Below are 115343 nucleotides of genomic sequence, written 5' to 3' on the forward strand. Positions count from 1 at the left end.
TATCGCAGATAATGATACCGGGTTGCAGATCATAGACGTCTCCGATCCCGCGGCCCCTGCCCTGGTCGGAAGTCTTAATACATCTGGCGGGACGCGAGCTGTTTCCATAGCGGGCAACTATGCCTATATCGCAGATAATGATACCGGGTTGCAGATCATAGACGTCTCCGATCCCGCGGCCCCTGCCCTGGTCGGAAGTCTTAATACATCTGGCGGGACGCGAGCTGTTTCCATAGCGGGCAACTATGCCTATGCTGTAAGTAATGATGCCAGTTTGCATGTCATAGACATTTCCGATCCCGCGGTGCCGGTCCTATTGGCTCATTCCGATGAATGCAGCCTTGCTGTAGGGATTTGCCTTCTCGGGAATTATCTCTATATTGCCGATGAAGAGTCTAGTTTGCATATATATGATGTCTCCCAGCCGTTTAAACTTAGTGTCAGTCCCATATCCAGATATTGGAGGATTAAATTAGGTCTTACGGATGCGTACGGAAATGCATCTTATGCAACCAGGACTGTATGGACAGTTCCTTATAACAACGCTCCATCCATAGAAGGCATCGATATTTCTAGAGAATCAGGGAATTTGGCAAACTCAGTCGGTAGATTGCATATCTCAGGTTGCTTTGCTTCCCGTATTTATACCTTAGGAACTTATGCTTACTTGATAGGCTCTCGGGAGGGAGTTCTGAAGGTCGTAGACGTCTCCGATCCCGCGGCCCCTGCCCTGGTCGGAAGCCTTGATACATCTAGTTATGCATACGACGTCTACGTTTCCGGGAATTACGCCTACCTTGCAGGTTCTAATGCGGGTTTACAGATCATAGACGTCTCCGATCCCGCGGCCCCTGCCCTGGTCGGGCGTCTTGATACATCCGGTTTTGCAAGAGGCGTCCATGTTTCCGGGAATTACGCCTATATCGCAAATGATAAAGCAGGATTACATATCGTAGACGTCTCCGATCCCACAGCTCCGACACTGGTCGGAAGCATTGAATTAAACGGCACCTCCAAAACCGTCTGTGTTTCCGGGAATTACGCCTACGTCGCCTGTTGGTCAGGAGGACTGCAGATCATTGATGTTTCCAATCCCGCGTCTCCGGTCTTAGTTGGAAGTTTTGATACCAGTTGTGATTTTGTCGACGTTTCCGGGAATTATGCCTATATTGCAAATGACTGTGTTGGCTTACAGATAGTAGATGTTTCCAATCCCGCGTCTCCGGTCTTAGTTGGAAGTCTTGATGAATATCCAGCTTTTAAGGTCCGCGTTTCCGGCAAATACGCATATGTTGTGAATACCTATGATGAATTGCTGATTATCGATATCTCTGACCCCGCGGCCCCTGCTTTATTTAGAAAATTAGGTGCGATGTTGGATATCAGAGATGTTTTTGTTTCGGGTGATTATATATATGTTACCAATAATGAGTTTTATACTTTTTATAGTTATAGTTTAAGTATTGTAGAAGGCAGGGAGGAGCAGCCCAGTTTAATAGCCCGCGCCGTTGGCGCCGCAGACCCTGATATATATACTACCTGGGATAGCATGTTGGAATACAGATGGGATTTTGATAACGACAATGTATGGGATACGGGATTCTTAAACGAGGATTCTATAGTCCTGCCCTACCATGCCAGCGCCGTTGCCTGTGAGGTCAGGGACAGGTTTAGCGCAACGGCTAAAGCCGAGGCCTCTATTATGGGTGACGTTAACGGTGACGGCAGAATAACCAGAGCGGATATAAGAAAGATGCATGCCGCAATGAAAGGATCGGTTACCCTTAGCGAAGAAGAGTTCAGGCGCGCCGATGTTTACCCTAACCCCGGCACGGAGGGGCGCGTCAGGGGCGACGGGAAGATCACGAAGCACGATACCTGGAGATTATACAGGTACATCTTTGGGCATATTTTAAACAGCAACCTGTAAATAAAAACAGGTAGATATTTTTCTGCTTCCCGCCATTTTATCTTTCCACCATAGATTTTTTTCCTTTCTGCCTATTGCAGAGCCGTTGTTTTTCTGCTATAATTAACCCTTCTGGACAGGATAGGAGGGTTAAGATGATACAGAGATATTCACTTCCCGAAATGAGCAAGGTCTGGGAGGACGAGTCCAAGTTCTCCAAAATGCTCCAAATAGAAATACTCACCTGCGAGGCCCTTTCTAAACTCAAGAAGATCCCCGCCGCCGCGGTCTCCAATATCAAGCGCAAAGCAAAGTTTAACATCAAGCAAATACAGAGGTTAGAAGAGAAGACCCACCACGATATCGTGGCGTTCGTGAACAACGTCTCGCGATACATCGGCAGGGACGCGCAATATTTCCATATGGGCATCACCTCATCCGACCTTCTGGATACGGCGCTGGCGCTGCAGATGAGGGAGGCAGCCGACATATTGATCGATGGTTTGAGCGTCCTGTTGCGGGAACTGAAGAAGAAGGCAAAGAAATATAAGGATACGCCTTGCATGGGCAGGTCGCACGGCGTACACGCTGAGCCGACCACATTCGGCCTGAAGATGGCGCTTGCCTATGATGAGATGCGGCGCAATCTTGAGCGGCTGCAATGGGCGAAATACGAGATCTCCGTGGGCAAGATTTCGGGGGCTGTAGGCACCTATTCCAACATAGACCCGCGCGTTGAGCAATACGTCTGCCGTAAGCTCAATATCAGGCCGGCGGCGATCTCCACCCAGGTGATCCAGAGGGATATTCACGCGGTATTCGTTAACGTGCTTGCCTTGATAGGCGCTTCCCTTGAGAAGATGGCTTTGGAGTTCCGGCATTTGCAGCGCACAGAGGTGCTTGAGGTTGAGGAGCCGTTCGCTTCCGGGCAGAAGGGTTCATCCGCCATGCCGCACAAAAGAAATCCGGTAATATGCGAGAGGATATGCGGACTGGCGCGCCTGCTGCGGGCAAACGCGCACGCTGCCTTTGAGGATGTGGCCCTGTGGCATGAGCGGGACATCAGCCATTCTTCCGTTGAGCGCGTCATTTTACCCGACTCAACATTGGCTCTGGATTATATGCTGAACAAAATGATCTATGTTGTATCGGGGCTTAATGTATACCCGGAAAATATGATGGCTAACATCGTGAGGTCCAAGGGGCTGTTTTTCTCGCAGAAGATACTGGTCGCTCTTATGAATAAAGGGCTTAACCGCCCCAGGGCATACGACATAGTGCAAAGGGCGGCAATGCAGTGCTGGAAGCGCAGGGTCAGCTTTAAAGAGGTCTTGCTTGAAGATAAGGCCGTGATGAAACATATGTCTTACAAAGAACTGGATGACTGTTTTAAACTGGATGCCTATTTGAAGAACGTAGGCATGATATTCAACCGATTGGGATTATGATCATGGAAAAGCGGAATAAGATCTACGAAGGCAAGGCAAAGATAATTTACGAGACGGATAACCCCGATCTTGTTATCCAATACTTCAAAGACGACGCCACCGCGTTTGACGCCGCGAAAAGAGGCACGATACTTCAGAAAGGCGTATGCAATAATAAGATCTCTACCCGGCTGTTTGAGTATCTTTACGGTAAGGGCATACCCACGCATTTTGAAAAGATGCTTTCAGACAGAGAGATGCTGGTCAAGAAGGTCAGGATCATTCCGCTTGAGGTGACCATGCGCAATATTACAGCCGGCGGCATGAGCAAATTACTGGGCATAGAAGAGGGCATCACGCTGGAGAGCCCCGTTTTTGAGTATCATTATAAGAACGATTCTTTGCATGATCCTTTAATAAACGATTACCACGCGATAGCGCTTAAGCTGGCTACCGCTGATGAGTTGAATACGATTAAGGCGTTGTCTTTTAAGATAAACGAGTACCTCAAAATTTTCTTTTCCGAAAGGGGCCTGGATCTGGTTGACTTTAAGCTTGAATTCGGCAGGCACAAGGGGACGGTGATCTTAGCCGACGAGATCTCACCCGATACCTGCCGCCTATGGGAGAAGGGCACGGGGCGCAAGCTCGATAAAGACAGATTCCGCCGCGATTTGGGCAGCGTTGAAGAGGCCTACCAGGAAGTTTTGAATAAGGTCCTGCAATAAATCACAAAAGTATGGTCTATAGGGTTGAGGTCAAAGAAAGGCAGGGGGTCTTTGATGCCGTAGGAGAAGGCATCAAAAAGGATATCCTTGATCTGGGGATAAATTCTGTCTCAGAAGTCAGGTTTATCAGGGTATATTATATTGAGAGCGGACTCAAAGAGGATAAGATCAGGCATATCGCGGAGGAGCTGCTTATTGACCCGGTGATAGAAGCATATTCCTTATCCGCGGCGGCCGATGAGGGATACCAGGCAATAGAAGTGGCGTATAACGCCGGCGTGATGGATCCGGCTGAGGAGTCCGCTCTTAAGGCGGTTAAGGATCTGGGTATTGAAGGCGTAAGGCGTATAGCGGGCGCAAAAAAATACTTGCTCAAGGGAGATCCAAGCGGGCAGGAGATCAGGGCCATTTGCGAAAAACTGCTCTACAATAAATTGATACAGCATATTGTAAAGGGGGATGCCGCCTCATACATAACTACCCATTCGGCAGAATATAGATTTCAATTAAACACCGTAGATCTGCTGGGCGCTGGGCCAAAGCGGCTTAAGCAGATAAGCAAAGAAGGGCAGTTGTTCCTTAATCTCAACGAGATGAAGGAGATCAAGAAGTATTTCGCGAAACTCGGCCGCAACCCCACTGACTGCGAATTGGAGACACTGGCGCAGACCTGGTCTGAGCACTGCGGGCATAAGACATTCCGCGGCAAGATCCTTTATAAGAAAGACGGCAAGACAACCAGGATCAACAATCTGCTTAAATCAACGATAATGAAGGTAACCAGGGAATTGAACAAGCCCTGGTGCGTTTCGGTATTCAAAGATAACGCCGGCATTATAAAATTTGACGATAATTACAATGTATGTTTTAAGGTAGAGACGCATAATCATCCGTCGGCGCTTGAGCCGTTCGGCGGGGCGAATACCGGCATAGGCGGCGTGATCCGCGATATCTTAGGCACGGGGCTGGGGGCTAAACCGGTCCTGAATACGGATGTATTCTGTTTCGGGCCTCCCGATACTTCTCAAGATAATGTGCCGGAGGGCGTACTCCACCCCAAGAGGGTGGCTAAGGGCGTGGTCGCCGGAGTAAGGGATTACGGCAATAAAATGGGGATACCCACGGTGAACGGCGCGGTATTGTTTGACGACGCCTACATCGGCAATCCTCTGGTTTATTGCGGCACCGCGGGAATTATGCCCAAAGGCAGGTCATTTAAGCAGACAAAGAAAGGCGATCTGATCGTCGTTGCCGGAGGCAGGACAGGCCGCGACGGGATACACGGAGCGACATTTTCTTCAGGCGAACTCACCTCTGAGTCAGAGACGGTTTCTTCGGGCGCCGTGCAGATCGGCAATCCCATACAGGAAAAAAAACTGCTTGATACGATACTCAAGGCGCGCGACGCCGGGCTCTACAATGCTATCACCGATTGCGGCGCCGGCGGGCTGTCCAGCGCGGTGGGAGAGATGGGCGTTGATCTGGGGGCGCGCGTTGACCTGGAAAAGGCGCCTTTGAAATACAAAGGGCTTTCCTACGCGGAGATCTGGATCTCCGAGGCGCAGGAGAGAATGGTGCTGGCAGTGCCGAAGGAGAAAATAGAGAAACTGCTTGAGGTATTCAAGTCCGAGAATGTTGAGGCGACCCGCATAGGTGAATTCACAGGGACCGGCCGGCTGGAGTTATTCTACGATAAAAATAAGGTCTGTGACCTGGATATGGATTTTTTACATAACGGCCTGCCTCAGATCGAGAAAAAGGCGGTCAGCGTGAGAAGAACGCATAAAGAGCCGGCATTGCCAAAGGATAAGGACTTAACGCCGTACTTATTTAAACTGCTCTCGCATTATAATATCTGTTCTAAAGAGTGGATCATCAGGCAGTATGACCATGAGGTCCAGGGCGGTTCAGTAGTTAAGCCCCTGACCGGAATTCTAAACGATGGGCCTTCTGACGCGGCAGTGGTAAGGCCGCTTCTGGATTCACGCAAAGGGCTGATAATATCCTGCGGCATAAACTACAGGTTCGGCAGGATCGACCCCTATTGGATGGCCGCTTCTTGTATTGACGAGGCGCTGAGGCAGGTTATTTCTGTGGGCGGTTCTCTTGACAGGGTGGCATTGCTGGATAACTTCTGCGCCGGAAATCCGGATAAGCCCGACAGGCTAGGCGGACTGGTTGAGGCAGCCAGAGGCTGCTACAGGGCTGCCAGGGATTTCGGAGTCCCTTTCGTATCCGGCAAAGACAGCTTGAATAACGAATACCGCGTAGGCGATAGATCAATTGCCATTCCCTGCACCTTGCTGATATCCGCGATGGCGGTAATGGAGGACGTATCCGACGCTGTTACGATGAGCGCGAAACAGGCAGGCGACCTCATATACATTGCCGGCAATACCCGCGACGAATTAGGCGGTTCGCATTTTTATGATATCCTGGGGTCTCTCGGCAACAACGTTCCCAAGGTCAACGCGAAGGCCGCGAAAAAAACAATGGATGCCTTGAGCAGGGCGGCGCGGAAAAAGCTGGTCCGGGCGATACATGACTGTTCTGAAGGCGGGATCGCCGTATGCGCTGCCGAAATGGCGTTTGCCGGCGGCCTGGGAATGGATATATTCCTGGCAGAGGTCCCTTACTCAGCGCAAAATCCCAAATATAAGAATTACGATGCGGCAATAATGTTTTCCGAGTCCAATTCCCGCTTTTTGGTAGAGGTGCCGAAACAGGAACAGAAGGAATTTGAAAGGACTATGAAGGGCCTGCCGCTGGGGCTTATCGGCTGTGTCTGTGATAATAACAAATTTAACATATACGGGCTGGATAATAAGGTATGCGCGTCTGCCAAGGCGCGGCATTTAAAAGATGCCTGGCAGAAACCTATGAGGTGGTAACATGAAAAAAGATGACTTCAGGGACGATTTCACCAAAGAGGACCCTTGGCGGGTTTTCAGGATCATGTCTGAGTTCGTTGAGGGCTTTGAGGTGCTCTCTGGCATCGGCAAGGCAGTATCCATTTTCGGCTCATCAAGGCTGAGCCGTCAGGATAAATATTATAAAGTAACGGAGGAGATCGCCTATTCTCTCGCCAGGGAAGGTTATGCTGTAATTACAGGAGGCGGCCCCGGGCTTATGGAGGCGGCAAACAAGGGAGCGGCCAGGGCAAAAGGCAGGTCAATCGGGCTGAACATCCAGATCCCGTCGGAACAGAAAGCCAACCCTTACGTGAAGACCCTGCTTGATTTTCATTATTTTTTCGTGCGCAAGGTCATGTTCGTCAAATACGCCAAGGCATACGTGGTCATGCCCGGAGGCTTCGGCACTCTTGACGAACTTTTTGAATCGCTTAATCTGATACAGACAGAGCGCATCCAGAGATTTCCCGTAGTGCTTGTGGGTAAGGTCTATTGGAAGGAGCTGGTGGCCTGGATAAAACAGACGGCGGTACAGAGAGGGTGCGTGCCTGAGCAAGACCTTCGCATATTCACAGTGGTGGATGAGCCGAAAGAGGTGGTCTCAGCCATCCGGAAATTCTACCGTAAATGAAGAACAGGGTAAAAGTCATTGTCCTGCGCAGCGCGGGGACAAATTGTGATAAAGAAACGGCCTTTGCCTTTAAGTCGGCCGGGGCCGAAGCGGAACTTGTGCATATAAACGAGTTGTGCTCGGGGAAAAAGAGTTTATCGTCTTATCAGATACTCGCCATACCCGGAGGTTTCTCCTACGGCGATGATCTGGGGGCGGGCAAGATCCTTTCCGTTGAATTGAAGCACAGTTTGCGCGATGACCTGCGCGGGTTTATTGCCGGCGGCAAGTTGATAATAGGCATATGCAATGGATTTCAGGTATTGGCCAGGGCGGGGCTTTTGCCGGGAAACGGAGATTTTACCCAGGAGGCGACTTTGATGCTGAATACGTCGGGAAAATTTGAAGATAGATGGACGTATTTAAAAAGTAGAAATGATACGCTTTGTGTGTGGACGAGAAATCTGCCGGAGATCATTTATCTTCCCGTCGCTCACGGCGAGGGCAATTTCCAGGTAAAGGATAAGGCGGCGCTGGAAAGGATTAAGGGGAACGGCCAGGTTGTTTTTCAGTATTGCACGGAATACGGCAACCCGGCAGGTTACCCTTATAATCCAAACGGTTCAGTCGACAATATCGCCGGTATTTGCGACAAAACAGGCAGGATACTGGGGCTTATGCCCCATCCTGAAAGGCACGTTCAGAAAACTCAAGGCCCCAGATGGGCTTCTATGAAAGAGCCGTTTGGGCCGGAGGGAATCCAGATCTTTAAAAACGGAGTAGAATATGCGAAGAAAAACTTATTATCCTAAGGAATACTGCGGGCTTTTCGGGGTGCACGGAAATAAGTACGCGAGTTATCTGACTTATTCCGGGCTCTACGCCTTGCAGCACAGGGGCGAGGAGTCGGCAGGCATTGTTTCCTATAACGGGAGATCAATGAAGTTCCACAAGGGCATGGGCCTGGTTTCCGACGTGTTCAATGCCGAATCGCTGAAGCGGCTCTGCGGCAGAATGGCAATAGGGCACGTGCGCTATTCCACTACCGGCTCGAGCCTGGTGAAGAACGCCCAGCCGCTGGTGATCGATTACCTCAAGGGCTCCATAGCCATCGCGCATAACGGCAACCTCGTGAACGCGGCGGAATTAAGGTCAGAGCTGGAAAAGGCCGGTTCCATATTCCAGAGCACCACCGACTCCGAGATCATAGTCCATCTTATGGCAAAGTCAAAACAGCGCTCCACAGAAGAGCGGCTGCGTTACGCGCTCAAGAGGGTCAAAGGCGCCTACTCCTTGCTGCTGATGGATGACAGGCAGATCATCGGCGTAAGGGACCCCCATGGATTCAGGCCTTTATGCCTGGGAAAACTTAATGGGGCATGGTGCCTGGCTTCGGAGACCTGCGCCTTTGACCTTATCGGAGCAAAGTTCGTAAGAGAAATTGAGCCGGGTGAAATAGTGTTTTTAACCAAGCGCGGCGTGCGCTCTGTGCATCCGCCTGAGCTGAAAGTGCGCGCTAAAGCGATGTGCATATTTGAGCATATTTATTTTGCCAGGCCCGATTCCATGGTTTTCGGCGAGACAGTGCACAGGGTAAGACGGCGCTTAGGCGAGCAGTTAGCGCTGGAGCATCCGGCTGTGGCGGATATCGTAGTGCCCGTGCCTGACTCAGGCACATCCGCGGCATTGGGCTTCAGCGAGAAGTCAAGGATACCTCTTGAATGGGGCATTATCAGGAACCACTACGTAGGCAGGACATTTATCCAGCCCAAGCAGGAGATAAGGGACCTGAACGTCAAGATCAAATTCAATATCCTCAAGGACGTGGTCAAGGGCAGGCGCATAGTAGTTGTGGATGATTCCATAGTCAGGGGCACGACGTCGCGCAAGCGCGTAAAGAATCTAAGGCAGGCAGGCGCCAAGCAGGTGCACCTGAGGATCTCCTGCCCGCCCCATATACATCCCTGTTTTTATGGGATCGATTTTCCCAGGTCATCGGAGCTGCTGGCGCGCAAGATGAGCTTAAAGAGGATCAAAAGGTTTTTAGGGGTGGACAGCGTGGGCTATCTGAGCTTGAAGGGGTTGTTGAAGTCGGTCTGCCTGCCCAAGCAGAACTACTGTGTTGCCTGTTTTACCGGGAAATATCCCATCAAGGTCAAAAAGGCGGATAAATATATGCTGGAGAACTGCTGATGGACTACAAAAAGTCAGGGGTGGATATAACCAGGGCAGGTATTTTTAAGGCGAAGATAAAGCCGCTGGTGAGAAGGTCCTTCAACAAGGACGTGCTCAGGGATATCGGCGGGTTCGGGAGTTTTTTCAGGTTACCCAAAGGCCTCTACGCGGATCCCATCCTGGTATCTTCTTCGGACGGCGTGGGCACCAAGTTAAAACTCGCCGTCCTTGCCGGAAAACACGATACAGTCGGCATTGACGCGGTGGCGATGAACGTAAATGATATTCTGTGCGTCGGGGCGCGGCCTTTGTTTTTTCTGGATTACATCGCTTACAGCAAAGTTGGGGCGGGCGTGCTTGTGGACGTAGTCAAGGGCATAACCGAAGGTTGTATCCAGGCGGGCTGTGCTCTTGTGGGCGGCGAGACCGCGCAGATGCCCGGGATGTACAAGGCAGGCGATTACGACCTTGCCGGTTTTTGCGTAGGCGTGGTTGAGCGTAAAAGTATTATTGACGGCGCGAAGATCAGTCCGGGCGATACTGTCATTGGCTTAGAATCAAGCGGTATTCATTCTAACGGATATTCCCTGGTAAGAAAGGCCCTTTCGCGGGGCGATCTGAGAAAATACAGCAAAGAATTACTTGAACCCACGCGCATATATGTCAAGCCCGTGTTATCGTTATTGAAATATCAAAGCATCAGAGGCATTGCCCATATCACCGGCGGGGCGTTTTACGATAAGATCGCGCGGATTTTACCCGATAATGTGAATGTCAGGATTTATAAGGATTCCTGGCAGGTATCCAGGATATTCCGGCTTATTCAGAGTAAGGGCGATATTGAAGACAGAGAGATGTATCATACCTTTAATATGGGCATAGGTATGGTTTTGGTTGTCGCGCCCGGCGCGGCAAAGAAGACGATCTCAAAACTGGCGCAGTCAAAGCTTAAGTCCTGTGTCATCGGAGAGGTCGTCAGGGGCAAAGGGAAAGTAGAGATTGTATAGATGGAATTCACTGGTAAGGTAGTTGATTTATCGGGATTGCTTGATTATCAGGATTCCGCGGTGGTAAGCAGGGAGATCATCAAGAAGGACGCGGGCACGGTCACCCTGTTTGCCTTTGACAAGGGCCAGGGGCTAAGCGAACACACCGCGCCCTTTGACGCGCTGGTCTACATAGTTGACGGCTCGGCAGAAGTAATGATTTCCGGCAGGCCGAATAAACTGAAGGCAGGTCAGATGATCATTATGCCGGCGAACAAACCGCACGCCTTAAAGGCGATAGAAAGATTTAAAATGCTGTTGGTCATGGTCAGGAAATAAATATGAAGATCCTCGTCATCGGTTCAGGCGGCAGGGAACACGCGTTGGTTTGGAAGATCGCCCAGTCAAAGTTGGTGAGCAAGATCTTTTGCGCGCCGGGTAACGGCGGGATCAGTCAACAGGCAGAGTGCGTAGATATAAAGGCGGATGACATCGCGAAGTTATTAGATTTCGCGCGCAGGGAAAAAATTGACTTGACCGTTGTGGGGCCTGAAGCGCCGCTTGCCGCGGGGATCGTTGACGAATTCACCAATTATAAATTAAGGATTTTCGGGCCGCAGAAAATGGCCGCGCGGTTAGAGGCAAGCAAGGTCTTTGCCAAGGAATTAATGGCAAAATATAAGGTGCCGACCGCGGATTTTGATATCTTTGAGGACGCGGACGCTGCCAGGAAATACATTGATAAGATCGGTGCGCCTTGTGTGATAAAGGCAGACGGACTGGCTCAGGGAAAAGGCGTGGTAGTAGCTAAAACCGCTGATGAGGCAAAAAAGGCGGTCAGCGCGATGATGCAGGAAAAGATATTCGGCGCTGCCGGCAAGAGGATAATCATTGAGGAGTGCCTGCAAGGTCAGGAGGCCTCCATACTTGTTTTCACGGATTCAAAAGAAGTCATCGCGCTGGCTTCAGCGCAGGACCACAAACGGGTCTTTGACAACGATGAGGGCCCGAATACCGGCGGGATGGGGGCTTATTCTCCGGCGCCGGTAGTCACCGCGCCGTTGTTCAAAGAGATCCTGGAAAAGGTAGTTTACCGCACCATAGACGGCCTGGTAAAAGAAGGCATAACCTATAAAGGTGTCTTGTACGCCGGTATTATGCTGACCAAAGAGGGCCCTAAAACTTTAGAGTTTAACGCGCGTTTCGGCGATCCCGAGACACAGGCGATCTTGCCGCGTTTACAATCCGATCTGGTAGAGGTGATGCTTGCGGTAAGCGAGCAGAAACTTTCCCGCCTGAAAATACTGGATTGGGACAGCCGCGCCTGCGTCTGCGTTGTCCTGGCCTCAGGCGGCTATCCGGGTAATTATGAAAAAGGCAGGGAGATCAGCGGGCTTGATGAGGCGGCTAAGGTTAAAGACGCGGTAGTGTTTCACGCCGGCACCAGGAAGGACAAGGACAGATTTTATACAAACGGCGGAAGGGTCATGGGCGTCACCGGGTTGGGGGAGGATATCAAAACAGCAATTGAACATACATATAGCGCGGTTGAGAAGATCAGTTTTGAAGGCATGCATTATAGAAAAGATATAGGGTGGAGAGCGGTTAAAGGAGGGCAACATTAATGGCGAGTAAAGTCAGTGTCATAATGGGCAGCGCGTCTGATTTAAGCGTTGTTAAGGCATGCACGGATATGCTCAAGGAGTTCGGTATAAGTTTTGAATTAAAGGTGTTGTCCGCGCACCGCACTCCGAAGGAGTTAGAGAAGTATACGCGTAGCGCGGAAGGCCGCGGCATCAAACTGTTTATCGCGGCCGCGGGCGGTTCCGCGGCGCTTGCCGGAGTTATCGCTTCTTTCACCACGCTTCCGGTCATCGGCATCCCCATCCCTACCAAAGCCCTTAAAGGATTGGATTCTTTGCTTTCCACCGTGCAGATGCCAAAGGGCGTTCCGGTGGCATCAATGGCGATAGGCGAGGCAGGGGCTGGTAACGCCGGCATATTGGCCGCGCAGATCCTGGGTTTAAGCGATAAAAAGATAAAACAGAAACTAACCAGGCATAAGAAAAATATGGCGGCAAAGGTGCTGAAGATAAAAGTCAGATTATGATTGAAACAGCATACGTAAGGATAAACGATGTTGTCCCGGACAGGAGCGTAATGCTTGACGCCGTAAAAGCGCTTAAAAAAGGCGGCATCGTTGCCTTTCCCACTGAAACCGTATATGGCCTGGCGGCAGACAGCCGCAATAAAAAGGCGATAAGGCGGCTTTACGAGATAAAACAGAGGCCTGACTCAAAGCCGTTTTCCCTGCTCGTCGGCAGCAAGGACAGCGTGGATAAGTTTTCAAAATCCCCGCCGATGGCTGTTTACAAGCTTATGGCTAAATTCTGGCCGGGCCCGCTGACGATAGTCATGCCTTCCGGGAATTCAAAGGTGGGCTTGAGGATGCCGGACAACGTGGTCGCCTTGATGCTTATCAGCGAATCAGGCCTGGAGCTTGCCGCGCCGTCCGCGAATATCGCGGATAAAGCGCCTTGCCTTAGCGCCGACGAAGTGATGGAGCAGTTTAGCGGCAAGATAGATATAGTTTTAGACGGGGGAGAGGCCAAATTAGGCAGGGAGTCCACGGTTGTTGAAGTTGACGCCGCCAACAGCGTGACTGTTTTGCGGGAAGGCGCCATTAAGGCGGAGGATGCCGTCAAGGCGGCCAGGACCAAGACAGTGCTTTTGGTCTGTACAGGCAATACCTGCCGTTCTGTGATGGCGGAAGGCCTGCTTAAACAAAAGACAAAGGACAGGCTGTCTGTTGAAGTCGTCTCTGCCGGGATTTCAGCGCTTTCAGGCATGCCTGCTACGGCCGAGACGCTTTCGCTGTTGAGCAAGGAAGGTATTGATATGTCCGGCCACAAGTCAAGGCGCGTTAGTATGGATATGCTTAAAAGCGCGGACCTCATACTCGTTATGGAGCGCATCCATAAGGAACGCATAAAGGAAATGGCGCCGGAAATAGAAAATAAAGTGTTTTTATTGAAAGAATTTGCTAAAATAAAGGACGGCAACAGCGATATCAAAGATCCCATAGGCGGATCCATAGACACATATATGAATATTTTTTATATAATCAAGGATACAATAGAAAGGATAAGCAAAACAATACTATGAAGATAGTCATAGGCGCCGACCACGGCGGGTTTAAGTTGAAGGAGGAGCTCCTGCGTTTCCTGAAGAAGAAGGGCATCGAGGTTTCTGATTTCGGCACGTATTCCGAGGAATCCTGCGATTATCCCGAGATCTCATACAGAGTTGCCAGGGCCGTGTCTAAAAAGCAATACAACAGAGGTATCTTGATCTGTAAAAGCGGCATAGGCAATTCCATCGTCGCCAACAAGGTGCGGGGCGTGAGGGCGGCATTGGCCTATAATTTGAAGGCGGCAGAATTTTCCCGCCGGCACAATGACGCCAACGTGCTGGTGCTGGGGGCGTCGTTTGTCACCGGCGATACGGCAAAAAAGATAGTAGATGCCTGGTTGAATACGGAGTTTGAAGGCGGCAGGCACAGCCGCCGCGTCAGGCAGATATCGGCTATAGAGAAAAAAATTGACAGGAGGGTTGAGTGAAACACCACATACAGTCAGTTGACCCGGAGATTTACAAGGCGATAACCAGCGAGATCGAGCGCGAGGAGAAGACCATAGAACTCATCGCTTCGGAGAATTTCGCGCCTTTGGCAGTGCTTGAGGCGCAGGGTTCCGTGATGACCAATAAGTACGCCGAGGGCTATCCTGCCAGCCGCTGGTACGGCGGATGCGAGTTCGTTGACGACGCGGAGCGCCTTGCCATTGAGCGCGCCAAGGAGCTTTTCGGCGCGGAGCACGCCAACGTGCAGGCGCATTCGGGAACGCAGGCGAATATGGCGGTGTATTTTGCCGCGCTTGAGGTGGGAGATACGGTCATGGCTATGGACCTTGCCTGCGGAGGCCACCTTTCCCACGGCCACCCGCACAATTTTTCCGGCAGGTTCTACAAGATCATTCCCTACGGCGTAAACAGGGAAACAGAGCGCATTGATATGGATGAGATCCGCCTCCTTGCCAGGAGGCACAGGCCCAAGATGATACTGGTGGGCGCCTCCGCCTATTCGCGCGTATTTGACTTTAAGGAATTCAGGGACATATGTGATTCGGTTGGGGCGTATCTTTTTGTGGATATGGCTCATATTGCCGGCCTCATCGCGGCGGGGGTCCATCCCAGCCCGTTTCCCTATGCTGATTTCGTAACTACTACCACGCATAAGACACTGCGCGGGCCCAGAGGCGGCGTTGTGTTCTGCCGCGGCCAGTTTGCCAAAAAAATTGACGGCTATGTATTTCCCGGCATACAGGGAGGGCCGCTTATGCACGTTATAGCGGCCAAGGCGATCGCCTTTAAACTCGCGGCGACGGAGGAATTCAAGGCATACCAGCGCCAGGTGGCAAAGAACGCCAAGGCGCTTGCCGAAGCAATGGCCTCTTTCGGCTACCGGCTGGTGTCGGGCGGTACCGATAATCATCTTGCGCTCGTGGATCTGACGCCCAGGAAGGTATGCGGCAGGGACGCGCAGGTGGCGCTTGAGAAGGCCGGTATCACAGTGAATAAGAACCTCATACCTTATGACCGGTTAAGCCCCATGCTTACCAGCGGAATACGGCTGGGAGCTCCCGCGGTCACTACCAGGGGAATGAAGGAAAATGAAATGAAACAGATCGTTTCATTGATAAACGAAGCGATCCTGGCGAGGAGCGACGACGGTAAATTGGAGGATATCCGCGGAAGGGCATACGCCTTGACCGCCAGGTTCCCGATCTACCCCGAATTAAAATGAAAGACAACCGCCCCGGATGGGATGAATACTTTATCGGTATTGCCAAGCTTGTGGCAAAGCGCTCTACGTGCCTGCGCAGGCAGGTGGGGGCTTTGATCGTCAAGGACAGGAGAATACTTGCCACCGGCTACAACGGCACACCCTCAGGCATCAAGCATTGTTTTGAAGCCGGCTGCCTCAGGGAGAAACTCAAGATACCTTCCGGCGAGCGCCATGAACTCTGCCGCGGGCTGCACGCCGAACAAAACGCGCTGCTTCAGGCCGCGCTCTACGGCATAAGCGTCAAGGACTCATCGTTCTACATAACCAACCAGCCCTGCATCATCTGCGCCAAGATGCTTATAAACGCCGGAGTGAAAGAGGTCGTTATCTCCGACGGTTATCCGGATAAGATGTCGGCGGAATTCCTCAAAGAGGCGGGGATAAGAGTCAGAAAGAAGAAGTGAAGTGCCCTTTTTGCCATTATAGAGAAAGCAGTGTAGTTGATTCGCGCCCTACATCAGCCAACGCCGGGATCAGGCGCAGGCGCCAGTGCCTGAAATGCTCAAAGCGGTTCACCACTTACGAATACAACGAGGAGCTTCCCATGATGGTGGTGAAGAAAGACGGCCGGCGCCAGGCATTTGACAGAAAGAAGATCCTGAACGGCATAGTAAAGGCCTGCGAGAAAAGGCAGGTAAGTGTAAAGAAGATGGAGCAGATAGTAGCCGGCATAGAGCGGCATATCCATAAGAAGTTTGACCGCGAAGTCGGTTCTACCTACATAGGCGAGAAGGTAATGGAGCATTTGGCCGCGCTTGACGATGTGGCCTACGTGCGCTTTGCCTCAGTGTACAGGCAGTTTAAGGACGTCAACCAATTCATGAAAGAGCTGAAAGACATGTTCAACAAGGGAAAGAAGAAGGCGCGGAGATGATCATATGATTGAAGTAGGGTTAAACAAGATAATAATAGACGAGAAAAGGCACGATCAGGTCATCGTGCTCAAAGAGAAGAAGGGCGAGCGGCTGCTGCCTATCGTCATAGGGTCCACGGAGGCATCCGCCATAAAGATGGAGGTAAGCGGTTTTACCCCGCCGCGGCCGTTGACGCACGATCTGCTGTTAAACACCATTACCGAACTTGATTCCCGCATAGATTATGTCCTTATAGACAAGCTGGAGCAGAGCACATACCACGCCAAGCTCTACCTGAAATATGACGGCAGGCAGAAGGTCGTGGATGCCAGGCCGTCGGACAGCATCGCCCTGGCAGTGCGCGCCAGGGCGCCGATCTTTGTGGAAGAGGATATATTTAAGCAGTCTAACCCGCTGAAGGAAAAATAGGCGTTTTCCCGCCGCGTATGCTTAGCACTTCACTAATAAAGAGCGACCCCCTCATAAAAAAGCTTATTCAGTATATTTCCCGGCAAAAAAGGCGGCCCGGGCTCTACATTGTGGGCGGTTTCCTCAGGGACATATTCCTCAAGCGCCGCAAAGACGTGGTGGATATTGACTTCGCGGTCGGCAGGAATGCCGTCGCCTTTGCCCGCGGCTTTGCCCGCCAGATCAAGGCGGGATTTGTGGTGCTGGATAAGGCGCGCGGCTGCGCCAGGGTCGTATACAAGACAAAGCAAATGCACTATACCCTTGATTTTACCGATTTTCGCGGCAGGGACCTGAAGGATGATATGCTCCATCGCGACTTTACCATCAACGCCCTTGCCCTGGATGTGGCGCGGCTTAAGGCAGGCAGGCGGCTTGAGGACTGCGTAATTGATTTTCACGGCGGGCTCAAAGACATCAAGCTGAAAAAAATAAGGGCGGCATCAGAGTCATCTTTTAAAGATGATCCCTTGAGGGTATTAAGGGCGTTCAGCGCGAAGGCGATGTTCGGATTCAATATAGATAAACAGACCTTGAGATCAGCGCTGAAAAGCAAAGAGAAATTAAGGGGCGTTTCTTATGAGCGTATAAGAGACGAGTTGTTCAAGATATTTGAAAGCGAGAACGCCTGCAAAACCATAAAAGAACTGGATGATCTGAAGATACTTTATGTTGTCCTGCCTCAGTTAAGGGTCATGCGCGGGGTTGACCAGGGGCCGTATCACCATCTTGACGTCTGGGGGCATTCGTTGGAGGCGCTTAAACAGTTTGAGGCGCTGCTTAAGGAGATTAAACGCGACAAGAAGATAGGCCCATATCTCGGCACTATCCTCTCTCCCACAAGGAGCCGGCTGGGTTTATTAAAGTTTGCCTGCCTTCTGCATGACATAGGCAAACCGGAAAGCCGCGTGCGCAGGGAAGGTAAGATCATATTCCACGGCCACGAGCGCTGCGCCCTGAAGATAGTCCGCGGGATCACGGAGATGTTGAAACTTTCGCAGGACGAGTATTACGCGTTGAAGAAGATCGTCTTCTGGCATTTACGCCCCGGATACCTCGCGGATATAGAAACGCTCAGCGAGCGGGCAAGGTTCCGTTTCTTCAGGGATACGGCAGAGGAGGCGGTAAGCGTGCTTTTGCTCGCGATCGCCGACCAGCGCGCGACAAGAGGGCCGCTTACGGCGGGCGAGGACCGCAGGCATCACGAGAAGGTCTGCCTTGAGCTCGCGCGCGAGTTCTTCATCCGTAAGGGCCGGGAAAAGATCGTGCGGTTGATAGACGGAAATGACCTGATAAAGATATTAAAACTTACGCCTTCCCCGATTTTCAGTAAGATCCTGGACGAAGTAGAAGAGGCGCAGGCGGCCGGAGAGATAACAACAAAGAAACAGGCGCTGGCGCTGGCGCGTTCATTAGCTAAGATATGAAAGATATAAGTTATTTAGGCACAGCTGTGCGGGCCGCGAGGCGGGCCGGCGTGATCCACAAAAAATACTTCCAGAAAGGGTTTAGGGTGCGGACGAAGTCCTCGTCCTTTGACCTTCTGACCAATGCCGATACAGAGGCGGAGAAGGCGGTTGTCTCGTTGATAAAAAGCCGTTTTCCCGAACATAACTTTCTTGCCGAAGAATACCGTTATAAAAAGACCGGTTCGGAATATACCTGGATCATTGACCCGCTTGACGGCACAAATAACTTTGCCTGCGGACTGCCGATCTTTTGCGCTTCGGTCGCGCTGGCGCGTAAAGATAAGGTGATAGCCGGCGCTATTTACGACGTAACGCGCGATGAGCTGTTTTACGCCGAGAAGGGCAAAGGCGCGTTTCTTAACGCGAAGCCCATCAGGGTCAATTCAGCGGCTACCCTAAGGCAGGCCATGCTCATAACCGGATTCTATTACGACAGAGGCAGGGAAATGGTTAAGAGCCTGGAGACCATCAAGCGCTTCTTGTTTCGGCGGATCCTGGGGCTGCGCCGTCTGGGCGCCGCGGCGCTGGATCTTTGTTATGTGGCCTCAGGCCGGGCAGCGGGTTTCTGGGAGTTTGAGTTAAGCCCCTGGGATTTTGCCGCGGGCAAGCTGATCGTTGAGGAGGCAGGAGGCAGGGTCACAGGAAAAAACGGCGAGGGGGTACCGCTTGACAGGAAGCATTTTATCGTGTCTTCAAACGGAAAGATACACAGGCAGATGCTTGCGGTAATAAAGGAAAGATAGTATAATATCATAATGGATATCAAGGGCTGTGAAATAAAGATCATTCAAGGGGATATAACCGCGCAGAAGGTTGACGCGATAGTCAACGCCGCCAACAATAAGCTGGTCATGGGCGGCGGCGTGGCGGGCGCGATAAAGCGCAAAGGCGGCAAAGAGATAGAGGATGAAGCTGTCAAAAAAGGCCCCATAGCCATAGGTGAGGCAGTCGCGACTAAGGCGGGCAAACTCAGCGCGAAGTTTGTGATACACGCCGTGACCATGGGAATGGACTTCCAGACCGACGAGAAAAAGATACGGCTTTCCTGCCGGAACGCGCTGCGGGCCGCCGAGGAATTAAAAGTAAAGTCCCTTGCCTTTCCCGCGCTTGGCTGCGGAGTGGGGGGATTTTCTCTTGTTGCCGCGGCTAAGATAATGTCTCAGGAAGTGTTGAGGCATCTAAGATACAGCGATTCGCGGCTTAAAGAGATCGTGTTCGCGCTTTATGATAAGGAGGGTTTTGAAATATTTGACAAGCACGTAAACGGTTATTTAGATTATATGCTCAATAAATTAGGCAACGGCCCTTATGTCACCGTGGACGCCTTAATAGAGATGCCTGACAACAGGATAGTTTTAATTGAGCGCCAAAATCCGCCGTTCGGCTGGGCAATACCCGGCGGGTTTGTGGATTACGGCGAGAGTTTAGAGGACGCGGCCAGGCGCGAGGCAGAAGAGGAGACCGGTTTAAGGATCACGGGGCTGAAGCAATTCCATACTTATTCAGAACCGAAGAGGGACCCGCGTTTCCACACTATAGGCACGGTATATATTGCTAAAGCCGAAGGCAGCATCAAGGCAGGTGATGACGCGGCAAAGGCGGCGGCATTTACGCCGGATGAGGCGATGAAGCTGGATCTTGCCTTTGACCATAAGGACATCCTGCGGGATTATTTAGAGTATAAGAATAGGGGGGCAGGTGTCTAGCAGGAATTTCCTGGAGAGTTTTAAATATGCCTTTGACGGGCTGGGCTTTGCCATCCGCACAGAGACGCATATACGCATCCATATAGCGTTCGCCTGCTTCGCGGTTTTGTTCGCCGTATTGCTCAAAGTCGCCCGGATAGAATTCCTGTTTATTTGCGTATCCATAGCGCTGGTATTCGTGGCGGAGATAGTAAACACCGCCTTTGAGATCCTTATAGATTTCCTTAAGGGCCAGAAAAAAAGCGTTTCAATAAGGGTGCTGAAGGATATTGCAGCTGCCGGCGTTCTCGTCGCCAGTATCAATTCTCTTATCGTCGCCTGTTTTATCCTGGCGCCCAAGTTCATCAAGCTGTTCGCCTAAAGAAAGGGAGCAAATGGAGATCACGGTCCAGTATAAAGGCAATATAGTGGTCCTGTCCGTCTCAGGGGAGATCGATATAAACGCTTCAGAGTTGGTGGAGAGGGTCGGCTGGTGCATCAGGAGCGGTTTCAAGGATATACTCTGCAATTTTGAGGAAGTGAATTTTGTGGATTACGAGGGCCTGTCCGTATTGACCATTGCCTATAAGAACGTGATAAATAATAAATGCAGGATCAAGTTTGTGAACGTCCCCGTCTATATAAGGCGGCTTTTTGAACTGGTGCATATGGACAGCGTATTTGAGGTATACGATAACATGGAACTGGCATTGAACGCGTTTAAGGAAGACAGGGCCATAGCCGAGATACAGAGCAAGAAACTGAGGAGGAGGTTCAGGCGGCTGCACTTTGAGCAGACAGTGGAATACTGGCCCGGACAGGCGGGCGGCAAGCCGCATAAGGGCAAGATCCTGAATTTGAGCGCCATAGGCGCTTTGATATTCTGCGACAAGATATATCCGTTAGGCGAGATCATTACTTTGAAGTTTGGCCTTGGGCCGCACATGTCAAAGACAGAACTTGAGGCCAGGGTCGTCTGGCATGTATCCAGGGAGCTGCAGCATGAGATCTATCCGGGCATGGGTGTTGAATTCTATAAAATTGATTCTGAGATTCAGGCAAAGATAGTCGCTTTTGTAGAGAGGAACCTGGCGTTGGACAAAGACGCCTCCGGCTCTACCGCGTAAACAAGGAGGATGTTATGCTGCGTTTTCTTACCGCTGGAGAATCGCACGGAAGGTGCCTCGCGGCGATCCTGGAAGGCATTCCCGCGGGGTTAAAGATCAACGCCTACGAGATAAATACCGAGCTGCAGCGCAGGCAGGAGGGTTATGGCAGGGGTAAACGCATGCAGATCGAGCAGGATTCGGCCTTGATACTTTCCGGTTTAAGGCGGGGGGTCACTATCGGCTCTCCCATTTGCCTGATGATCAAAAACACCGACTCCAGGATAAACGAGCTTCCCGACGTTGTCTCTCCCAGGCCGGGTCACGCGGACCTGGCCGGAGTGCTGAAATACGGATTTCAGGACGCGCGGCCTGTGCTTGAACGCGCCTCTGCCAGAGAGACGGCGGCCAGGACCGCGGTAGGCGCTTTGTGCAAATTGTTCCTGCGCGAGTTTGATATCAATATCAGCAGCCGGGTTATTGAGGTTGGCGGGGAGTCAGACAAGGACAAGATGAAGAAACGCGTAGATGCCGCCGTAAAGAAACGGGATACGGTGGGAGGCGTATTTGAAGTAAAGGCGATAGGGCTGCCTCCGGGCCTGGGCAGTTACGCGCATTTTGACAAGCGGCTTGACGGACGGCTGTCGGCCGCGCTTATGTCCATACCCGGAGTTAAGTCGGTGGAGATAGGTTTGGGCCTGGGCTACGCGGATAAGTTCGGCTCTGAAGCGCACGACGCGATCTTTTACTCGCGGAAAAAGGGTTTCTATAGAAAGACCAATAACGCCGGCGGCCTTGAGGGCGGCATGACTAACGGGGAGCCGTTGATCTTACGGTGCTGTATGAAACCGATATCTACCCTGTTCAATCCGCTGCCTTCCGTGGATTTGAATACGCGCAAGCCCAAAAAAGCGGCGATCGAGCGTTCCGACACCTGCGTGGTATTGTCCGCCGGAGTTGTAGGAGAGGCGGTCTCTGCCACAGAACTTGCCGGGGTATTGCTGGAGAAGTTCGGCGGCGACTCGCTTTCCGACATAAAGGACAGTTATAAAAATTATTTGAAGCGGATCTCTTAAACAAACCAAATGCTCTCCGGATTAATTGAACGCTGTATTGCCAAAGACAGGGAGGCCTGGCTTGAGTTCATACGGCGTTTTCAGGACACGGTAACCGTCAGTATTAAGGCAAAGTTATCCCGCCACGGTTTTAGTTTTAGCGAAGAAGACATAAAAGACATATCGCAATCAGTATTTATTGATATCTGGCAGAAGGAAAAACTCCTGCAGGTCAGGGACAGGAACAGGGTGCGGGGCTGGCTTTCTGTGGTGAGCCAGAACGCCGGTATAGATTTTATGCGCAGGAATTCCGCGAGAAGCAGGATTTATTCCCTGCTTGATGATTCTGAGGGGCCGGCATTATCGGAAGGGCTGCCGGATGCCTCCCATAATCCGGCAGATATGATGGAGATCAAGGATTTGCAGCATGAGGTCAGCCGGTTTATCTCTCATCTTCCTGAAAAGCACAGGATCGTATTGTCGTTATGCCTTTTGCACAACCAGACGCACAGGGAGATCGCGGCCATACTTAATATAAGGAACGCGTCGGTATCGTCCATAATCGCCAGGGCGAAGAAGCGGCTTAGAAAGGTTCTTGAAGAAAAGGGCTATTCCGGGTGCAAGTAAAACGCGTTTTTTTGCGTCTATATAAGTGAGGGCATAAGTTATGGAAAGGATAGACGAATTATTAAGCAGGTCGTTAAAGAGCAATATGCGCGAGAGCGCCCTGAACAGATGCAATGAATGCCCCTCAGACGCGGACCTGGGCCTGTATGCGGAGGGGGGATTAAGCAGAAAGAGGCGCGCAGAGCTTGAGGCGCACATTGCCGCGTGCCTTTATTGTCAGGATATGCTTGTAGTCGCAAATAAGGCAATAGGCGGAAGGCGCCAGGGCCTGCTGCGTATGTTGGCAGGGCGCAAGTGGCTGGCGGGCTGCCTTTTGTGTTTCGCGCTTTCCTTTTTTATTCCCAGGTATTTTATGCAGTTTCTTATCGCCGCTTTGATCCTGGGGATCCGGTGGGCGACAGAAGGGGCAAAGAACGTTGTTATGGTATATAAAGAGCTCCAGCGATCCAGAAACAGGGAAGGGATAAGAAAATGAAGGAACGCAGATTTGTCAGGTTAAGGATCAATATGGACGTATCTTACCGCAAATTGTTTGATTTTGATGAGGACTGCCCCAAGACCTGCGATGTTTCGGAAGACGGCCTCTGTTTGAACCTGCCGGAACGTCTTTCCATTGACAGGCACATTGAGCTTGCATTGCGTGTCCCTGATGAGGAGCCGATCACGGTGCGGGGCAGGGTGGTCTGGACGCGCGGCGACGAGCCGCAGAAGAGTTTTCTGACTGGCCTGCAGTTTGTGGAGATATCCGAAGAGGCGAGAGAGCGCCTTAAGGCCTATGCCCACGCCAATTGCGTAAAGGGCTGATCTAACGGAGGGCTATAAATGAAGCGCTGTCTGATAATCGCTCTTTTATTGTTAATTGCCTTGCCGGCCTTTGCTTATGATTTAGATGATTTGTCTTCCCGTAATCTGGTTCTCCAGGCATGGAAAGCGCTGGCTAACAGGGAGTATGGCGTAGTCCATTACGCGGCTGACAAGTGCATTGAATTGTATTCAAAGGAGGCGGACAAGCAGCAGCGCCAGCTTCGCGATTTTGCCCCTAAGAATAAGGCATTTGACTATTGGGCGCTCAACGACGTTGCCACGGCTTATTTTATTAAGGGCGAGGCATATGCGGCTGAAGAGAAATACGCAGAGGCAAAAAAGGCATTCAGGACTGTTGCCCGCCGTTATAAATTCGCCCAATGCTGGGACCCTCAGGGTTGGTTCTGGGAGGTGTCAGATGGGGCAAGGGAAAGGATAAAGCAGATAGAGGATTTTGAAGGAGGGGTATTTAACTAAAAAAGAGATATTTTTTGCAAGTAAAACTCGCTTTTTTACGTCATATATAGTAGAGGCCCAAAGCCCCTACTTTTTTGTTGACATATATAGGTAAGGGGAGAATGTGTTGACAGCAACGTAACTCTGTGTTAGAATTGCGGTTCAGATGATTTCAGGAGGCAATATGGCTGATAATATATACCTGGTAGGCTTTATGGGGACCGGCAAGAGCGCTGTGGGCAGAGAGCTGGCAAAGCGGCTTAAGCGGCATTTTATTGATCTGGATGGCATCATCGAGAAAAGAGAGAAGCGGCAGATAAGCGAGATCTTTTCCAGGGAAGGAGAGCCGCATTTCAGGCAGCTGGAAAAAGAGGCGCTTCAACAGGCAGCCAGGCAAGACGGCGTTGTGGTTGCCTGCGGAGGCGGCATTGTTATGGATGACGGTAATATAAGGACTATGAAGGATAGCGGCAAGATCATCTGTCTGAGCGCCTCGGTTGAGGTAATATTAGAGAGGACTGCCGGTTACGCGCACAGGCCGCTGCTCAATGTGCCTGACCCGAACGTCAGGATCAAGGAACTATTAAAGTTACGCGCGCCTTTCTATGCCAGGGCAGATCATTCAATTGATACCTCCGGGCTTTCGGTGAAAGAGGTAGTTGAAAAGATCGAGGAATATCTAAAGTGATGACGGAAAGAGAAGCGTTAATATGGCTGCACTTAAGCGCGGATATGGGCGTTGTGAGGTTTCGCCGCCTGCTTGAGCATTTTGGCTCCGCGGCAGGGATAATCAGGGCAGGGGCGATTGCGGTAAGAGAGGTTGATTTCAGGAGAGAGATGTCCCGTTCAGAGAAGCAGGGGATCAAGATGATCACCATGCTTGATGAGGATTATCCCGCCATTCTTAAACAGATCTACGACCCGCCGCTTGTTTTGTATGTCATGGGCGATCTGCAATTCGATACAGCCGTAGGCATTGTCGGCTCAAGGCGCGCGTCCTTTTACGGCCTGTCTTCCGCGCAGCGGCTTGCCGCCGGCTTAGCGGCTTCAGGCATAACGGTAATATCGGGGCTGGCGCGCGGCGTTGACACTGCCGCGCACAGGGGCGCGCTTAGCAGTAAGGGAAATACAATAGCGGTTTTAGGCAGCGGCCTGAATAATATCTACCCGCCGGAGAACGAGGAGCTGGCTTATTCAATAGCGGGCAGCGGCGCGGTTATCTCGGAATTTCCTCTTGATACCGGGCCATTCCCTCATAATTTTCCCCGCAGGAACAGGATAATCAGCGGCCTTTCAATGGGTATTGTAGTTATTGAAGCGGCGGAGAATAGCGGGGCGCTGATCACCGCGGATTGCGCCCTGGAACAGGGCAGAGAGGTATTTGCCTTACCGGGAGAGGTCAATTCTTCCACCTCATACGGGACCAATAATTTGATAAAACAGGGGGCAAAATTGGTCACCGATGTGGAGGATATATTAGAGGAGTTAAACTTACAATCTTACGGAGGTATGAATGTCAGAGGAAAAAAAGCCGCTTGTAATAGTTGAGTCGCCCACAAAGGCAAAGACCATAGGCAAGTTTCTCGCCGGGAAATATAACATCGTTTCTTCCATGGGCCATTTGATAGACCTGCCCAAGAAAAACATCGGCATAGACATAGAAGACGGTTTCAAGCCGAGTTTTGTGGTCATGCCTTCCAGGAAGAAGGTGTTTGAAGAGATAAAGAAGGCCGTAGCCGAAAGCGATACGGTATATCTTGCCACAGACCCTGACAGGGAGGGAGAGGCGATCGGCTGGCATATCATGGAACGCATGAAGGATAAGAAGAAATTCCTCAGAGTCGCGTTCCACGAGATAACCCTTCAGGCGATAAAGAACGCCTTTTCCCATCCTGTGGACATAAATGAGGATCTGGTCAAGGCGCAGCAGGCGCGCAGGATACTGGACAGAATAGTGGGCTATCTGCTCAGCCCTTTGCTTTGGAGGAAGATCGTGCGGGGCCTGAGCGCGGGCAGGGTCCAGTCGGTCGCCTTACGGCTGATCGTGGAAAGGGAAAGGGAGATTCAGGCGTTCAAGCCGCAGGAATACTGGGATATAGAGGCGGAACTGATGAAGCAGAAAGCCGGCGCGCTTAAGCGCGGCCACAAGAGTTTCCAGGCGAAGCTGATGAAGATAGCCGGCGAGAAGGTCCAGATAAATAATGAGAAAGAGGCATACGGCATAATCAACGACCTGAAAGAAAAGTCGTTCAAGGTGGAGGATGTCCAGGATAAGGAAAAGAGGAGGAATCCCTTCGCGCCTTTTGTGACCAGCACTATGCAGCAGGACGGTTTTAACAAGCTTAAGTTCACCGCCGCCAAGACGATGATGGTAGCGCAGCAGCTCTACGAAGGCATAGAGCTCGGCGATGAAGGCCCGGTCGGCCTTATAACCTACATGAGGACCGATTCAACCAAGGTGGCGAATTCCGCCATAGGGGAGTTGAGGAATTTTATCCTTGAGAGGTTTGGCAAGGAATACCTGCCTGATGAGCCCAACGTTTATAAGGTAAAAAAGTCAGCGCAGGAGGCGCACGAGGCGGTCAGGCCGACATCAGTGTTAAGGACGCCCGATCTGGTCAAAAGCTTCCTTACGGGCGACCAGTATAAACTTTATGATCTGATCTACAAAAGGTTTGTTGCCAGTCAGATGAAACCGGCGGTCTACCTGAATACGGCGGTTGATATCACCGCGGATCAATATCAATTGGTCGCCAACGGCTCTAATGTGGTCTTTGAGGGCTTCCTTGCTATCTATAAATTAGAAGAGGAAGATGAAGAGAAAAAGAATATCCTGCCTGCTTTAGAAAAAGGCGAGCCGCTTGACCTGGTAAAACTTGACCCCGGCCAGCATTTTACCAAGCCGCCTGCCAGGTTTTCTGAAAGCTCTCTGGTAAAAGCGTTGGAAGAAAACGGCATCGGCAGGCCTTCTACCTACGCGCCGATCATACAGACGATTGTCTACAGGGATTATGTCAGGAGGCAGAAGGGCTATTTTTCCGCCACGGAACTGGGGATGAAGGTCTGCGATATGCTGGTTGAATATTTCCCCAAAGTCATGGACGTTAAATTCACGGCGTTGATGGAAGAAGAGCTGGATGATATTGAAGAAGGCAAGATAGAGCTTGCCAGGGTATTGAGTGATTTTTATGAGCCGTTCAAGCAAAGCCTGGATTTCGCGCAGGAGAACATCAAAAAGGAAATCATCACCTCCGATGAGGTATGCGGCGTATGCGGAAAGCCGATGGTGATAAAGTGGGGCAGGAGGGGAAAGTTCCTCAGCTGCTCCGGTTATCCCGACTGTAAGAGCTCAAAGTCCATAACCACGGGGATAAAATGCCCGCAGCCGGAATGCGGCGGAGAATTGATCGAGCGCCACTCAAGAAGGGGCGCCTTCTACGGCTGCAGCAATTTCCCCAAATGCAGGTATACCGCGAACAAATTACCCGAACCCGAAGATAAAGATCAATGATGCTGCGCTATATAGAAAAGTTTCTTAATTATTTGAAGATCGAAAAGAATTACTCCCAGTATACAAGCGATAATTATGAGCATGACCTGCGCGACTTTGCCGGTTTTCTGGGAGATATGGCTCTTGACAAGGTGGATTATCTTTTTCTGAGGAAGTACCTGGCTTTCCTGAAAGAGCATAATCTTGGGCAGAGGACTGTCTCACGGCGGCTCTCCTGCCTTCGTTCTTTTTTCAAATTCTTATGCCGTGAGGGGCACCTTAAGTCAAATCCCATAGTTGGCCTTCACAGCCCCAAACAGGAAAAGCATCTCCCTTTATTTTTTACGGAGGATGAGGTGTTGAAGCTTATAGGCGCCCCTGAAGGCCGCGACTGGATGGACTTCAGGGACAGGGCGATACTGGAGGTTTTTTACAGCACGGGAATGCGCGTAAGCGAACTCGTGGGCCTGCGCATAGACGACATTGATTTTATAGGCGGCATAGTCAAGGTCATGGGCAAGGGCAGGAAGGAGCGCATACTTCCCATAGGGGATAAGGCGCTGAACGCGCTGAAGGCATACCTGGAAAAAAGGGATAAAGACAGCGAGCGGGTGTTTCTTAACAAGAATAAAAGGCCGATCACCACAAGAGGGGTGCGGATGATCATAGATAACTATATTCACCGCGTATGCCGGAAGCACGGCGCCTCCCCGCATACGTTAAGGCATTCCTTTGCCACTCATCTGCTTGACAGGGGAGCTGATCTGCGCTCGGTGCAGGAGCTGCTGGGGCATGCCAATCTTTCAACCACACAGATCTACACGCACCTTACTACCGATAAATTGAAGAAGGTGTATGATAAGGCGCATCCGAGAGCGTAGAGTAGAATGTTTATATTATACGATTTATTTTTTCTGTTTTTTGCGTTGATTTACCTGCCGTATTCTCTGGCGAAGCGCAAGATCAACGCGGGTATTTTTCAGCGGATGGGGTTTTTGCGGCTGAAACAAGCCCCTGGCGCGGGGCTGATATGGCTCCACGCTGTAAGCGTGGGTGAGGTAATGGCTATCAAGGCCTTTGTCCGTGATACAGGCAGGGAATTCAGCCGGAACAAGATCGTCATCTCAACGGTAACCACAACCGGCAATAAGCTGGCGGTAAAATTATTCGGTAATAACGCGCAGATATTCTATTTGCCTTTTGACCTGAGTTTTATCATCAAGCGCGTAATAAGGCGGATCAAGCCGTGTTTATTTATCGCGGTTGAAACAGAGCTTTGGCCGAACCTTCTTTCTTATCTTAAACAAAGCGGGGTGCCGACAGCGATCGTGAACGGCCGTATTTCCGACAGGTCATTCAAAGGTTATTACCGCATGAAATTTTTATTCAAGCCGATATTAAATAAGGTAAGCTTATTCTGCGTGCGTTCTGACCAGGACGCGAGGCGGCTGGTCCAGCTGGGAGTTGATGATAAAAAAGTCAAAATAACGGGCAATATGAAGTTTGACCTGGAGATCAGCGCGCATTCTCTGGATATCGGGCTTAAAAGCGATGAGAAACTGTTCGTCTGCGGCAGCACGCATCCGCGCGAAGAGGAGATACTGCTGGGCGTTTACAGGCAGGCGCGCAGGCAGTTTCCGGATTTGAGGCTTTTAGTCGCGCCGAGGCATATAGAACGGTGCGGCGAGATAGAGGGGCTGGCCAGGAAAATGGGGTTTGACGCCTTGAGGATCTCGCGGATAAAGGCGGGCTGTCCCGCGGGCAGGAACTGCGTATTTCTTCTGGATATCATAGGCGAGTTGCCGTCATTATATAATATGGCCGATGTTGTGTTCATAGGGGGCAGTTTGATCGAGCACGGCGGCCACAATATCATTGAGCCGGCATTTTTCGGCAAGCCGATCGTGTTCGGCAGGCATATGTCCAATTTCAGGGATATTGCCGAGATGTTCCTCAAGGATGAAGCAGCGATACAGGTAAAGGATGAAGCTGGATTAGGAAACGCTCTTAAGGATATTCTGGGCAGAGAAGATGTCAGGCAAAAGTTAGGCAACAACGCCCGTTCAGTGGTTGAGAAGAACAGAGGCGCCGTAGCGCGGACAATAGAGGAGATTGGAAGGATATTGGAGTATACCCCACACTAACGTGTGGGGATGGATATTATGATAAAGCGGTATTTTTACAATTTAGCAACCGATAGTCAGAAAGGCATTATAGCCGGCATACTAAAAGTATTCCTGTTTCTGCTTTCTCTGGTCTATGGAATTATTCTACGTATTTGCCGCAGGATTGCTTTGTCAGGGGCATTCCGTCCTGCCTGCAAGGTAATAAGCATCGGCAACATCACCTGGGGCGGGACAGGAAAGACATCGTTAGTCAAACTGATCTTGCGGGTGTTAAAAGATAACGGCCGCAATCCGGCGGTCTTGATCAGAGGCTACGGACGCGAGGATAAGAACAGCCCTGTTATTGTGAAAGGCAGGCCTGAGGAATTCGGAATAAAGGGTATAGGGGATGAGGCATATATGCTGGCCGAGGATTTTCCCGATGTGCCGATATTGATAGACGCCGACCGCCGCAGGTCTGCCGCTAAGGCGGCAGGCGAAATAAAAGCGGATACTGTTGTGCTTGATGACGGGTTTCAGCATTGGAAATTAGAGCGCGATCTGGACATCGTCCTGCTCAACGCCAACGATCCTTTCGGTAACGGCCGCCTGATCCCGCGGGGCATATTAAGGGAGCCGCCTTCCTCGCTGAATCGCGCCGATATAATCTTGTTTACAAAGGCGGGAAGACAGGAAAGGGAAAAACTGGCAGCGTTGATAAGGGGCATAAACCCTTCTGCCCTGATGGCGTATTCTGACTATGTGCCTCGGTATTTTTATGATCTGGCCGATGAAAAAAGCACCTTGGAGGTGGATTCGCTGAAAGGCGAGGCGGCCTGCGTATTTTCCGGCATAGGCGATGCCGGGTCTTTTGAGAAGACAGTCAGCGAATGCGGCGTATATATAAAGCTGCATTTAAAATTCCCCGACCATCATCTTTACAGCGATAGCGATATTATAAAGATCAGGGCCGTCTGCCGCAGGAGCAGTATAAATACGGTGATCACCAGCCAGAAGGACGCGGTAAGGATAAGGGACCGCGCTTTGTTCGGCGGCCTGCGCGCGCTGGCGCTGAAAGCGGAGCTGGAGATAACACACAGCAAGGATGAATTTGTCCGGAGATTACTTTCTTTATATACTGCTTAAGTCTTTAAGCGGGGTTTTTATGCTTATGCCTGTCGGCTGCGCCATATTTACAGGCGCGCTGTTGGGCAGGCTGGGGTATTATCTTGACCGCCGCCATAGAAACGCTGCCTATAAGAATTTACGCATTGCCTTTGCCTCTTCTAAGGAGCCGGCAGAACTGCAGAGAATACTTAAGGGCTGTTTTGTGAACATCTGCCTGAGTTTCGTTGAGATGCTGCGGCTGCCCAAGGTGGATAAGCGGTATTTAGAGAGATTTGTGACCATAGAAGGCAGAGAGTATTTTGAAGAATGTTTCAGGCAGGGGAGGGGCCTGATAATTTTGGCCTCTCATTTCGGCAACTGGGAGCTGGCAATGTCCATGTGTTCGGCGTTTGGTTATCCTTTCAGCGTTATCGTACAGGAGCAGAGAAAGAGCGGCCTGTTGAATGAGCTGCTTAACGATTATAGAAAGTCAAAGGGATATAAATTGATACCCGTGGATAAGAGCGCCAGAGAGGCAATGGCCGATCTAAAGGCGGGCAGGGTGCTGGGGATCGTGGCTGACCATGGAGGCGGCAGGGAGGGCAGCATGATAGAGTTTTTTTCACGCCCGGCATCTACGCCTCAGGGCGCGGTAAAGTTAGCGCAACGGCTTAATGTTCCCATCATTATGGTTCATGTCATACGCCGGAAAGGCGCCTACCATAAAGTTGTTCTTTCTCCTCCTTTACGTCTGGCAACGGATGTGGATGAAAATCTGAGGATGATAAATAGATATATTGAGTCCTATGTGGGGAGTTTTCCGAATGAATACCTCTGGTTTTATAAGCGCTGGAAGTATTCTACGAAGCGGGACGCGCTTATTTTAAGCGATGGAAAACAAGGCCATCTGAATCAGTCAGAAGCGGTGCTGAAGGCCGCGGGAATGGGGAAGCGGCAGGTAGTCGGTAAGATCGCGAAGGTAGAATACAAGAACTTATTTATGAAATTTTTATTTTACTTTCTTGTGTTTTTATCGGGATTCGGCCGTATCTGCCGCGTTTTTATATTGAAGTCCTGCCTTAAAAAAGAATGTTACAAAGAATTGATCCATTATTACGCGGATATGGTTGTATCCTGCGGCTCATCGCTCGCGGGGGTTAACTTGCTTATCTCAAAGGAAAATGGCGCAAAGTCAGTCGCGGTTATGCGGCCGGGCGTATTCAGCCCCAGGAGGTTTGATCTGGTCATAGCGCCTAAGCATGACAGGCTCAGCGGGAAGCTTAAAAATATCGTAGTTACGGAAGGCGCGTTAAATACGATTGATGATTCCACAATTCAGGAGGCAGGAAGGGCATTGATTAATAACGCCGGTTTGAATATTCAGCCGGACAGGAAATATTTAGGCATTCTTTTGGGCGGCGACGCAAAGGATTATGGGTTGAATATAGAGGCGGCGCGCGATATCTTTAAGGCGCTAAAGTCGTTTTGCGAGAAGAATGGATGGGAGGCCCTTCTGACTACCTCGCGCAGGACATCAAAGGATATTGAGAACCTTGTAAAGGATGAATTCGCGGCGTATCCGCGCTGCCGGCTTTTGATCATTGCTAATGAGAAGAACATTGAAGGGGCTGTGCCGGGCATCCTTGCCTTGAGCAGCGCGGTGATAGTATCGCCTGAAAGTATTTCAATGATCTCCGAGGCCGCCTCAAGCGGAAAGCCCGTATTTGTCTTTGACGCGGAGAGAATAAGAGACAAGCGGCACAGGCGTTTTCTGGATAATCTCAAGGCAGGCGGGTATATCTCTGACTTCAATGTCGCCAATATCACAGAGCATAGCCCTAAGGTCTTGCGGGATTTGGAGCGTGTCCGAGGAAAGATTGTTGATTTGTTAGTATAGTCAGATTCTACACACGTAAGTGTGTAGAGCCGTGGACCCCACACTTACGTGTGGGGAATTAGGATACTACAGGCGTAAGCCTGTAGAGGACATATGAATATCTTACAGATAGTTCCGGAACTGAATGTGGGCGGGGTAGAGACAGGGACGATAGACCTTGCCAAATACCTTGTAAGGCAGGGCCATAAGGTAGTTGTGATCTCTGCCGGCGGAGAGCTTGTGGCGGGCCTTGAGGCATCCGGCGCGAAACACTATTCGTTGCCCGTTCACAGGAAGTCACTGATAAGCATCTTAAAGACAATAGGGAAGGTTGCCAGGGTGATCAGGGACGAAAATATCCGTATAGTGCATTGCCGTTCGCGCGTGCCTGCCTGGATAGGTTATTTCGCGGCGCGGATAACGGATACGATATTTATAACTACCTGCCACGGGTTCTACAGCACGCATTTCTTCAGTTCCGTGATGGGATGGGGTAAACTCATCATTGCCCCCAGCCAGGCCATAGCCCGCCATATGATCGAGGACTTCGGGGTCCTGCGGCAGCGCGTTCGTATAGTGCCGAGGAGCGTGGACCTTGAGAGGTTCAGGTTTATCCCGCCCAGGGACAGGGACTGGTCGTGCTTCAATATAGGTATCATAGGGCGGCTGAGCCCTATCAAGGGGCACATTGATTTCCTGAAGGCCGTTTCAAAGGTTTTACGCCAGCATCCGGCAATAAAGGTTTGGGTCGTCGGAGACGCCGCGCCGGGAAAGCAGCCGTATAAGGAGGAGATAGGCGTTATGGTGCGCCGGCTGGGGCTTTCTCACTGTACCGAATTCCTGGGTAACCAGAAGGACATCCCTGGCGTTCTCTCTCAGCTCAATATGCTTGTAATGGCTACGACTACACAGGAGGCATTCGGCAGGGTGATAATCGAGGCGCATGCTTCGGGCGTGCCGGTAGTGGCAACAAGGGTGGGAGGGGTGGTGGATATCGTAGATGACGGAAAGACCGGATTATTGGTCTCTCCCAATGACCCGGAAGACATGCACAGGGCAATGATGAAGATCATAAAGGATGAGAAGCTCAGGAGCAGCTTGGTATATTCCGCTTACGAGAAGGTCAAAAGGGACTTTAACGTTGAGCTTATGGTCTCAAATACGCTTAAGGTTTATGAAGAGGCGGGCAGCAAATTCAACGTTCTGATCATAAAGCTCGGGGCAGTGGGCGATATAATACTGTCTGTGCCGGCACTCAGGGCGGTCAGGAAGAATTTCAAAAAGGATAATTACAAGATCGCCTGTGTTGTGGGAAAAGAGGCGAGGGAGCTTCTGGACAGATGCCCCTATATAGATGAGTTGATCCTTTACGATTATAAGGGTAAAGACAAGGGAGTCAGGGGCCTCCTGAAGACGGGTAAACTCCTGCGTAAAAAGTATACTGATTTCGTTATAGACCTGCAGAATAACCGCACCAGCCATATTTTAAGCCGGCTTTCCATGTCTTTAAAAAGATACGGGTACGATAACGGGAAGTTCAGTTTTCTTCTTAACAGGAAGGTGAGGTGGCCGGAGAAAAGATTGTCTCCTGTTGAGCACCAGTTCAGGATACTGCGTATGCTGGGCATAGAGCTCGAGGATGACCGGCTGGAGCTTTGGCCTAAAGACGAAGACAGGCGGCGCGTGGAGGACTTTCTCGGTTCGCAATTTTTAGCCCGGCCCAAATATCTGGCAGGCATGAATATAGGCGCTTCCGGCAGATGGCAGTCAAAACAATGGCCGAAGGAATACGTGGTTAAGTTGATCGACGGCCTCTCCAACATCGGCGTGCGTTGCATACTTACCGGCCAGGAACGCCATTTGCCTGAGGCAAAGGAGCTTTACGCGATGGCCAGGGCGCAGAGCAAGCCCATAATCGCCTGCGGTAAGACCAACCTTAACGAACTGGCCTGCCTCATAGAGAAATGCGACGTGTTTATAACTCAGGATTCGGCCCCCATGCATATGGCGGCGGCGCTGGGGGTCCCTTTTGTGGCAATGTTCGGGCCAACCGATCCGGTGAAACACCTGCCTCCGGCAGAAAAATGCGTCCTGCTCAAGAAAGACCTGGCTTGTTCGCCTTGCTACAAGCCGAAATGCAAAGACGCTCTGTGCATGTCCGGCATAACCGTCAATGAGGCGCTTGAGGCGGTGGAGAAATTATTGAGAATAGAAAGCAGTCATGATTAGGAAGGCATTATTAATATTGTCGGCGGTATTAATTGGCATAGTTTGCGGACTGTTGGCATCAGAGTTACTTCTGCGTATAAATCCGGTACTCGGTTATTCTTGTGATTCATTTAAGTCAAGGGTCAATCCTTCTCCTTTTGCTAGCGGATCAGTGGCCAGATATCGCCCTTCGGACCTGCTGGGTTATGAATTGATACCAAATTCTCATCCCGATATAAACTCTTATGGGTTGATAGGCAGGGAGTATAAATTAGCCAAGGATAAAGGGGTATACCGTATACTTGTTATCGGCGATTCTATTGCTGAGCAGGGTTATGGGAGCGTGTTCTTAGAGGCCCGCTTGAATACAGACCCTCTGCTTAGCAAGAGGTACGTATTTCAGGTTTGGACGCTCGGCACTGGCAGTTACGACGTACGACGCTACGCCAGGTTCTTAGAACATAGAGGATTGGATTATAATCCCGACATGGTTATTACTTTCCTTTTTATGAATGATTTTGAACTAAATATGAATATTTATTATAAGGCCAAAAATGACGTCATTGAATATTGTTTCCCGATATCCGAGGTATCAAGGACCTATAATGTCAACCCTTTTCTTATGAAGCATTCGCATCTTTATCGGTTTATAACCCTGGGGCTTAACAAACTCTTCTTATTAAATGAAAGAAAAGCAGGCGATATGCTTATGAAGCAGGAGTCCGGGGCAGATTATTTACAGAAGATAAAGGAAATATGCTCTCAAAACCAAATTACCTTGTTGCTGACAATATTTCCTTATCTTAAGCCGCTTAGTGAGTACGATGAGTATCGCAGGGGCAATTATAGATGCCTTAACACAGCCGCAGGCGAATTAGGGTTGGATTATATAAACTTATATGACGGTTTATCGGCATATGATCTTTACAGTTTAAGGGAGGATATTAATGATGATATGCATCCTAACCTGAAAGGGCATCGGATAATTTCAGGGATTATTCATGATTATATATTGAAGAAAGGATTGATTAAATAAGCGGTCGGAAATGAAGATTCTAATACTGACAAATCATTTTAACTGCGGCGGGATCACCAGTTATATCCTTAATCTTTCAAGGGGCCTGGCTGGGCGCGGTAATAATATTTATGTCGCTTCCAGCGGAGGAGATTCTGCGGGCAGGCTGGAGGATCTGCGTATACCGCACTTTACTATTCCCATACGCACAAAATGTGAGGTGAGCCCCAGGGTATTGGCCGCGGCGCTGAAACTGGCGGGATATGCCAGGGATAACGGTATAGATATTATTCATTCCCATACGAGAGTAACGCAGGTTTTAGGGTGCCTGCTAAGCAGGCTTTCCGGGTTGCCGCATTTGTCTACCTGTCATGGCTTCTTCAGGAGGCGCCTGTCCAGAATGGTTTTTCCATGTTGGGGGATGCGGGTCATAGCCATAAGCGAAGCGGTGAAAGAGCATTTGACCGGCGATCTCGGCGTTACCCCGCAAAAGGTAAGGGTGGTATATAACGGCGTGGACGTAAAGGCGTTTAGTGATGTCAATAATACGCAGACGGCGGGAATAAAGGGCAGGTTTGGCCTGAAAGACGGCCCTGTGATCGGGATCATTGCCCGGCTTTCAGATGTTAAAGGCCACATGTATCTTATTGAAGCGATGCCGCAGGTCCTTTCGGAGTTACCCGAGGCGCAATTATTTATTGTGGGCGAAGGAAGGGAGCGGGGCAGATTGGATAAGATCATCAGTAAGTTAGGGCTGAAAGAAAAAACCGTTATCATGCCGTCGGTTGCCAATACATCTGAGGTGTTGGCCGCGATGGATGTGTTCGTGATGCCTTCTTTGCAGGAGGGTTTAGGTCTCGCGCTTATGGAGGCAATGGCAGCAGGGCTTCCCATCGCTGCTTCTAACATCGGAGGCATACCCGCTTTGATAAAAAACGCTGAAACAGGCCTGCTTGTTGAGCCAAAGGATACGGCAGGGCTGGCGCGGGCAATCACATTTTTACTTAAAAACAGAGATGAGGCGTATCTTATGGCGCATAAGGCCAGAGATTTTGTAAGGGAGAATTTTTCTCTGGAAAAGATGGCGCGGGAGACAGAGAATGTCTATAAGGAGTGCGTATCATATGCAAAACCCTAAGCGCATTTTGATCTATAACGTCAACTGGTTAGGCGATGTTTTGTTCTCTACGGCGGCGATCAGGGCGCTGCGCAGGAGCTTCCCCGACGCCTTCATCGCCAGCGTTATCCCGCCCCGCTGCAGGGAGATGCTGGAAGACAATCCGCACATAAACGAGATACTGACATTTGACGAGAAGTCGCCGCCCGCGGGTTTGTTCGGTTTGATCAAATTCATATTTTTACTGCGCGGCAGGCGGTTTGATACCTGTATTATGCTGCACCGTTCGCTGACACGCTGCCTGCTTGTGTTTCTCGCGGGCATCCCCCGAAGGGTCGGCTACAATTATAAGAAACGGAATTTTCTCCTGACCGATGTCGTAGCATTGCCCGATATGAATAATACGCACAGGGTTGACTTCTATTTGAATCTGGCAAAGGTGATCGGCGCCCGGCCGGAAAATAAGAAATTGGATTTCTATTTCAAAGAGGCGGACCGGGTTTTTGCGCGCGGGTTGCTGCGGGAGGCAGGGGTAAAAGAGGGTGATTTCTGCGTCGCGGTTAATCCCGGAGGTAACTGGGAGCCCAAAAGGTGGCCTAAAGATAATTTTTCTTCGCTTTGCGATAGATTGGTCTCTGATTTTGCCGCCAGGGTTATTGTCGTAGGCGCGGGCAAGGACAGTGGTTTAGTTAAAGAGATCACCGCTTCCATGAAGAATAAACCGCTGGATCTCGCGGGAAAACTCACGCTTAAACAATTAGGCGCTTTATTCACGTTGATGGACATCGTGGTTTCAGCTGACAGCGCGCCGCTGCATATAGCCAACGCCGTGGACGCGAGGGCGATCTGCCTTTTTGGGCCGACTTCTCCCGAGGTGACCGGGCCGTACCTGAAAGGCGATAATATCATTGTGCAGAAGGATGTTGGCTGCAAGATACCCTGCTATAATCTTAAATGTCAGGAGAACCGTTGTATGCAGGCGATCAGGGTGGATGATGTCCTGGCGGCGGTGAGGGAGATGCGGACGAAATGAGACCCCACACTTACGTGTGGGGAATGGATACTACAGACGTAAGTCTGTAGTCGCAATTATGTATAAAATACTCTTTGTTACCCTCAGCAACATCGGTGACACAATCCTGACGCTGCCGGCCCTGGATGCCTTGATCGGCCTATATCCTGAAGCAAAGATCACTGTTGTCTGCGGCCCAAGGCCAAAAGAGATATTTGAGAATAACCCCGGGATCGCGCGCCTTATTGTCTATGACAAGCATTCTTCCGTATGGGAGAAGATCCGTTTGTTCAGCGAACTGAACGCCCAGAAGTTTGATATGGTAATTGATCTAAGGAACACGATGTTCGGCATTTTGCTCAAGAGCAGCTTTCGCAGTAATCCCTTTAACAGGCCGCCTGAGGACCTGGCGCATGCCAAAGACAGGCACCTGTTCAAGATAAGGGGGTTGATTGACAGCCGGATCAGCGGGGCTAAAGAATTTGAGCGGGCGAGTTTCCATATCGGCGATAACGACAGGCGCTATATTGACGATGTCCTCGGCAGATCCGGCATCGGCTGCGCGGATAGATTTCTGGCCATCGCCCCCGGCGCGAGGAGCAGCACAAAACGCTGGGCAGCGGATAATTTCAAGAAAGTAATTGAGGCGGTAAGGCCCGGCATTCTCCCTAAGGCCGTACTTGTCGGGGATGAGGGCGATATGCCCACATGCGGCTCTATATGCTCAGGGCTGAAGGACGTTGTTAACCTTTGCGGCAGGACATCTCTGCGCCAACTTGCCGCCTTGCTCAATAAAGCATCCTTGCTTCTTACCAATGATTCCGCGACAATGCATCTGGCAAGTTACTTAAACCGCCCCATAGCGGCGATATTCGGGCCTACAGACGAAAGAAGATACGGGCCATGGTCGGATAAATGCGTGGTCTTGCGCGCTTCTCTTGCCTGCGCGCCCTGCCGGGAGGCGCAATGCCGCTATGGGACATTGGAGTGCCTTAAGTCGGTAACTCCATTTGAGGTGATCGATGCGATCAGAAAGACCATTAGAATTTAAACGCATACTTATCTGCCGCACAGACAGGATGGGCGATGTAATATTATCTACGCCCGTAATCAAGGCGCTGCGGGACTGGTATCCGTCTTCTTACATAGCCGTAATGGCCGCGCCGGAGACTTCCGCGCTGCTCAAGGGTAATCCCTATCTGGATGAATTGATCGTCCTGAATAAAAGGGGAGAGCATAAGGGCCTCAGGGGAATTTTAAGGTTGATCAGCCGGATAAAAAAGAGAAGATTTGACCTGGCCGTTATATTGCATTCAACAAACAGGGTCAATTTTGCCGTTTATTTTGCCGGCATACCTGTCAGGATCGGTTATGCCAGAAGGGCGGGATTTCTTCTTACGCGTAAGCTGCCTTATATCAAGCCGCAAGGCCGGAAGCACGAACTGGAATACTGCCTTGATGTTTTGAAATTGATCGGGATCGATTCGCGGGAGAAAGAACTGTTCGTCCCCCTTGAGCAGGATGCCGAAGGCAGAATAAGAAGGCTGCTTAGAGAAAATAACGTATGCGAGAAAGATAAATTCGTGATAATCCATCCTTCCGCCAGCTGTATTTCCAGGATCTGGCCTGAAGAGCGCTTCGCGGAGTTAGCCAACCGTCTCATAGATGAGCTGGAAGTAAAAGTCGCAGTTATATCCAACAAGGGGGATAAGCCGATAGTGGACGGTGTTGTCTCATTGATAAAACATCCTGTTTTAAATCTGGCCGGAGAATTATCGCTGGGTGAAATGGTCTCTTTATTAAGATGGGGGAGTTTATTCATCTCAAATGATTCTGGGCCGGCGCATATCGCCTCCGCGGTAGGCACCCCTGTGGTCTCCATTTTCGGCAGAAAGCAGCCGGGCTTAGGACCTTTGCGCTGGAGGCCTTTAGGCGAGAAGGTAAGGGTCCTGCAGAAAGATGTCGGCTGCATAGAATGCCTGGCGCACAACTGCGTCAAGCATTTTGCCTGTCTCAAGGCCATAACCGTGGATGACGTCTTCGCGGCGGCAAAGGAGCTGCTGAAATCTGATATACGTTGACGAAAGCGGCAAAATATGCTATTATTTAAACTCCTATGAATATAGATATCAATAAGATAAAAACATATTCGCTGACTAAGCGCAAGAGCAAGGTCAAGGTCTCTGAATTCGCCAAAGTCCTTAGAAAAGGCATAAGTTTTAAGGGCTTCTACGATTCGCTCCCTGACATTCTGAAGGCCTCCGAGCTCAGGAAGATAGTTGACGCTGTTATATCTGCCCGTCGGAAAAAGAAACCCGTGATCTTCATGTGCGGGGCGCACGTGATTAAATGCGGCCTGGGCCCTCTTTTGATCGATTTAATGAAGAGGGGCATAATCAGCTGTATTTCCTTGAACGGCGCGGGCATCATCCACGACTTTGAGCTGGCCTATTGCGGCCAGACCTCTGAAGACGTAGGCGAATCGCTGAAAAGCGGGAAATTCGGCATGTCCCGCCAGACCGCGGAATTTATCAATGCCGCGGTTAAAGAGGGCAATGGGCTGGGTATGGGCATCGGAGAGGCGGTAGGGTTGAAGATCGAGAAAGAGCGGCTGCCCAACCGGCATCTGAGCATCCTGTCCTGCGGCTACAGGCTGGATATCCCCGTTACCGTCCATGTGGCGATAGGCACGGATATAATACATCAGCATCCTTCATTTGACGGCGCGGCCTGCGGCGAGGCAAGCGCTAAAGATTTTTACCGGCTGGTTGAGGAGACCGCTAAGCTTGATAACGGCGGCGTGGTCATCAACTTCGGCTCTACGGTAGTGCTTCCGGAGGTTTTCCTGAAGGCGTTGAATCTGGCCCGTAACCTGAAGGGAAGCATCAGAAACTTTACTTCAGCAAACTTTGATATGTATTATCATTACCGGCCGGCGATGAATGTGGTCTGCCGCCCCACCGAAGGTTCGGGAAAAGGGCATTATATCTTAGGCCACCATGAGATAATGATACCGCTTTTGTACGCGGCGATCATTGAGAAGATACGATGAACATCAACAAGAACCGGATAAAAAATATCATTAACGGGTTTTCCCGGGCCAGGGTCCTTGTAGTCGGAGACCTCATCCTTGACCAGTATATTTTCGGAGAGATCGACAGGATCTCTCCGGAAGCGCCGGTGCCTGTGGTGCATGCCAAGGAGAGGCAGTATTTGCCCGGCGGCGCCTGCAACGTAGCCGCCAATATCACAAGTTTAGGCGGCTCTGCTCAACTCGTCGGGGTCATAGGCAGGGACCTGCTTGCGAAGAAGTTGTTATCCGAGATTAAGGAAAGGCGCATAGGCACGGCAGGTATTATTCAGGACGCCGCGCGGCAGACCATACTTAAAACCAGGGTATTGGGCCAGAAACAGCAGGTAGTCAGGGTGGACTGGGAAGATGAGTCCGCGATATCGGATAAGACATCAGGCAGGATGTGCGAATATATCCTTAAAAACGCGTCCAGGTTTGACGCGGTCATTATTGAGGACTACGGAAAGGGCGTCATAACAGAGAAGGCCCTCAGGACGCTGAAGAGCGCGGTCGGCGGCGGCAAGATAATAACCGTTGACCCGAAGGAAGAACATTTTGATATTTACAGGGCGTTGTCTGTGACCTGCATAACCCCTAACCGCAGGGAGGCGGAATGCGCCATAAGGTATATAAAGATAAAGGATAAAGATAACGCCCTTGATATTTACAGCGATAAACTGAGGAGCGACAACGATATTAATCTGGCAGGCGAAGAGCTAAGAAAATACTTAAGGTGTAAATCCGTGCTTATCACTCTTGGCGAGTCAGGCATGCGTTTATTTGAGACGGGAAGGGTTACCCCCATACCTACTTTCGCGCAGGAGGTTTTTGACGTATCTGGAGCAGGCGACACCGTGATCGCCGCCCTGACCCTCGCGCTTGCCTCAGGCGCCGGGCTCGCGGAGGCCGCCTTTATCGCTAACCACGCCGCCGGCATAGTCGTGGGAAAGCTGGGCGTGGCTACGACGGATAGAAAGGAACTAAGGGAGCGTTTACAATGGACGTGATCGGAGTAATACCGGCGCGGTTTGGTTCAAGCAGGTTTCAGGGCAAGGTGCTTGCCGATATATTGGGCAAGCCGATGATACAGCATGTCTGGGAGCGTTCCAAACAGGCGAAGCTGCTTGATGACCTGGTCATTGCCTGCGATGACGAAAAGGTGGCGCGGGCCGCGGAGGGGTTTGGGGCGAAGGTGGTATTTACCGCCAAGGCGCATTCCTGCGGCACAGACAGGATCGCGGAGGTGATCAATCCCATTGATGTGAACATCGTGATCAATATTCAGGGAGACGAACCGCTGGTCCATCCCGCGATGATAGATAATGTTGCCAGCGAACTCCTGGGCAATAAGGACGTATATATGGTAACGCTGATGAAGAAGATAGAGTCGGCGGATGAGGTCTCCAGCCCCAATGTCGTAAAGGTCATAACCGACAAAGACGGCTTCGCGATCTATTTTTCCCGCTCCGCCATTCCTTATCATCGTTCGGAAAGCGCGGATGAGCCGGCCCCGGTTTATTATAAACATATCGGGCTCTATGGGTACACCAAGGATTTCATCTTTACTTACAAGAATATCCCGAAGTCAAAACTGGAACTGGCGGAGAAACTGGAACAATTGAGGGTTTTGGAGCATGGGCTGCGCATTAAAGTTCTTGAAACCAGATTTGATACCGTGGGAGTGGACAGGTTTGAAGATATAGCCAAGGTAGAGCGATTGCTCAGGGAAGGGCTATGAAGACGGTAAGGGTAGGAAAGATAAAGATAGGCGCCGACAGCCCTCTGGTTTTGATCGCCGGGCCCTGTGTCATTGAATCAGAGGCAATGGCATTGTCCTGCGCGGGAAAATTAAAGTCGATCTGCGACGGGCTTAAGGTACCGTTCATATTCAAGGCCAGCTACGATAAGGCAAACCGGCTTTCAGGCAAGTCCTTTCGCGGCCCCGGCATAAAAAAAGGGCTTAATGTGCTTAAGCGCGTTAAGAAAGAGATCGGCGTTCCCGTGCTCAGCGACGTGCATTGCAGGGAAGAGGTAAAGGAGGCTGCCGGGGTATTGGACGTGATCCAGATCCCCGCGTTCCTCTGCCGCCAGACCGACCTGCTTGTTGCCGCGGCAAAGACAGGGAAGCCGGTAAACATAAAGAAGGGGCAGTTCATGGCTCCCTGGGATATAATCCCGGTGCTGCATAAAGTGGAATCACAGGGCAATAAGAACATATTGATCACCGAGCGCGGCGTGAGTTTCGGTTACAACAATTTAGTCGTTGACTTGAGGTCGCTTGCCGTTTTGAGCGAAAGCGGCTACCCGGTTATCTTTGACGCCACCCACAGCGTGCAGCTGCCCGGCGGAAGAGGCGATGCCTCTTCGGGGCAGAGGCAGTATGTTGCCGGTCTTTCGCGCGCCGCCGTTGCCTTCGGCTGTAACGGGCTGTTTTTGGAAGTCCACCCTGACCCTGATTCGGCGCTTTGCGACGCGGCCAATATGATCTCGTTGAATGAGGTCAAGCATTTACTTTCCCAGGTAATTAAAATAAACGAGGCGTTGAAATGTGCGTAAAGAGGGCAAGAGAGGTCTTGAGGATCGAGGCCGAGGCGATAAAAGGCCTTACGCCCCGGCTAAACGAAGATTTTAATAAGGCAGTGAGGACCATATACGAATGTAAGGGAATGGTCGTGCTTACCGGCATGGGCAAGGCAGGCATCATCGCCCAGAAGATCTCCGCGACGCTCGCCTCTACGGGCACGCCCAGTTTGTTCCTTCATTCCGCGGAAGCGATACACGGGGACCTGGGCAGGGTCAGGAAGGAAGATGTGGTAGTCGCCCTTTCCTATAGCGGAGAGACGCAAGAGGTAAAGCAGCTGCTCCCGATATTAAAAAAGATCGGTTCCACGCTTATATCAATTACAGGCGGCCCAAGGTCAACGCTGGCGCGCTATTCCGATGTGGTCCTGGACGTCAGCGTGAAAAGAGAGGCATGCCCTTTAGGTCTGGCGCCCACGGCCTCCACTACCGCTATGCTGGCCATGGGGGACGCGCTTAGCGTCTGCGTTCAGGAAAAGAAGGGTTTCCGCGAAGAGGATTTCGCGCTGTATCACCCCGGCGGTTCGCTGGGTAAGCGGCTTCTGCTGAAGGTCGCGGATATAATGCGCAAAGGCAGGGATAATCCGGTAGTGAAAGAAAGCGAGAAGGTTTCCAGGGTGCTGTACAAGATCACGCAGGCGCGCGCGGGCGCGGCTTCAATTGTAGGCAAAGATGGAAAACTGAGCGGCATATTTACCGACGGAGATCTGAGAAGGCATCTTGAGTCGGATATCGATATTGCCAACTGTCATATCTCTGAAGTCATGACCAGGAGGCCGGCAACGATCACAAAAGAGCGGCTGGCTGTAGAGGCGCTGAAGATATTAAAGGATAAAAAGATCGATGAGCTGCCTGTCGTAGATGAGAAAATGCGGCCTGTGGGCATGCTTGATGTGCAGGATCTGCTTAAGGCGGGATTAGTTTAGGATATGGATAATCTTACAGAAAAACTAAAGAAGGTCAAAGTCCTGCTGCTGGACGTGGACGGGGTGCTGACGGACGGCAGGATCATCTATGATTCCAAAGGCAGGGACATGAAATTTTTTGATGTCCACGACGGCATGGGCGTGCACCTGCTTAAAAAGGCGGGCATCAAGGTCGTGCTGGTGACCGCGCGCGGCTCAAAGGCGATAAGGCCGCGCGCAAAAGATATGGGGGTTGATTTTATTTTTGAGGACCTTTCGCCCAAGACATCCTGCCTGGGCAAGGTGCTTGGCCGTTTTAAAGTGGCTGCCGACGAACTTATGTTCGTAGGAGATGACCTCGTTGACCTCTGCCTGATGAAGGCGGTAGGGCTTCCTGTCGCCGTATGCAATGCCTGCCCGGAAGTCATAAATAAGGCGGCGTATATAACAAAAAAGTCAGGCGGCAGGGGAGCTGTCAGAGAGATATCCGAGCTTATCCTTAAGGCGCAGGGGAAGTGGGATGAGGTAATAGCGAAATATGTCTAAATATAATATTCTCTTCTTATTATTTTGTATTTTTATAGCGGCGAGCTCCTTTCTCGCTTCCGCTGAAGAGGAGCAGAAAGATGCGGAGCAGCAGATGGAGGAGTTCAGCATAGCCGGCTTCGGCGAACAAGGGAAGAAGACCTGGCAGCTTAACGGCAAGAACGCCGATATATATTCCAGCAACATAAAACTGACCGATATAGTCGCGGATATGTACGGTGATCAAGACGACATCACGCTTACCGCCGACCGCGGCTCTTTTGACAAGGCAAACGGCAAGATGCACCTTGAAAGCAACGTGGTGGCCACGACAAAATCCGGCGCCAAGATGACCACGGATTCGCTGGATTGGGACAGGGAGAAACAACTGGTCACCACTCCGGACAGGGTGAATGTTTACAGGGAGAATATGCACACGCAGGGCACAGGGGCAGAGGGAAAGACAGACCTCCAGACCGTGACCCTGCAGAAGGATGTTAAGGTTGAGATAGAGCCCAAGGAGGGAGAGAAGGCCCAGGGTACGGTCACCATTACCTGCGACGGAGCGCTTGAAGTCGATTACGGCAAAGAGGTCGCGGTGTTTAACGAGAACGTTAAGGCGGATGACGGGGAAAATCAGATCTACAGCGACAGGATGGACGTCCATTTCAGCATGTCGGGGGAGGTTGACCCCAAGACCGGCCAGAAAAAGGGCAGTATAAAAAAGATAGTGGCAGAGGGTAATGTGAAGATAGTAAAGGGCGAGAACGAGAGTTACGCCCAGAAAGCGGAGTATATTGCCGAGGAGAAAAGGGTCGTGCTTACCGGCAGGCCTAAACTTATGATTCTGTCTGAAGGCGGAGGGCTGGATGCATCTTTTGGAGATTAAGGGCCTGACCAAATCATACGGCGGAAGGACGGTCGTAAAGGGCGTAGACCTTTTAGTCAAGCGCGGTGAGATAGTCGGGCTGCTCGGCCCCAACGGCGCGGGCAAGACCACGACCTTCTATATGATAGTAGGGGTGATCCCGCCCGACAAGGGCAAAGTCATCTTTGACAATCATGATATAACCAGGTTCCCCATTCACAGGCGTTCGCATTTCGGCATAAGTTATTTAAGCCAGGAGGCATCCGCGTTCAGGAAACTCACGGTAGAAGAAAATATTATGGCCATACTGGAGATACTGCCGTTGGGCCCCAAAGAAAGAGAGAAACGCCTCAGAGGCCTGTTGAAGGAATTGAATATCGCCCATCTTGCCAAGTCAAAGGCCTATACCCTTTCGGGCGGCGAGAGAAGGCGGCTTGAGATCACGCGGGCGCTTGTCACCAACCCTTCCTTTATATTGCTGGATGAGCCGTTTTCAGGCATTGACCCCATCGTGGTCGCCGAAGCGCAGGAAATAATAAGGGAGCTTAAGGCCAAGGGTTTGGGCATATTATTGACTGACCATAATGTAAGGGAGACCCTTGCCATTACCGACAGGGCGTACCTGATAGCGGACGGCAAGATCCTGATCTCCGGCAGCGCCGGCGATCTGATAGATAACCCCAGGGCCAGAGAGTTATACCTGGGGGAGAAATTCAAAATGTGAAGCCAGGAAGGAGCAGCTTAAGTGAAAAAACAGATCAAGAAGATAGACGCCACAAAGATGGAAGTGCATATTGAGGCGGGCGCCGATGTGGTAGCCGGTAAATTCAACGAGGTTTACGAAAAGATCTCAAAAGAGGCGAAGGTCAAGGGTTTCAGGCCGGGCAAGGTGCCGCGCGATATCCTGGAAAAACATTATTCATCTCATGCCCATCAACAGGTAGTCAACGAGCTTGTTCCGGATCTATTGAAGAAGGCGGCGGATGAAGACAAGATTAATATAGTAAGCGTCCTCAATGTCAGCGACGTCAATTTAAGCGGCGCGAATATTTCCTTTAAGGCGGATGTTGAGGTTGAGCCGGAGGTCAAGCTCGGCGAATATAAGGGCATTAAGGTCAAATGGGAAGAAGTAAAGATCGGCAAGGATGACGTCAAAAGGTATATAGAGGCGCTGAAGGAAAAGGGCGGGCTGGAAGTCCCCGGCGAAGGGCTCGCGCGCGCTCTCGGCTACCCCAGTAATGAGCAGATGGAGGAGTCGGTGCGCATGCAGTTGTATCTTCAAAAAGAAAATCAGATAAGGTCGGGCATAGAGCAGAAGATAATAGACGAGCTTCTAAAGAGTTCTTCCTTAAGCGTCCCGCAGAGTTTATTGGCCAGGCGCCTTGATGAGCTTGCCTCCGACGCCAAGATGCAGCTTGCGATGAGGGGTTTTACCAAGGAGCAGATCGAGGGCAAGGACGAAGATTTGAAGAAGGAACTCAAGGCAAATGCCGAAACGCAGGTGAAGATATACCTTATATTCAAAAGTATAGCGCAGAAAGAGAATATAACCGTAGACAATCAGGTGACTCAGAAGGTGATGGAGTTCTTGCTTAAGGCCGCCGACTGGGATGTCCCGTCGAGGATAATAACATAACTGACTCCACACTTACGTGTGGGGAATTGGAGAGGAGGATATATGCAGGGGACACACGGACAAATTCTGGTACCAATGGTTATCGAACAGAACCCGAGGGGTTTTGAACGCGCCTACGATATCTATTCCCGCCTTCTTAAGGACAGGATAATATTCATCGGCACGATCATTGATGATAATGTGGCCAATCTTATCATAGCCCAGATGTTGTTTTTACAGATGGAGGATACAAGCAAGGAGATCAGTATATACATAAATTCTCCGGGCGGCTCGGTAACAAGCGGCCTTGCCATTTACGATACGATGCAATTTTTAAAGCCGGACGTGGCCACTTATTGCGTGGGCCAGGCCTCCAGCATGGGGGCGATGCTTCTGGCGGCGGGTGTTAAGGGCAAACGTTACGCCCTGCCCCATTCGCGCGTGATGATACATCAGCCCTGGGGAGGCGTGCAGGGCCAGGCGTCGGACATATCCATTCACGCCAAGGAGATCCTCAGCTTGAAAGATAAGATAAATCAGATACTTTCCAGCCATACGGGCCAGCCGCTGGAAAAGATCGAGAAGGATACGGATAGAGATTATTTTATGTCTTCCGATGAGGCAAAAAAATACGGCCTTATCGATGAGGTGATCACACATAAAAAGAAATGATAATTAAAACACTAAACCCTAAACACTAAACTCTAAACAAACTCAAAATACAAAACACAAAACAGCAAGTAAGTTTTGACATTTGAGTTTGGGGTTTTGGGTTTATTTAGGGTTTAGGATTTAGAGTTTAGGGTTTGGAAAGGAGAATTTATTTATGAGGAAGAGATACTTATTAACACCGGGGCCTACGCCCATTCCGCCGAACGTGCTTGAGGCCGAAGCCAGGCCGATCATACACCACAGGACTCCGCAGTTTCAGGGGATACTGAAGGAAGCGGAGGATGGCCTGAAGTATGTTTTTCAGACAAAGAACGACGTATTCATCCTTGCTTCATCAGGCACGGGCGCGATGGAGGCGGCAGTGGTTAACCTGCTTTCTGCCGGCGACAGCGCCATTACGATCGAAAGCGGAAAGTTCGGGGAAAGATGGACCGAGCTTTGCGCCGCTTACGGCGTAAACGCGCAGGTGATCAAGGTGCAGGACGGCAAGGCAGTTGAGCCGAATGTTGTCAAGGAGGCCCTTAAATCCAACCCCGGGATCAAGGCGGTGTTTTCCACGCTTTGCGAGACATCCACAGGCGTCACTAATGACATCAAGGCGCTGGGCGAGATCGTAAAAGGTACCGACGCGGTTTTAGTGGTTGACGCCATAAGCGGCCTGGGGGCGGTTGACCTCAAAACCGATGAGTGGTCGGTTGACGTCGTTGTGGCCGGTTCGCAAAAGGGGCTGATGCTTGCGCCGGGGCTGGGCTTCATCAGCGTAAGCGAGAAGGCGGGCAAGCGCGTTAAGGAAACAAAGTCCCCCCGTTATTACTTTGATTTAAATAAGGCGAAGAAGGCGCTTGATAAGACCGATACGCCTTTTACTCCGGCGATATCGCTGATCATCGCTTTGAACGAGAGCCTGAAAATGATAAAGCAGGACGGGCTGGAGGAGGTTTTCAAGAAGCACAAGCGGCTCGCGGATGCCGCCAGGGCGGCTGTCAAGGCGCTTGGCCTGGGGCTGCTTGCGCCTGATGCCGCCTCTGACGCGGTCACGGCCGTAAAGGTGCCTGCGGGCATAGAAGGAGAAAAGCTGGTCAAGACCATGCGGGATACTTACGGGGTCACCATTGCCGGAGGCCAGGGAGAATTAAAGGGGAAGATCTTCAGGATAGCCCATATGGGCTTCATAGAGGAGTTTGATATCATTGTCGGTATCGCCTGTTTGGAAAAGGTATTGAACCAGATGGGCTATAAATTTCAGTTAGGGGCCGGTGTCAGGGCGGCGCAGGAAGTCTTTTTAAAATAGTTGTCGGTAACGGTCCGGGTTACGGTCATGTATCGGTTACGTGTAACGGTTTGGGTTACGTATTTATAACGATAGACGTAACCGAATGCCGTTACCGTTACGTAGCCGTAACCCTAACCGACAGACGTAACCTAAGAGGGGAAAAATGATTAAAATACTGGTCAGCGACCCTTTATCCGAAGAGGGTTTGAAGATCTTGAGGGATGTTAAAGAATTCAAGGTCGAAGTAAAGTGTGAACTTAAGAAAGAGGAATTGCTCAAGATCATAAAGGACTACCATGCCTTGATAGTGAGGAGCGCCACTAAAGTCACGGCGGATGTTATTAAGGAGGCGTCAAACCTTAAAGTCATAGGCAGGGCAGGCGTGGGCCTGGATAACGTGGACCTGGAAGCGGCCACGAGCAAGGGCATTATCGTCATGAATACGCCGGGCGGCAATACCATTTCCACCGCCGAGCACACAGTGAGTATGATGCTCGCGCTTTCCAGGAACATACCACGCGCCAATACCTCAATGAAAGCGGGCGAATGGAAGCGCTCCAAATTCATGGGCAGCGAACTCTATGGGAAGACCTTAGGCGTAGTGGGGCTGGGCAGGATCGGTTCGGAAGTCGCAAAGCGCGCGGCGTCCTTCGGCATGAAGATAATAGCTTATGACCCGTTCCTTACGCAGAAGGTCGCCGAACAGATAGGCGTTAAGGTGGTCGAGCTTAAGGAAGTCATCAAGTCCGCCGATTACATAACCGTGCATACGCCGCTTACCGACGATACCAGGCACATGCTTTCTGATAAAGAGTTCGCGATGATGAAGAAGGGCGTTAAGGTCATAAATTGCGCCAGGGGAGGCATAATTGATGAGGCGGCCCTGGCAAAGGCGATCAAGGAAGGGAAAGTGGCGGGGGCTGCCATAGACGTATTCGAAAAGGAGCCGCCGGAGGCGTCAAACGAGCTCCTGAGGTTAGACGCGGTTGTGGCAACGCCTCATTTAGGCGCTTCCACCGAAGAGGCGCAGGTCAATGTCGCCATTGAGGTGGCAGAAGTTGTGCGCGACGCCCTTCTTGGCAAAGGCATAAGGAATGCCGCCAACTATCCCTGTATTGACGAGCAGGCCTGTAAGATCCTTGATCCCTACATCGGCCTTTCGGAAAAGATCGGGCTTCTTGCCGGCCAGTTGATCGAGGGCCGGCTCGTGGAAGTGAATATAATTTACAGCGGCGAAATAGTGCAGCTTGACTCCACGGGGCTGACCCTGGCCTTAATGAAAGGCGTATTAACCCCTATGCTGCAGGATACGGTAAATTTTATAAACGCCTTGAGCCTGTCCAGAGAAAGGGGCATTAAGGTCAGCGAATCAAAGATCTCAAAAGAGAGCGAGTTCGTTAACTTTATTTCGGTTGATATCAAGACAGACAAGCAGGTATGCAGGATCGCCGGCACCTTATCCGCCAACAGGCAGCCGCGTATCGTAAAGATAAATGAGTTTTACGTGGAGATCATTCCCGCGGGGCACCTGCTGGTCATAAATAACTGGGATAGGCCCGGCATAATCGGCAACCTGGGTACGCTTCTGGGCGAGCACAAGATAAATATAGCCGGGATGTCCTTCGGCAGGGTCAAGCAGGGAGGAGAGGCCATAACCGTGCTGAATGTTGACAGCGCCCTCCCCCAAAATGTCCTGGAGAAGATCAGAAAGGCAAAGAACATCCTTTCCGTGAAGACCATCAAATTATAGGGGAAGAGTTGAGAAAAAATATTCCAGTTATTGCCCTTTTGTTTTTTATATGGTGCGGGTATGCAAGCGCTCAGCCGGTGATGGAAGTTGAGCCGAAAGAATTTTCGCTCGGCGATCTGCGGGAAGGGAAGGTGTCCAGGCATGAATTGGCAATAAGGAACGCCGGCGACGAAGAGCTGCGCATAAACCCGATCAATGTAAGCTGCAGCTGCGTGCAGATAGTGGAACCGAAGTCATCGTTTGTTCTGCCTCCCAAACAGGAAGGCAAAGTGGTGTTTACCTTTGATACTACAGGTTTTAGAGGCGAGCAGAAGAAATATTTATTTCTCAGTTCCAACGACCCGCAAAGGCAGAATGTGAGGATGCGAATAACGGCGAATATCAAAGATTCGCCTCAAAGTTTTCTGGAGCGCTTCAAAAGCTTCACCTTCAGCGCCATTCTGGTTGCCGGCCTGGCAGACGGATTTAATCCTTGCGCCTTTACCGTGCTCGTATTTTTTGTTTCTTTTCTGGCGTTTGTGGGCTACAGGAAAAGAGAGATGGTTGCCGTAGGCGCGATGTTCATACTGGCAGTTTTTCTTACTTATCTCTTGATCGGCCTGGGCCTGTTCAAGGTCTTCATGCAGGCAGAGGTATTCGGGCTGTTTTCAAAAGTCATTTATATATTGACGGGGGCCATAGCCATAGTGCTGGCTGCCTTCAGTTTCTACGACGCGTATATCTTTAAGAAGACGAAGGACCCGGAGAGGATGAAGCTAAAACTCCCCGGCCTGATAAAAAAACAGATCCACGGGGTCATAAGGGGGGGCACGGACATACGTGATGACAGCCCCTCGTGCTTCAGGTTTTTAAAATTCCTCATACCGGCTTTTGTAAGCGGATTTTTAGTGACACTGCTTGAATCCGTCTGCACGGGCCAGTTGTATGTCCCGACCATCGCGTATATCTTCGGCATGCCGGAACTTAAGGCAAGGGCGCTGGCATACCTGTTGCTTTATAACCTTATGTTCATCCTGCCGTTGGTCGGTATATTTATTTTCGGGGTGGCAGGCGTCACTTCTTCCGATTTTGCCAAATTCGCACGCAGGCATATCTTTCTGGTCAAGGTGGTTACCGCTTTGGTATTTTTATTGTTAGGTTCGGTACTTCTAATTGTGAGGTAAGAGATGGGCGTAAGATTCAAGATTTTGACGATATCTTTAGGCCTGATATTGTTTTTGTCCTGCGTTAAGGCGCGCGCGGCGCAGGTACAGATAGTATTTACCGGCGAGGCGCATTCGGCGTTATACCCTTGCGACTGCCCCAAAGAGCCGGACGGCGGAGTTGCCAGGCGCGCCGGCGCCATAAAAGAACTAAGAAAGAAGGCGGGCGGCGTTATTCTTCTTGAGACAGGGGGGTTCTTTGCCGGAGGTATGCAGGACACATATTCTCAGAACGTTGACTTCGACAAGAACAGGACACAGGTTTATCTCAGGTCGCTTGAGCTTATGGGCTATGATGCCGTAGGCATAGGAGACGACGAATTCAATTTCGGCCCCGATTTCTTAAAAGAGGTTGTTCAGAAAAGCGGCCTGAGATTTCTTTCGGCGAATGTGGGCATAGAAAAGATAGCGCCTTACACGATCAAGGAAATAGAGGGTATGCGTTTCGGCATAATAGGGGTAACTACAATGTCCGCGAGGCAGAAGGCGGGTATTGTGGGCATAAAGGATGCCTTTAGTTCAGTCAAGCAATACGCGGCAGAGCTCAAGGCTCAGGGCGCGGACTTCATAATACTTCTTAGCCATATGGGAGAAGAGGAAGACGTGAGGCTGCTGGATGAGGTTTCCGGCATAGACATAGTCGTCGTTTCTCATTCGAGGGTTTCCAATGAGATCTACTCAAAGAGAGGCGAGGTTATTCTGGTGAGGCCGGCCTGGCAGGGGCGCCGTCTTGGAATATTAAAGCTGGAGATAAAGGATAAGAAAATCATTGATTCCAAGGCAGAGGACATGCGCCTTTCCGACCAGGTCCCCGACGATCCGGACGCCCTTTCCATATTACCCCAATGTTTTCAGGATTCGGACTGTAAAAAGGGCCAGCTTAAGGGCGCCTGCGGCAATCCCGGGACTAAAGATGCAAGCTGCAGTTTCAGCCGGCCCCTGGAGGTAAAACTGACGGTTATTAACTCTAAGCAGTGCCTGGTCTGCAATACGGAGCAGACGATCGGATTGCTCAAGTCATTACTGCCCGGCCTTGATGTGAAATACCTTGATCATAACAGCAGGGCTGCCAGGAAGATCATTTCAGAAGTTAGCGCCGATACCTTGCCCGTGTATCTTTTGGATAAGGGCGTGAAAAAGGCGGCCAGATACGGCGAGTTGAAGCCCAATCTCACGGAGAAAAAGGATTTTATCATGGTCAATCCTCAGTTTGCGGGCGTAGGTTATTTTATGAACAGAGAGAGGATCAAACCGAGATTAGACGTATTTTTGACCCTCTATGATAAGAATACCCCGAAAGTACTGGACGCGGTAAGGAAATTTAACGCGCGGGTGCATTTTCTGGCAACACAAACTCCTGCCGGTGATTTCAGCGCTCCGGGCGGCCTTGCCGAGATAGAAGAGGATTTGAGGTCTGCCTGTGTCATGAATTTGTACCCGGATAAGGCCTACGACTACCTGCGCTGCCGTTCAGCCAATATCGCCAGCTCCTGGTGGGATGACTGCGCCCGGGATATGGATCTGGAAAAGATAAGATCGTGCGCCAAGTCGGAAGACGGCAGGAAGATGTTGAAGGAAAACGTCGCTCTGAATAAGGAGCTGCAATTGATGCACGGGCCCACGTACCTCATAAATAACGTAGAGATCGCCTCTTCCGTTGAGGCGCCTCAGCCGGCTGAGTTGAAGCGGCTTATTGAAGAAAAAAATGGGAGATAGACAATGAGCAAGAAGCCGAAGATCTATATTGTTGACGTGACCAACCGCGACGGTGTCCAGACATCCCGCATATGCCTTTCAAAGCTACAGAAGACGATGATCAACATCTTTCTCAACGATATGGGTATTTTTCAATCGGAGTTTGGTTTTCCTTTCACGCGGCATGAGATAAATTACCTGAATGCCAACCTGCGTCTTGTCGAGGCAGGGCGGCTTAATAAGATCCGCCTTAGCGGCTGGCTGCGCGCTACAAAGGAGGACGTGGAAAGCGCGTTTGATTTTGTGCCCCGCCTGAAGCACGTGAATCTTTCCATATCCACCTCCGACCAGATGATAGTGCATAAGTTCAAGGGCAAGCTGGACCATAAGTCCGTGATCTCGGAGATGGCAGAGGCGGTAAAGGCGGCGAGGAAGCACAAGGTTGAGTCGGTAGGCGTGAACGCGGAGGATGCCTCCCGGACAGGGCTGGATTACCTCATAGAATTTGCCGCCGCCGCGAAAAAGGCCGGGGCAGACAGGTTGCGTTACTGCGATACGCTGGGAGCGGATTCTCCTTTGACGATCTATGAAAGGATCAAGCGTGTGGCTGAGGCAGTAAAGATGCCGGTAGAGATACATTGCCATAATGACTTAGGCATGGTGGTGGCGAATTCCGTCATGGGGGCGCTGGCCGCCAATGACGCCGGCTGCGATGCCTATATCAATACCTGTGTTAACGGTATGGGCGAACGCGCCGGCAACGCGGACCTGGTTTCTGTGATACTGGCGTTAAAATATGGCAACGGCATAAAAGACAAGTACGCATTGGATGAACACGTTGATTTAAAGCTGGCCTGGAGAATAGGCAAGTACGCCTCCTACGCGTTCGGCGTGCCTATACCCATAAACCAGCCGGGGGTGGGCGCTAACGCCTTCGCGCATGAATCAGGCATACACGCCGACGGCGCGCTTAAAGACAGAAGAAATTACGAACTGTACGACTTTGAAGAATTAGGCAGGGGCGAGCCGGAAGTGGTCGACACCGGCAGGAAGATCACCGCCGGAGAATATTCCGGGATAAAGGGTTTTCGCAATGTTTATGATAAGCTTGAGTTGTCTTTCAAGAATGAAGAGGAGGCCACGCAGATACTGGAGTTGGTCAGGTACGCGAACGTCCATAATCAGAAGCCGCTTGTTGACGATGAGCTGAAGTTTATCGCCGCTTATCCCGATATCGCGCGGCAGATATTTACGATGGCGCCATAATAATAAAGACCATGCCAAACACAATAATCATAGGCGCGCAATGGGGAGACGAAGGCAAGGGCAAGGTTATAGATATCCTTGCCAGGGACGCTGATTTTATAGCGCGTTTTCAGGGAGGTAATAACGCCGGACATACTGTTGTTGTCGGCGACAGGGCGTTTATATTCCACCTTTTGCCTTCCGGCATACTGCACAAAAAGAAGGTCTGCGTTATAGGCAACGGGGTAGTCGTTGACCCCGCCGTGCTCAGGGATGAAATAGCGCAGCTTAAGAAAGAGGGCGTGAGCGCCGAAGGAAGATTGAAGATCTCAGAGTTGTGCCACATTATATTTCCCTATCACAGGATCCTTGATAAACTCAGGGAGGCCAAACGCAGCCATAAGATCGGCACGACCGGAAGAGGCATAGGGCCTTGTTACGCGGATAAGATCGCCAGATGCGGCATAAGGGCCGTGGACTTATTGGATCCGGCCGGGTTTAAGGCGAAACTGCGCGATAACCTGAAGGAGAAAAACGAGATCTTCAAAAAGGTCTACGGGCATCCCGGTTTTTCCTTCAATGAGATCTACCGCGAGTATGCCGGTTACGCGGGCTTATTCAGAAAGTTCATCTGTAATACTTCCCTGCTGCTTAATGAGGCCGCGCGGAGAAAAAAGAATATTTTATTCGAAGGCGCGCAGGGCGTTTTTCTGGATATTGATTTCGGCACTTATCCTTTTGTCACTTCTTCCTCTACTATAAGCGGGGGCGCCTGCGTGGGAAGCGGGGTATCGCCTCTTCTGATAGACAGGGTGATCGGAGTAACGAAGGCATATACTACCAGGGTGGGGGAGGGCCCTTTCCCTACGGAGTTCAGCGGCGACTTCCAGCGGATCATGAGGAATAAAGGCAATGAATTCGGCGCTACCACAGGCAGGCCGCGCAGGTGCGGCTGGTTTGACGCCGTAATGGTAAAGACCGCGATAATGGTAAGCGGCATACAGGACATCGCCGTTATGAAACTGGATGTTTTAAGCGGGCTTAAGACACTGAAGATCTGCACCGCGTATAAATATAAAGGGAAGGTTTTCAAGGATTTTCCTTCGGATATCAATGTTTTAAGCAAGGCAAGGCCGGTTTTCAAGGAATTACCCGGATGGGATGAAGATATAACCGGCATAAGGTCCTTCGCCAAATTGCCTGCCGCGGCAAGGGATTATATAAGTAGATTGCGTGAATTATCGGGCGTGGATATCTCCATCGTCTCTGTCGGTTCCAAGAGAGACGATACGATATTCATATAATTAGATTATTTTATCATGAGTAAGTCGCTCTGCATGAAATCCCGCCACCTAATAATTATAGGTATATCACTCTTTTTGAATGCGAGTTATGTTTGTTATGCTAGAAATGACGAAAGCCAAGATTTGAAATTATTTCAATCAGCCCTGCATGACCAAAAAGACCTTAAATGGCAGGAAGGCCTCGCTAAATTCCGGCAGATTGCAGCATTCTATCCACAGACTCAAACCGCTCAAAAAGCCCATATTGAAATCGGGAAATTCTATAAATACAATCGTAACTGGCAAAGGGCCATTGACGAATACCGTCAGGCCATAGCCATTGATCCTTATTCCCGCCCGGCCCACGATGCCAGGACTGCCGAAGCCGCGACATATTATTTTCGTCAAGATTTCCCACGGGCCCTGGAGCTCTTTGAAGCAGTGCTTTTAGAAACGAAGGATTGGGACCAGATAAAATACTGTTCATACTGGATAAAGGAAATAAGGCGTAGAATGTCTTTTGCGCCTGAGGAGTCGTTTTCTTGCGGCCCTGAGAGCCTGAAGATTGCGTTCAGGATTTTAGGGATTGATTTTTCCGATAAGGAATTGAGCAGGGCATTTACTTATAAAGAGGGCAAATCTGTTTCAATCTCTGATCTATCCAGTGTTGCCTCAGGAAAAGGGCTTAAGCCCAAAATAGTAAAAATAAACAGGAATGAAGTCCAAAATTTGACCGCGCCTTTTATCGCGCTTGTTGATCCGGAGCATTATGTGGTAGTTACCGGAATTGAAGATTCTCAGGTAAAATTCATTGATCCGGCTAATCAGAGCGGCTATCAATTAGAAGGCCTTGATAAATTCATCGGCGATTTTAAGGGCTATGCCCTGATTTTCTTGGAAGACTCCAGGCTTGCCAAGGCTAATTACGTAGTCCCTACTAATGAAGAAGCGCAAGAACTGAAGGGCGGAATATGTTCCTGTTGTCCTCCCGCGGCATTAGGCGGCCGGCAGAGCAATCCAAATGTAGAGTTTGACGGCAGCCCACCCTGTTCTCCGGGTATGCCTTCCTGGATGGTTAATATGATAAGCCTCAATCTTGTTGTCCAAGATATAGATTTTAGATACATCTCCAGAGGGGTGCCTGCGGAGCTCATCCGCACATATAACGGCGATGATCCGCGCGAAGGGATATTCGGCCGCTCCTGGACATTTAACTATAATGTTTCTTTGGTAGAAAACTCTGATAGTAGTATAGACATACGAAGAGGAGACGGCAGGGTGGACCATTTCACCTGGACCGGTGTCCGCTATCAGGGGCCAAATGATGTTTATGATACGCTGGCTAAGAATGCCGATGGGACATATACGTTAAAGATTAAGAGAGATAAAACCATACAGGATTTTGATGCCTGGGGCCGGCTCATTGATATTAAGGACCGTAACGATAACGCTATAACATTTACCTATAATAGCGAAGCCAATCTTATTCGTATTACCGACCCTAATGGCAAGAACACGGTTCTATCTTACGGTGCGAATAGGAAAGTTTCTCGTATAACCCTGCCTGATGGACGATATGCAAGATTTATTTATGATACCAATAACAATTTGATTCAAACTGTGGATATGAAGGGCGCTACTTCAAGCTATACCTATGATAGCGCCAGTTACATTACCGCTATAACCACACCGCATCGCGGTATGACCGCTATTGAGTATGGAGTAGGCAGTTATGGTGAGGACCCAAGCGGTAGATCGCACTATTATGTTAAATCCATCACCGATGATGCAGGGAATAAGAGGAGATATGCAATCGATGAATGGCATCATCAGACAGGCGTCCTGGATAGCCGTAATAATACAATGCTATATGAAGATAATCTTTCGGGATATACAAGCGCCATAACGACGCCCTCCGGGAATAAAATAACTTTTATATATGACTATTACGGTAACCGGGAGAAAATTATAGATGCTTCCGGCAATGTAACCGTTTTGGCCTATGATTCAAGGGGCAATACTATTTCTATAACCGATACCCTGAATAATAAACTTACCCTTGACTACGATACCAATGATAATCTTATCCAAGCCGCCGATCCCAAAGGAGGTATCTATAATTTTAATTATGACGGCAAGGGCAACCTTATTTCTGTCAGGGATCCGGAGAATCAGATAACAGGTTTTGCCTATAATAATTTTGGGCAGATAAATCGTATTGTTGATGCAAACGGGGGAACAACGGACTTTGAATATGATACGTCAGGTAATCTTATTAACGTTACCAACCCTTCAGGCAGGAAGACCGTTTATAAATATGATACATTAGGCAGAGTCAGGTCCTTATCTGACCCTGAAGGCAATACCTTTTCCTATACTTATGATGGAGTTGACCATTTGACCAGGATAGACAATCCCGATGAGGACCCGATAAAGTATTTCTACAACTGCTGTAACATTACCAGGGTTAGGGATGGACAAGGGACAATGCGTTTTACCTATGACGCCTTAGGCAGGATGAGGTCATTCAGGAACTATGATTCTAAACTCATCGCCTACGAATATGATACAGAGGGTAACCTGTCCGGCTTGATTTATCCGGATGGAAAAAAGGTCTCCTATGAATATGATAAAGACAGCCGTTTAATTAAGGTCACGGACTGGCTGGGTAACGCAACACGATATAATTACGATGCGGTAGGCAACCTCATCTCCGTTGTTTCTCCGGGTTTAATCACAACCTATAAATATGATTCTGTAAATCGGCTGATTAGGTTAGCGAATTATAACTCCAACACATTGGATATTGTTTCTATTTTTAATTTTACCCTTGACCCGCTTGGCAACCGCACCCAGGTTAAGCGCCTTCTTCCATTAAATATCCCTGATTTTAACATAGCCGATTCTAGTTACTCCTATAACAGCGATAACCAGCTCACCTCTGCCACAGGCAGGAGCTTTGAATATGATGACAATGGTAATCTCACCAGGCAGATTGCCGGCGCTGCAACCACGAATTTCACCTACAACCACGACAACCAGCTCACCCAATATACCTCTGGTTCAACTAATCTATCATATCGCTATGACTCTTTTGGCAACCGCATCCGTAAAACGCAGGGCTCGCAGGTAACCAAATACATCGTTGACCCCAATCGTTCCCTTCCCAGCGTGCTTTGCGAGACCGATGCCAAGGGAAACATCAGCGCCTACTACATCTATGGCCTTGGCCTTATCTCTAAAATCATCGGAAATAACTCCTACTTCTACCAGTATGACGGCCTTGGCTCAACTATAGCCCTCAGCGACTCAGCCGGCGCCATCAAGAACAAATACGCCTACGATGACTTCGGCAACCTTGCTACTAACTCCACAGAGACCATTGACAATCCCTTCAAGTATGTGGGCAGATTTGGCGTGATGACGGATACGCCAGATCTCTTGTATATGAAGGCGAGGTATTATATGCCCAGCGTGGGCAGGTTTATCAGCAAGGATCCGATTGGGTTAGCGGGTGGGATGAATATGTATGGGTATGTGGGTGGGAATCCGATAAATCTAATAGATCCATGGGGACTGAGACGCTGGGGGCCTCGGTGGATTGAAATATTTGTTCCCGGATATGGATTTTATGGAGGTCCTTTTAGGACTGATCCTAATTTTCAGGTAATCCCCGAAGATACCATGGATGAGTTATTTATGGAGCACGATAGAGGTTGGGCAAGCGATCAATGTAGCATTTCTAACAAGGGTCTATATTATGATCTTAAAAGTTTGCCACTTAATCCAAATAGGTGGAAGAGAAAGTCTAAGAGTATTGTATGGGCTGTAATATATAGCATGGGGGCTACGGCTTATTTCTTTTGGTTTTAGGAACTAAAATAGTTCTTCAATAGAGTAAACTAATTTTATCTGAGGGAGTTAAAATGATTAAAAAAAGGAAAATTGAAATAACGGTTACAGTAACATTTTTAACAGCCTTAGGTTTAATCTTTTTTTATGGATTCAAATATTTTGCAGGATTCAAATATGCTTCACTACTTGATCAACAAATCATTTCTATCTTAGGAATAATTTTTGTTTTATGTTTGTTATATTTTGTTTATAGGTTTTTAGAGTGGTTTATTAGAAGAATAAAATCTTTATTTAACAGATGACAAGGACCGGGATAGAAATATGTTGGAACCACTTTTGAATAAGCCCGTAGGGATAGCCGTTATTTTGAGATATTTATTTTTTCCTATATCTATAATTTTGTGTTTTTCACCCTGCGTTTTCGCAGCTCAGCCGGTAAATATTTCTGTCGAGCCATCATCCGGCACATTTGAGGTTGGTGAAACCCATTTATTCACCACAACTTACTCGGATTCCGATACAAGGAATGACATCCGTTTTGCAGAATTTCTTATTAGGGGCGCAGAGGGCTCGGTTAGATTGCTCTATGTGCCCGGAGAAAACAAGATAAGCCTGATGGGTGATAACGGTAGCTGGTCAGGGAACTATGCTCCCGGATCAAATCATACGGTTGAGAACAGATACGCAACATTGGATTGCTCAAAGACAATGGTTCACAGCAACGATCCAGACAATATCACCATTGCCTGGGCGCTAAAATTTAAAGAAACATTCTCAGGCAGGAAAGACCTCTTGCTTGCTGTAACAGAATGGCCTGTTTCAGGTAGGAATCCATTTATCGGCTGGGATAAAAAGGGAGATATTACAGTTACAGAAACATCCGCAACCAGTATCCCCATTGCTTTTGGCCAGACCCTTTTGGGTTCAATTGATGATGCGGGAGAGAAAGACGATTTTATTTTCTCCGGTATAAACGGTGATGTGATAACCTTCTTTTTTGCTAAGACGAGCGGCAACATCAGCCCTTATTTGGAACTTTACGGCCCTGATGGCGCGCTTATCGGTTCCGCCTCTGTTGATTATCCTTATAGCGGTAGATTTGATAAGACATTAACGGTTAAAGGCATATTTAAGATTGCGCTTAGAGATAAGAATAATAGAGATGTGGGTACCTACTCTTTAAGCATGCAACGTGTAAATAATCCCGGCCTTGCCAGCGCGCTTAATTTCGGCCAGCATGTCTCAGGAGCCATTGATTCCTTTGCCAAGATAGTTACCTATAAATTCTCGGCCTCTGTCAATGATAAGATCTGTATGCCCTTTAGCAGCGCCTCAGGGTCTTCAAGTTATTTTCAACCGTACCTTGAACTTTACGACTCCACCGGTAAAAAGATTGCGGATGCATATACTATGTATCCAGAATATGAGGGGCAGGTACTGTCTGCAACTATTACTGTTTCGGGGGAATTCGTACTTATAGTTAGCGACAAGGGTTTAAATAGCACAGGCACTTATGAGCTCGTTCTTCAGCGTGTCAACAATCCGGAGAATCCAACCGGTATTAGATTTGGTCAAACAATACAAGGCAGTATCGACACAGGTTCAGATATTGATGTCTTTAGTTTTAACGCTTCAGCTAATGATGTGGTATATGTGTGTTATATGAAGACTTCAGCCGCTGGAGGTAGTTTCTGGCCGTATTTTGGATTATATGATTCTACAGGCACGCCTATAGCATGGAGTGATAGTAGCGGAAAGTTTATTCATAAACTTTCCGCTACCGGCAGATTTTATCTTTTGGTTACTGATTATCGTCATTTCAGCAGCGGTACCTATGAATTTACTCTTCAGCGTGTCAACAATCCGGTGAATGCTGTTTATCTTGATTTCGGACAAACTGTTTCCGGCGCAATATCTACATTGGCCGATATTGATGTCTACAGTTTTACTGCCTCGGCCAATGATGTCGTGACTGTTCGTTTTGCCACAACCTCAACTACTTATGGGGCGTTAGAGCCAAATCTTGAACTCTACGATACAGCCGGTAATAAAATTCCAAACCTTAGTACCTATGCACGTTCAGGCTCTATTACCGGGAAATTGGATGCTTCAGGAATGTTTTATCTCTTGGTGACGGACATTTGGCAAAACGGAACCGGCACGTATGAGCTCACTATCCAGCGTATCAACAATCCTGGGAATGTAAGAGACTTGAATTATAATTCCAGTGTTGAAGATACGATAGATTCTACGGGAATTAAGATGTATAGATTTACTGCTGCTGCCGGAGATGCGGTAACCCTGTATTCTCATATTAAGACATATACTTCGATTTTTGATTTATATTTAGGGATATATGATGCCATAGGCGCGCTTCTTACTTCTTCTTCGGGGCGCCTTAAATATACCTTTACCACCGGAGGAACATTTTATCTTTTTGTCGGCAATTCTTATCTAAAGGGCGGCGGCAGATATAAACTTATCTTATTAAGCGGCGATGTTCCCTATTCATCCATAGATTTGATTGATCCGCTGGTTTCTTTATCCAGGCCGCTGACAGGAGAAGCAATTGAGAGCGGTTCAACATATACTATCAGATGGCATTCTTCAGATAATGTAGGTATAAGTTTTCAGGAAATCAGATTATCTACGGATGGCGCAGTAACCTATCCTATCGTGATTGCCTCTGGTTTATCTGCCGACACCCAATCTTATAATTGGGCTGTTCCGGCAGATTTATCCACCACCAGAGCAAGGATAAAGATAGTCGTTCAAGACGCCGCAACCAACATGGGCGAGGACGCAAATCGAGACGATTTCTTGATACTTAACGCTGTTCTGCCGGCAGGCGCCGTAGATATTAATTATGAATATGACAACCTCCATCGTCTCACCAGCACAATCTCCACAGAGAAGCCGTCTTTGGGGTATGTTTATGATAGTCTGGGGAATCGCACAGAATTAGATATAATTAGGGGGTCGCCCTGAATCCAATATTGAGCAATAAAAACGGGATATTGTTTTCTCTTGACTTAAGATTATGGCTGTGTTATAGTTAAAAATGAACTTTAATCAGCACAAGAAGGAGGCCAGGAATGAGGTTTTTTAGAAAAGGCATGGAGCTCGGTATCGTATTCATAAGTATAATTACCCTTATGGGTTGCACTATAATATTACAAAAGGGCAGGCGTTCGGATGTTGAAAAAATAGAGCGGCTGGAAGACCAGTTGGACGAACTTGCCAAGATCCGTTCTTTACTGGAGGACCGGCTCAAGCAGGAGATCAAGGATAAACAGGTAAAACTTGAGATGGCGGAAAAGGGCCTGGTGATTACCTTTGTTGCCGATATATTGTTTGATTCCGGTAAGGCAAAACTTCGGCAGGAGTCATACCCCGTGCTTAATAAGGTGGCTACGGTATTAGAGGAGAACGTTCCGGAGAATAACATCGGCATTGAAGGCCATACCGATAACCAACCGATAAAATATTCGGGCTGGAAATCCAACTGGGAACTTTCTACCGCGCGGGCTTTAAGCGTCCTGCATTTTCTTGTGGACGATAGAGGTATCCTCCCTGAAAGGGTATCCGCTATCGGTTATGGAGAATTCAATCCGGTTGCCTCTAACGATATCAAAGAAGGCAGGCAGGCAAACAGGCGCGTAGAGATAGTCATCCTTCCAAAGGTTACGAAGGTCAGTGCCCCGGCAGCTAAATCCGGCGGCGCTAAGGCAAAACAGGAAGAGATGCTTGAGCCGCAGGAAAACCTGAAATAGCCCTGACGCAATTCCGGGAGATGAGAATGATGGAGGAAAGGACCAAAAACAGGGTTATCCTGACTTTAGGTATTATTGCGGTATTCTTGTTCATATTTATGTTGAGTACCTGTAATAGCAGCAGGGCCCAGAGGAATATAGCCCAGAGAGAAATGGCTGACAGGATACAGCTTGAAGAGAGCATGGATAAGCTGATGAAAGAAAAGGCCGCGCTTGAGGAAGAATTGCTTGCCAGGGAAGAAGCGCTTACGAAAGAGAAGAACGCGCACGGCAAGACCATGGATGAGTTGAGCGGGCTGCGGGCATCGTATGAAAAGATAGGCCTGGAGCTGGAAAAGACAGTCCGGCTCAAAGAAGCGCTGGAAAATGATCTAAAAGACGCGCTTATGAATAGTACGCGTTCAATGAAGAGATAAAGAATAACTTTGACCAGAGGAAGATATGGCCTTTTGGTTTAATGGGGGGAGATAGATTCCCCCTTTTTGTTAAGATGAAGGGCGGCAATTTAAGCCCCGCCTTTAATAAATCATGAAAAGAGAAAATCTGGAATGGGCCGTAGAAAACAAGGGCCGCCTGCCGCGGCACATAGCCATAATAATGGATGGTAACGGCCGCTGGGCGAAGAATAGGGGCCTGCCGAGGAATGCCGGGCATAAGGCAGGTATAGACAGGATAAAGACCACCTCTGAGGCCGCGGCAGAGTGCGGCATAAAGGCGCTTACCTTTTTCGCCTTTTCCACGGAAAACTGGAGCAGGCCCAAGAGTGAAGTAGGCGCGTTGATGAAAATGATGGAGCGCTATTTAAAAACCCAGCTTGGTTATCTGATGAAGAACAATGTGCGGTTCAGCGTCATCGGCAGGCGCGATCCTTTGCCGCCGGGCCTCATTGATACGATATCCCGCACGGTCAAAGCGACCCAGGGCAACAGCGGCATAATGGTGAACATCGCCCTGAATTACGGCTCGCGGGCGGAGATCGTGGATGCCGTAAAGAAGATCGCCAGGATGTATAAGATGGATAAACTTAAGGATGGGGATATAGATGAGGATACCGTAAGCAGTTTTCTTTATACCAAAGGCCTGCCGGATCCCGATCTTCTTATACGCACCAGCGGTGAAATGCGCATCAGCAATTTTCTCCTCTGGCAGCTTTCTTATGCCGAATTATATTTCACAGAGACATATTGGCCTGATTTCGGCGAGGATGAGTTTACGCGGGCGCTGAAGGCGTTCAGCGGCAGGCAGAGGCGGTACGGAGGTGTATAATGTTGTTATATAGGATCATCAGCGCGGCGGTCCTTATTTCCCTGGTATGCCTGGCTATAATATTTGACCGCGTCTATGTTTCGGTCGTTACTATCCTGATCGCCCTTGGGCTGTATGAGTTCTTTGCTATGGTGGAGCGCAAGGGCATCAGCATCTACAAGTATTTCGGTATAGCCATAGGCATTGCCATACCGCTCTCCATTTATTTCAAGTTTGAGTTGACCAAAAGCTGGGAACTCTTGTTCACAGTGCTGGCGTTGATCATCCTGATCATCCTGCAGCTTACCCGCAAGGACCACTCTCAGGCAGTGCAGGGTATCTCTGTCACACTCTTCGGCATAATTTACGTGGCGTGGTTCTTCAGCTTTCTCATAAAGCTTAGATACCTGCCTGACGGAGGCAACCTTGTCGCCAGCATTCTTTTGATCACAAAGGGCTCCGACATAGGCGCCTATCTTGTGGGTGTGCGCTGGGGCAGGGTGCCCCTGATCGCGCGCATAAGCCCCAAGAAGTCAGTAGAGGGGGCGTTGGGAGGGCTGATCTTCAGCATACTCTGCGGCATGGCCAGCAGGATATTTATCCCTTTTTCGTATCTGCACCTCGCGATTATGGGGGCAAGTTTCGGGGTCATCGCCCAGTTAGGGGACCTTTCCGAGTCTCTTTTCAAAAGGGACTGTCAGGTGAAGGATTCAGGAAGGCTCATCCCGGGTATGGGCGGCGTCCTGGATGTGATCGACAGTTTACTTTTTACGGTACCGGTGTTTTATTTTTATATGAGCGTAATTATGAAGCAATGAAAAAGATAGCAATTCTCGGTTCAACAGGTTCTATAGGCAGGAATACGCTCGCGGTAATATCGCGGTTCCCCCGCCATTTCAAGGTCGTGGGTTTAAGCGCCAACAGCAGCATAAGCGCCCTTATCAGTCAGGCGCGCAGATTCAGACCTAGGTCCCTGTGCGTCGGAGATCCGAGGTCCGCCTCAAGGATCAAGAGGGAGCTCGGCGGGACCGTAAAGGTATTTTCCGGCGCTTCCGGTTTAAGGGAACTGGCCTCTCAGGTTGAGGCGGACATGATCGTCCTTGCCATAAGCGGTTCGGCTGCTGCCCTGCCTTTGCTTGAAGCGGTGCGAAGAGGCAGAAGCGTGGCGCTGGCAAATAAAGAATCTCTGGTCATGGCGGGCGAAATCATAATGAGGGAGACGCAGAGATATAACGCTCAAATCCTGCCTATTGACAGCGAGCAGAGCGCGATCTGGCAGTGCCTCGCGGGTAACTGCAGGAAGTCGTTGAGCAGGATATACATTACCGCCTCGGGCGGCCCGTTGCGTAAGATGCCGGCGAGCAGTTTTAAAGGCCTTACCGCCGATGTAATACTCAAGCACCCCAAATGGAAGATGGGCAGTAAGATCAGCGTTGATTCCGCTACTTTGATGAATAAGGGATTTGAGGTGATAGAGGCGCGCTGGCTTTTCAACATCGGCGCGGAGAATATCAAAGTGCTTATACACCCGGAGGTGGTCATTCATTCTATGTGCGAATTCCGCGACGGCTCCATAATAGCGCAGATGGCTTCCTGCGATATGAAGCTGCCGATACAGTACGCGCTTAGTTTCCCGCGGCGGCTTCAAAGCATAGTAAGGCCGGTTGATTTTCTGAAAATAAGGAATCTGACATTTTTAAAACCGGACACAGGCACATTCCCCTGCCTTAATCTTGCTTACGAGGCGGACAGGGAAGGCGGGCTGGCGCCTTGCGTGCTTAACGCCTCAAATGAAGAGGCGGTGAACGCGTTCTTATCCGGCCGTATCAGTTTTGACAGGATACCTTATATCGTGGAAAAGGCGCTCTCCAGGAAACATAATAAGAAAGGCCCGGATCTGAAAGAGATACTGGACGCGGATGACTGGGCGAGAAATGAGGCAAGGAGGTTGATGAGTTGAGTCTGCTTATCTTTTTGGCGGTATTAAGCATATTGGTCATTATACACGAATTCGGCCATTTCATAATGGCAAGGAAATCCGGCGTGAAGGTGGAAGAGTTTTCCGTAGGTTTCGGAAAGAAATTATTTTCTCTTAAAAAGAAAGAGACCGAGTATTCTCTGCGCCTTGTTCCGCTTGGGGGATTCGTAAGGCTTGCCGGGGATGACCCCGAACAATGCAAAGGGGCGGATTACGAATTCCTTTCAAAGGGCGTGCTTACGCGCGCAAAGATCATATTTATGGGGCCGCTCCTCAATTACATTCTGGCATTGGTCCTTTTCTGGGCCATATTCATTATCGGCTACCCCACGCTCACTTCAAAAGTGGGCGGGTTCCTGGATGGTTTTCCCGCGGCCGCCTCAGGCATTGAGAAAGGCGATGTGATAACCGCCATTGACGGGTTTACGGTCGCGAATTGGGAAGATATGCAGTCCATTATAAGGAAGGCAAAATCCGATCATATTAACGTCACTTTGGAAAGGGGCGGCGAGCCGTTGACCAAAAAGGTGGTGCTGAAAAAGGAGACCGTTGAGGATCTAACCGGCCGTAAGCGCGAGATCAGGCTTATGGGCATATTGCCTTCCGAAGATATTGTGTATGTTAAGAGCGGTTTTTTAGGGTCATTTTTACGCGCGGCAGAGACATTGCTGGCGCTTACCAGTATGACTTATCAGGCGCTCTGGCGCATGATCACCGGAGGCCTTTCCGTGCGCGAGTCGGTTACGGGGCCGCTGGGGATGTTCTATATAACCAGCAAAGCGGCAAGCGCGGGCATCTCCGCGCTCCTGCATGTTATGGCGGTAATAAGCATGAGTTTGGGGATATTCAACCTTCTGCCGTTTCCGGTGCTTGACGGCGGCCACATAACACTTCTTCTGGTTGAGAAGATCAAGGGCTCAAGGATAAGCTCTAAAGTCAATAAGATGATAAACGATATCGGATTCACCTTGATCATATCCCTGGCCATACTGGTATTTATAAACGATATCATAAAGTTTCAAGTCGCGGAGAAGTTAGGCGGATTTTTTAAATAAGGTTGAGGCGGTATGCGGATCAAACGGCGTAAAAGCAGTGTGGTTAAGATAGGCAGCGTCAGCATAGGCGGCAGCCATCCCGTCCTTATACAGTCCATGGCTAAGGCCCGGACGAGCGACGTCCAGGGTGTACTTAAGCAGATAGAAGGCATGGCGCGCCTGGGATGCTCTACCGTGCGCGTTGCCGTAAAAGACAATGCCGATGCCGCGGCCATAAAAAGGATAAAGGGGCAGGCAAAGGTCAATCTTATTGCCGATATCCACTTTCATTATAAGCTGGCCCTGTTGTCGTTAGAGAACGGCGCGGATAAAATACGGTTAAATCCGGGCAATATTTATAAACGGGATGAAGTAGGAGAGGTTGTCCGGCTTGCCAAAGACAGGAAAGTCCCGATAAGGGTAGGTTTGAACTCCGGTTCAGTGGCCAGGGTTAAGTCGGACAGAAGTATCTCTGATTCTATGGTGAAGGCCGCGCTTAAATATATACGGCTTATTAATTCTTTCGGATTTGACGAGATAGTGGTGTCGTTGAAGGCGTCCAGCGTGATGGAGACCGTGGCTGCCTACAGGATGATCGCGCCTGTTTGCGGCTATCCGCTTCATCTGGGCGTGACTGCTTCGGGCCTGCCGCGGGACGGCGCCGTAAAATCGGCCCTGGGAATCGGGGTATTGCTATCCGAGGGAATAGGTGATACAATACGTGTGTCTTTGACCGCCGCTCCCGAAGAGGAGATCGCCCTGTCGCAGCGTATTCTGCAGGCGTTAGGGATGCAAGAGAGAAGAGTGGAGGTAATAAGCTGTCCCACTTGCGGCAGGTGTTCAGTAGACCTTGCTGAGATCGTAGGGCGGGTAGAAAAAGGGCTTGCTGATTTGAGACAGGCGGTAGGAGGCAGGCACAGCAAGGTTGCCGTGATGGGATGCGTTGTGAACGGCCCGGGCGAAGCAAAACAGGCAGACATCGGGATCGCCTTCGGCGCGGACTCGGCAATGCTTTTTGAAAAGGGGAAGTTTGTGAAGAAGGTGTCAAAGCAGGAATGTGTTAAAGAATTATTGAAGAGGGTTCAGTAAATATGTTATGGTCAAAGTCATTCATACCTACGCTCAAAGAGGCGCCTAAGGAGGCGGAATCAGAGAGCCATAAGCTTATGCTGCGCGCGGGACTGGTGCGCATGCTTATGGGAGGGGTTTATTCCTATCTTCCTTTGGGGTTAAGATGCCTCAATAATATTGAGAATATTATCAGGCAGGAGATGAACGCCGCCGGCTCGCAGGAGCTGCTTCTTCCCGTGCTGCAGCCCCTTGAGCTATGGCTCAAGACAGGCAGAGACAAAACAATAGGCGATGTGATGTTCCGGATCACCGACAGGCGCGGGAGAAAGGTGTCGTTAGGGCCTACGCACGAAGAAGTCATTACCGAGGTAGCCAGGGGGTTTGTTTCTTCTTATAAACAGCTGCCCTTTATACTCTATCAGATACAGACGAAATTCAGGGACGAGATACGGCCGCGGTTCGGGCTGGTGAGGTGTTGTGAGTTTATTATGAAGGATGCCTATAGTTTTGACAGGGATGAGGCGGGGCTGGACAGGAATTACAAATTGATGCTGGCCGCGTATAAGAATATCTTCAAGAGGTGCGGGCTCAACTTTATTACAACTGAGGCAGACACCGGAGTTATGGGGGGCAGCGAGTCGCATGAATTCATGGTGCCGGCTGAAAGCGGAGAAGACGTGGTGGAGGGGAAGAACGCCTTAGAGGTGGGGCACATCTTTAAGTTGGGCACAAAATATTCAGAGGCCATAGGCGCGCATTTCCTTGATGAGGACGGGAAGAGCAAGCCCATCGTGATGGGCTGTTACGGCATCGGCGTATCGCGCATGATTTCCGCCATACTTGAGCAGAACCACGATAAGGACGGGATCGTCTGGCCGGATGAAGTGGCGCCTTTTAAGGCGTTGATCGTAGCGGTTGACGCTACCGACAGCGCCATTATGAAATTCTGCGGCTCTCTTTACGAAGGACTGGGCAGAGAGGGGATAGAATGCCTTTTCGATGACAGGGATGAGCGCGCAGGCGTTAAGTTCAAGGACGCCGACCTCATCGGCATACCGCTTTCGGTTATCGTGGGAAAGAGTTACAAGGAAAGCGGCAAGGTGGATATCAAGGACAGGCGCAGCCATAAAAGCATAAGCGTGGCGGATAAAGAGGCGGCTAATCGCGTCAGGGAGATCTTGGATGGAAAGAGCGGAATTACTTAATAAAGTAAAAGACATATTTGATGCGGAATTCGCCGATTCCGGTTATGTGTTGGTAGATATATCTACATCAATAATAAACAGGCAGTTAAATATCCGCCTGGCGGTTGACAGGAAGGATGGAGGCATCAATCTTGGGGAATGCGCTGGGATAAACAGGCGTCTCTGTGAAATTCTGGACAGAGAAGATCTGGTTCAGGAAAGCTATGTCCTTGAGGTCGCCTCTCCCGGCGTGGACAGGCCGCTTGCCGGCGAGGCGGATTTTAGACGGAATATTCATCATACTATTTTTGTGATGTTTGAAGATGAAGCGGGAGGCATCAGTCAAATAGAGGGCGAACTGCTTGAGGTTAACGCGGGGGGCATAGCTATAAAGGCCAAGGATAAAACAGTGGATGTCCCTCTTGACAGGATCAAGAAGGCGAAACAAAGAGTTAAACTAGGAGATTAATATATGAACGGTGAATTATTGGCGATTCTTGAACAGATGGAGAGAGAGAAGGGCATAAAGAAGGACGTGCTGATCAAGGCGGTTGAGGCGGCGATCGCTTCAGCCGTAAAGAAGGTATTGGACGTCAAGCCCGGGGTAAACGTCAGGGCAGAGCTTAGCAGCGCGACCGGAAAGATCAAGGCCTATGCCGGAGATGAGGAGATAACCTCTATTGATATGGGCAGGATCGCCGCTCAGACCGCCAAGCAGGTTATAATCCAGAAGATACGCGAGGCAGAGAAGGATGTTGTCTATGAAGAATTTTCCGGAAAGGTGGGAGAGATCGTAAGCGGAGGCGTATACAGGTTTGAAAGGGGTAACATCATAGTTGACCTTTTGGGCAAGGCAGAGGGTATGTTGCCTAAAAACGAGCGTTCTCCCAAGGAAGAGTTCAAGCAGGGCGACAGGATACGGGCTTATGTGCTTGAAGTCAGGAAAGAAGCGAGAGGGCCGCACATATTGCTTACGCGCGCCCACCCTAATTTTGTGAAGAAGATGTTTGAAATGGAGGTGCCTGAGATCTATGATAATATTGTGGAGGTAAAAGCCATATCGCGCAAGCCCGGAGAGCGCACCAAGATCGCGGTACATTCAAAGGACGAAAAAGTCGACTCTGTGGGCGCCTGCGTGGGCATGCGCGGCTCGCGGGTAAAGAACATAGTCTCCGAGCTGCACGGAGAAAAGATAGACATTGTCAGGTACAGCGATGATACGCGCGAATACATAAAAAACGCGCTCGCGCCTGCCAAGATCACCGAGATACGGCTGGATAAGGACAGCCAGCGGGCAGAGGTTGTGGTAGAGGACGACCAGCTGTCGCTGGCAATAGGAAAACACGGGCAGAATGTGCGCCTGGCATCGGGCCTGGTTGGCTGGGAACTGGATATCCGCACAAAATCGCAGCTTGAGGCAAAGGCGGAAGAGAAAAAGCGGGCCGAGGTTGAGGAGGCCGCTCCTTCAGAGCCGCAAGAAGAGGGATCTCTACGCGCGCTTTCAGGGGTAGGTGAGAAGACCGTGGAAGAATTAAAGAAGGCGGGTTTTACCTCGCTCGCATCAATAGCCGATACCGACATAGCGGGCCTTACCAGGGTAAAGGGCATAGGAGAAAAGAAGGCGAAGAAAATGATCGCCGAGGCGAAGAAGGCGCTGAAAAAATAAACATACAGGACAAATGAGAGTAAACGAATTAGCGAAGGAATTAGGCATACCTACTCAGAAGCTGGTCAATAAGATAAAGCGGATGAAGATAAGTGTTGCCAGCGCCGTAAGCGTTTTGAGCGACAAGGATGTTCTGCGCATACGCAAGGAAATAAAACCGGGGGCAGGCATTAAGCCGGTTAAGAAGCCGCCGGTAAAACAGACAGCAGCTGCCCCTAAAAAAAAGGCAGAGCCGAAGCTGAAAAAGGCCGCGAAGGAAATAAAGAAAAAGCCGGTGCCGCCGCAGGCAGTTAAGAAGCCGCCGGTAGAGAAGAAGCCAAAGCCGGTTGCCGCGGCGCTTCCCGAAGTAAAGGCCGCCGCGCCGCAGCCGCAGAAACCGGCTGTTAAAGCCCCCGCGCCGAAGCCGGTCCCCGTGCCCGCGCCAAAACCCGTTCCAAAACCCGAGATAAAAAAAGAAGAGCCCCCTGAAGTATACGAGACGGCCATAGTCAAAAGCGTTGAATTGATCCTTCCCATAACCGTTAAGGACCTGTCGGTAAAACTCCAGGTTAAATCATCCATTTTAATAAAGAAGTTGATCGATATGAAGGTGATGGCAGGCCTGAATCAGGTCTTGCCCGAGGAGGTTGTGAGAAATGTCTGCGCGCAGTTAGGGGTGGAGATCAAGCAGATGCCACGCAAGGAAGAGGTGATTTTGAGGCCGCACAAAGAGGACGACCTCCCCGGGTCCCTGCGGTCCCGGCCCCCGGTCGCCACCCTTATGGGCCACGTGGACCATGGCAAGACATCGCTTTTGGACGTGATAAGAAAATCAAATGTCGTTGACAAGGAATACGGCGGCATTACACAGCATATAGGCGCGTATCAGGTAGTTGTTCCCGGAGGCAAGATCACCTTTCTGGATACCCCGGGCCATGAGGCGTTCACGGCTATGCGCAAGCGCGGCGCGCATATTACCGATATAGTCATACTTGTCGTTGCCGCGGACGACGGAGTAATGCCCCAGACGCAGGAGGCCATAGACCATGCCAGGGCCGCGGGTGTTCCTATAATAGTGGCGATAAATAAAATAGATAAGCCGCAGGCCAATCTGGACAAGGTTAAAAAACAGCTTGCCGCATTAGGCCTTAACCCGGAGGATTGGGGCGGAAAGACCATAATGGTGGGCGTTTCCGCTAAGACAGGAGAAGGGGTCAGCAGCCTGCTTGAGATGATACTGCTTGAGGCGGAGATGCTGGAGTTGAAGGCAAACCCTGCCAGGGCCGCCAGAGGCGTGGTGATAGAGGCAAAGATGAGCAAAGGCAGCGGCCCGGTTGTCACGCTGCTTATTCAGAACGGCGCGTTGCGTAAGGGCGATTCCGTAATAGCGGGGCGCTATTACGGCAAGATCAGGGCGATGTTTGACGACCACGGCCGCAAGATCGACGCCGCGGCCCCTTCCGTGCCTATTGAGGTGCTGGGTTTAAGCGGCGTACCTGAGGCAGGGGATGAGTTTTTTGTGATAGAGGACGAAAAGAAGGCTCGGGAACTTGCGGCCCTCAGGGGTGAGGAGGCCGGCAATAAGGAGCCGGAGGCGTCAAAAAAGATAACGCTTGAAGAACTGTATTCTCAGATAAAAGAAGGTAAGATCAAAGAGCTCAAGATCATCCTTAAGGCGGACGTGCAGGGTTCGCTCGAGGCGCTTCTTGAGTCGTTTAACAAGATCGAGTCAAGCGAAGTGCAGATAAACATACTGCACGCCGGCATAGGCGCGATCAACTCTTCAGATGTCATACTGGCTTCGGCGTCTAACGCGCTTATCCTCGGATTCCACGTCAAGCCGGACACACAGGCAGTGGATATAATCTCCAAGGAGGGTGTTGAGGTACGCACCTACAACGTTATCTATGAACTTATAGACGAGTTGAAATTAGCGCTGGAAGGCCTGCTCGAACCCAGGATCAAGAAGGTATTTTTAGGCAAGGTGCAGGTCAAAAAAGTTTTCAGTCTTTCAAGATCCGGGACCATCGCCGGATGTTTCGTGACTAAGGGCAAGATCACGCGGAATTCCCTGGTATCTTTGGAGAGGAACGGGCAGCCGGTCTACGAGGGAAAATTAAGCTCGCTTAAGCGTTTTAAGGACGATGTCAGGGAAGTGCAGGAGGGCTTTGAGTGCGGCCTGTCCCTGGCAGGGTTTAACGACTACCGGGAAGGGGATGTAATAGAGGTATATGAAGAGCAAAAGATCGCAAGGAAACTCTCAGATTAAAAAGGGCAGGGTATTAAGCGGTATGCGGCCTACCGGCAAACTGCACCTGGGGCATTTGGCAGGGGCGCTCGGCAACTGGAAAATGCTGCAGCAGGAATATGAGTGTTTTTTTATGGTGGCTGACTGGCACGCCTTAATGAGCGAGTATAATGATCCCGGCCGCGTAAAAGAATACGCGATAGATAATGTCCGTGATTGGTTAAGCTCGGGCATTGACCCGGACAAGGCCACGTTTTTTATCCAGTCCGAGGTCGGCCGGCACCTTGACCTGTTTATGATCCTTTCCTGCCTGACGCCTCTGGGGTGGCTGGAAAGAAACCCCACATACAAGGAACAGTTGAGAGAGATAAAGAACAGGGATATAAGCACGTTCGGATTCCTGGGCTATCCTGTTTTGCAGGCAGCGGATATACTGATATACAGGGCGGATACAGTACCCGTAGGGGATGACCAGCTGCCTCATCTGGAATTGACCAGGGAGATAGCGCGCCGTTTTAATCATATTTACGGCACCTCGTTATTGCCTGAACCGAAGGCATTGCTTACCAGGACGCCCCGGCTTTCAGGCATAGACGGCAGGAAGATGAGCAAAAGTTTCGGTAATACCATAAATCTTTCTGACAGCGAAGGCGAGATCAGGAAAAAGGTCCAGATGATGTTCACGGACCCTGAGCGCGTAAGGCTGAGCGATCCCGGCCATCCTGATAAATGTAACGTCCACAGTTATTACGCGGTATTCTGCCCTGAAATGAAGGCCGAGGTAGACGACTGGTGCGTTAACGCCAGGGTCGGCTGCACGGAATGCAAGAAGCGGCTTGCCGAATGCCTTCTTGAGGATGTATTGGGGCCCATACAGCGCAAGAGGAAATTGTTTCCAGACAGCAAGATCGAGAAGATACTTTCCCGCGGCACTAAAAGGGCGGGCCTGGAGGCGGGAAAGACATTCAAGGATATTAAAGGGGCCATGAAGATATGAGTTATAAGGTAAAACTTGAGGTATTTGAAGGGCCTTTGGACCTGTTGCTGTACCTGGTGAAGAAAGACCACCTCAATATCTGTGATATCCCGATAGCCGAGGTGACCGAGCAATACCTGCAGTATATTGAGCTGATGCGGCTTCTGGACCTGAATATAGCGGGTGAATTCCTGGTCATGGCCTCAACGCTCATTAACATAAAATCAAAGATGCTGCTTCCGGCGGAAGAAAAGCAGGCGCTTGAGGAGGAGGAAGAAGACCCCAGGCAGGAACTGGTCAACCGGCTTATTGAATATCAGAGGTTTAAAGAGGCGGCGGGAAAGCTCAAGAGATTAGAGGATGCCCGCAGGGAGGTCTTTACCAGGGATGCCAACGATGATCCGGCGGAGATAGACGATGAGGTATATTTTGAGGCAAGCTTATTTGATCTGATCGCCGCCTTCCGCAACGCCTTAAAAGAAGTCCCTAAAGATATATTTTATGAGGTGATCAAAGATGAGTTCACCGTGGAGCAGAAGATCCACGACATACTGCATCTTTTGCTTATTGAATCCAGGATATTGCTTTCGGAATTGTTCAACAAGGCGAGGAGCAAGATCGAGATCGTGTCCACGTTCCTGGCCATACTTGAGTTGATACGCCTTAAAGAAGTGAAGGTGAGGCAGAAGGGTGTATTTGGAGAGGTAGAGGTCATAAGAAATGCGGAAAATATCAAGCCCCACGCAACAGGACAGGCAGAGAATACCGGTCAATCCGAATCCTGATCTGGAAAGGCAGGAGTCCGAAGAAGACATAGTGCTGAATATGTCTTTGAGGCCGCTGAAGTTCTCGGAATTTATCGGCCAGAAGCCGACCATAGATAATATCAAGGTGGTCATTTCGGCGGCAAAACAGCGCAAGGAGCCGCTTGAGCATATCCTGCTTTCCGGGCCGCCCGGTCTGGGCAAGACATCGCTGGCGCATATAATCGCCAGGGACATGGGCACCAAGATCACCGCGACATCAGGCCCTGCCATAGAAAGGGCGGGAGACCTTATCGGCATACTCACAAATCTTGAGTCGGGAGACGTGCTTTTTATTGATGAGATACACCGGCTTTCCAAAGTGGTGGAGGAGTTCCTCTATCCCGCGATGGAGGGTTTTCAGATCGATTTTGTGATAGATAAAGGGCCCTACGCGAAGACCATAAAGTTTAACCTCAAGCCGTTTACGCTTGTGGGGGCTACCACAAGAAGCGGGCTCTTAAGCGCGCCGTTAAGGGGCAGGTTCGGCATATTTTACCACCTTGATTTCTACAGCGACGATGAGCTTGCCAGGATACTTAAGAATTCAGCCAGGAAACTCAGTGTTTCTTTAGACGAAGACGCCGCGCTGGCGATCTCCTCGCGCTCCAGAGGCACGCCGCGCATCGCCAACCGCCTGCTTCGCCGCGTGCGCGATTATGCTCAGGTTGAAGACCTGAAGCGCATTGACCGCCAGAGCGTGGAGAAGGCCCTGGATGCGCTAAGGATAGACAGGGGGGGGCTCGACGAGATCGATCGCAAGGTCCTCAGGGCGTTGATAGAGACATATGACGGCGGCCCTGTGGGCATTGAGTCGCTGGCAGCCTCCCTTAACGAAGAGGTGGATACGATCGTGGACTGCGTTGAGCCGTATTTATTGAAGGCCGGGTATCTTAAGCGCACCAGCCGCGGCAGAATGGTAACTGACCTCGCCTACGAGCATTTGAATATTCCGCATAAGTCGGAAAAGCAGAGCGAATTGTTTTAGAATCTACCCCACACTTACGTGTGGGGAATGACAATCTAATCATAGCCAAAGGATTCTACACACGTAAGTGTGTAGAGGAAAATTCTTCGCTTTGTATTTTTGTTTCTTAGCCCCTCTCCAGAGACAAAATGAAACTCCTATTACACATATGCTGCGCGCCCTGCGCGATATATCCTCTTGAGGTTTTAAGAAATAAGGGTTTTGAAGTCGAGGGCTTGTTTTACAACCCCAACATACACCCCGAAGAGGAATTCATCAAGCGGCAGGAAGCGGTAAAAGAATATTCCCGCTCAAGCGGCCTTGATGCGGCATATCCGCGATACAGCCCCGATGATTTCTTCGCGGGGCTCGGCGGCCGCAAGGATAGTCCCGCGCGCTGCCGGCTATGCTGGCGGCTGCGGCTTAGAAAGGCGGCTGAATACGCGGCAGGCAAACAGTTTCATTATTTTACCTCAACGCTCCTTGTCAGCCCTTATCAGGATATAGAGGCCATCCGGGAGATAGGTGAGGCAGCCGCGGCGGAAAACAATGTTAAATTCGCGGGAGAAGATTTCCGCCCGGGTTTCAGGCAGGCGCATCGCGAGGCAAAGGAGAACGGGCTGTATTGCCAGAAATACTGCGGCTGTATATATTCTTTAGAGGAACGTAATGAGCGGGTTAAGTAAGATATTGATCTTTATGGGGGCGCTTCTTATTCTGGCGGGAGCGGTATTTTATTTTATCGGCAAAGTCCCCTATGTCGGCCGCCTGCCGGGGGATATCTACATCCAGAGAAAGAATTTTACGTTCTATTTTCCCCTCACGACCTCTATAATCGTAAGCATCATAATTTCTTTCATATTATGGCTATGGTCAAGAAGATAATTACGGCAGCGGTATTTTTTATCTTTTCAGCTTCTCTGCCGGCGCTTTGCGCCGAGAGGTACATACGCGTTGAAGTAAAATGCAAGGCGGCTGGAGCGGAATTGGCTATTGAGGGCCGTTTCAGCGTGCGCGATCATAATTCCGGCGGGCTGCTTTATAAAGACCGGGGCCTTATCGGTTACATAAGGCCCAAAGAAGGCGGCATATCGATCGCCGGCGAGTTTTTTAATACAGCGGCGGTCAGGATCTCTTCTGATACCGGCATGCTGCGCGTTGACGGCAGGGATTACAGGGGCGATATCATAGCGCTTAACAGGAAAAACGATCTCAGGCTGGTAAATTATATCGGCCTGGAAGATTATACCAGGGGCGTCCTGTATCATGAGGCATCGCATTTTTGGCCGATAGAGATACTGAAGGCGCAGGCAATAGCGGTCAGGACTTACGCCGCGTATACCGCAGAGACAAGATCATCGTCTGATTTTGACCTGACCGCCGATGTTTATTCCCAGGTTTACGGCGGCGCTACTTCTGAGAGGGGCCGCACAAACAGGGCGGTAGAACTTACCGAATCTCTGGTATTGAAATTCAAAGGAAATATCTTTCCCGCGTTTTTTCATGCTACCTGCGGAGGGCGCACAGAGGATGCCAGCGAATTATGGAAGATAGACATAAAACCCCTTAATGGGGTCGCCTGTCCTTATTGCAAGTTGTCGCCTCATTTCAAATGGAGCAAGTCAATACCTTTGGATGAGATCAGGGAGGCATTGAATGACAACGGCATACCGGCGCGCGAGATCAAAGAGATATTTATTTCCGGAACTACCGCCGGCGGCAGGAACAAGACCGTGGTGTTAAGGGATAAATTCAAGGAATTCCGGCTTACGGCAGGCAATTTCCGGCTGTTCGTGGGCGCCGAAGAGATACGCAGCACAAATTTTTCCCTGAAGATAGAAGGCGGGAATGCCGTCTTTGACGGCTTTGGCTGGGGCCATGGCGTGGGCCTGTGCCAGTGGGGAGGTTATTTTATGGCAAAACAGGGGCACGACTTTGAGGAGATCTTAGAGTATTACTATCCCGGCGCAGAGATCGGTAAATTATGAAGCTAAGCGATTTTGATTATAATCTGCCTAAAGAGCTCATCGCGCAGTATCCCTCCAGAGAAAGAGGCGAAGAGCGCCTGCTTGTGTTGGACAGGAAGGACGGCAGCATATCCCATCGGGATTTCGCGGATTTCATAGATTATCTTGATAGCTGCGATACTCTGATAATGAACGACGCGAAGGTGGTAAAGGCGAGGCTGATCGGCAGAAAGCAAGAAGGCGGAAGGCAGATTGAATTACTGCTTTTGGGTAAGATTGACAGCGGACGGTTCCATACCCTCATTAAACCGCTTTCAAAGATAAAAATAGGCGATGAATTGATCTTTAACGGCGGAAAACTTAAGGCCAGGGTGCTTTCAAAGGACAGGGTTGAGTTTAATACGGACAAGGAAGAGTGCATCTATGAGCATGGCATTATCCCTTTGCCGCCGTATATTAAACGCCTGCCCGAACCGATAGATGAGGGCAGATATCAGACAGTTTTCGCCTCTTCGCCGGGAGCGATCGCCTCTCCCACAGCCGGTTTGCACTTTACGCCTGAGGCGTTGAACAAGGCGCGGGACAAAGGCGTAAAAACAGGGCGCGTTACTTTGAGGGTCGGTTACGGCACTTTCAGGCCGGTAAGAAAAGACGAGATATCGGAACATCATATGGATGAAGAATATTGTTGTGTAGGCGGGGATATAAAGGATTTGGTTTGTGATACGCGGGATAAAGGCGGCAAGGTTTTTGCTGTCGGCACAACCACTGTGAGGGCGCTTGAGAGCGCGTTCATGAACGGCGCCTCCGACTATTCAGGATTTACGGACTTATTTATCTACCCCGGATTCAAGTTTAAGGCCATTGATAGTTTACTTACAAACTTTCATCTGCCGCGCACTACTCTGCTTATGCTGGTCTCGGCCTTTGCCGGCAGGGGCCTGGTCATGAAGGCATATGAGGAGGCAGTGAGGGAGAGGTACAGGTTTTACAGTTACGGCGACGCGATGCTGATCATTTGATATGCCGTTTACAATAGTCCATCAAGATAAAAAGACAAAGGCAAGGACAGGCCGGTTAAAAACGGCGCACGGAGATATTGATACGCCTTGTTTTATGCCCGTGGGCACGCAGGGCACGGTCAAGACGCTTACCCCTCAGGACCTGCGTTCCTGCGGCGCGCAGATGATCCTTGCCAACGCCTATCATCTGTTTTTGAGGCCGGGCATCGAATTGATAAGAAAGGCGGGCGGCCTGCACAGGTTTATGGGCTGGGACAGGGCGATACTGACCGACAGCGGCGGCTATCAGATATTCAGCCTTGCCTTATTGAGAAAAATAAGCGATGACGGCGTGGAATTCCAGTCGCATTTTGACGGCAGGAAGCATTTTCTTACGCCCGAGAAGGTAGTTGAGATCCAATCGGCGTTCGGTTCGGATGTATTTATGCCTCTGGATGAATGCGTGCATTACCCCTGCCCCAGGGATCAGGCGCGGCTTGCGCTGGATCGCACGACAGAATGGGCAAGGCGCTCCAAGGCGCGCTTTGACGAAGAGAGGCAGGCAAACCCGGCGATAGCCGGCTGCGCCTTATTTGCCATTGTCCAGGGGGCCACTTATGAGGACCTGCGCAAGGAGTCGGCGAAGCAGCTTATTGATATGCAATTTGACGGTTATGCCATCGGAGGACTTTCTGTTGGCGAACCGGAAAATTTAAGATATAATATGCTTTCTCTGACGATCGAGATGCTGCCGCCCGGATCAGCGCGCTATCTTATGGGCGTGGGCACTCCGCTTGACATCGTAAACGCGGTAGAGCGCGGCGCGGATCTATTTGACTGCGTTATCCCCACGCGTTTCGGCAGGGGCGGCTCGGCATTCACTTCAGAGGGTAAGATCACGGTCAGGAACGCGGCATTTTCCGCTGACTTTCTGCCCCTTGATAAGGAGTGCGGCTGTTATACCTGCGGGAACTTCAGCCGCGCCTATATAAGGCATCTTTTTAACGTAGATGAAATACTGGGGCTGTATCTGGTGTCTTTGCATAATATTTATTATTATCAGGATTTGATGAAGCGCATAAGAGAGTCCATCGCCAACGGCGTTTTTCCGGAGTTTAAAAGAGGCATAGAAGGCGCGTATGCGGATTGATATATTGACGATATTCCCGGGGATGTTTTCCGCCGTGCTGGGCGAGTCCATAATAAAGCGCGCGGCGGCAAAGAAGAGGGTGAGGATCATTCTGCATGATCTGCGCGACTTCACTGCAGATAAGCACAGGAAGGTGGATGACCGGCCCTTCGGCGGCGGCTCAGGCATGGTGATGAACGCGGAGCCGATCTTCAACGCGGTATCGCATATAATCTCAAAGATCAAAGGCAAAAGGCCGCGGGTCATCCTGCTTTCTCCGCGGGGGGATAAACTGACGCAGCGAGAGTGTAAGGCATTGGCTAAGCGCAAGCATCTTATCCTTATCTGCGGCCACTACGAGGGCATAGATGAGCGTGTCAGGACAAAACTTGTTGACAGAGAGATCTCCATAGGGGATTATATCCTTACCGGCGGAGAACTGCCGGCCATGGTATTGATAGATTCGGTAGCGCGGCTCATACCGGGCGTGTTGGGAGACGAGGGATCATTAAGGCAGGAGAGCTTTGAGGGCGGCCTTCTGGAGTATCCGCAGTATACGCGGCCTGCCGTTTATAAAGGTATGAAGGTGCCGCCGGTGCTTTTGTCGGGAGACCATGGCAAGATCGCCGAATGGAGAAGGCATCAATCAGAGCGGATAACTAAGAAGAAGCGGCCGGAACTTTTAAAAAATCAAGGAGGAAACAAAAATGGATAAATTAAAACTGGTAGAGGCAAAATTTCTTAAGGAAAGCCCGGCTTTCGGAATAGGGGATACTGTACGGGTCTTTGTTAAAATACCCGAAGGCGATAAGGTGCGCCTTCATCCTTTTGAAGGCACTGTGATCGGCAGGAAGAGGGGCGGAATCAATTCTTCTTTTACCGTGCGCAGGGTTTCTTTCGGAGAGGGTATAGAGAGGGTTTTTCCGGTCCATTCGCCTTCCATTGACCATATTGAAGTGGTGCGCAAGGGCAAGGTAGGGAGGTCAAAACTTTATTACTTAAGAGGCAAGAAGGGCAAGCAGGCAAAGGTTATTTCCGAAGCGGTAGTGTAGTACAGAAGGCTTGGCTTGATGTTATACCACGAGCGAAGATTAAGAAAACAGGGTTACCGGCTTATTGTCGGCGTAGATGAGGCGGGCAGGGGGCCCCTGGCAGGCCCTGTTGTGGCAGCAGCCGTGATCTTGAGACAGGAACGTTTCCAGAACCGCGTAGACGATTCAAAAAAACTGACTCCTGAAAAGAGGGAAAAGGCGTTCCTTGAGTTGGCAAAAAAATGTTTATACGGCGTGGGCATCGTTAATGAGAAGGTCATTGACGAAATAAACATACTTAATTCCACCCGCGTTGCCATGAAGCAGGCGGTAGAGGAAGTCATGCTTCGCCTGAAAAAAGATACTACCCTGGCGTCCTGCCCCGAAAAGACGTATGTGATCATAGACGGTAACATTGATATAGGCGTAGGCCTGCCGGCCAGGGGCATTATCGGCGGCGACAGGAAAAGCCTTACTATAGCGGCGGCATCCATAATCGCCAAGGTGATCAGGGATAGGATCATGGCGATATACGATGAGGAATTTTCCGGCTACGGTTTCCTGAGACATAAAGGATACCCGACCGAACATCATAGAAGCACTTTGAAGAAATTAGGGCCATCCCCCATCCATAGGTTGAGTTTCCGATTCTAACTATGCGTATCGCGTTAAAGCCGATAAAAGCGGTAGCAAGGAGATCAGGCATAAAGGAAAAGGAACTTTGCCTTTACGGAGAATATAAGGCAAAGGTATCGCTTTCCATCCTGAAGCGGCTGAAGAACAGGAAAGACGGAAAATATGTCGTTGTAAGCGCGATAACGCCCACGCGATCAGGCGAAGGAAAGACCGTTACTACGATCGGGCTTTCTATGGCGCTGAACAGGATCGGGAGGCCTTCGTCGGTCTGCATACGCCAGCCCTCGCTTGGGCCGGTCTTCGGCATAAAGGGCGGCGGAGCAGGGGGCGGGAGGTCATGCGCCGTTCCCGCTGAAGATCTGAACCTGCATTTTACCGGCGACGCGCACGCGGTCGCGGCCGCGCACAATATTTGCGCCGCGTTTCTCTACAATTCCGTATTCAGGGGCAACCCCCTTAATATAGATGTTGATTCAATAAATTGGCGGCGGGTAGTCGATGTTTCGGACAGGTTTCTGCGTAACATAAAGACAGGGCTGGGCACGCCGCAGGACGGATTTGAAAGCGATTCGGGATTTGACATAACCGCGGCAAGCGAGGTAATGGCTATACTTGCTTTAGCGCAGGGGCGGGAAGACCTGCGCAGGCGCCTGGGCAATATCGTCCTGGCCGTGACAAAAGACGGCAGGCCTGTCAGCGCGGAAGATATTAAGGCGGCCGGCGCGATGGCGGTCTTGCTGCGGGAGGCGCTTACGCCCAATCTGTTCCAGACGATTGAAAACACGCCCTGCTTTGTGCACACAGGCCCTTTCGGCAATATAGCGCACGGCAACAGTTCGATCCTCGCCGACAGGATCGCCTTGAAACTTTCCGACTACGTTATTACTGAATCCGGTTTCGGAGCTGACTGCGGGGCGGAGAAGTTCTTTAACATAAAATGCAGGGTGAGCGGCCTTAGGCCGGACTGCGCGGTGCTGGTTTGCACCGTGCGGGCATTAAAGGCGCATTCCGAAAACCACGAGTCGCTTGATGAGGGCTGCCGCAATTTAGAGAAACAGATAGAAAATATCATGGTCTTCGGGCTGCCTGTTGTGGTTGCCATTAACAGATTCTCTTCTGATAGCGCCGCGGAACTGGAATTGATCCGCGGCAGATCAAATGATGCCGGCGCGGAGCGCGCCGTTGTCAGCGACGTATGGTCGAAGGGCTCTAAAGGCGGCATAGAGCTGGCTGAAGCAGTGGTGGATGCCTGCAAGAAAAAGGCGGGATTTAAATTTCTTTACGCTTTGGACTGGCCGATAAAGAAGAAGATCGAGACGATCGCCACGCGGCTTTACGGAGCGGGGGGCGTGCGATACGAAGAGTCCGCCGATAAAAAGATAGAGGCGTATACTAAAATGGGCTACGGCTCCTTACCTATATGTATGGCAAAGACACACCTGTCCTTATCGCATGACCCTGAGTTGAAGGGCAGGCCTGAAGGGTTTACGCTTCCTGTGCGCGATGTGCGGCTGTCAGCGGGAGCAGGGTTCATTTATCCACTCTGCGGGAAAATAAACACCATGCCCGGACTGCCTGCTCATCCCATAGGAGAAAAGATAGATATTGATGAAAAAGGTGGTATAATTGGTTTGTTTTGAGAATGTATAAAAATAATTCCATAAAAAAGTACACGGACGACCTTTCCGCCAAGCTGCCGGCTCCCGGAGGCGGCTCTGCCTCTGCCTTGACAGGGTGCCTGGGCGCGGCGCTTATTAACATGGTGCTGAATTTCACCATAGGCAAAGAAAAATACCGCGCGTATGAAGGCAGGTTGAAGCAGGCGTTAAAGCGCAATGCCGCGATACAGTCGCGTCTTCTGAATCTGGTTGACGAGGACGCGCGCGCCTACATATCCGGAAGCGCGAAAGAGTCATTAAAAGTGCCGTATGAGGCCTGCAAGCTCTGCCTTGAAGCGCTTTCTTCCTGCCCGAAATTAATAGGGATGACAAACAGAAATCTTATTACCGACATAGCCGATGCCGCCGTATTACTTGAGGCTTCACTTTCAGGCGCGTATTATAACGTTTTAATAAACTTGAAATATCTTCCAGATACACAGGGCAATAAAAAGATATTAAATGAACTTGATGTTATGAAGCGCAAGGCAGGCAAGCTAAGGAGCCGGACGGAGGAGCAAATTGGCAAACTTATTAGAAGGTAAAAAGATAGCAGAGGATATAAAGCAGGGCATAAAGGCGCGGGTAAGGGGAATAAAGGATAGGTACGCCCGTTCCCCGATACTTGCCAGCATACAGGTGGGGGAAAACGCGGCTTCGGCAGTATATCTGAAGGCGCAGAAGAAGACCGCGGAAGAGTTGGACATTGAGTACCGCCTTGAAACCTTGGAAGGCAGCATTACCGAGGCGCGCGCGCTGGAGATCATAAGCAAACTGAACGCGGACCCGAATATCAATGGGATCATCATACAGATGCCGCTGCCGGCTCATCTTGACGCGAAGGCGCTTTGTTCCCGCGTGCTTCCCGGCAAGGATGTGGAGGGTATGCATCCCGCGAATTTAGGGCGCATACTCAGTAAGGACGCGGGCATCATACCTTGCACTGCCGCGGCAGTAATAGAATTAATAAAGTCCACAAAGGTTGACCTTTACGGTAAAGAGGCGGTGATCGTCGGCCACAGCGAGATCGTGGGTAAGCCGGCTGCCCTGCTTCTTTTGAATGAGTTCGCCACGACTACCGTCTGCCACATCGCCACAAGCGATAAGGGAAGGCTGGCGGAACACGTAAAGCGGGCGGAGGTTCTTGTGGCAGCCGTAGGCAAGGCAGCCGTGATAAAGGGTGATTGGATCAAAGACGGCGCCATAGTGATCGACGTCGGCATTAACAGGGTAGACGGCAAGATCGTGGGCGATGTTGAATTTGAGCAGGCATCAAGGCGCGCTTCATTCATTACGCCTGTTCCCGGAGGGGTCGGGCCGCTCACCGTAACTATGCTGATGAGAAATGTAGTCAACGCGTTTATGCAGCAGGAGCCGATTAAGTGAGTTTTCGCGATAAACTAAACTCCGGAAAATTCATCCTTACTTCAGAAGTCGGCCCTCCCAAGGGTATAGAAACAGGCGAGATACTGCGCGGCGCAGAGCTTATCAGCAAGCGCGTTGACGCCGTCAACGTGACTGATCTGCAGAGCTCGGTTATGCGCCTTGGTTCCCTGGTGGTCTGTTTCCTTCTAAAACAAAAAGGCATTGAACCCGTATTGCAAGTCACCTGCCGCGACAGAAACCGTTTAGCGCTTCAGTCCGACCTGCTTTCCGCGGCTGCACTGGATATAGAGAACGTCCTGGTCCTGACAGGTGATCATCCCGCGTCGGGCGATCATCCACAGGCAAAACCGGTATTTGACCTTGATTCCGTGCAGCTGCTTGAGGCGGCAAAGACCTTGATGAGCGGCCGCGATATGGCGGGGAACGCGTTGTCAGGCAGGGCGCCTGACTTCTGCCTGGGGGCCGTAGTCAACCCCGGCTCTTCGCCGCTTGAGCCGCAGATCATCAAGATGGAAAAAAAGATCGAGGCAGGCGCTGAGTTCTTCCAGACGCAGGCAGTCTATGACATAAGATCATTTGAGGCCTTCCGTAAGAAGACAAGCCATCTTAAGACAAAGGTGCTTGCGGGCATTGTCCTGCTTAAGTCCGCTAAAATGGCGCAGTTTATGAATAAGAATGTTTCAGGCGTATTTGTGCCGGAAGATCTGATAAAAGAGATGGAGTCCGCGTCCAGCAAAGAGGCGAAGATAGAAAGGTCAGTTGAGATCGCGGCGCGGCTGATCCGGGAATTAAGGCCGATGTGCGACGGCATTCATCTGATGCCGCTTGGCTGGGATGATGTGGTGTTGAGGGTGTTAGACGCGAGCGGATTATGAATAATATAGTTATTGTCGGCAATACAGCAGGCGCGTTCGGCTGCATGGATAAGTTAAAGAAAAGCGGCAGGGATCTGTCCCTTACCGTTATCTCTCCCGAAGACCACCCCGCTTATAAAAAAGGGCTTCTTTTGGACCTGTTCTTCAACCGCGTAAACCAGAAGGATATCTTTTTCTGCGACAGGAGTTATTATAAGCAGAACAATATTCAGTTCTTTCCTGACGCGCGGATCAGCCAGATAAACACAAAGAAAAAGAGGGTGGATATTAAGGACGGGGATAAGCTGAATTACGATCATCTTGTGTTTGCCTGCGGCAGGAATACGATCCTGCCGGATATACCCGGAGCGGGCAAGAGAGGTATCTCGCCGTTTGATACCTTGTCGGATTTGAACGAGATAAACGGTCTGGCCGCGCTGGTCAAGCACGCCGTGGTAATTGGCGAAAGCCGGCCTGCCTCTGACTTTGCCCGCGAGCTGATCAACAGGGAGATCGACACCGTGCTTTTCTCCAAAGACGGCGCGTTTTCCCACGATGAGAAGCTGGCGGTGATCAGCGACCAGCCGATCGTGGAGTTTATCGGTGAAGGCGAAGTCAGGGCAATAAAGCTTGGCTCGGGCAAGGTGCTCGCGGCGTCGATGGTTGTATTCTTCGGCAGGCAAGAGCCGGATGAGCAGATGTTCCGCGATACCGATATTGAGTTCTTTGATTCGGCGGTTGTGGTCAATGAGAAGCAGCGCACGAATATCCCCGATATTTTCGCCGTCGGCAATCTTACCTCAAAGAACGGGGTCATAAAGACCTGGCAGGACGCCTTTGCGGAGGGCGAACTCGCCGCCTCCGCGATTTTGGAAGATATAGGTTAGGCAATGTTTGCGTCTGTCTTGTCTGTGTTTCTCGGGAACGCTCAGTGCGCCCCAGCGTGGCGCACCTTCGCTCGGCTCGGATGCCTCGCTCTCGCCGACTGTCTTTAGCGGGCGAACCGTGCCCGCTCGGCATCCTCAACGTCCCTCGAAACCCAGCCAATACATCCGCAAAAGAGCTTCTAATAGGATAATAGATAGGTTTAAGGCTATAACTCTGGTGAAGGTGGCGACTCTATTAGTAGTGTGCTTAGCAAACGTGGTTGTGGCAAAGCATCAAGTGGATCTAAATAAATTGAACAATTCATTACTTGATGATATAATATCTTCACTTTAAAAGAGAAGGGGAATATATGAAAAATAAACCGAATCCTATACCTTTAGCAATGGTACTTTGTGATATGGTAATAGATGATAGAAAAACAGGGAAAAAGTCTCTTGTGGGCATATTTAGTAATATTAATGCGACAAAAGTTCCTTGTATTCATCCACGCCTCAATGTTTTTATATCTTTGACTGAAGGAAATGGTGAATATGCTGGTAAATTGAAGTGTTTATACGTTGATAAAGATAAAACAGTTGCTGAGCTTGCAGGGCCTATTCTCTTTCAAAGTCCCCATCAGATTATTGACTTCAACTTTGAGTTATGTGGTTTGCCTCTTGTAGCATTCGGAAATTATAGATTTGATTTTTACTGTAATGAGGAGTTAGTAATTTCTAGGAAGTTTACTGTTTCGCAGAGAAAAACAGATGTTCAAAGGGAGGAATAATGCCTATCACGGTAAACGATGAAAGGTTGCGTTTTCAGGATTGGGCAGGTAAAGGTTTTACTTGTGTTAAGGAGGCACCCGCTAATGTTTATTTTGAATTTACTATTGAATTTTGCCCTACAATAGTTATAAATGGAGAAGAAGAGCTAAGCGATGAAGAAATATTATCTTTACCAGAGAAAATCGGAGTATTTTCTTTTTTAAATGATGAAGGAGAAGATATTTATAAAGAAAGTGATGGAAGTCCCTTAGGATGATATCGATAATGAGAAGAGGAGATATAGTTTTAATAAAATTTCCTTTTTCCGACTTATCTTCTAGTAAGGTTCGTCCGGCTTTAGTTATCTCTTCCAATAGTTATACCCAAAAAGGTAGAGATGCCATTTTTATGCTTATATCATCAAATAACAATAATCCTCAGGATACTGATTTATTTTTTGATGTAATTGATCCTGATTTTACTTTAAGCGGTTTGAAGAAAGCATCTTGGATAAAAACCGATAAGATAGTAATATTATCTAAAGCGCTCGCTATTCGGAGGCTCGGAAAGTTAGGTTCAGGTATAATGGCTAAAATAAATGCAATGTTATCAGACGTGCTTGGATTGGATCTTTTATCTGAGAAACAAATTTCTGCTGAGCAGGTTTCTTCCAAACAATCATCGCCGCCATCCTCAGAATCAAATATTATTGAATCTTGAGATAGGATTAAGGGAAGTAATAGTGCCGCGACTTTATATGGAGGGACGGTTTTTAAGCGTGGCAGGGGTAGGAACTGTTTCAGATCCAGATCTGAATAGGAAAGTGGGTAGTTGCATTGCGGGCGAGGGGAGGCGTTGTCAGCGGGTGACGCCGAGACAGGTCCCCTATCCGCGCGCAGTCCTCCCGTCTGTTATGGAAAATGAGCACGGATAGGGTGGCTCGGCGGCAGGACCCGCTGCCTAATCAGATTTAGACCCCGAGCCATTTGTTATGGAACCGGATAATAATAGAGAACCAACAAAACAGGTATTGAAGAGATATAGGCGGGTTAACCTTTCCTATACGCTGCGGCCACGGTTAGGCGAGACGTTATTCGCATTAGGAACAAAATTAAGAAATATAATTATAATCATTTTCATTGCTTATATACTGGTTATCTTTATAGGGGCAGCCATACCGTTTATAAACAGACTGTTGATTGATGCTTCTTTTGGCAAGGTGACGGAAGAGATCCAGGATATCAGTTAGAGCAGGTAGGGGAGGTTTAAACCTCCCCTACGGTTGTGGATAACTCGAAGCCGCCGTATCACCCCTCGTTTAAGATTATTTTTGATATCATATGAAAAAACGCATAGGACTTCAGGGCTTTTTATTATTTTTAGCCTTAATTTCATCTCTTTTTTTACTTAAATTCCTTATGCCTGATTGGGAGAGGGAAGCCCTGGATGAATTATGCGATGTATTGGGGATAGCCATAGTGTTGTTCGGATTCCTGCTTCGTATCGCGGCAAGGGGTTATAAAGCGGAGAGATCATCAGGCGGCCATAAGATCGTTACAGATGGGCCGTATGGTCTGGTAAGGCATCCTATGTACGCCGGGACATTTTTGGTTATTACGGGGGTTATCTTGCTGCTTTTTAAATGGTGGGTGTTTTTATTACTTTTTGCCGTATTTTTATTGATCTATATCCCCCAGATCAATAAGGAAGAAAGAGTGTTACGTAAGCGCTCTGATACCGAATACAAGGCATATTTTGAAAATACGCCAAAGTATTTTCCAAACATTATTGAGCTGTTCAAAACAAACCCTCGGAAGTACTTGCTCTTTAAATGGTCTTGGGCGCAAAAAGAGATCGTTTCCCTGGTTATTACATTTAGTTTGATAATCGCGATAGAGACATGGCAGGACATAGGATTGTTTGGTTCCGATGAATTTTTTAAAGAGCTATTGGAACTGCTTTCTGTTACAGCCGCCTTTATAGGTATAATCATATTTTATAACAAGCAAAACGACGACAGGGCCCCGAGCCCTTAGAGTAAATTCAATGAGTTACACGGCGGCGCTGGAGAAGGCATACGATAGATTAAGCGGCCTTGCAACAGAGAAGCGGTATTCTGTCAGGTTTCTTTCTGAAAATTACTCAGTTGATTTGACAAGGCGCGAAATCACGTCTATAATAAATAACAAGCCCGCCAAAGATTTTCTTGCAGTGCTTTTGTTACATTACCTTATCATACATATCGAAGGGCTTCCTGGAGTAAAGGGCAAGTGGATATCCTTTCGCGAGATCGAAGGGGGCGAGTTCTACTATCCCGCCTTTCGCAAGCGCGCGATCGATCTGATAATCCGTAAGTATGGCGGCGATCCACAGGCGCTGTTGAACAACCTTGAGAGATTGAATGGAAAGAAGGCATCGTTCGGCGACTGCGGCATTGAGATTGAAGTGTTTGACGGGGTACCTGTCATGATAACTGTGTCGGGCGCGGATGAGGAGCTTCCCGCCGAGGCAAATATACTTTTTGATGAAAACATCAGACAGGTTTTTGTTGCTGAGGATGTAGCAGTGTTGGCAGGTTTTGTGGCAGGGAAGATATAATATAAGTAAGATTAAGTAACAATAACTTTATATAAGTAAATATAAGTAAGTTAATATTGGAGGAGAGAGCGATGTTAAAGGTAGTGGGTGAGCTGGCTGTGAATGGCGCGCGTAAGGCGGTAGGTTTGGCTGAAGGCCTGATCGATGACCTGATAAAAAATAAGGGCGAGGGTTTTAATATCGGTTTTCCCGGCACGGCCTTTTACCTGCCGTTGATATACGCTACTTTGGGCAATGAAGTCAAGACGCTTAAAGACGCGAAGGCGATCATCGGCGTTGCCAAAACGCTGCTTAAGAATGTGCCTGAGGAAGATAACTGGGATTCGCTTCTAAGCGACGCGATGGATTCAGGGGTTGCCACCGCGCTGGCAGCTGAACTTATAGAGGCGTTGAGGTACGCTACAGGAGAGTTACCGAAGGATGGCTGGCAGGGTTTTATCCCTGATTCTGTCCTGCGCAGTTTAGGCATACAGTTGGTTGACGGAAGAATAGGCGGCGTGGCGGTGATCGTGGGGGCGGCGCCGGATAATAAGACGGCGGTAAGTATCATACGCGAACTTCAGGAGAAAAACATCCTTTCACTTCTGGCCGGCAGCGCCGACGGGAAAAATTTCCGGGACCAGATCATTGAGGAAGGCGTTCAGGTGGGGCTGGATTATTACATCGTGCCGTTAGGGCTTGAGACGACTTCCGTCATACACGCCGCGAATTTCGCCATCCGCGCGTCACTGTCGTTCGGCGGCAATAAAAAAGGCGAGTTGGAGAAGAACATTAAATATTGCAAAGAGCGCGTGCCGGCGTTCATTGTGGCCTTAGGGGGGCTCGACGACATTAAGGTAGCCGCTGCCTGCGCCGCCATACGCCTGGGGCTGCCTGTGATCACCGACCAGAAGGTACCCGAGATCAAGCAGACCCCGTTTACGCTGCACGAGGCGCTGTTGAGCGTGCGGGATCATTCTCAGATCATCCCGGCCGCCTTTCTTGCCAAAGAGATAAAGATCAAAGTCAAAAAGATACCCATACCCGTGCCTTACAGCGCGGCATTTGAAGGCGAGAGGGTCCGCCGCGAGCAGATGTATGTGCAGTTCGGAGGGAAATTCTCTACCGCCTTTGAATTCGTTACCAGCCGGCCCGTGGACCAAGTAGAAGACGGAAAGATCGAAGTAGTCGGCCCTGAAATAAAAGATATGCAGGAAGGGGGCGCCTACCCGCTGGGTATCCGGGTCGAGGTCGCCGGCCGCAAGATGAAGTGCGATTTTGAGCCGATCATAGAAAGGCAGATACATAGTTTTCTGAATGAGGCAATGGGCATTTTCCATATGGGCCAGAGGAATATGTGCTGGCTAAGGATAAGCAAGGAGGCGCATGCCAAGGGGTTCAATATACGGCATTTCGGGGTTATCCTTCATGCCCGCATACACGATATCTTCGGCAGCATAGTAGACAAGGTAAGGGTCGCCATATATACAAATGAAAAGGATGTGCGGCGGCTTTTGCCCGAGGCAGAGAAGGCCTATGGCGAACGCGATGAGCGGATGGCAGGCATGACCGATGAGTCGGTGGAGACATTCTATTCCTGCACGCTCTGTCAGTCCTTTGCCCCTAACCATCTTTGTATCATTAAGCCGGAGCGGCTGGGTTTGTGCGGAGCGTATTCCTGGCTGGACGCGCAGGCAGCGCATGAATTGAACCCTCACGGCGGCAACCAGCCGGTAAAAAAGGGAGAGCCGATAGATAAGGAAAAAGGCGAATGGAAAGGGGTCAACGATTTCGTTTATCAGAGTTCCAACAAGACGCTGGAACGCTTTCACGGCTACTCTATCATGACTTATCCCGAAACCTCTTGCGGTTGTTTTGAATGTATAGTCGCGATCGTGCCTGAGGCAAACGGGTTTATGGTTGTTAACCGCGAATACGCGGGAATGACGCCCGTGGGAATGGGATTCTCCACGTTGGCCGGCTCGGTCGGCGGCGGACAGCAGACCCCCGGATTTATGGGTGTGGGCCGTTTGTATCTGGTGAGCAAAAAATTTATTTCCGCGGACGGCGGTTTGAAAAGGATAGTATGGATGCCCAGGGAATTGAAAGAGGCGCTGATGGATAAGCTGAAACAGCGCGCCGAAGAATCAGGCGAGCCGGATCTGATAGAAAAGATAGCCGATGAAACCACCGCCACGTCTTCTGAAGAGCTGCTGGCGCATCTGGAGAAGGTCAAACATCCGGCCCTCTCAATGCCCCCATTGATGTAAAATTCTTCTTGACCTTTTTTGAAAATATATTATTATATTGACAATGATTAGTAGGCATGCCAAACAGGCCTTCCTGATATTTATAATTTCAATATTTGCTTTATGTTATGGTGAGAGTGTCTTCGCGGTAAGCCAGGATTATTCCGCGGACCAGGCGCAGGAATACCGCCTGCTTGGCCTTGATGCCCAGAAATTGGAAAATTATGACCTGGCGTTGAGTTACTATCAGAAGGCGCTTGAACTGAACCCGAAATTCTACCTGGTTTACAATGACATAGGCATTATCTATGAAGCAAAGGGGGACGTCGGCCAGGCAGAGAATTATTACCGGAAGGCGATCACGATAAAGCCGGATTATTTGAGCCCTTATACTAATCTTGCCTGCCTGTATGAGAAAAAAGGGGATATTAATATGTCCGCTAAATACTGGCGGCAGAGGGCCAGGTTAGGCGACCCCAACGACGCCTGGACAAAAAAGGCAAAGGCGCGGCTGCTTGATATCGGGCTGATAGACGAAGATATAGGCACTGAGATGATGGCGAGGGAGTCGGAGCATGAGACCATCAGCCTTCTGGACCAGGTAAGGCAGCAGAAGACGCTTGAGAGCGAGAACGTCAAGGAGAAGGCAAAGGCGCTCCTGTCCAAGGCAAGAGACGAGTACCAGAGAGAGCAGTATCTGGACGCGCTCAACGACGCGCTGGCAGCCAAGCAGTACGACAACACCAACAAGCAGGTCAATGAACTCATAGACAAGATCCAGAAGAGGATCCTTATTCGCTAGTCATCCGCAAGTTCTTTTTCCATTCCGCCGGCAATATTATAATGCATAATCCCGAGAAGCAATTTTCGCGCTAATTCCCGATGAGAGCCGTTATACGATAGATGCCCAAGGAACGACTATACCTGATAGACGCGATGGCCTTTTGCTACCGCAGCTTCTATGCCCTGCGCGGCCTTTCCACGACTTCGGGCTTTCCCACCAACGCCATCTACGGATTCTTGAACGTGCTGAGAAAGATCCTGAAGGAAGAGGCGCCTGAGTATCTGTGTGTTTGTTTTGATGTCTCGAGGGATACATTCCGTCAGAGAAAATTTGAGGACTACAAAATACAGAGGCCGCCCGCGCCGGACGGGTTGTCGCTTCAGATACCGGTGATAAAGGAGCTGCTTTTGGCTTATAGCGTGGCAGCGGCGGAGAAGGCCGGATATGAGGCCGACGATGTGATCGCCACCCTCGCGAAAAAGGCGCAAGATAAGGGGATAGAGGTCACGGTTGTGAGCATGGACAAGGATATCCTGCAGTTGGTAGACAAGCACGTAAGCGTGTTCTCGCCCCAGAAGGACGCCAAGGTTGTTTATGATGAAAAACAGACGCGGGATAAATACGGAGTCAGCCCTGAGCGGATAGTTGACGTGATCGCTTTAACGGGAGACGCCGCGGACAATATCCCGGGGGTCCGCGGCATAGGCGATAAGACGGCATCCGAACTTATCCGCGAATTCGGCAGTGCGGAGGACCTGATCTCGCGCTCAAGCCGGATAAGATCTGAAAAAATAAGAAAGGCCGTAGAGGAAAACAAGGATCTGATCAGGCGCAACAGGGAGCTTATATTGCTCAAGGATGACGTGCCGCTTGAGCTTGAATTGGATGATCTGAAGGTAGGCGAGCCGGATTACGATAAGCTCTATGAAATATTCAGGCGGCTTGAATTCAAAAGCATGCTTAAAGGCCTGCCCCCTATGCGGCCGGATACGGATACAGCGGCAGCGGCCGATGATATAGATGACGGCGGCCTTAAAAAATATTTATCCGGTTTAAAAGAAACGGGCCTGGCTCTGGACGCGGACGAGGAAGACATCAGGTTCGGCAGGATCGCCGCCCTGTTTTTGTCTATCAACGGAAAGATATTCAGGTTAAAGGATATAGGCGCCAACGCCCGGAAGATCCTTGCCGATGAGTCAGTGATTAAAGTAGGGTATGATCTGAAGGCGCAGTTGATCTGCCTTAAAAACAACGGCATTGAGGTCAAAGGGAAATTGTGGGACGCGCTTATTGCCGCGCACCTTTTAGACAGCGCCAAAGCCGACTACTCATTGCCCGCCATTGCCTGGGATTATCTTAAGATGCATACGGGGGCAAAGCCGGGCAGGCAGGATGAACTGAATGTCTCATGCCGCCTTAAGGATAAACTCTCCGCGCTTATTGAGGAGCGGCAATTGGCCCGGCTCTTTTATGATGTAGAGATGCCCCTTGTGGAGGTACTTGCCTTGATGGAAACAACCGGCATCGCGCTGGATGTGAAGTTCCTGAATGACCTGTCGGGAGAGGTCGGCAGAAGATTGGAAGGACTGATCAAAAAGATCTATTCTCTGGCCGGCTCTGAATTTAATATAAATTCTCCCAAGCAGCTGTCTCAGGTGCTGTTTTCCGTCTTGAAACTCAAGCCGGTGAAGAAAACGAAGACCGGATATTCTACTGATGAAAATGTTCTAAGGCAGCTTGAGGATGAGCACCCTTTGCCCAGGGTCCTTCTTGAATACAGGCAGCTTTCTAAACTCAAGTCGACTTACATAGATGTCCTTCCGGCGCTGGTGAATAAGGAAAGCGGCAGGGTGCATACCTCTTTTAATCAGGCGGTCACTGAAACAGGCCGTCTTTCATCCAGCAGCCCGAACCTGCAGAACATACCCATAAAGACGGAAGAGGGCCGTAAGATCAGGCGCGCGTTCATACCTCCGGATAAAAACGGCGTTATACTCTCGGCGGACTATTCCCAGATCGAACTGCGCATACTGGCGCATCTTTCCGCGGATAAGGCGATGACAGAGGCGTTCAGAGACAACCGCGATATACACAGCAGGACAGCGTCGCTGCTTTACGCGGTGGATGAAAATGATGTCGCCCCCCGGATGCGCGAGGCGGCAAAACGCGTGAATTTCGGTATCATCTACGGCATGTCAAGCTTTGGCCTGGCAAAGGACCTCGGGGTGGGTAATGAAGAGGCGGAGATATTCATACATTCCTATTTCCAGCGTTATTCCGGAGTCAAGGATTTCATTGATTCCTGCGTAGCCCAGGCAAGGAAGGACGGGTTTGTATCTACTATCCTGGGCAGGCGCAGGTACATACCGGAAATAAATTCAAAGAACCAGGCGCTGAGGATGTTTTCGGAAAGACAGGCGATAAACGCGCCGGTGCAGGGCTCCTGCGCCGATATGATAAAGTTGGCGATGGTCAACATCCAGCGTATCATCTTCGCGAAAGGCCTGATGTCAAAGATGCTCTTGCAGGTGCACGATGAACTTGTTTTTGAGGTCGTTGACAGAGAGAAGGATCTGTTTTTTGAATTGGTGAAGAAAGAGATGGAGGGAGTTGTCCGGCTCTCTGTCCCGGTCAGGGTCGATCTGAAATGCGGCAAGAACTGGCTGGATTTAGAACCAGTTTAGTGTTCAGGGTTTAAATTATTTAAGATGAAAATATTATTTTGCTCAAGCGAGGTGTTCCCCTATGCCAAGACCGGCGGCCTTGCCGATGTTTCTCATTCGCTGCCGCTGGCGCTTGCGCGCCTGGGCCAGCAGGTGGAGGTGGTAACGCCCAGGTACAGGCAGACCGATATCAGGAAATTTGGCCTGACAAAGGTTAAAGACGGTCTGTACAGGGGCCGCCTTGCTCAGGATGTGGGCGTCTATCTTATAGACAACAAGGAGTTGTTCGGCAGGCAGGGTTTATACGGGACAAGGCAGGGAGATTACGAGGATAATCTGGAGCGGTTCTCTTTTTTCTGCCGCAGGTCAATTGAGCTGATGAAAGAGCTTGATTTCAGGCCGGACGTGGTCCATTGCAACGACTGGCAGTCCGCCCCGATAATTATTTACCTGCAGAGTGAATATAAAAACGACACCTTTTACAAAGGCATAAGAACCGTCTTTACCATACATAACCTTGGATTCCAGGGGATATTCGGCGATCTAAATCTTCTGAAGGACGGTATAATGCTTTCCGATGTGATCAATACCGTAAGCCCTACCTACGCCCGGGAGATATTGACTAAGGACTTAGGGTTCGGGCTTGAGGGTGTTCTGAACAAAAGGAAGGAGTCGCTTTTCGGCGTGCTTAACGGTATTGATTACGGTATCTGGGATCCGGCAGCGGATGCCCTGATCGTAAAGAAATATTCGCGCCGGGACCTGGAAAACAAATACGAGAACAAGAGGCATCTTATTAAAATATGTTCTTTGAAGACGGGCGCGGACGCGCCGCTTTTGGGAATGGTCTCGCGCCTGACAGGCCAGAAAGGGATGGATATACTCATACCGGCCCTTGACGAGGCCGGCAAATGGGACGCGGGCATAGTAATATTGGGCCAGGGAGAAGCGAAATACCACGGGGAGTTAAGGAAGCTGGCGCGTAAATATAAAGGAAAGATCTCCGTTCATTTCAAATTTGATGAGTCCCTGGCTCATAAGATCTACGCCGGTTCAGACATATTCCTTATGCCGTCAATGTACGAGCCCTGCGGCCTCAGCCAGATGATAGCGCTTAAATACGGGACAATGCCGCTCGTATTCAAGACAGGCGGGCTTGCCGATACCGTAACGCCGGAAAACGGTTTTGTGTTTGTTGATTACAGCAAGGAGGCGCTTTTAAAAGCGATGCTGCGGGCTTGTTCGGCGCATAAAGATAAAGATCCCTGGCTTACCCTTGTAAGGAAGGGTATGCTTTGCGATTTTTCCTGGGAGAGATCAGCGGCGGAATATATCAAGTTATACCAGCGGGCAGTAAATGGGTAAAAAAAAGTTAATAATAGGCCTGACAGGCGGGTTTTGCGCTGGAAAGACAACCGTGTCAGCACTATTTTCCAGATTCGGCGCGAAGGTCCTGGACGCGGATGAGTTCGCCCACATGGCCCTTAACCAGCCGCGGATCAAACAGAGGATCATTAAACTGCTGGGAGACGGCATAGTGTCCCGAGGCAGGATAGACAGAAAAAAAGTGAGGCAGCTCGTGTTTAATGATAAGGCGCTGCTTATGAAGTTGTCATCAGCCATCCATCCCTATGTAAAGAAGGCGATGAAGGAGTATGCCGGGAGATGCCGTTCAGAGGTAGTGGTATGGGATGTTCCTCTGCTTATAGAGTCGGGGATGCACAGGTCAGTTGACGCTGTTGTGCTGGTTGCCTGCGGCAGGCAGGAGCAGTTCAGGCGCGCCAGGAGGCGCGGCATAAAAAGAGGAGAGGCGCTGAAGATTATCAATTCGCAGATGCCGTTCAGCAAAAAGAGGCGTCTGGCAGATTTTATAATAAATAACAATACAGGGCTTGACAATACCGAGAAACAGGCGCGGGCAGTATTTAACCGGTTAACAGGAGGAATAACAGGTGGAAAAAACAGAAAAGGTTGAAAAGGTAGAAAAGGCGCAGAAGAACGATAAGGTTGATATTGAGAATTTAAAACAGCTCAAGATCTCCGAATTGACCAGGACGGCTAAGGATTTCAACGTGAACGGGGTCAGCGGGCTGAAAAAGCAGGACCTGATATTCAAGATATTGCAGGCGCAGGCGGAAAAGGAAGGGCTGATGTTCGGCGAGGGCGTGCTTGATATCCTTTCCGAGGGGTTTGGGTTCCTGCGTTCGCCCAATTATAATTACCTGCCCTGTCCGGACGATATATACGTTTCTCCTTCTCAGATAAGGAAGTTTGACCTGAAGACGGGGGATACGGTCAGCGGCCAGATCAGGCCTCCCAAGGAGGGAGAGAAATATTTCGCCCTGCTTAAGGTTGAGGCGGTAAATTTTGAGAGCCCTGAATCCGCCAAGGACAAGGTTTTGTTTGATAATCTTACTCCTGTTTATCCGCACGACAAATTCAATCTGGAAACCGGGCCGCAGGAGATATCAACGCGGCTGATGGACCTGCTTACGCCGATAGGCAAGGGCCAGCGCGGGCTGATAGTAGCCCAGCCCTACAGCGGAAAGACCGTGCTCCTGCAGAAGATCGCCAACGCCATAACCCAGAACCACCCGGATACCATTCTCATAGTGCTTCTTATTGATGAACGGCCCGAGGAGGTCACGGATATGCAGCGCCACGTCAAGGGGGAGGTCATATCTTCCACATTTGACGAGCCGCCTGAAAGGCACGTACAGGTAGCTGAGATGGTGCTGGAAAAGGCCAAGCGCCTGGTTGAGCACCACAAAGATGTCGTGATACTGCTGGACAGCATAACCCGGCTTGCCCGGGCGTACAACGCGGTAGTGCCGCACAGCGGAAAGGTGCTTTCCGGCGGCGTTGATTCCAATGCCCTGCAGAAGCCAAAGAGGTTTTTCGGCGCCGCGCGCGCCATTGATGAAGGCGGGAGCTTAACGATAATGGCTACCGCCCTTGTTGATACCGGCAGCAGGATGGATGAGGTCATATTTGAGGAGTTCAAAGGCACGGGCAATATGGAGATTCAACTTGACAGGAACCTGTTTCAGAGGAGAATATATCCCGCCATCGACGTGAAGCGCTCCAATACCAGGCATGAAGAACTGCTGCTTAAGCCGGAGGTGCTTAACCGCGTGTGGGTATTGCGCAAGGTGCTTAATGACCTTAATTCCGTTGAGGCGATGGAGCTTTTGATAGAGAAACTTTCAAAGACCAAGGATAATTCCGAGTTTCTGAACAATATGAACCAATGAGAGGAGAGAAGAAGACATGAAGAAAGGCATACACCCCGATTATAAGGAGACCACCGTTGCCTGCGCCTGCGGCGCGGTGATACACACGCGTTCCACCAAACAGAACATCAAAGTGGAAATATGCTCCAGCTGCCATCCCTTTTTTACGGGTAAGCAGAAATTGCTGGATTCGGCGGGCCGCGTGGACAAGTTTATGAAGAAATACAGGAAGGGCAAGGCCGAGTAACCGGTAGTTTATGAAGCCGCAGACCATCAAGAAGTTAGAGCAGTTGGAGGCCAGATACAGCGAACTTGAAGGACAGCTCGCGCGGCCCGAGGTGTTAGCCGATAGAGATACATACAACGGCTACGCCAAGGAACTCTCGGATATCTCTCTTGCCGTGTCTTCCTGGAAAAATTACAAGAAGATACAGGAAGAGATAGAGGGCTTAAGCCATGTGCTGTATGAAAAGCACGACGGGGAGTTCGTAGAGATGGTAAGGCAGGAGCGCTCTGCCCTGGAACAGAAACAGAAAGAGATCGAAGGCAGGATCGAAGAATTGTTGACTATCAAGGAGTCCGGCTGCGAAAGGGATATAATAGTGGAAGTCAGGGCAGGCACGGGCGGCCAGGAGGCATCGCTTTTTGCCGCCGACCTATACCGTATGTATACTAAATTCGCCGCCAAATGCGGCCTTGCCGTGGAAAGTATGTCCAGCAGCCCGACGGAGTTAGGCGGGTTTAAAGAGGTTGTCTTTGCCGTTAAGGGCAGGGAGGCCTTCAGTAAATTCAAGTTTGAAAGCGGCGTGCACAGGGTCCAGCGCGTTCCCACTACCGAGGCCTCCGGCAGGATACACACCTCAGCCGCGACCGTCGCGGTGATAGTGGAGCCAGAAGAACGGGAATTTAAAATTGACCAGAAGGATCTGAAAATAGATGTGTTCCGCGCCTCAGGCCATGGCGGCCAAAGCGTCAACACGGCGGATTCCGCTGTCCGGATCACGCACCTGCCCAGCGGCCTGGTGGTCACCTGCCAGGATGAGCGTTCGCAGCTTAAGAATAAAAACAAGGCGATGAGGGTCTTAAGGGCGCGCCTTCTGGACAAGGCGCAGCAGGAGCAGCAGTCGCGGCTTTCCCGGGAACGCAAGATGCAGGTGGGCACGGGCGACAGGAGCGAGAAGATACGCACATATAATTTTCCCGACAGGCGCGTGACCGACCACAGGATCAATTTCACCACCCACCAGTTTGAGGGCGTGATGGACGGTAACCTTGACGAGATGATCGAGGCGCTGTATAAAGCGGAAAAGGAATTGAAGGAGAAACAGTGACGGAAACAGAACTTATATTAAGTTCGGCGCTTGACCTGGACAGGGCGCGGCTTTATCTGGGTGATTATAAAATAGATGAAAGGCAGGCAGCCCTTATCGCGGATATAATGCGTCAGAGGCGGGAGGGCAAGCCCCTTCAGTATATACTTGGCGAGGCAGAGTTTTTTGGCTTAAATTTTGAGGTAAACGGCGCGGTGCTTATTCCACGGCCGGAAACAGAGATACTGGTGGAGGCGGCTATAGATATCAGCCGCGGTAATTCATTGTTCAATATTCTGGATATAGGTACGGGTTGCGGCTGTATCGCTGTCGGCATGGCGAAGAGTTTGCAGCGGGTATCTATTGACGCTACAGATATATCAGCGGCCGCGCTGACAGTGGCGCGGAAAAACGCCGCGAGCCACGGCGTATCCGGCAGGATAAGATTTATTAATGCCGATATTTTTCCGGTTGAAGGTTTGTATGATATGATCGTCTCCAATCCGCCCTACATCGCCGTTAGCGATATGCCGGGCCTGGTGCCCGAAGTCAAAGAGGAGCCGCCTGCCGCTTTGAACGGAGGATCTGACGGGCTGGATTTTTATAGAAGGATAGCATCCGGGACAGGGCGTTATCTTAAAGAGAAGGGGTTTTTGATCATAGAGATAGGATACGGACAGTCAGGCGATGTCAAAAATATCTTAAGAAATACGCGTTTATTTGATAAAATACAGGTAATAAAAGATTATAGCGGCATTGAGAGAGTAGTCGTTGCCGGAAGAAAATAATATGGATAAATTAGTTATAGAAGGCGGCGTCCCTTTAAAGGGAGAAGTCACGGTGAGCGGGGCAAAGAATTCGGTGCTGCCGATCCTTGCCGCGACGCTGCTTACGGATGATACCTGTACCATACTCAACGTTCCGCATCTTAGTGATACCTTTACGATAGTCAAGCTGCTCAGGGCGCTGGGTAAGTCCTGCGAATTCTCAGACGGTAAGATCCAGGTTTCCTCAAAAGGCGTGAGGAGCGACACAGCCGACTATAAACTTGTTTCTACGATGCGCGGGTCTTTCTGCGTTCTGGGGCCGCTGCTGGCGCGCCTGGGCAGGTGCAAGGTATCTTTGCCCGGCGGATGCGTTATCGGCTCGCGCCCGGTAGACCTGCATCTTAAGGGCATAAAGGCGCTTGGCGCCAAGGTGGATATAGAAGGCGGATATGTTATCGCTTCCGCGAAGAAGCTCAAAGGCGCGCATATTTATCTGGGCGGGATTTTCGGTTCATCCGTGCTGGCAACGGCGAACGTAATGATGGCGGCCGTGCTCGCCCGCGGCAAGACCGTGATAGAGTCCGCTGCCTGCGAGCCGGAGATCGCCGATCTGGCAGGTTTCCTGATAAAAATGGGCGCCAGGATCAATGGCCACGGCACGCCCATTATAGAGATAGAGGGCGTGGATGAGCTCGGCGGAGCAGAGCATAGCGTTATACCGGACAGGATAGAGGCGGGCACGTTCATCGCGGCGGCATTGATAACAAAAGGCAATATCCTGTTAAGGAACGGGGTCGCCGAACATCAGGGCGCCTTGATCGACGGGCTAAGGAGTTCCGGCGCGAGGATAGACATGGGCGGCGACGGCATGAGAGTCAAGGGAGCGGTTAATCTGCGGCCCATGAACATAACTACATATCCTTATCCCGGCTTTCCTACCGATATGCAGGCGCAGATGGTTGCGTTAGCATGCGTGACCAGGGGCATAAGCGTGATAACCGACAAGGTCTTCCCGGACAGGTTCATGCATATTGCCGAACTTATGCGTATGGGCGCCAAGATCCAGCGCCAGGGAAATACGGCGGTGGTCGAGGGCTGCAGGCATTTATCGGGAGCGGACGTTATGGCGTCTGATCTAAGGGCGTCCGCCGCTTTGGTGCTCGCGGGCCTGGTCGCCAAAGGCAGGACTACGGTTTTCCGGATCTATCATCTGGACAGAGGATATGATAAATTAGATGGTAGGCTGCGGCAGCTCGGCGCGAGGATAAGCAGGGAGAAACAGTAATGATCCTGATGATCGATAATTATGATTCTTTTACCTATAATCTTGTCCAGTACCTCGGAGAATTGGGGGAGAAACTCAAGGTATTCAGGAATGACAAGATCACGGTCGCCGAGATATCAAGAATGCGCCCCAAAAAGATCGTCATTTCTCCGGGCCCGGGCAGGCCTGAGGACTCCGGCGTGTCCATAGATGTGATCAAGAGACTTGCCGGCAAGATCCCCATACTGGGTGTCTGCCTGGGGCATCAGGCAATAGGTTATGTTTTCGGGGCGAAAGTGATCAAGGCCAAACGGCTGATGCACGGCAAGACCTCAATGATCTATCATGACGCGAAGGGGTTATTTAAAGGGCTGCCCAATCCGTTTGAGGCGACAAGGTATCATTCTCTTATTCTGGAGAAGAAGACGCTGCCTGAATGTTTCAAGATAACCGCCTGGACACGGCAGGATGAGATTATGGGGATCAGGCATAAGGATTTCTCTCTATGGGGCGTGCAGTTTCATCCCGAGTCCATTATGACCAAGAGCGGCAAAAGATTATTAAAGAACTTTATTGGATTATGATAAAAGAAGCGATAGCAAAAGTGATCAAGTGCAGCGACCTTTCGCCGTCAGAGATGGGCTCTGTCATGGAGGAGATAATGACCGGCGCGGCCACTGTCGGCCAGATGGCTTCTTTTCTTACGGCGCTTAGCACCAAAGGAGAGACCATTGACGAGCTCACCGCCGCGGTAAGCGTGATGCGCGGGCATGTAAGAAAGATCAAGGCAAGGAAACGCATGGTCCTTGATACCTGCGGCACAGGCGGCGACAGGAAAGGCACTTTTAATATATCCACCGTTGCCGCGTTTGTGGCGGCAGGGGCGGGCGTTACCGTGGCAAAACACGGCAACCGCTCCGTATCCAGTTCTTGCGGCAGCGCCGACCTTCTTGAAGAACTGGGTATTGATATAAATCTTAAAGAGGCGGACCTGGAAGAATGCCTGAACAGCCTCGGTATTGCCTTTCTTTTCGCGCCAAACCTCCATCCGGCGATGAAATACGCGGCGCCGGTAAGGAAAGAGATAGGCATAAGGACTATTTTTAACCTGTTGGGCCCCCTTACCAATCCCGCCTCAGCCACGCATCAGCTTATAGGCGTTTATGACGCGGGCTGGACAAAGCCGCTTGCCTGTGTTTTGGGCAGGCTGGGGGCGAGGCATGCCCTTGTTGTCCACGGGAAGGACGGACTTGATGAGGTGACCACTGTCTCCGATACGCTGGTTTCCGAATACAGGGGAGGCAGAGTAAGGTCATATAAAATAAACCCGCGGGATTTCGGCATTAAGCGTTCAGAACCAGATGACCTCTGCGGCGGCAGCAGAGAGGTCAATGCCGAGATCGCCATGGATGTGCTTGAAGGCGGCCGCGGGGCTAAGAGGGACATTGTCGTCCTTAACGCCGGATGCGCGATATACGCCGCGGACAAAGCGCGCGGCATTAAGGAAGGCATAAAAATGGCCGAGCGTTCTCTGGATTCAAAAGCGGCATTAAAGAAACTTGAACTGCTCAGGTCGTATTCACCCCGCCCTTTTGGTTCGTTACAATCTGTAAGAAACCCAAAAGGGCGGGGTTCACAGGCGGCGAAGAAATGAAGCAGAATTTCCTGAAAGAGGCCATAGATAGAAAGAAGCAGAAGGTCGCGGAGCTCAAGCAGTCCTTTCCCGAAGAGCAGCTTAAGGAGAAGATCGCGTCTATGGGCGGTACTTTGGGTTTCAGGGAGGCGGTCTCAAAGCCGAAGAAAATAAATCTTATTGCCGAGATCAAAAAGGCGTCTCCTTCCTGCGGGGCGATCAGGCCGGACATCAGCGTCGCGGAAGTCGCCGGGATCTACAAAGACGCGGGCGCGGCAGCCATATCGGTGTTGACTGAAGAGTCGTTCTTTGCCGGCAGTATCGAAGATTTGAGAGTGGTGAGAGAAACAGTTGATATCCCTATCCTGCGCAAGGATTTCATAATAGACCCTTATCAGATCTTTGAGTCGCGCGCGTTCGGCGCGGACGCGGTGCTGCTCATAGCCGGCGCCCTTACCAACGAGGCGATCAAATCAATGACGTCTCTTGCCGGAACGCTGGGGCTTGACTGCCTTGTGGAGGTGCATAATGAAAAAGAGCTGAAGCGCGCGCTCAACCTGAAAGCCCCTCTCATAGGCGTTAATAACAGGGACCTGAATACCCTGGAGGTTGATTTTAAGACCACCGAGAAACTGATCTATCTTATCCCGCGCGACAAGACCATTGTCGTTGAAAGCGGGATCAAAACCCACCAGGACGTCCTCTTTCTTAAAATTCTGGGCATAAACGCCGTGCTTATCGGGGAGGCGCTTATGCGCGCCGAAGATATTTCCGCGGGCGTTAAAGACATAATGGGATGGTAAGGCGCGCGTTCATGATCCTTGCTCTCGTTCTTGTCTCTGCCGAAGGAGGATACGGGCAAGACGAGGCGCAAACAGAGTTTGAGATCGGCAGCTATGAGGATTACCCTGCCGGGACCATAAAATATATTGGCGATGCCAAAGTGTATATCATGTCCGATGAAGAAGGCGTATACGCCTTATCCGCGGAGTGCGAAAGGGGAAGGGGCATAATCGAGAAGCGCAAGGTGGGATTTCTCTGCAGGAAGAACGGCGCCCTGTATAAAGATGACGGCACGGCGTATTATATAGCCGCTAAAGATCTGGAGTGGTATAAAATAGAAGAAGATGAAAAGGGCGGCCTCGTTGTAAATAAGGAGGAGGTCGTGCCCAAGGGAGAAAAATTTAATAAATAAGAATAGGGACAATTGACATAGCTGATTTTATTATCTATAATAAAAATATGATACCGGACAAAACAGGACATTTTGGCGCATTCGGCGGAAAGTTCGTGCCCGAGACCTTGATCTTCGCTCTTGATGAATTGGAAAAGGCGTATGCAAAGGCAAAGAAGGACAAGGCCTTTGCTTCAGAGCTCAAATACTACCTGCGTGACTACGCGGGCAGGCCGACACCGCTTTATTTCGCGGCGAATTTAAGCAGGAAGGCCGGAGCGAAGATCTACCTTAAGCGCGAAGACCTGCTGCACACCGGCGCCCACAAGATAAACAATACCTTAGGGCAGATACTCCTGGCCAGGAGAATGAATAAGCGCAGGATAATCGCGGAGACAGGGGCCGGCCAGCACGGCGTTGCCACGGCTACCGTGTGCGCGCTGTTTGGCATGAAATGCAGGGTCTATATGGGGGAAGAGGACATAGCCAGGCAGCGCTTAAATGTCTTTCGCATGAAATTATTAGGGGCTGAGGTGAGCCGGGTGAAGAGCGGTTCGCGCACTCTTAAAGACGCTACCTCCGAGGCAATACGCGATTGGGTCACCAATGTCAGGGATACTCATTATATAATCGGCTCTGTTGTCGGGCCGCACCCGTATCCGATGATGGTCAGGGATTTTCAGTCAGTGCTTGGCGCTGAGGCAAGGAGGCAGATCATGCGGAAGGAAGGCCGGCTGCCGGATTATCTGCTTGCCTGCGTAGGCGGAGGAAGCAACGCCATGGGCCTGTTCTATAAATTCTTTGCCGACCGGTCTGTTAAATTCATCGGCGTCGAAGGCGCGGGAAAAGGCATCGGCAGCGGGGCGCATTCCGCCTCGCTCCTTGCCGGCACAACAGGCGTGCTGCACGGTTCCAAATCAAGCCTGCTTCAAGACAGGTACGGCCAGATAAAGAACGCCCACTCCATAGCGGCAGGGCTTGACTATCCCGGCACAGGCCCCGAACACGCGTATTATAAATCAACAGGCAGGGCCAGATACGTCGCGGTCGCGGACAGGCAGGCGCTGGAAGGGTTCAAGATGCTTTCTGAATTAGAAGGTATTATTCCCGCGCTTGAATCCGCGCACGCTATATATTACCTTACGAAGATGAAATCGTATTTGAAGAAAAATGACATTGTAATAGTTTGCCTCTCTGGTAGAGGTGATAAGGATATTGATATAATTATGGAGTATACCCCACACTCACGTGTGGGGAATGTCAATCTAAGCATAGCCAGATGATACTACACACGTAAGTGTGTAGAGGGAATGATGACAAATAGAATCGATAGGAAATTTAAGGAACTCAGATCGCAAAAGAAAAGCGCATTCATTGCCTTTATAACCGCCGGCTTCCCCAGTTTAAACGCCACAGAGAAACTAGTGCTGGGGCTTGAGAAGCGCGGCGTGGACATTATCGAGCTGGGAGTGCCGTTTTCTGACCCGCTCGCGGACGGCCCCATAATTCAGGCATCCTCGCTTTATTCTTTAAAAAGAAAGACCAATTTAAGCAAGATACTCTCGTTGGTAAAGAAGATCAGGATGCAGACACAGATACCCATATGCCTGATGACATACGTAAATCCTGTCCTCGCGATGGGAGAAAAGGAATTTCTGCTCCGCGCGAAGCAGAGCGGCGTTGACGGCATAATAGTCCCTGACTTGCCGCCTGAAGAGGCCTCCGGTCTGATAAGGCACGCGAGGAAGCAGGCAGTGCATACCATTTTCTTTCTCTCGCCCACAAGCGGCATCAAAAGGATCAAATATGTAGCGAAGCGTTCCAGAGGATTTATTTATTATGTGTCGCTTACCGGCGTTACCGGAGCCAGGAAGAGCCTGGAAACAGACCTGAAAAGCAGGATCAGGATGATCAAGAGGCATGTAAAATTACCGGTATGCGTGGGATTCGGCGTATCCACGGCTGAGCATGTAAGCCGCGTAAAGGCGTTAGCCGACGGCGTGATCGTAGGCAGCGCGATAATAGATAATATCCGCGCCAACCTGAAAAGGCCCGATATGCTGAGGCGGGCGCTTGATTTCGTAAAGTCAATCAATGTATAACAAGACAACGCTGGATAACGGCATAAGAGTTATTACCTATAATATGCCGGAGATGAACTCCGTATCGTTCGGCATATGGATAAACGCGGGCTCAAGGAATGAAGAGGCGGGCCAGAAAGGCATTGCCCACCTGCTTGAGCATATGGTTTTCAAGGGCTCGCGTAATTATTCCGGCCGCCGGATAAAAGAGTCCCTTGAAGGCGCGGGGGGAGCGTTAAACGCCTCCACTTCGGAAGAGCTCACCTGTTATTTTGTGAAGATACCCGCGGAGTTCCAGCGGCTGGCCGTTCAGATCATATCCGATATGGCGCTTTATCCGCTGATAGAGGAGGCAGAGCTCGCCAAGGAGAAAGGCGTCATAATTGAAGAGATAAAGATGTACAGAGACCTGCCGCAGGTCTTTGTATACGACCTGATGGATTCGCTTCTCTGGCCGGAACACCCGTTAGGCATAAATGTCGCGGGGACCGAGGAGACGGTCGCCGCCATAAACAGGCAGCAGCTATTTGCCTTCAGGGATCAGTTCTATGATCCGGCCAACATTGTTATTACCGCGGCCGGCAGGGTCAACCACGACCCGCTGTTGAAAGAATTGAACGGCATATTTAAGGCCGTTAAGAAGCAAGAGGCGGCCGGGTGCCTGGAGTTCAAGGGCAGGCAGGAAAAGATCCAGGTGAAGATCATGGATAAGCCCACTGAACAGTCGCACCTCGTGATCGGTTTTCACGGATTAAGCCGCGGCGACCCAAAGAGGTATAAGCTTTCATTGCTCAACATAATCTTAGGCGGGAATATGTCCAGCCGCCTCTTCAACGAGGTAAGGGAAGACAGGGGGCTTGCCTATGAGATAGGCAGCGCGGTCAAGAGGTTCAAAGACACTGGCGCCTTTCTTGTGCACGCGGGCATAGACAATAAAAAGGTCACTGAGGCGATAGAGGTAATACTGAAGCAGATATACGGCATTAAGAAAGACCTGGTCAGCGATGATGAATTGAAACGGGCAAAGGATTTTTATATCGGCCAGCTCAAGATGGCTTTAGAAGATACATTGGACCATATGGTATGGTTAGGCGAGCCGGAAGTCACGATGGGCAGGACATTTACGCCGGAAGAAGTATACGCGGAGATCTCCCGCATCAACGCCGCTGACCTGCGCGGCGTGGCAGGGGATATATTTGTGAAAGACGGATTGAATATAGCCCTTATCGGGCCGCTGAAGTCCAGGGAGAAAGAGATCAGTGGATGCGCAGAAAGAACAGGTAGTTAATAAGGGCTCCAGGAGGTCAACGCCCAGCGTATTCGCCTTATTTCTGCCTGAAATAAGGGAGCTGCTGGCAGTCAAGAACTTTCAGGAGCTGAAGAACCTGATCAGGGGCGTGCATTCCATGGATATCGCCGAGGGATGGCGCCTGCTCGAGCCAAATGAGAAACTCCTGATCTTTAAGCTGTTGAGCTTCAAACGGGCTGTGGAGTTGTTTGAAAATCTCAGGTTTGAGGAACAGTCGTTCCTGCTGGATAATCTCGGCAGCGTTGAGATCGCTTCGATCTTGAATGAGATGGCCTCCGATGAAAGGGCGCACTTATTTAAAGACCTCCCCGAGAAGATAATAAAGAAGCTGTTCTCCTTGATGAAGAAGGAGGAGGTTGACGATGTGCGCACCCTGCTTAAGTTTGAAGAAAACACGGCAGGCAGCCTGATGACCACCGAGTTTGTTATCCTTAAGAAGGACTTTACCGCGCGCAAGGCAATACTCAGGGTCCAGGAAAGCCATAAGGCCGGCCAGGCAAAGAATATCTATTCGGTTTACGTGGTTGATGACGAACACCGCCTTATCGGCGGTTTAAGCCTGCAGGACCTTATAACCGCGCCGCCGGATATGCTGCTTAAGGACCTGCTTTCGCACGCCGAATTAATAAAGATAAATGTAAACAGCCCGAAGGAGGATGTCGCCATTCAGTTCTCGCGCTATGACCTCCTTGACGCCCCGGTAGTTAACGACTCAGATCAGCTCGTAGGCATTATTACTATTGACGACGTTGTTGATTTGATACACCGCCAGGCCACCGCCGAGATCTACGAAATAGGCAAGATGGGCCCGGCAGGCGGCAAGGAAATACGCTATGAAACGGCAAGCGTAGGGGAGCTGGTTAAAAGGCGCGCCGGATGGCTGATAGCTCTTTTGATCATAGATTTTATGACCGGGAAAGTTCTTAAGACGTATGAGGGATCGTTGACCGCCGTCGTAGCCCTTACCTTCTTTATTCCGATGCTTCTTGATACCGGAGGCAACGCGGGAAACCAGGCGGCCATAACCATAATCAGGGGTCTGGCAACAGGCGATGTAAATTTTAAGAACGTATGGAAAGTGGCGCGCCTGGAAATAATAGCGGCTTTTATTATGGCGTTGATCGTGGCTTCAGTCGCCTTTGTAAGGGCGGTCATGCTCCAGGGAGACATCATGCTTTCCCTGGTAGTCGGTTCTACCATGGGCCTTATCGTGATACTTGCTATCTTAACCGGGGTCTGTCTCCCTCTGTTCTCAAAGAAAATAGGCCTGGACCCGGCGGTCCTGGCAGGCCCTATCACAACGAGCGTAGTTGATATCGTGGGATTGATAATATATTTCAAGATCGCCCAATTCCTGATCCCCGCGTTAAACTGAATCAGAGGCTGTTTTCTATGGAGAACTTTTTTACTTTACCGGCAATATTCACCGTCCTCGCCGTTCTTGTCATTCTTTCCGCTTTCTTTTCTTTATCGGAGACCTCCGTTATCGCCCTGAGCAAGATCAAATTGAGGCATATGGTGGAAAGGGGCGTAAGGCGCGCCAGGAGCGTACAGCGGCTGGTGACGAAATTAGACAGGTTTATCGCGGCGATCCTCATAAGCAACAATTTTGTGAATATAGCGATCTCCGCGATCGTGACCGCGGTCTTTATCGGCGTCTTCGGGCCGCGCAAAGGCGTTGTCGCCGCCACGTTTCTCTCCTCGCTGCTCATCCTTGTGTTTTGCGATATGATACCCAAGCTTATCGCCGTAAGGTTTCCCGATAAGATGGCGTTATTGACCTCTTATATTATGGAGGGGCTGATAGTAGTCCTTAATCCGTTGGTAACTTTGTTCACGGGTTTCAGTTCGTTTGTGCTTAAGTGTTTCGGCGTCGAACCGGGAAAACGCAAGCCCCTGATCTCGGAAGAGGAATTGCGGGTTATGATCGAGGTGGGCAAGGAAGAAGGGGTGGTAAGCGATGAGGAAAGAAAGATGCTGCACCGCATATTTGAATTCGGAGACACCATGGTAAGCGAGGTGATGGTGCCGAAGGAAAAAATGGCGGCTATGGATATAAGCAAGGGGGCGGAGGGCCTGCTTACCATACTTACCGAAGAGGGTTATTCCCGCATTCCGGTTTACAGGGACTCAATAGACAATATACTCGGAGTGATATATGCCAGGGATATCCTGTATATCTATTATAACAAAGGGCTGATAGTAGTAGAGGATATTTTGCATCAGCCGTTGTTTGTGCCGCCCGCCAAACGCGTTAATGAACTGTTGAGCGAATTTCAGACCAAAAAGGTGCAGATCGCCATAATCAAGGATGATAAAGGCATAACGCTGGGGCTGGTTACGCTTGAGGATCTGCTGGAAGAGATAGTAGGCGAGATAGAAGAGGAAAAACACAGGTGAAGGCCGTTTCTGTCACGTTGTAATCCGCGTTCATCCGTGTTACAATAAATCCAGGAGGAATACCATAGATTCGCGAAAGAAGGCCCTGCTGATAGCTCATCTCGCGCTTGATAAAAAGGCGGAGGATCTGCATGTCCTTGATATGAGGGGGGTAGCAAATTTCTGCGACTATTTTGTCCTGGCAAGCGGCTCATCCACGCGCCAGGTAAAGGCGATCGCGGAAAACATAGGCGAGGGGCTTCAAAACAGCGGCGAAAAGGACTTCTCCATAGAGGGGCTATCGGAGAGCCTTTGGGTGCTGATTGACTCCAGGGATGTGATCGTCCATATATTCTACGCGCCGCTTCGCGGGTACTACGCCCTTGAAAAGTTATGGGCGGACGCGAAAAGGGTAAGGGTAAGCAAGAGATGAGAGACCTTTATGAACTGATACGGCTGGTTAATTCAACCCATGACCTTAACAGGGTATTGAATATAATAACCCGCAAGGTTTCAAATATGGTGGATGCTAAGGTGTGCAGCCTGCGGCTTCTTGACCGCGACAAAAAAGAATTGATACTGCGCTCTTATCACGGCCCATACAGAAGGTCGCATCTTTCCAAGGGTAATCTCAAGATGGGTGAGTCCATATCCGGCAGGGCGATCAAGGAAAAGAAGGCGTATATCATAGCCGACCTTTACAAGGATTCGCTTTATAAGTCCCCGGAGATCGCCAGGCACGAGGGGGTGCGCTCCCTCTTAACGGTCCCCCTTCTTGACAGGGGAAAGGCGCTCGGCGTCTTGAGCGTATATTCCGATAAGCCGAACAGGTACCACATGGATGACCTGCACCTGCTTTCAATAGTGGCATCCCAGGTTGCCGTTGCCATATCAAACGCCCGGCTCTTTCAGGAGATCGAGTCCAACTATATTAATACCGTAAAGGTGCTGGTGAATACGATAGACGCCAAGGATAGCTATATCTACGGCCATTCCGAGAAAGTGGCGATACACTCTTTTGCCATAGCCAGAGAGCTGGACCTGAGCCCGGAGGAAAGGCAGGCGGTAAGGACCGCCGGTTTTCTGCATGATATGGGAAAGATCTCCGTTGACAGCGCCATACTCAGAAAGAAAGGTTTCCTAAATGACGATGAGTGGCACGAGATAGAGAAGCATCCGGAGATAGGCGCGCGCATAATAAGCCAGATCCCCAACCTTAATCACCTGGCGCCGCTGGTGCTGCATCATCATGCCAGGTTTGGAGGCGGAGGCTACCCGGATAAAAACTTGAAAGGCGCGGATATCCCCATAGGCGCGCGCATAATATCTGTAGCAGACGCTTACGAAGCCATGGTTTCCGCCAGGCCATACCGCGGCGCCCTTGAACACAGGATCGTCGTAGAAGAACTCAGAAGCCGTTCCAACAGCCAGTTTGATCCTCATATCGTCCACACCTTTCTAAAAGTACTTAAGAAAGATCAGGAACCGCAGGAAGTGAGCATTGTATAGGGATGCGTAAGGACATCAAGGCAGTTATAGCCTCGAGCTTGAAGGAATCACTTCGGATCTTTCAAATCCCTCCCGAGAGGATCCGGTCTCTTTCCATACAGTTAGACATACCGAAGGATGAAAGCTTCGGGGATATTTCGTCTAACCTTGCGATGCAGCTCAGCAAGGACTTGAAACAGCAGGCGCGCTCCATAGCCGATTCGCTCGTAGAGCATCTGAAGCGCGATCAGCGCCTTATGCCGCCGAAAGGCCTTGTTAAGGATATAAAGGCGCAAGACCCCGGATTTATCAATTTTTATTTAAGCGACGAATACTTCTATGGAAGGCTCCGCGACGCGCTCATCCTGTCCGGGCGTTTCGGCTCTTCTAAGTCAGGAAGGGGCAAAAAAGCGCTTATTGAGTTTGTGAGCGCCAATCCCACAGGGCCTTTGTCTGTGGCCCACGCCCGGCAGGCGGCAGTAGGCGATTCACTTGCCTCCATACTTGAATTTCTGGGTTTCAGGGTGACCAGGGAGTATTACCTGAACGATAAGGGCAATCAGATCAATATACTGGGAAGGTCGGTAATGCTGCGCGCGCGTGAACTTAAAGGAGAGAGCGTCGCCTTTCCCGAAGATCATTATCAGGGGGATTACATACGGGATATCGCTAAAGAGGTCATCGGTTTGGGCAGGGAAAATGAAGGCGAGAAGTGGTTTTGCGATTACGCCGTAGAATATTTGATGGGTATTATAGGGGCTGAGTTGAGGGATTTCGGCACTGGGTTTGACGTATGGTATTCGCAGGCGGCCCTGGAGAGATCGGGAAAGATCGAAAAGGCGATAGGGCATCTGAAGAAAAAGGGCTGCGTATATGAAAATGAAGGCGCCGTGTGGTTTCGGTCTACCTCCTTCGGTGACGACAAAGACAGGGTGATCATAAAATCCGACGGCTCTTACACCTATATTACCCCCGATATCGCCTATCATGAGGATAAATTCAGGCGCGGCTTTGACTGGCTTATAAACCTCTGGGGCCCCGACCATCACGGATATATCGGCAGGATCAAGGCGGCGGTCGCCGCCCTGGGTAAGAATAAGGAAGCCCTTTCCCTGATCATCGTTCAACTTGCCAGCATATTCCGCGACGGCAAGCAGTTATTGATGTCCACGAGAAAGGGCCAGTATATAACGCTGCGGCAGGTCCTTGATGAAGTCGGCAGGGACGCCTCCAGGTTCTTCTTTCTTATGCGCAGGACATCAAGCCACCTTGATTTTGATATTGACCTTGCCAAAAAACATAGCCAGGAAAACCCGGTTTTTTATGTGCAGTACGCCCACGCCAGGATAAGCAGTATATTGAAAAACGCGCGGGCGGGTTTTAACCTTAAGCGGGCGGATCTAAAGCTGCTTAAGCAAAAAGAAGAACTGTTTTTAATGAGGGCCATCAGCCGGTTCCCTTACGTGCTCGAGGTCTGCCTTAGCAGCCTTGACCCGTTTTTTGTGACGGAATATTTGAAGAGGATGGCGGAGGCATTTCATAAATTCTACGATAACCACCGGGT

General features: G+C 50.2%; 112 protein-coding genes and 2 pseudogenes (1 of these 114 running past the window's edge). All 114 read left to right on the forward strand.

Annotation, left to right across the window (positions count from 1 at the left end; all coding sequences use genetic code 11):
- Nucleotides 1-1930: hypothetical protein (locus tag PHR44_03575; GenBank protein MDD4909741.1), on the forward strand; the 1930-nt coding region annotated here is incomplete at its 5' end.
- Nucleotides 1931-2064: 134 nt separating this feature from the next.
- Nucleotides 2065-3357 (forward strand): adenylosuccinate lyase, encoded by a 1293-nt coding sequence (purB, locus tag PHR44_03580; protein MDD4909742.1) that lies wholly within the window; start codon nt 2065-2067, stop codon nt 3355-3357.
- A gap of 2 nt (nt 3358-3359) precedes the next feature.
- The gene (locus PHR44_03585) at nt 3360-4064 is read left to right on the forward strand and encodes a phosphoribosylaminoimidazolesuccinocarboxamide synthase (GenBank protein MDD4909743.1); all 705 of its coding nucleotides are present in this window, start codon (nt 3360-3362) and stop codon (nt 4062-4064) included.
- Between the two features lie 11 nt (nt 4065-4075).
- Nucleotides 4076-6955 (forward strand): phosphoribosylformylglycinamidine synthase subunit PurL, encoded by a 2880-nt coding sequence (gene purL, locus PHR44_03590; GenBank protein ID MDD4909744.1) that lies wholly within the window; start codon nt 4076-4078, stop codon nt 6953-6955.
- A gap of 1 nt (nt 6956) precedes the next feature.
- Nucleotides 6957-7607, forward strand: a complete 651-nt coding sequence (locus PHR44_03595; GenBank protein ID MDD4909745.1) for a TIGR00730 family Rossman fold protein — start codon at nt 6957-6959, stop codon at nt 7605-7607.
- Nucleotides 7604-8398 (forward strand): phosphoribosylformylglycinamidine synthase I, encoded by a 795-nt coding sequence (purQ, locus tag PHR44_03600; protein ID MDD4909746.1) that lies wholly within the window; start codon nt 7604-7606, stop codon nt 8396-8398. The genes PHR44_03595 and purQ overlap by 4 nt, the downstream gene beginning before the upstream one ends.
- Nucleotides 8373-9779, forward strand: a complete 1407-nt coding sequence (gene purF / locus PHR44_03605; protein ID MDD4909747.1) for an amidophosphoribosyltransferase — start codon at nt 8373-8375, stop codon at nt 9777-9779. The genes purQ and purF overlap by 26 nt, the downstream gene beginning before the upstream one ends.
- Nucleotides 9779-10768 (forward strand): phosphoribosylformylglycinamidine cyclo-ligase, encoded by a 990-nt coding sequence (gene purM / locus PHR44_03610; GenBank protein ID MDD4909748.1) that lies wholly within the window; start codon nt 9779-9781, stop codon nt 10766-10768. Before purF ends, purM begins: the two co-directional genes overlap by 1 nt.
- Entirely contained in the window at nt 10769-11086 is a 318-nt protein-coding gene (locus PHR44_03615; protein MDD4909749.1) for a cupin domain-containing protein, read from the forward strand.
- Between the two features lie 2 nt (nt 11087-11088).
- The gene (gene purD / locus PHR44_03620) at nt 11089-12372 is read left to right on the forward strand and encodes a phosphoribosylamine--glycine ligase (GenBank protein MDD4909750.1); all 1284 of its coding nucleotides are present in this window, start codon (nt 11089-11091) and stop codon (nt 12370-12372) included.
- Complete coding sequence (gene purE, locus PHR44_03625; GenBank protein MDD4909751.1) at nt 12372-12857, forward strand: 5-(carboxyamino)imidazole ribonucleotide mutase; 486 nt, start codon at nt 12372-12374, stop codon at nt 12855-12857. Before purD ends, purE begins: the two co-directional genes overlap by 1 nt.
- Entirely contained in the window at nt 12854-13912 is a 1059-nt protein-coding gene (locus PHR44_03630; protein MDD4909752.1) for an L-threonylcarbamoyladenylate synthase, read from the forward strand. The genes purE and PHR44_03630 overlap by 4 nt, the downstream gene beginning before the upstream one ends.
- Nucleotides 13909-14367: a ribose 5-phosphate isomerase B gene (gene rpiB, locus PHR44_03635; protein ID MDD4909753.1), complete on the forward strand. Its 459-nt coding sequence runs from the start codon at nt 13909-13911 to the stop codon at nt 14365-14367. The genes PHR44_03630 and rpiB overlap by 4 nt, the downstream gene beginning before the upstream one ends.
- The gene (locus PHR44_03640; protein ID MDD4909754.1) at nt 14364-15611 is read left to right on the forward strand and encodes a serine hydroxymethyltransferase; all 1248 of its coding nucleotides are present in this window, start codon (nt 14364-14366) and stop codon (nt 15609-15611) included. Before rpiB ends, PHR44_03640 begins: the two co-directional genes overlap by 4 nt.
- A complete protein-coding gene (locus tag PHR44_03645) occupies nt 15608-16057 on the forward strand; it encodes a cytidine/deoxycytidylate deaminase family protein (protein ID MDD4909755.1) in 450 nt (149 codons plus the stop codon). Before PHR44_03640 ends, PHR44_03645 begins: the two co-directional genes overlap by 4 nt.
- Complete coding sequence (nrdR, locus tag PHR44_03650; GenBank protein ID MDD4909756.1) at nt 16054-16527, forward strand: transcriptional regulator NrdR; 474 nt, start codon at nt 16054-16056, stop codon at nt 16525-16527. Before PHR44_03645 ends, nrdR begins: the two co-directional genes overlap by 4 nt.
- Nucleotides 16528-16531: 4 nt before the next feature.
- The gene (locus PHR44_03655; GenBank protein MDD4909757.1) at nt 16532-16936 is read left to right on the forward strand and encodes a bifunctional nuclease family protein; all 405 of its coding nucleotides are present in this window, start codon (nt 16532-16534) and stop codon (nt 16934-16936) included.
- Between the two features lie 17 nt (nt 16937-16953).
- Complete coding sequence (locus PHR44_03660) at nt 16954-18402, forward strand: HD domain-containing protein (protein ID MDD4909758.1); 1449 nt, start codon at nt 16954-16956, stop codon at nt 18400-18402.
- On the forward strand, nt 18399-19187 hold the full coding sequence (locus tag PHR44_03665; protein ID MDD4909759.1) for an inositol monophosphatase family protein: 789 nt from the start codon (nt 18399-18401) through the stop codon (nt 19185-19187). The genes PHR44_03660 and PHR44_03665 overlap by 4 nt, the downstream gene beginning before the upstream one ends.
- A gap of 12 nt (nt 19188-19199) precedes the next feature.
- Nucleotides 19200-19589, forward strand: a pseudogene (locus tag PHR44_03670) (macro domain-containing protein).
- A gap of 135 nt (nt 19590-19724) precedes the next feature.
- Nucleotides 19725-20150 (forward strand): NUDIX hydrolase, encoded by a 426-nt coding sequence (locus PHR44_03675; protein MDD4909760.1) that lies wholly within the window; start codon nt 19725-19727, stop codon nt 20148-20150.
- Nucleotides 20143-20511, forward strand: a complete 369-nt coding sequence (locus tag PHR44_03680; GenBank protein ID MDD4909761.1) for a diacylglycerol kinase family protein — start codon at nt 20143-20145, stop codon at nt 20509-20511. Before PHR44_03675 ends, PHR44_03680 begins: the two co-directional genes overlap by 8 nt.
- 13 nt (nt 20512-20524) lie before the next feature.
- Nucleotides 20525-21256, forward strand: a complete 732-nt coding sequence (locus PHR44_03685) for a PilZ domain-containing protein (protein ID MDD4909762.1) — start codon at nt 20525-20527, stop codon at nt 21254-21256.
- A gap of 14 nt (nt 21257-21270) precedes the next feature.
- Nucleotides 21271-22311 carry a chorismate synthase gene (locus PHR44_03690; protein ID MDD4909763.1) on the forward strand — a complete coding sequence of 347 codons (1041 nt, stop codon included), beginning with the start codon at nt 21271-21273 and terminating at the stop codon, nt 22309-22311.
- Between the two features lie 9 nt (nt 22312-22320).
- Nucleotides 22321-22917, forward strand: coding sequence for an RNA polymerase sigma factor (locus PHR44_03695; GenBank protein ID MDD4909764.1), 597 nt, complete (start codon nt 22321-22323; stop codon nt 22915-22917).
- A 40-nt stretch (nt 22918-22957) separates the two neighbouring features.
- Complete coding sequence (locus PHR44_03700; GenBank protein MDD4909765.1) at nt 22958-23392, forward strand: zf-HC2 domain-containing protein; 435 nt, start codon at nt 22958-22960, stop codon at nt 23390-23392.
- A complete protein-coding gene (locus PHR44_03705; GenBank protein MDD4909766.1) occupies nt 23389-23721 on the forward strand; it encodes a PilZ domain-containing protein in 333 nt (110 codons plus the stop codon). The genes PHR44_03700 and PHR44_03705 overlap by 4 nt, the downstream gene beginning before the upstream one ends.
- An 18-nt stretch (nt 23722-23739) precedes the next feature.
- Nucleotides 23740-24198 (forward strand): hypothetical protein, encoded by a 459-nt coding sequence (locus PHR44_03710; GenBank protein MDD4909767.1) that lies wholly within the window; start codon nt 23740-23742, stop codon nt 24196-24198.
- Nucleotides 24199-24361: 163 nt separating this feature from the next.
- Complete coding sequence (locus PHR44_03715; GenBank protein MDD4909768.1) at nt 24362-24865, forward strand: shikimate kinase; 504 nt, start codon at nt 24362-24364, stop codon at nt 24863-24865.
- On the forward strand, nt 24865-25725 hold the full coding sequence (gene dprA / locus PHR44_03720; protein ID MDD4909769.1) for a DNA-processing protein DprA: 861 nt from the start codon (nt 24865-24867) through the stop codon (nt 25723-25725). The genes PHR44_03715 and dprA overlap by 1 nt, the downstream gene beginning before the upstream one ends.
- On the forward strand, nt 25691-27688 hold the full coding sequence (topA, locus tag PHR44_03725) for a type I DNA topoisomerase (GenBank protein MDD4909770.1): 1998 nt from the start codon (nt 25691-25693) through the stop codon (nt 27686-27688). The genes dprA and topA overlap by 35 nt, the downstream gene beginning before the upstream one ends.
- Entirely contained in the window at nt 27688-28548 is an 861-nt protein-coding gene (xerC, locus tag PHR44_03730; protein ID MDD4909771.1) for a tyrosine recombinase XerC, read from the forward strand. The genes topA and xerC overlap by 1 nt, the downstream gene beginning before the upstream one ends.
- 6 nt (nt 28549-28554) lie before the next feature.
- Complete coding sequence (locus PHR44_03735) at nt 28555-29811, forward strand: 3-deoxy-D-manno-octulosonic acid transferase (GenBank protein MDD4909772.1); 1257 nt, start codon at nt 28555-28557, stop codon at nt 29809-29811.
- Nucleotides 29812-29829: 18 nt separating this feature from the next.
- Nucleotides 29830-30918 carry a tetraacyldisaccharide 4'-kinase gene (gene lpxK / locus PHR44_03740; protein ID MDD4909773.1) on the forward strand — a complete coding sequence of 363 codons (1089 nt, stop codon included), beginning with the start codon at nt 29830-29832 and terminating at the stop codon, nt 30916-30918.
- Nucleotides 30878-32776, forward strand: a complete 1899-nt coding sequence (locus PHR44_03745; GenBank protein MDD4909774.1) for an ELM1/GtrOC1 family putative glycosyltransferase — start codon at nt 30878-30880, stop codon at nt 32774-32776. The genes lpxK and PHR44_03745 overlap by 41 nt, the downstream gene beginning before the upstream one ends.
- Before the next feature lie 93 nt (nt 32777-32869).
- Nucleotides 32870-34984 carry a glycosyltransferase family 9 protein gene (locus PHR44_03750; protein MDD4909775.1) on the forward strand — a complete coding sequence of 705 codons (2115 nt, stop codon included), beginning with the start codon at nt 32870-32872 and terminating at the stop codon, nt 34982-34984.
- Between the two features lie 151 nt (nt 34985-35135).
- On the forward strand, nt 35136-35999 hold the full coding sequence (locus tag PHR44_03755; GenBank protein MDD4909776.1) for an SGNH/GDSL hydrolase family protein: 864 nt from the start codon (nt 35136-35138) through the stop codon (nt 35997-35999).
- A 10-nt stretch (nt 36000-36009) separates the two neighbouring features.
- Nucleotides 36010-37116, forward strand: coding sequence for a glycosyltransferase family 4 protein (locus PHR44_03760; GenBank protein ID MDD4909777.1), 1107 nt, complete (start codon nt 36010-36012; stop codon nt 37114-37116).
- Nucleotides 37079-38128 (forward strand): lipopolysaccharide heptosyltransferase II, encoded by a 1050-nt coding sequence (gene waaF, locus PHR44_03765; GenBank protein MDD4909778.1) that lies wholly within the window; start codon nt 37079-37081, stop codon nt 38126-38128. Before PHR44_03760 ends, waaF (PHR44_03765) begins: the two co-directional genes overlap by 38 nt.
- A 58-nt stretch (nt 38129-38186) precedes the next feature.
- Complete coding sequence (locus PHR44_03770; GenBank protein ID MDD4909779.1) at nt 38187-39158, forward strand: glycosyltransferase family 9 protein; 972 nt, start codon at nt 38187-38189, stop codon at nt 39156-39158.
- Nucleotides 39130-40188 carry a lipopolysaccharide heptosyltransferase II gene (gene waaF / locus PHR44_03775; protein MDD4909780.1) on the forward strand — a complete coding sequence of 353 codons (1059 nt, stop codon included), beginning with the start codon at nt 39130-39132 and terminating at the stop codon, nt 40186-40188. The genes PHR44_03770 and waaF (PHR44_03775) overlap by 29 nt, the downstream gene beginning before the upstream one ends.
- 35 nt (nt 40189-40223) lie before the next feature.
- Entirely contained in the window at nt 40224-41159 is a 936-nt protein-coding gene (locus tag PHR44_03780) for a hypothetical protein (GenBank protein MDD4909781.1), read from the forward strand.
- Complete coding sequence (locus PHR44_03785) at nt 41156-42187, forward strand: PfkB family carbohydrate kinase (GenBank protein ID MDD4909782.1); 1032 nt, start codon at nt 41156-41158, stop codon at nt 42185-42187. The genes PHR44_03780 and PHR44_03785 overlap by 4 nt, the downstream gene beginning before the upstream one ends.
- Nucleotides 42178-42918, forward strand: coding sequence for a 3-deoxy-manno-octulosonate cytidylyltransferase (gene kdsB / locus PHR44_03790; protein MDD4909783.1), 741 nt, complete (start codon nt 42178-42180; stop codon nt 42916-42918). Before PHR44_03785 ends, kdsB begins: the two co-directional genes overlap by 10 nt.
- The gene (gene kdsA, locus PHR44_03795; protein ID MDD4909784.1) at nt 42915-43736 is read left to right on the forward strand and encodes a 3-deoxy-8-phosphooctulonate synthase; all 822 of its coding nucleotides are present in this window, start codon (nt 42915-42917) and stop codon (nt 43734-43736) included. The genes kdsB and kdsA overlap by 4 nt, the downstream gene beginning before the upstream one ends.
- On the forward strand, nt 43727-44686 hold the full coding sequence (locus tag PHR44_03800) for a KpsF/GutQ family sugar-phosphate isomerase (GenBank protein ID MDD4909785.1): 960 nt from the start codon (nt 43727-43729) through the stop codon (nt 44684-44686). The genes kdsA and PHR44_03800 overlap by 10 nt, the downstream gene beginning before the upstream one ends.
- 3 nt (nt 44687-44689) lie before the next feature.
- Entirely contained in the window at nt 44690-45211 is a 522-nt protein-coding gene (locus tag PHR44_03805) for an HAD-IIIA family hydrolase (protein ID MDD4909786.1), read from the forward strand.
- Nucleotides 45204-46079, forward strand: a complete 876-nt coding sequence (lptC, locus tag PHR44_03810; protein MDD4909787.1) for an LPS export ABC transporter periplasmic protein LptC — start codon at nt 45204-45206, stop codon at nt 46077-46079. The genes PHR44_03805 and lptC overlap by 8 nt, the downstream gene beginning before the upstream one ends.
- Nucleotides 46060-46782: an LPS export ABC transporter ATP-binding protein gene (gene lptB / locus PHR44_03815; GenBank protein MDD4909788.1), complete on the forward strand. Its 723-nt coding sequence runs from the start codon at nt 46060-46062 to the stop codon at nt 46780-46782. The genes lptC and lptB overlap by 20 nt, the downstream gene beginning before the upstream one ends.
- 21 nt (nt 46783-46803) lie before the next feature.
- A complete protein-coding gene (locus tag PHR44_03820) occupies nt 46804-47694 on the forward strand; it encodes a trigger factor (GenBank protein MDD4909789.1) in 891 nt (296 codons plus the stop codon).
- A 42-nt stretch (nt 47695-47736) separates the two neighbouring features.
- Entirely contained in the window at nt 47737-48345 is a 609-nt protein-coding gene (clpP, locus tag PHR44_03825; protein MDD4909790.1) for an ATP-dependent Clp endopeptidase proteolytic subunit ClpP, read from the forward strand.
- Between the two features lie 154 nt (nt 48346-48499).
- Nucleotides 48500-49636 carry an alanine--glyoxylate aminotransferase family protein gene (locus tag PHR44_03830; GenBank protein ID MDD4909791.1) on the forward strand — a complete coding sequence of 379 codons (1137 nt, stop codon included), beginning with the start codon at nt 48500-48502 and terminating at the stop codon, nt 49634-49636.
- Nucleotides 49637-49781: 145 nt separating this feature from the next.
- Entirely contained in the window at nt 49782-51368 is a 1587-nt protein-coding gene (gene serA / locus PHR44_03835; protein ID MDD4909792.1) for a phosphoglycerate dehydrogenase, read from the forward strand.
- Between the two features lie 8 nt (nt 51369-51376).
- Nucleotides 51377-52531, forward strand: a complete 1155-nt coding sequence (locus PHR44_03840) for a DUF1573 domain-containing protein (protein MDD4909793.1) — start codon at nt 51377-51379, stop codon at nt 52529-52531.
- Between the two features lie 3 nt (nt 52532-52534).
- On the forward strand, nt 52535-54286 hold the full coding sequence (locus tag PHR44_03845) for a hypothetical protein (protein ID MDD4909794.1): 1752 nt from the start codon (nt 52535-52537) through the stop codon (nt 54284-54286).
- A gap of 3 nt (nt 54287-54289) precedes the next feature.
- Nucleotides 54290-55531 carry a homocitrate synthase gene (locus tag PHR44_03850; protein MDD4909795.1) on the forward strand — a complete coding sequence of 414 codons (1242 nt, stop codon included), beginning with the start codon at nt 54290-54292 and terminating at the stop codon, nt 55529-55531.
- Nucleotides 55532-55542: 11 nt separating this feature from the next.
- Nucleotides 55543-56814: an adenylosuccinate synthase gene (locus tag PHR44_03855; protein MDD4909796.1), complete on the forward strand. Its 1272-nt coding sequence runs from the start codon at nt 55543-55545 to the stop codon at nt 56812-56814.
- Nucleotides 56815-56937: 123 nt separating this feature from the next.
- Complete coding sequence (locus PHR44_03860) at nt 56938-60666, forward strand: cysteine peptidase family C39 domain-containing protein (GenBank protein ID MDD4909797.1); 3729 nt, start codon at nt 56938-56940, stop codon at nt 60664-60666.
- A 303-nt stretch (nt 60667-60969) separates the two neighbouring features.
- Nucleotides 60970-63636: a hypothetical protein gene (locus PHR44_03865; protein ID MDD4909798.1), complete on the forward strand. Its 2667-nt coding sequence runs from the start codon at nt 60970-60972 to the stop codon at nt 63634-63636.
- A gap of 107 nt (nt 63637-63743) precedes the next feature.
- On the forward strand, nt 63744-64421 hold the full coding sequence (locus tag PHR44_03870; GenBank protein ID MDD4909799.1) for an OmpA family protein: 678 nt from the start codon (nt 63744-63746) through the stop codon (nt 64419-64421).
- Between the two features lie 26 nt (nt 64422-64447).
- Nucleotides 64448-64837, forward strand: coding sequence for a hypothetical protein (locus PHR44_03875; protein ID MDD4909800.1), 390 nt, complete (start codon nt 64448-64450; stop codon nt 64835-64837).
- Nucleotides 64838-64949: 112 nt separating this feature from the next.
- On the forward strand, nt 64950-65687 hold the full coding sequence (locus tag PHR44_03880; GenBank protein MDD4909801.1) for an isoprenyl transferase: 738 nt from the start codon (nt 64950-64952) through the stop codon (nt 65685-65687).
- Nucleotides 65687-66484 (forward strand): phosphatidate cytidylyltransferase, encoded by a 798-nt coding sequence (locus PHR44_03885; GenBank protein MDD4909802.1) that lies wholly within the window; start codon nt 65687-65689, stop codon nt 66482-66484. Before PHR44_03880 ends, PHR44_03885 begins: the two co-directional genes overlap by 1 nt.
- A complete protein-coding gene (locus PHR44_03890) occupies nt 66481-67626 on the forward strand; it encodes a 1-deoxy-D-xylulose-5-phosphate reductoisomerase (protein ID MDD4909803.1) in 1146 nt (381 codons plus the stop codon). Before PHR44_03885 ends, PHR44_03890 begins: the two co-directional genes overlap by 4 nt.
- A complete protein-coding gene (gene rseP, locus PHR44_03895; protein MDD4909804.1) occupies nt 67623-68699 on the forward strand; it encodes an RIP metalloprotease RseP in 1077 nt (358 codons plus the stop codon). Before PHR44_03890 ends, rseP begins: the two co-directional genes overlap by 4 nt.
- A 12-nt stretch (nt 68700-68711) precedes the next feature.
- Nucleotides 68712-69767 (forward strand): flavodoxin-dependent (E)-4-hydroxy-3-methylbut-2-enyl-diphosphate synthase, encoded by a 1056-nt coding sequence (gene ispG, locus PHR44_03900; protein MDD4909805.1) that lies wholly within the window; start codon nt 68712-68714, stop codon nt 69765-69767.
- Nucleotides 69768-69769: 2 nt separating this feature from the next.
- Nucleotides 69770-70954: a proline--tRNA ligase gene (gene proS, locus PHR44_03905; GenBank protein ID MDD4909806.1), complete on the forward strand. Its 1185-nt coding sequence runs from the start codon at nt 69770-69772 to the stop codon at nt 70952-70954.
- Nucleotides 70932-71402 carry a hypothetical protein gene (locus PHR44_03910; GenBank protein ID MDD4909807.1) on the forward strand — a complete coding sequence of 157 codons (471 nt, stop codon included), beginning with the start codon at nt 70932-70934 and terminating at the stop codon, nt 71400-71402. Before proS ends, PHR44_03910 begins: the two co-directional genes overlap by 23 nt.
- A 3-nt stretch (nt 71403-71405) precedes the next feature.
- The gene (nusA, locus tag PHR44_03915; GenBank protein ID MDD4909808.1) at nt 71406-72599 is read left to right on the forward strand and encodes a transcription termination factor NusA; all 1194 of its coding nucleotides are present in this window, start codon (nt 71406-71408) and stop codon (nt 72597-72599) included.
- 13 nt (nt 72600-72612) lie between these two features.
- Nucleotides 72613-74847: a translation initiation factor IF-2 gene (infB, locus tag PHR44_03920; GenBank protein MDD4909809.1), complete on the forward strand. Its 2235-nt coding sequence runs from the start codon at nt 72613-72615 to the stop codon at nt 74845-74847.
- On the forward strand, nt 74810-75823 hold the full coding sequence (trpS, locus tag PHR44_03925; protein ID MDD4909810.1) for a tryptophan--tRNA ligase: 1014 nt from the start codon (nt 74810-74812) through the stop codon (nt 75821-75823). The genes infB and trpS overlap by 38 nt, the downstream gene beginning before the upstream one ends.
- On the forward strand, nt 75820-76587 hold the full coding sequence (locus PHR44_03930; protein MDD4909811.1) for a segregation/condensation protein A: 768 nt from the start codon (nt 75820-75822) through the stop codon (nt 76585-76587). The genes trpS and PHR44_03930 overlap by 4 nt, the downstream gene beginning before the upstream one ends.
- Nucleotides 76523-77593 (forward strand): Holliday junction branch migration DNA helicase RuvB, encoded by a 1071-nt coding sequence (ruvB, locus tag PHR44_03935; GenBank protein MDD4909812.1) that lies wholly within the window; start codon nt 76523-76525, stop codon nt 77591-77593. Before PHR44_03930 ends, ruvB begins: the two co-directional genes overlap by 65 nt.
- Nucleotides 77594-77721: 128 nt before the next feature.
- A complete protein-coding gene (locus tag PHR44_03940; protein MDD4909813.1) occupies nt 77722-78258 on the forward strand; it encodes an epoxyqueuosine reductase QueH in 537 nt (178 codons plus the stop codon).
- On the forward strand, nt 78242-78457 hold the full coding sequence (locus tag PHR44_03945) for a DUF2905 domain-containing protein (protein MDD4909814.1): 216 nt from the start codon (nt 78242-78244) through the stop codon (nt 78455-78457). Before PHR44_03940 ends, PHR44_03945 begins: the two co-directional genes overlap by 17 nt.
- The gene (locus tag PHR44_03950) at nt 78442-79560 is read left to right on the forward strand and encodes a SpoIID/LytB domain-containing protein (protein MDD4909815.1); all 1119 of its coding nucleotides are present in this window, start codon (nt 78442-78444) and stop codon (nt 79558-79560) included. The genes PHR44_03945 and PHR44_03950 overlap by 16 nt, the downstream gene beginning before the upstream one ends.
- Nucleotides 79557-80561 (forward strand): tRNA preQ1(34) S-adenosylmethionine ribosyltransferase-isomerase QueA, encoded by a 1005-nt coding sequence (queA, locus tag PHR44_03955; GenBank protein ID MDD4909816.1) that lies wholly within the window; start codon nt 79557-79559, stop codon nt 80559-80561. The genes PHR44_03950 and queA overlap by 4 nt, the downstream gene beginning before the upstream one ends.
- A gap of 1 nt (nt 80562) precedes the next feature.
- Nucleotides 80563-81690 (forward strand): tRNA guanosine(34) transglycosylase Tgt, encoded by a 1128-nt coding sequence (tgt, locus tag PHR44_03960; protein ID MDD4909817.1) that lies wholly within the window; start codon nt 80563-80565, stop codon nt 81688-81690.
- A pseudogene (gene trmD, locus PHR44_03965) lies at nt 81680-82389 on the forward strand (tRNA (guanosine(37)-N1)-methyltransferase TrmD). The gene tgt and the pseudogene trmD overlap by 11 nt, the downstream one beginning before the upstream one ends.
- A complete protein-coding gene (gene rplS, locus PHR44_03970) occupies nt 82377-82721 on the forward strand; it encodes a 50S ribosomal protein L19 (protein MDD4909818.1) in 345 nt (114 codons plus the stop codon). The pseudogene trmD and the gene rplS overlap by 13 nt, the downstream one beginning before the upstream one ends.
- 18 nt (nt 82722-82739) lie before the next feature.
- On the forward strand, nt 82740-83354 hold the full coding sequence (locus tag PHR44_03975) for a ribonuclease HII (GenBank protein ID MDD4909819.1): 615 nt from the start codon (nt 82740-82742) through the stop codon (nt 83352-83354).
- Between the two features lie 2 nt (nt 83355-83356).
- A complete protein-coding gene (locus PHR44_03980) occupies nt 83357-84976 on the forward strand; it encodes a formate--tetrahydrofolate ligase (protein MDD4909820.1) in 1620 nt (539 codons plus the stop codon).
- Nucleotides 84977-84978: 2 nt separating this feature from the next.
- Nucleotides 84979-85539 carry a cyclodeaminase/cyclohydrolase family protein gene (locus tag PHR44_03985; protein MDD4909821.1) on the forward strand — a complete coding sequence of 187 codons (561 nt, stop codon included), beginning with the start codon at nt 84979-84981 and terminating at the stop codon, nt 85537-85539.
- The gene (locus tag PHR44_03990; protein ID MDD4909822.1) at nt 85517-86380 is read left to right on the forward strand and encodes a bifunctional 5,10-methylenetetrahydrofolate dehydrogenase/5,10-methenyltetrahydrofolate cyclohydrolase; all 864 of its coding nucleotides are present in this window, start codon (nt 85517-85519) and stop codon (nt 86378-86380) included. Before PHR44_03985 ends, PHR44_03990 begins: the two co-directional genes overlap by 23 nt.
- Entirely contained in the window at nt 86377-87255 is an 879-nt protein-coding gene (locus PHR44_03995) for a methylenetetrahydrofolate reductase (GenBank protein ID MDD4909823.1), read from the forward strand. The genes PHR44_03990 and PHR44_03995 overlap by 4 nt, the downstream gene beginning before the upstream one ends.
- On the forward strand, nt 87252-88121 hold the full coding sequence (locus PHR44_04000; GenBank protein MDD4909824.1) for an FAD-dependent oxidoreductase: 870 nt from the start codon (nt 87252-87254) through the stop codon (nt 88119-88121). The genes PHR44_03995 and PHR44_04000 overlap by 4 nt, the downstream gene beginning before the upstream one ends.
- A gap of 350 nt (nt 88122-88471) precedes the next feature.
- Complete coding sequence (locus tag PHR44_04005) at nt 88472-88888, forward strand: hypothetical protein (GenBank protein ID MDD4909825.1); 417 nt, start codon at nt 88472-88474, stop codon at nt 88886-88888.
- Nucleotides 88888-89145 carry a hypothetical protein gene (locus PHR44_04010; GenBank protein MDD4909826.1) on the forward strand — a complete coding sequence of 86 codons (258 nt, stop codon included), beginning with the start codon at nt 88888-88890 and terminating at the stop codon, nt 89143-89145. The genes PHR44_04005 and PHR44_04010 overlap by 1 nt, the downstream gene beginning before the upstream one ends.
- Before the next feature lie 8 nt (nt 89146-89153).
- Complete coding sequence (locus tag PHR44_04015) at nt 89154-89588, forward strand: type II toxin-antitoxin system PemK/MazF family toxin (protein ID MDD4909827.1); 435 nt, start codon at nt 89154-89156, stop codon at nt 89586-89588.
- Nucleotides 89589-89898: 310 nt separating this feature from the next.
- Entirely contained in the window at nt 89899-90117 is a 219-nt protein-coding gene (locus PHR44_04020; protein ID MDD4909828.1) for a hypothetical protein, read from the forward strand.
- Nucleotides 90118-90208: 91 nt separating this feature from the next.
- A complete protein-coding gene (locus PHR44_04025) occupies nt 90209-90904 on the forward strand; it encodes an isoprenylcysteine carboxylmethyltransferase family protein (protein ID MDD4909829.1) in 696 nt (231 codons plus the stop codon).
- A gap of 10 nt (nt 90905-90914) precedes the next feature.
- Nucleotides 90915-91466 (forward strand): DUF3786 domain-containing protein, encoded by a 552-nt coding sequence (locus tag PHR44_04030; protein MDD4909830.1) that lies wholly within the window; start codon nt 90915-90917, stop codon nt 91464-91466.
- 71 nt (nt 91467-91537) lie between these two features.
- Nucleotides 91538-93715, forward strand: coding sequence for an acetyl-CoA decarbonylase/synthase complex subunit alpha/beta (gene acsB / locus PHR44_04035; GenBank protein ID MDD4909831.1), 2178 nt, complete (start codon nt 91538-91540; stop codon nt 93713-93715).
- Nucleotides 93716-93758: 43 nt separating this feature from the next.
- Entirely contained in the window at nt 93759-94496 is a 738-nt protein-coding gene (locus tag PHR44_04040) for a tetratricopeptide repeat protein (protein ID MDD4909832.1), read from the forward strand.
- 101 nt (nt 94497-94597) lie between these two features.
- Nucleotides 94598-97162 (forward strand): DNA polymerase I, encoded by a 2565-nt coding sequence (gene polA / locus PHR44_04045; protein ID MDD4909833.1) that lies wholly within the window; start codon nt 94598-94600, stop codon nt 97160-97162.
- A 24-nt stretch (nt 97163-97186) separates the two neighbouring features.
- Nucleotides 97187-98506: a glycogen/starch synthase gene (locus PHR44_04050; protein ID MDD4909834.1), complete on the forward strand. Its 1320-nt coding sequence runs from the start codon at nt 97187-97189 to the stop codon at nt 98504-98506.
- On the forward strand, nt 98499-99116 hold the full coding sequence (coaE, locus tag PHR44_04055; GenBank protein MDD4909835.1) for a dephospho-CoA kinase: 618 nt from the start codon (nt 98499-98501) through the stop codon (nt 99114-99116). Before PHR44_04050 ends, coaE begins: the two co-directional genes overlap by 8 nt.
- Nucleotides 99094-100395 (forward strand): transcription termination factor Rho, encoded by a 1302-nt coding sequence (rho, locus tag PHR44_04060; GenBank protein MDD4909836.1) that lies wholly within the window; start codon nt 99094-99096, stop codon nt 100393-100395. The genes coaE and rho overlap by 23 nt, the downstream gene beginning before the upstream one ends.
- Nucleotides 100396-100411: 16 nt before the next feature.
- Nucleotides 100412-100621 (forward strand): 50S ribosomal protein L31, encoded by a 210-nt coding sequence (gene rpmE / locus PHR44_04065; protein MDD4909837.1) that lies wholly within the window; start codon nt 100412-100414, stop codon nt 100619-100621.
- Between the two features lie 10 nt (nt 100622-100631).
- Nucleotides 100632-101705: a peptide chain release factor 1 gene (gene prfA / locus PHR44_04070; GenBank protein MDD4909838.1), complete on the forward strand. Its 1074-nt coding sequence runs from the start codon at nt 100632-100634 to the stop codon at nt 101703-101705.
- Nucleotides 101702-102472, forward strand: a complete 771-nt coding sequence (gene prmC, locus PHR44_04075) for a peptide chain release factor N(5)-glutamine methyltransferase (GenBank protein ID MDD4909839.1) — start codon at nt 101702-101704, stop codon at nt 102470-102472. The genes prfA and prmC overlap by 4 nt, the downstream gene beginning before the upstream one ends.
- 1 nt (nt 102473) lies before the next feature.
- Nucleotides 102474-103736 carry a UDP-N-acetylglucosamine 1-carboxyvinyltransferase gene (gene murA / locus PHR44_04080; GenBank protein MDD4909840.1) on the forward strand — a complete coding sequence of 421 codons (1263 nt, stop codon included), beginning with the start codon at nt 102474-102476 and terminating at the stop codon, nt 103734-103736.
- Entirely contained in the window at nt 103736-104299 is a 564-nt protein-coding gene (locus tag PHR44_04085) for an aminodeoxychorismate/anthranilate synthase component II (protein ID MDD4909841.1), read from the forward strand. The genes murA and PHR44_04085 overlap by 1 nt, the downstream gene beginning before the upstream one ends.
- Complete coding sequence (gene trpD, locus PHR44_04090) at nt 104296-105369, forward strand: anthranilate phosphoribosyltransferase (GenBank protein ID MDD4909842.1); 1074 nt, start codon at nt 104296-104298, stop codon at nt 105367-105369. Before PHR44_04085 ends, trpD begins: the two co-directional genes overlap by 4 nt.
- Nucleotides 105366-106151 carry an indole-3-glycerol phosphate synthase TrpC gene (trpC, locus tag PHR44_04095; GenBank protein MDD4909843.1) on the forward strand — a complete coding sequence of 262 codons (786 nt, stop codon included), beginning with the start codon at nt 105366-105368 and terminating at the stop codon, nt 106149-106151. The genes trpD and trpC overlap by 4 nt, the downstream gene beginning before the upstream one ends.
- On the forward strand, nt 106145-106543 hold the full coding sequence (locus PHR44_04100; GenBank protein ID MDD4909844.1) for a hypothetical protein: 399 nt from the start codon (nt 106145-106147) through the stop codon (nt 106541-106543). The genes trpC and PHR44_04100 overlap by 7 nt, the downstream gene beginning before the upstream one ends.
- A 47-nt stretch (nt 106544-106590) precedes the next feature.
- Nucleotides 106591-107805, forward strand: a complete 1215-nt coding sequence (gene trpB / locus PHR44_04105) for a tryptophan synthase subunit beta (protein ID MDD4909845.1) — start codon at nt 106591-106593, stop codon at nt 107803-107805.
- A gap of 27 nt (nt 107806-107832) precedes the next feature.
- On the forward strand, nt 107833-108624 hold the full coding sequence (trpA, locus tag PHR44_04110; protein MDD4909846.1) for a tryptophan synthase subunit alpha: 792 nt from the start codon (nt 107833-107835) through the stop codon (nt 108622-108624).
- Nucleotides 108617-109891, forward strand: coding sequence for a pitrilysin family protein (locus PHR44_04115; protein MDD4909847.1), 1275 nt, complete (start codon nt 108617-108619; stop codon nt 109889-109891). Before trpA ends, PHR44_04115 begins: the two co-directional genes overlap by 8 nt.
- Complete coding sequence (gene mgtE, locus PHR44_04120) at nt 109863-111287, forward strand: magnesium transporter (protein ID MDD4909848.1); 1425 nt, start codon at nt 109863-109865, stop codon at nt 111285-111287. Before PHR44_04115 ends, mgtE begins: the two co-directional genes overlap by 29 nt.
- Before the next feature lie 17 nt (nt 111288-111304).
- Entirely contained in the window at nt 111305-112312 is a 1008-nt protein-coding gene (locus tag PHR44_04125) for a hemolysin family protein (protein MDD4909849.1), read from the forward strand.
- Between the two features lie 91 nt (nt 112313-112403).
- The gene (gene rsfS, locus PHR44_04130; GenBank protein ID MDD4909850.1) at nt 112404-112724 is read left to right on the forward strand and encodes a ribosome silencing factor; all 321 of its coding nucleotides are present in this window, start codon (nt 112404-112406) and stop codon (nt 112722-112724) included.
- Complete coding sequence (locus PHR44_04135) at nt 112721-113800, forward strand: GAF domain-containing protein (protein ID MDD4909851.1); 1080 nt, start codon at nt 112721-112723, stop codon at nt 113798-113800. The genes rsfS and PHR44_04135 overlap by 4 nt, the downstream gene beginning before the upstream one ends.
- Nucleotides 113801-113802: 2 nt before the next feature.
- A protein-coding gene (argS, locus tag PHR44_04140; protein ID MDD4909852.1) for an arginine--tRNA ligase crosses the window boundary here: on the forward strand, nt 113803-115343 show its 5' portion. The gene runs 115 nt beyond the window's last position; 1541 of the gene's 1656 nt are visible here — the first part of the coding sequence; its start codon is at nt 113803-113805; its stop codon lies off the right edge, out of view.

Source organism: Candidatus Omnitrophota bacterium, assembly GCA_028707125.1.
GTDB lineage: Bacteria > Omnitrophota > Gorgyraeia > Gygaellales > JAQTUX01 > JAQTUX01.

Excerpts from the sequence above, each read along its gene's own strand:
- clpP (MDD4909790.1), top strand. The coding sequence starts at position 47,737 with ATGCAGGGGACACACGGACAAATTCTGGTACCAATGGTTATCGAACAG.
- ispG (MDD4909805.1), top strand. The coding sequence starts at position 68,712 with ATGCGGATCAAACGGCGTAAAAGCAGTGTGGTTAAGATAGGCAGCGTC.
- PHR44_03705 (MDD4909766.1), top strand. The coding sequence starts at position 23,389 with ATGAAGGAACGCAGATTTGTCAGGTTAAGGATCAATATGGACGTATCT.
- tgt (MDD4909817.1), top strand. The coding sequence starts at position 80,563 with ATGCCGTTTACAATAGTCCATCAAGATAAAAAGACAAAGGCAAGGACA.
- PHR44_03695 (MDD4909764.1), top strand. The coding sequence starts at position 22,321 with ATGCTCTCCGGATTAATTGAACGCTGTATTGCCAAAGACAGGGAGGCC.
- PHR44_03710 (MDD4909767.1), top strand. The coding sequence starts at position 23,740 with ATGAAGCGCTGTCTGATAATCGCTCTTTTATTGTTAATTGCCTTGCCG.
- purE (MDD4909751.1), top strand. The coding sequence starts at position 12,372 with ATGGCGAGTAAAGTCAGTGTCATAATGGGCAGCGCGTCTGATTTAAGC.
- PHR44_03690 (MDD4909763.1), top strand. The coding sequence starts at position 21,271 with ATGCTGCGTTTTCTTACCGCTGGAGAATCGCACGGAAGGTGCCTCGCG.
- PHR44_03780 (MDD4909781.1), top strand. The coding sequence starts at position 40,224 with ATGAATATAGATATCAATAAGATAAAAACATATTCGCTGACTAAGCGC.
- PHR44_03870 (MDD4909799.1), top strand. The coding sequence starts at position 63,744 with ATGAGGTTTTTTAGAAAAGGCATGGAGCTCGGTATCGTATTCATAAGT.
- murA (MDD4909840.1), top strand. The coding sequence starts at position 102,474 with ATGGATAAATTAGTTATAGAAGGCGGCGTCCCTTTAAAGGGAGAAGTC.
- PHR44_03665 (MDD4909759.1), top strand. The coding sequence starts at position 18,399 with ATGAAAGATATAAGTTATTTAGGCACAGCTGTGCGGGCCGCGAGGCGG.
- PHR44_04000 (MDD4909824.1), top strand. The coding sequence starts at position 87,252 with ATGAATAATATAGTTATTGTCGGCAATACAGCAGGCGCGTTCGGCTGC.
- PHR44_03785 (MDD4909782.1), top strand. The coding sequence starts at position 41,156 with ATGAACATCAACAAGAACCGGATAAAAAATATCATTAACGGGTTTTCC.
- purL (MDD4909744.1), top strand. The coding sequence starts at position 4,076 with ATGGTCTATAGGGTTGAGGTCAAAGAAAGGCAGGGGGTCTTTGATGCC.
- queA (MDD4909816.1), top strand. The coding sequence starts at position 79,557 with ATGAAGCTAAGCGATTTTGATTATAATCTGCCTAAAGAGCTCATCGCG.
- PHR44_03975 (MDD4909819.1), top strand. The coding sequence starts at position 82,740 with ATGTTATACCACGAGCGAAGATTAAGAAAACAGGGTTACCGGCTTATT.
- PHR44_03985 (MDD4909821.1), top strand. The coding sequence starts at position 84,979 with ATGTATAAAAATAATTCCATAAAAAAGTACACGGACGACCTTTCCGCC.
- nusA (MDD4909808.1), top strand. The coding sequence starts at position 71,406 with ATGAACGGTGAATTATTGGCGATTCTTGAACAGATGGAGAGAGAGAAG.
- trpD (MDD4909842.1), top strand. The coding sequence starts at position 104,296 with ATGATAAAAGAAGCGATAGCAAAAGTGATCAAGTGCAGCGACCTTTCG.
- purB (MDD4909742.1), top strand. The coding sequence starts at position 2,065 with ATGATACAGAGATATTCACTTCCCGAAATGAGCAAGGTCTGGGAGGAC.
- PHR44_03940 (MDD4909813.1), top strand. The coding sequence starts at position 77,722 with ATGAAACTCCTATTACACATATGCTGCGCGCCCTGCGCGATATATCCT.
- PHR44_04100 (MDD4909844.1), top strand. The coding sequence starts at position 106,145 with ATGGTAAGGCGCGCGTTCATGATCCTTGCTCTCGTTCTTGTCTCTGCC.
- PHR44_03760 (MDD4909777.1), top strand. The coding sequence starts at position 36,010 with ATGAAGATTCTAATACTGACAAATCATTTTAACTGCGGCGGGATCACC.
- PHR44_03675 (MDD4909760.1), top strand. The coding sequence starts at position 19,725 with ATGCTCAATAAATTAGGCAACGGCCCTTATGTCACCGTGGACGCCTTA.
- prfA (MDD4909838.1), top strand. The coding sequence starts at position 100,632 with ATGAAGCCGCAGACCATCAAGAAGTTAGAGCAGTTGGAGGCCAGATAC.
- kdsA (MDD4909784.1), top strand. The coding sequence starts at position 42,915 with ATGAAGACGGTAAGGGTAGGAAAGATAAAGATAGGCGCCGACAGCCCT.
- PHR44_03890 (MDD4909803.1), top strand. The coding sequence starts at position 66,481 with ATGAAAAAGATAGCAATTCTCGGTTCAACAGGTTCTATAGGCAGGAAT.
- PHR44_03945 (MDD4909814.1), top strand. The coding sequence starts at position 78,242 with ATGAGCGGGTTAAGTAAGATATTGATCTTTATGGGGGCGCTTCTTATT.
- PHR44_04010 (MDD4909826.1), top strand. The coding sequence starts at position 88,888 with ATGCCTATCACGGTAAACGATGAAAGGTTGCGTTTTCAGGATTGGGCA.
- PHR44_03750 (MDD4909775.1), top strand. The coding sequence starts at position 32,870 with ATGAATATCTTACAGATAGTTCCGGAACTGAATGTGGGCGGGGTAGAG.
- PHR44_04135 (MDD4909851.1), top strand. The coding sequence starts at position 112,721 with ATGAGAGACCTTTATGAACTGATACGGCTGGTTAATTCAACCCATGAC.
- xerC (MDD4909771.1), top strand. The coding sequence starts at position 27,688 with ATGCTGCGCTATATAGAAAAGTTTCTTAATTATTTGAAGATCGAAAAG.
- PHR44_04040 (MDD4909832.1), top strand. The coding sequence starts at position 93,759 with ATGATTAGTAGGCATGCCAAACAGGCCTTCCTGATATTTATAATTTCA.
- PHR44_03805 (MDD4909786.1), top strand. The coding sequence starts at position 44,690 with ATGGATAATCTTACAGAAAAACTAAAGAAGGTCAAAGTCCTGCTGCTG.
- PHR44_03855 (MDD4909796.1), top strand. The coding sequence starts at position 55,543 with ATGCCAAACACAATAATCATAGGCGCGCAATGGGGAGACGAAGGCAAG.
- PHR44_03875 (MDD4909800.1), top strand. The coding sequence starts at position 64,448 with ATGATGGAGGAAAGGACCAAAAACAGGGTTATCCTGACTTTAGGTATT.
- PHR44_04030 (MDD4909830.1), top strand. The coding sequence starts at position 90,915 with ATGAGTTACACGGCGGCGCTGGAGAAGGCATACGATAGATTAAGCGGC.
- rpiB (MDD4909753.1), top strand. The coding sequence starts at position 13,909 with ATGAAGATAGTCATAGGCGCCGACCACGGCGGGTTTAAGTTGAAGGAG.
- lptC (MDD4909787.1), top strand. The coding sequence starts at position 45,204 with ATGTCTAAATATAATATTCTCTTCTTATTATTTTGTATTTTTATAGCG.
- PHR44_03735 (MDD4909772.1), top strand. The coding sequence starts at position 28,555 with ATGTTTATATTATACGATTTATTTTTTCTGTTTTTTGCGTTGATTTAC.
- coaE (MDD4909835.1), top strand. The coding sequence starts at position 98,499 with ATGGGTAAAAAAAAGTTAATAATAGGCCTGACAGGCGGGTTTTGCGCT.
- kdsB (MDD4909783.1), top strand. The coding sequence starts at position 42,178 with ATGGACGTGATCGGAGTAATACCGGCGCGGTTTGGTTCAAGCAGGTTT.
- trpS (MDD4909810.1), top strand. The coding sequence starts at position 74,810 with ATGAAGAGCAAAAGATCGCAAGGAAACTCTCAGATTAAAAAGGGCAGG.
- PHR44_03930 (MDD4909811.1), top strand. The coding sequence starts at position 75,820 with ATGAGTTATAAGGTAAAACTTGAGGTATTTGAAGGGCCTTTGGACCTG.
- PHR44_03585 (MDD4909743.1), top strand. The coding sequence starts at position 3,360 with ATGGAAAAGCGGAATAAGATCTACGAAGGCAAGGCAAAGATAATTTAC.
- trpB (MDD4909845.1), top strand. The coding sequence starts at position 106,591 with ATGATACCGGACAAAACAGGACATTTTGGCGCATTCGGCGGAAAGTTC.
- PHR44_03845 (MDD4909794.1), top strand. The coding sequence starts at position 52,535 with ATGGGCGTAAGATTCAAGATTTTGACGATATCTTTAGGCCTGATATTG.
- PHR44_03910 (MDD4909807.1), top strand. The coding sequence starts at position 70,932 with ATGGAAAGAGCGGAATTACTTAATAAAGTAAAAGACATATTTGATGCG.
- dprA (MDD4909769.1), top strand. The coding sequence starts at position 24,865 with ATGACGGAAAGAGAAGCGTTAATATGGCTGCACTTAAGCGCGGATATG.
- infB (MDD4909809.1), top strand. The coding sequence starts at position 72,613 with ATGAGAGTAAACGAATTAGCGAAGGAATTAGGCATACCTACTCAGAAG.
- rpmE (MDD4909837.1), top strand. The coding sequence starts at position 100,412 with ATGAAGAAAGGCATACACCCCGATTATAAGGAGACCACCGTTGCCTGC.
- purF (MDD4909747.1), top strand. The coding sequence starts at position 8,373 with ATGCGAAGAAAAACTTATTATCCTAAGGAATACTGCGGGCTTTTCGGG.
- PHR44_03685 (MDD4909762.1), top strand. The coding sequence starts at position 20,525 with ATGGAGATCACGGTCCAGTATAAAGGCAATATAGTGGTCCTGTCCGTC.
- lpxK (MDD4909773.1), top strand. The coding sequence starts at position 29,830 with ATGATAAAGCGGTATTTTTACAATTTAGCAACCGATAGTCAGAAAGGC.
- PHR44_03880 (MDD4909801.1), top strand. The coding sequence starts at position 64,950 with ATGAAAAGAGAAAATCTGGAATGGGCCGTAGAAAACAAGGGCCGCCTG.
- PHR44_04085 (MDD4909841.1), top strand. The coding sequence starts at position 103,736 with ATGATCCTGATGATCGATAATTATGATTCTTTTACCTATAATCTTGTC.
- topA (MDD4909770.1), top strand. The coding sequence starts at position 25,691 with ATGTCAGAGGAAAAAAAGCCGCTTGTAATAGTTGAGTCGCCCACAAAG.
- PHR44_04115 (MDD4909847.1), top strand. The coding sequence starts at position 108,617 with ATGTATAACAAGACAACGCTGGATAACGGCATAAGAGTTATTACCTAT.
- PHR44_04015 (MDD4909827.1), top strand. The coding sequence starts at position 89,154 with ATGAGAAGAGGAGATATAGTTTTAATAAAATTTCCTTTTTCCGACTTA.
- PHR44_03745 (MDD4909774.1), top strand. The coding sequence starts at position 30,878 with ATGAATTTGTCCGGAGATTACTTTCTTTATATACTGCTTAAGTCTTTA.
- trpC (MDD4909843.1), top strand. The coding sequence starts at position 105,366 with ATGAAGCAGAATTTCCTGAAAGAGGCCATAGATAGAAAGAAGCAGAAG.
- PHR44_03950 (MDD4909815.1), top strand. The coding sequence starts at position 78,442 with ATGGTCAAGAAGATAATTACGGCAGCGGTATTTTTTATCTTTTCAGCT.
- PHR44_04025 (MDD4909829.1), top strand. The coding sequence starts at position 90,209 with ATGAAAAAACGCATAGGACTTCAGGGCTTTTTATTATTTTTAGCCTTA.
- PHR44_04050 (MDD4909834.1), top strand. The coding sequence starts at position 97,187 with ATGAAAATATTATTTTGCTCAAGCGAGGTGTTCCCCTATGCCAAGACC.
- PHR44_03660 (MDD4909758.1), top strand. The coding sequence starts at position 16,954 with ATGCTTAGCACTTCACTAATAAAGAGCGACCCCCTCATAAAAAAGCTT.
- ruvB (MDD4909812.1), top strand. The coding sequence starts at position 76,523 with ATGCGGAAAATATCAAGCCCCACGCAACAGGACAGGCAGAGAATACCG.
- PHR44_03800 (MDD4909785.1), top strand. The coding sequence starts at position 43,727 with ATGTGCGTAAAGAGGGCAAGAGAGGTCTTGAGGATCGAGGCCGAGGCG.
- purD (MDD4909750.1), top strand. The coding sequence starts at position 11,089 with ATGAAGATCCTCGTCATCGGTTCAGGCGGCAGGGAACACGCGTTGGTT.
- PHR44_03595 (MDD4909745.1), top strand. The coding sequence starts at position 6,957 with ATGAAAAAAGATGACTTCAGGGACGATTTCACCAAAGAGGACCCTTGG.
- PHR44_03615 (MDD4909749.1), top strand. The coding sequence starts at position 10,769 with ATGGAATTCACTGGTAAGGTAGTTGATTTATCGGGATTGCTTGATTAT.
- PHR44_03715 (MDD4909768.1), top strand. The coding sequence starts at position 24,362 with ATGGCTGATAATATATACCTGGTAGGCTTTATGGGGACCGGCAAGAGC.
- polA (MDD4909833.1), top strand. The coding sequence starts at position 94,598 with ATGCCCAAGGAACGACTATACCTGATAGACGCGATGGCCTTTTGCTAC.
- lptB (MDD4909788.1), top strand. The coding sequence starts at position 46,060 with ATGCATCTTTTGGAGATTAAGGGCCTGACCAAATCATACGGCGGAAGG.
- waaF (MDD4909778.1), top strand. The coding sequence starts at position 37,079 with ATGTCTATAAGGAGTGCGTATCATATGCAAAACCCTAAGCGCATTTTG.
- PHR44_04005 (MDD4909825.1), top strand. The coding sequence starts at position 88,472 with ATGAAAAATAAACCGAATCCTATACCTTTAGCAATGGTACTTTGTGAT.
- proS (MDD4909806.1), top strand. The coding sequence starts at position 69,770 with ATGTTATGGTCAAAGTCATTCATACCTACGCTCAAAGAGGCGCCTAAG.
- PHR44_03885 (MDD4909802.1), top strand. The coding sequence starts at position 65,687 with ATGTTGTTATATAGGATCATCAGCGCGGCGGTCCTTATTTCCCTGGTA.
- PHR44_03645 (MDD4909755.1), top strand. The coding sequence starts at position 15,608 with ATGAAAGACAACCGCCCCGGATGGGATGAATACTTTATCGGTATTGCC.
- PHR44_03830 (MDD4909791.1), top strand. The coding sequence starts at position 48,500 with ATGAGGAAGAGATACTTATTAACACCGGGGCCTACGCCCATTCCGCCG.
- waaF (MDD4909780.1), top strand. The coding sequence starts at position 39,130 with ATGCGATCAGAAAGACCATTAGAATTTAAACGCATACTTATCTGCCGC.
- serA (MDD4909792.1), top strand. The coding sequence starts at position 49,782 with ATGATTAAAATACTGGTCAGCGACCCTTTATCCGAAGAGGGTTTGAAG.
- purQ (MDD4909746.1), top strand. The coding sequence starts at position 7,604 with ATGAAGAACAGGGTAAAAGTCATTGTCCTGCGCAGCGCGGGGACAAAT.
- PHR44_03655 (MDD4909757.1), top strand. The coding sequence starts at position 16,532 with ATGATTGAAGTAGGGTTAAACAAGATAATAATAGACGAGAAAAGGCAC.
- acsB (MDD4909831.1), top strand. The coding sequence starts at position 91,538 with ATGTTAAAGGTAGTGGGTGAGCTGGCTGTGAATGGCGCGCGTAAGGCG.
- PHR44_03770 (MDD4909779.1), top strand. The coding sequence starts at position 38,187 with ATGTATAAAATACTCTTTGTTACCCTCAGCAACATCGGTGACACAATC.
- PHR44_03630 (MDD4909752.1), top strand. The coding sequence starts at position 12,854 with ATGATTGAAACAGCATACGTAAGGATAAACGATGTTGTCCCGGACAGG.
- PHR44_04125 (MDD4909849.1), top strand. The coding sequence starts at position 111,305 with ATGGAGAACTTTTTTACTTTACCGGCAATATTCACCGTCCTCGCCGTT.
- PHR44_03865 (MDD4909798.1), top strand. The coding sequence starts at position 60,970 with ATGTTGGAACCACTTTTGAATAAGCCCGTAGGGATAGCCGTTATTTTG.
- purM (MDD4909748.1), top strand. The coding sequence starts at position 9,779 with ATGGACTACAAAAAGTCAGGGGTGGATATAACCAGGGCAGGTATTTTT.
- PHR44_03700 (MDD4909765.1), top strand. The coding sequence starts at position 22,958 with ATGGAAAGGATAGACGAATTATTAAGCAGGTCGTTAAAGAGCAATATG.
- PHR44_03980 (MDD4909820.1), top strand. The coding sequence starts at position 83,357 with ATGCGTATCGCGTTAAAGCCGATAAAAGCGGTAGCAAGGAGATCAGGC.
- rplS (MDD4909818.1), top strand. The coding sequence starts at position 82,377 with ATGGATAAATTAAAACTGGTAGAGGCAAAATTTCTTAAGGAAAGCCCG.
- trpA (MDD4909846.1), top strand. The coding sequence starts at position 107,833 with ATGATGACAAATAGAATCGATAGGAAATTTAAGGAACTCAGATCGCAA.
- PHR44_03850 (MDD4909795.1), top strand. The coding sequence starts at position 54,290 with ATGAGCAAGAAGCCGAAGATCTATATTGTTGACGTGACCAACCGCGAC.